Genomic DNA, 113,372 nt, shown 5'->3' with positions numbered 1-113,372 from the left:
GGCGCGAACGTGCATCGCCACCTCGTCGTCCTGGCCGAGCGCGGCTAAGACAGCGATGGTCACGATCGATCGCTCGCGGCGCGTTAGCGTCGGACGCGACCAGACGTGTCCCCAGGCGGCTTCCGTGATCAGGTCTTGAAACGGCTTGTCGAACGGCGTCGAGCTTGCCACGGCGCGGTCGACATGGGCGTCGCCGAGCACGGCACGGCGCGTGGCCATCCCTTGCTCAAAGCGCTCCGATGACGGGAGTTCACTCATGGGTTGTTTTCTCCATGCAATGCGGGTCCGATGAATGCCCTGATGATTGCGGTCAGCACGTCCGGCTGCTCCACGCAAGGGATATGGCCGGCGTCGCGGATAATCTCGAAGGAGGCATTGGGAATGAGCTTGGCGGTCGACTTCACGAGGTCAGGCGGCGTGGAGCCATCCTGGTCTCCGACAATGCAGATCGTCGGAACACTGATCTTGGCAGCCGCCTCCGTATAGTCGGCATCGCGGATCGCCTCGCAGGTGGCGAGATAACCTTCCACCGGCTGGCGCACGAGCATATTGCGATAGCCGTGATAGGCCGTGTTCTCCGGTCGCCGGAAGGCCGGCGTGAACCAGAGCTCCATGACGCCATCGACGATACTGCCGATCCCCTTGCTGGCGACGGTGGCAATCCGGGCATTCCAGCTCTCGGCCGTGCCGATCTTGTGGGCGGTGTCGCACAGGATCAGCCCCTGCACCATGTCTGGACGCGCCCTATAGAGCGCCTGCGCGATCAGCCCGCCCACGGAAAGCCCGCACATGAAAGCCCGCTTCACCGCCAGAAGATCGAGCAGACCGGCAAGGTCTGAGGCATGGTCCTCGATCGAATAGGGGACCTGGCCGACATCGGAAAGCCCGTGGCCGCGCTTGTCGTAGACAACGATCGCATAGTCCCCGGCCAGCCGGACGATGACGTCACGCCAGATGCGGAAGTCCGTCCCGAGTGAGTTGGCAAAGACGATGACTGGCTTGTCGGGGGGACCTCCAATCAGCTGATAGTGGATCGCAATGTCGTTGATGCGGGCAAATTGCACGGCCAATCTCCTCTCCGCGCACATCCAACACGTCGCGGTCGACTGATGAAAGATCCTGCGCAGACCCAGGTTCAAATTGAATGTTTAATCTGGTTAGGTAAAATGATATTTCGTGGCATTTCGATAACTCGGGAGTTATGAAACGTGGTCGACAGTCGCGTAAAGTTTCGTCATCTGCAGACGTTTGTCGAGGTCGCGCGTCAGAAAAGCGTGATGAAGGCTGCCGAACTGCTCAATGTCAGCCAGCCGGCGGTGACAAAGACGATCCGCGAGCTGGAAGACGTGCTGGGCGTCGCGGTCTTCGAGCGCGATGGACGCGGCATCAAGATCACCCGCTATGGCGACGTCTTTCTCCGCCACGCGGGGGCGGCACTGACGGCGCTGCGCCAGGGGCTCGACTCGGTCTCGCAGGAGCGTTTCGGCGAGGCGCCGCCGATCCGAATCGGCGCACTGCCAACGGTGTCGACCCGCATCATGCCACGCGCCATGGAACTCTTCCTCAAGGAGAACACCTGGAGCCGCATCAAGATCGTCACGGGGGAGAACGCAGTGCTTTTGGAGCAGTTGCGGGTCGGGGATCTCGATCTCGTTGTGGGGCGCCTTGCCGGCGCGGAGAAGATGGCAGGCTTCTCCTTTGAACATCTCTATTCCGAGCAGGTCGTCTTTGCGGTTCGTGCCGACCACCCCTTGCTCAAGAGCAAGCAATCGCTCTTTGCCAGCCTCGGCGAATACACCGTCCTGATGCCCACCCGGGCTTCGATCATCCGGCCGTTTGTGGAAAGCTTCCTGATCGCCAACGGCGTCGCCAGCCTGCCAAACCAGATCGAAACAGTTTCGGACTCCTTTGGCCGCGCCTTTGTGCGCACCAGTAACGCCATCTGGATCATTTCCACGGGCGTCGTCGCCACCGACATCGCCGACGGCCTGTTGAAGGTCCTGCCAATCGACACGAGCGAGACGAAGGGACCGGTCGGCCTGACGATGCGGACGGATGCCATCCCCTCGCTGCCGCTATCGATCCTCATGCAGACGTTGCGGGAAGCGGCTGCAGACGTGGCAAAGCCATAGCCTGTTCCATGTGCTGGCCCCATGATATGCTCCGCGAATGCAACGGCGCATGGGGGAGCCTATGGGAAGTGCAGCCGCTTTACATGGAACTTGGCGAATGGTGTCGTGGAAACGCAAGATGGTTTCGTCCGGCGCCGTTTCCGACGCGATGGGCCCGGATCCCGTTGGTTTCCTATCCTATCAACCGGACGGTAGAATGATGGCATTGGTCGTCAGCAGCGAACGGCCAAGAGCCAACGGCAAAATGCCGACAGATTCAGAAAAAGTCGCGCTCTTCGATAGCATGCTCGCCTATGCCGGCAGCTACACGTTCGATAACGGCCGCGTTATCCACCATGTCGATGCCAGCTGGAATCCGGCCTGGGGCGTCAGCGACCTGATCAGGCCATTCTCCATCGACGGCAAGCGGTTGGTCATCAGCGGCGCGCCGGGCGTGGATCCGACGACCGGCGACGAAGTCATATACGAGCTCGAGTTCCGGAAGATCTGAGAGGGCGGGCGGGCATCCCTCTATGCCTCCAACTTTGGCCGGCAGCGAGCAGTTGACGGCATGGATGGACGCGTGCTCCTCCTTCCGAAATGGCAATCTGCGAAGAGGACCCAGTTTCCAAGATGATTGGCAGGATTTTCGACCCAAGCCACTGCATGAACAAACGGGTGGCGACGCCGCTTGCGCAAACCGACTTCGCGCGAACGCGGGTTGATATTCGTCGGAGCCTGCCGTGACCCGTAAGACCGATCGTGGCCGGGCCGCACGAAACACCGGATATTTCATCAGCCTATTGATCCTGGCTTTGCTGGCGGGCTTGCCGATTGCCGTTTGGATGGACGTCAGCACGCTCTCGCAAAGCTCCGTGAAACGTCAGGCGGAGGATATGAGCTCGCTGATCACCAGCATCCGCTCCTACTATGCCAGCAACGTCGTCGGCCGCATTCTTGCAGCACATGCGGCCGGTAGCGACATCGCAACGGTCGTGACACACGATTATGCCAACATACCCGGCGCGATTCCGATCCCGGCAACGCTCTCGCTCGAACTGGGTGATGTCATCCGGCAGCAGCAAGCCAATATTACTTATCGTTTCCTTTCCGATCTGCCGTTCAAGCGGCGCGCGCCGCATCCGCTCGATGCTTTTGAAACGAATGCTCTGGCTGCGCTGCGTGCCGATCCCAAGCAGACGCCGACCAAGATCAACCGCAGCGGCTTTACGAATACATTTCGACTTGTGACGCCGGTCATCATGGCTGAGGCATGTGTCGCCTGCCACAACGCCCATCCGGAGAGCCCGAAGACGGACTGGAAAGTCGGCGATGTGCGCGGCATTCAGGAAGTGATCATCAAGCAACCCTTTGCCCACACCGTATTCGCCTTCAAATACCTGCTGCTCTATTTCTTGTTTATGGCAGGGCTTGGTATCGGCTTCATCGTTTTCCAGCAGCGCCAGACCGCCCTCATTCAGGGCGTCAACCGCGAACTGGAATCGGCCAACGAGTTTCTGGCAAGCATCTCCATGAAGATCTCGCGCTATCTGTCTCCTCAGGTCTACAAGAGCATTTTCAGCGGCCAGAGGGATGTCGTCGTACAGACCGAGCGCAAGCGACTGACTATCTTCTTTTCAGACATCAAGGATTTCACCGCCACCACCGAGCGGCTGCAGCCGGAAGCGCTGACGCAAATGCTGAACGAATACCTGACCGAGATGTCTGCCATTGCACTCAAGCATGGCGGCACGCTCGATAAGTTCATTGGCGACGCGGTATTGGTATTCTTCGGCGATCCGGAAACGAATGGCGCTGTCGAAGACGCAAAAGCCTGCCTGCGGATGGCCGTCGATATGCAACGCCGCCTTGGCGAACTGAAGGAGAAATGGCGTCTCGACGGCACGGAGGAACCGTTCATGGTGCGAATGGGGATCAACTCAGGCTATTGCAATGTCGGCAATTTCGGCAGCAGCGATCGCATGGATTACACGATCATCGGCGCCGAAGCCAATCTGGCCGCGCGCCTGCAATCCATTGCCGAGGGTGGGAAGATCGTCATCAGCTACGAAACCTACGCACTCGTGAAGGACATCGTCGATGCGACGCCCCTGCCGCCGATCACCATGAAGGGCATTCACCGCCAGGTGGTGCCTTATGCCGTCAACGGACTGTTGGGCGCCGATCAAAATCTGCGCGTGCTGAGTGAGCACTTTGCGGGCCTCGACCTTCATCTCGATGTGGCGCAACTTGACCCGGATGAGCGCGCACGCGTGCGCGCTGCGCTCGCCGAAGCAATGGCTGCGATCGATGCCCAGGCGCCAAGCGCCTCTTGATGCCTTGCCAGAGCGGGCGAGCAGCGGTGGGGACGCATCAACCACCGCCGCTCTCCATGCGCCCTTCCGTGGATGGCGGAAGGGGAGCTAGTAGGGAAGGCCGACGTAATTTTCCGCAAGCGCAGTCGAGGCTGCGCGCGAATGCGTCAGATAGTCGAGTTCGGCTTCCTGAATCTTTTGGTCGAAGTCACCGGTGTTTGGGAACCGGTGCATCATCGTCGTCATCCACCAGGAGAAACGAACCGCCTTCCAGACCCGAGCAAGCGCCCTTTGCGAGTAGGCGTCGATGCCTGCGTTCGAACGATCCTGGTAATGCTCTATGAGGCCTGAAAACAGATAGTGCACGTCGCTCGCGGCGAGATTGAGGCCTTTGGCGCCGGTTGGCGGAACGATATGGGCGGCATCGCCGACAAGGAACATGCGGCCGAACCGCATCGGCTCGGCAACGAAGGAGCGCAACGGCGCGATCGACTTCTCGAAGGAGGGCGCCGTGACAAGCGCCTCGGCATGGTGCACAGGCAGGCGACGCCGCAACTCGTCCCAGAAACGATCGTCGCTCCAGTCCTCAACCCTTTCGTCCACCGGACACTGGATGTAATAGCGGCTGCGATGTTGCGAACGCATGGAGCAAAGCGCAAATCCGCGCGGGTGGTTGGCATAGATCAACTCGTGGTTGACGGGAGCAACCTCGGACAGAATTCCGAGCCAGCCGAAAGGATAGACCTTCTCGACGGTACGCAGCGACTTTTCCGGCACTGTCTTGCGACAGGCGCCATGGAAGCCGTCGCAGCCGGCGATGAAATCGCAGTCTATGCGGTGGGTGGCGCCGTCCTTCTCGTAGGTCAGGTAAGGCACCCCTCCGTCGAAGTCGTGCGGCTCGACGCTCGCCGCCTCGTAGATCGTCTGCGCCCCGCTGATCTCGCGCTGCTTAATCAGATCCCGGGTGACTTCTGTCTGCCCGTAGACCATGACGCGCTTGCCGCCAGTCAGGTCGAAGAGGTCGATGCGGTGATCGCGCCCGTCGAAGGCAAGCGAGAAGCCATCATGCGGCAGCCCCTCGGCATGCATGCGCGCGCCGGCCTTTGCCTTGTCGATGAGACCAACGGTTCCTTCCTCCAGCACTCCGGCGCGCACGCGACCAAGAATGTAGTCCTTTCCAACGCGGTCGAGGATGATGTTGTCGATACCGGCCTGCGATAGCAACTGGCCGAGCAAAAGCCCCGAGGGGCCCGAGCCGATGATGGCTACCTGTGTGCGCATGCTGTCCTCCCGCACTTGTCTTTTGCCAAATTCTGACGTGGCAGGGGGCCCGTCAGCAATGGACAATTCCATCATGAAATTGCACTAATCGAACATAGGACAGAGAGGAGGCGACGGTGGCGAGGATCGTTCCGACATATGAGCTCTACGGGGAGAAAACCGGAGGAAAGCCGGATTTCTGGCTGCATTGCGAAACGATTCCATCGAGGAGCAGCCTGCATCATTGGGAGATCCGGCCGCACCGCCATGACAGTTTTTTTCAGATATTGTACATAGATAGCGGCTCTGGGGAGGCGATGTTTTCAAACGTCTGGCACCCGATCGAACCGCAGTCGGTGATCACTGTTCCTCCAAGCCTCGATCACGGATTTCGCTTCTCCAGGGATGTTGGCGGCTTCGTCATCACGGTACTGAGTTCGCATTTGAAGGCCTTTCCCGGCGACCGCAGTCGGCTCGGAGAATGGATGGCATCGCCGCACCTGACGAAACTCGACATGGACGATGAGGACGGCCGCTATGTCGCGGCTTGCCTTCAGCGACTGGGGCACGAATTCGCGCAGCAGCGGGCCGGGCGCAACGACCTGTTGGAGTCCTATCTGACATCGGCCCTGCTCATCGCAGCGCGGCTGTCTTCCGAAAAGCAGGAAGATCAGGGGGCTGCCGATGGAGCTGCTGCACGGGTTGATCCAGCGGCATTTCAAGTCGCATGAGCCGGCTGCCTTCTATGCCAAGGCGCTCGGCATTTCGCCGACGCACCTCAATCGGATCGTGCGCGCGACGACCGGCCACGGAGCGCATGAGCTGATCGCCCGCAAACTCCTCGACGAGGCAAAGCGCGAGCTGGTCTTCACCTTCGGCAGCGTCCAGGAAATCGCCTACCGGCTTGGGTTTTCGGATCCTGCCTATTTCTCGCGCTTCTTCCTCAAACAGGCCGGCCAGACACCGCGCGCATGGCGCGTAGCAGAACGGGCCAAACGTGGCGTCTAGCGCAACACCAGGCGCAGAGCCTTCTGTGTTTCTTTGAGCAGAGGCAGATAGCGGACCGGCATATCGGCGGCCGGCGCGTGGGCGGCCGGTGCGCCAATATTGATGGCCGCCACCGTCTGTCCGCGGTCGTTCTCGACGGGCACGGCAATCGAGCAAAGGCCGATTTCCAACTCCTGGTCGATCACCGCATAGCCCTGTTCGCGCACGCGCCCGAACTCCCGCACCAGTTCTTCCACATCTGTCTTGGTATTTAGCGTGTTGGGCTTGAGGTCGGTGCGGGCGAGGATTGATCTGGCTTCGGCCTCCGTGAGCGCCGCAAGCAGCACCCGACCCATCGAGGCGCAGTAGGCCGGAAGGCGGCTGCCGGGTGTCAGGTTGATCGACATGACGCGGCGCTGCGAGGCGCGGGCGATATAGACGATCTCGGTGCCGTCGAGCACCGAGGCTGACGCGCTCTGCCCAGCCTTCTCCGACAACTGATCGAGATGGGGCTGGATAAGAACAGGCAGGGGCGTTGCAGAGAGATAGGCGTGTCCGAGCCGCAGGATCTTCGGCGTCAGGGCAAAGAACTTGCCGTCATAATCGGCATAGCCAAGTTCGGCGAGCGTCAGCAACGAGCGCCGCACCGTGGCGCGGTCGAGCCCGGTCAGCCTCGCGGCTTCGGCAATCGAAAGGCGCTGGCGCGTCTCCTCGAATGCTTCGATGACCTTGAGACCTCGGGCAAAGCCGCTGACAAAATCTGTTTCACGCATCACCGTTCTCCTCGCCGTTATTTTGTGCGATATACGAACAAATGTCAAATAACGCACAAAATATTTGACGCCGGTTTTGCAGAAGCGCTTATTGGCCCGCATTCGACAGCAGGATTGCGGGAGGCCACATGGCGAAGATCGTATCGTTGAAGGAAGCCGTCGCTGAAAACGTCAGGGATGGCGACACCGTTGCCATGGAGGGCTTCACCCATCTCATCCCCTATGCCGCCGGCCACGAGGTGATCCGCCAGGGCAAGAAGGATCTCTATCTGGTTCGCATGACCCCAGACATTCTCTACGACCAGCTGATCGGGGTTGGGGCCGCGCGCGGCATGAAGTTCTCCTGGGGCGGCAATCCGGGCGTCGGCTCACTGCATCGCTTCCGCGATGCGGTGGAGAACCAGTGGCCACGGCCGCTGGAAATCGAAGAGCACAGCCACGCGGCCATGGCCAATGCCTACGAGGCGGGGGCGGCCAATCTGCCGTTTGCCGCATTGCGCGGCTATATCGGCGCCGATCTTCCCAAGGTCAATGCGAACATCAAGTCCGTCACCTGCCCCTTCACCGGCGAGGTTCTGGCCGCCGTTCCGGCCATTCGCCCCGATGTCACGATCATTCACGCGCTGCGTGCCGACCGCAAGGGCAACGTCCTGCTCGAAGGCATCGTCGGCGTGCAGAAGGAAGCCGTGCTTGCCGCCAAGCGCTCGATCGTGACGGTCGAGGAGATCGTCGATGAGCTCGACCCGCCATCGCCAAACTCGGTCGTGTTGCCGACCTGGGCCGTGAGCGCGGTGGCGAACGTGCCGGGCGGCGCATTCCCATCCTATGCGCAGGGCTACTATCCGCGCTCGAACGCCTTTTACATCGCCTGGGACGAGATCGCCCGCGATCGCGATACCTTCCAGACATGGATCGACGAGAACGTCATGCAGGCGAGCCCCGAAGACTTTGCCAAGCATGCAAGGAAGATTGCGTGAGGAGGAAAGAATGAACGACTTTACCCCTACCGAAATGATGACCATTGCCGCAGCCCGCGCGCTGACCAACGACGACGTCTGCTTCGTCGGCATCGGCGCACCCTCGGCCGCCTGCAACGTTGCGCGGCTGACGCACGCACCTGATATCACGCTGATCTACGAGAGCGGCACGGTTGGCACCAAACCGGACGTGCTGCCTCTGTCGATCGGCGATGGCGAACTGTGCGACACTGCGCTTTTCACCGTATCGGTGCCGGAAATGTTCCGCTACTGGCTGCAAGGCGGCCGTATCACCACGGGCTTTCTCGGCGGCGCCCAGATCGACAAGTTCGCCAATCTGAACACGACGGTGGTCGGCCCTTATAATCATCCGAAAGTACGCCTGCCAGGTGGTGGTGGGGCGCCCGAGATCGCCAGCAATTGCGGTCAGATCTTCATCACCATGGCGCTTTCCAAGCGCGGCTTCGTCGAGAAACTCCACTTCATCACCTCCATGGGCCACGGCGAAGGCGGCAATCACCGCGAGCGTCTCGGCATGACGACCAAGGGGCCGACCCGCGTCATCACCGATCTCTGCATTCTCGAACCGGATCCGGCGACGAAGGAGCTTACGGTCGTCTCAATCCATCGCGGCGTCAGCCGACAGCAGATCATCGAGAATTGCGGCTGGTCGATCAAGTTTGCCGACCAAGTCATCGAGACCCCGGTCCCGAGCGACACCGAACTCATGACACTGCGCGACATCAATGCGCGCACGAAAAAGGCCCATCAGGGCGACAAGGAGGCCGCGTAAATGGCTGATGCATACATCTGCGATTATATCCGCACCCCAATCGGCCGCTTCGGCGGCTCGCTTGCAACCGTTCGTGCCGACGATCTCGGCGCCGTGCCCGTCAAGGCGCTCATGGAGCGCAACGGCAAGGTGGATTGGGAAGCCGTCGACGACGTGATCTTCGGCTGCGCCAACCAGGCTGGCGAGGATAATCGCAACGTTGCCCGCATGTCTTCGCTGCTGGCTGGCCTGCCCTTCTGCGTACCCGGCACGACGATAAACCGTCTCTGCGGCTCTGGCATGGATGCGGTGATCGCCGCTGCCCGTGCAATCCGTGCCGGCGAGGCCGACCTGATGATTGCGGGTGGCGTCGAAAGCATGTCGCGCGCCCCCTTTGTCATGCCGAAGGCCGAGACGGCGTTTTCGCGCCACGCCGAGATCTACGACACGACGATCGGCTGGCGCTTCATCAATCCTCTCATGAAAAAGCAATACGGCGTCGACTCCATGCCGGAGACCGGCGAGAACGTCGCAAAAGACTACAAGGTTGCGCGCGAGGATCAGGATGCCTTCGCCGTACGCAGCCAGGCCAAGGCCGCGGCTGCGCAGGCAAGCGGTCGTCTGTCAAAGGAAATCACCTCGGTCACCATTCCGCAGCGCAAGGGAGATCCTGTCGTCGTCGACAAGGACGAGCATCCGCGTGCGACCACGATGGAAGCGCTTGCCAAGCTTTCCACTCCCTTCAAGAAGGAAGGCGGGACGGTAACGGCCGGCAATGCCTCCGGCGTCAACGACGGCGCTGCCGCCCTGATCATCGCCAGCGAAGCTGCGGTCAGAAAGTATGGACTGACCCCGATCGCCCGCATTCTGGGGGGAGCAGCGGCCGCCGTGCCGCCGCGCATCATGGGCATCGGCCCGATTCCGGCGTCGCGCAAGCTGATGTCCCGGCTGGGCATGACGCAAGCCCAGTTTGATGTGATCGAACTCAACGAAGCCTTCGCATCGCAGGGCCTGGCAGTTCTGCGCGAACTCGCCATAGCCGACGACGACGGCCGGGTGAACCGCAACGGGGGAGCGATCGCGCTTGGCCATCCGCTTGGCATGTCCGGCGCGCGCATCACCGGGACAGCAGCGATCGAACTGCGCGAAACCGGAGGACGCTACTCGCTCTCGACCATGTGCATCGGTGTCGGGCAGGGGATTGCGATCGCGCTTGAGCGCGCCTGACACGCGCGACAAAAGAAAGCGACGCGGCAGGACCGTTGCGCCGATGTCCATTTGCGCGGTGTCGCTTAGGGCATCAGCTGGCCGCCGTTGACCTCGATGATCTGGCCGGTGACATAACCGGAAAGCGTTGGAGATGCGAGGAACAGGTAGGCGCCGACGCAATCTTCCGGTGTCCCGACAAAACCCATCGGGATGGATTTGCGCTGCATCTCCATCTGCTCGTCGTTCGTATAGCGCTCATGAAACGGTGTGGCGATGACGCCAGGGGCCACAGCGTTGACCCGGATGCGGTCGGGAACGAACTCCTTGGCGTGGCCGCGGGTGATGGTCGAAACAAAACCCTTTGACGCCGCATAAAGCACGGCGCCGTTGCCGCCGCCGTTGCGGGCCGCAATCGAGGTCGTGTTGATGATGAACCCGCCTTGCTTCTTCAGCCACGGATGGGCCGCGCGTGTGGCGGCGAGCACCGAGCGAGCGTTCAGATCCATGACCTTCATATAGTGCTCGTCGGTATATTCAGCGGTTGGCTTGCGCCCGAGCATGCCGCCGGCATTGTTTATCAACCCGTCAAGATGCCCGAAGGTTCTGGCCGTCTCCTCGACGACGCGTTCGCTCTCGCCTTCCCGTGACACGTCGCCATGCACGAGATGCGCCGTGCCGCCTGCCGCCCGGATTTCTTCGGCAAGCGCTTCGGCCGGCTCCCGGCTGGCATTATAGTGAATGCCGAGCTTCACCTCCTGGGCGGCAAAAGCGCGCGCCAAGGCAGCACCGATTCCCGTCGAAGCGCCGGTGATCAGCACCGCCTTGCCGGCAAGGTCCGGAATCTTCATGGATGCAAGCAATTGTGCAAGATTTGCCATGGCAGCGACAGCCTCCGCAGTATGATGGGACGGATAGGGGCGAGGGGGGAGCTTATCAGCCTCTCTCGACCCGGGGCAATGCAATATCGCTACGTCGCAACATCGAGTTCAGGGTAGTGCCGAAAGATGCCTTCCTCGTTGAAGGCGAGGCGTCGCTCCGAGCGTAGGTAGGCGGCGAGGTTGGGGCGCTTTGAGACAGTATCGTGCAACGCTGCCAAAGCTGGATAGGCCGTCGCATAAGCCTTCATCGCATTTGGAAAGGCATATCGCAGGCCGTCGATCACCTGGAACAGGGACAGGTCGACGTAGCTAAGCGTGTCGCCAACGATGTGGCTTGATCCCTTGGGATTTTGTTGCAGCACCTGCTCGAAGTAGCCGCAGAACTTCGGAATGCGCTCGCTGATAAAAGCGGCGGAACGGGCTTTCGCCTCCTGCTTCTGCTCCTCGTAGTAACGTGATGTCGCGATCGGGTGATGCGTGTCGTGCACCTCCGCTACCAGATCGGTGATCGTCAGCTGCAGGCCGTTGGCGACGTAGCGGAGCTTTTCGACCTTAGGCGCAAGTCCAAGCTTCGGGCCGAGATAGAAGAGGATGTTGGCGACGTGAGAGACAATCAGCTCGCCATCTTTGAGAAATGGCGGCGCGAATGGAATGTGGGCTTCGAGCCTGCTGTGCATCAACTCCAGCATGACGCCGGCGCCCAACCCACGTCCGGACTGTCTGGCAACGTCGACATAGTCTGCCCGCGCTTCTTCCAGTGCCAGACGCACAAACTCGCCGCGGCCCTGAATTCCATCCCAATAATACAGTTCATATGCCACGAATGCCGCTCCTGGGGGCTCGCATCAATTTAACGCATCGCATCACTTTGGTGATGCGTGTGCTGCTCGTAGTGCTTGCTGGGCCGCCGCGGCCTTCTTCGCGAAGGTCGGGCCCTCAGCCGCTGGACGCGCCATGGCGGCGCCTTGCGCCTGTTTGGAACGCCTCGGTGAGGATCCATCTACCCGACCGGGTCATTTGTTCACTATCACCGCTTTCCCAGTTCGCCGATCCCGGTCCGCCATTTGGCCGAGACGCCAGGCGCTGCGTGACCTTGGTATATGCGGATTCATCGCCTCTTGGCATGCCTGCCTGCTTTCCCACTAGAAAGGGGCCAACCGGCCGGGACGCGAAAAGTTCCACCGCCGCGCAAATACGCGCAAAGCGTCGCAACCTGGGAGAACCGGTGCCCTGCGCCGACGCGGACCGCACAAGGGTCTCCGGCGGAAGTCGATCGGGAAATCCGCGCAATTGTTGGCGCACCGTTGAATTTCAATATAATTGCTATTATATTGGCAATTATATCTCGATAAAGGAAATAAGTGTTAATATGTTCGCATTTAGTATGACATCTCCCGCGGAGGTGATCAGGGGCCTCTCGCAAAGGATGAAGCGTCGGCGGATTGATGGCGGCCTCACGCAGAAGGATCTAGCTGCAAGGGCGGGCGTCTCCTATGGCTCTATAAGACTGTTCGAGGAGACAGGAAAGATTTCGCTCGGAGCCCTTGTGAGGGTTGCGTTTGTCCTAGAAGGCGAAGCTGAGTTCGAGCACTTGTTTCCGCCTCGGCCGCCGAAGACAATCGACGATGTCGTTGACCGCCCCGTCAGGCAGAGGGTGCGTCGGAAATGAAGTTCAAGCCGATCCGAAAAATCAGCGTCGTCCTCGATCTCGAGGGGAGTCAGAGAAGTCTGGGAACCCTTGCATGGAGTGGGAGCGAACGCAGGGCCTATTTCGAGTACTCGGCAGAATTCCTCACTGCGTCTTTGCCGGTATCCCCTTTCCACGTGAAGACAAGTCCGGGCTTGATTGCGGCACCGCGCGATCCCTTCGACGGGGTCCATGGTTTGTTTAACGACAGTCTGCCCGACGGATGGGGACGACTCCTGCTTGATCGCCGTCTTCAAAGGGCCGGTATCGACCATCACCTGCTAACCCCACTGGATCGCCTCTCTGCGGTCGGAAGAACGGGAATGGGAGCGCTAGCGTATATCCCAGAACGACCCGACGACGATAAGAAGCCTGCCGAGGACATCGATTTGGATTGGTTCGTCGAGCAGGTCGACCTCGTCCAAGCTGAGATGGATACTGCCGACATCGACACTCTGCAGGGCGCACAGGGCGGCTCAGCGGGTGCGCGTCCGAAAATGATGATTGGTTTCAACAAAGCCAAAAATATATTCGTTCTGGATTACGGACAGGACATGGAACACGGTTTCGAACGATGGATGGTGAAGGGACGCGGCGCTGCCGACCCGGCCGAGATGGGCGTCGAGGAGAAGGCGTATGCTTTGATGGCGCGCGCCGCAGGGCTGGAAATGGCCGAGACGCGAATATTCGACACAGACAAGGGCAACCGCCTCTTCGCCACGAAACGATTTGACCGAACGCCTGCCGGCCGACTGCACATGCATACCGCCAGTGGCATCCTGAACGCCAACCATCGCGAGGCGTCGCTGAACTACGGACAGCTCCACAAGCTGACGCTCATGATGACCCGCGACAGTTCCGAAGTCCTGCGGATGTTTCGACACATGGTCTTCAACGTGTATGCGCGGAACCGAGACGACCACGCTAAGAACCATGCCTTCCTCATGAATGGAGACGGACGATGGACTCTCTCTCCTGCTTACGACCTTACCTTTTCCTCCGGGCCAGGAGGAGAGCACAGTGCGGATGTCGCGGGCGAAGGGAGAAACCCAGGCATGCAACACCTGTTGACCATCTCCAGGGAAGCATCGATTCCCGATCGGGACGCGAAGGATGTCATCGAACAGGTTCGAACGTCGATTGGCCGCTGGCCACAGTTTGCTGAGAAGGCGGGGCTGTCCAAATCCCGTACAACCGAGCTTGATCGGATCTTGAACGACAGGAGACCGGCGACATGACGATCGAGATCACTTCGCGGTTTCCGCTCTACGCGCTCGCGGAGGCAAAAGCAGCGAGATGACGGTGATTACAATGCGGGCGGTGGCAGCTTCGGCCTAAGCGCTGATCCCGCGCTGGTGGCACGAGGTCGACCTATTTGCGATAATACTTGCGCGAAGCCGCCATCATCTTTTCCAAGGTGGGGAAATTCAGCGGCATAGCAGAATGTGCATCGGGGAAGAACAGTGCAACGAGATTGTCGATCGCATAGACAAGGATTAGGGCGAGGGTCAGATAGGCGATCGCGGCGACAACGAGAACAGTCATTCTGACCTCACACTGGCGCAACGACGTGGTAGCAAGCCGCTACGATCACCAAAACCGGAATAGCATCGAAGTCGCTTCTGTTCATGGCCACGCTCCCACTGCCGCGATGAACATCCGAGTGCGATTTTGGTTCCATCGCCGATTGCCGCGGCAGCATTTTTACTGCGAGGTAGGAGCTATGCACCGTCATCTGTGTTTTTCCCGAAGCGCCCTTCGCGCACCCTTTGGAAATCAATAGAGCAACAGCAATGCATTCGTGTGACGAAGGGCGTCACAAGGACGCCCTTTGCAACAATGACGTGAGGGTCACGCTGATTTGCCGCTGGCTGCTTTCTTTGGAGCGGCCGCCTTCATCACGCCATTTGCCTTTGGAGGGGCGGCCGTGCGCTTGCGCGTCTTTACCTCCTTGCCATCCACAGACGCGGCGGACCCTTCAAGCGCTTCGCGCTCGGCCCGGGCTTGTTCCCAATGTAGGAAATCTCGTCCCGGTGGACGCCCTTCCTCTTCCCACAGCGCATAGGCACGCTTCTTGATCCACTCTTCGTGAGTCTCTGTCATCGCCGATCTCCAGTCAGATGATGCCCGTGGTCTAACGCGATACTGGCGCTAGAGTTCCAGAGGAAACACGCTGTTTCAAGCAATTTTTGACACACCGCAAAAAGAAATTCCGCATCGCAACAAGGAACTCTTCAGCGGCACGGCAATTTTTCTCCGGGCGAGTGATTTTGGAGCAGAGAAAGTCGGGCAACGTCGCGCTCTTGCGTGCACAATTGAACGACGCAGCTTTGTCGTTATAGTTCAACGCAATGTTTTATCTCATATCGACCTATTGGCCACATATTCTATTCGTTGTTTCGCTCGCCATGGGCGCCGCAGCAGCGATCCACGCAGCCATGACCAAGGAAGAGGTTCGCGCCGCGATCGGCTGGGTCGGCGTCATCATTCTCTCGCCAATCATCGGGGCCGTGCTTTATGCGATTGCCGGCATCAACCGTATCCGGCGCGCCTCGCTGAGCCTTCGGCGTGATGCGCTGATGCCCGACGCGGACCTTGACGAGCTCGAAAGCTTCGACGCCGACAGCGAAATCGTCATCACTGGCTTCGGCCGTCGTTTCGCGGCCCTGCAGACACTCGGCGACCGCGTCGCCCGCAATCCGCTGGCAACCGGCAATACGATCGACATGCTGGAGACGGGCGACGACTGTTACGCCGCGATGAAGACGGCGATCGATGGCGCTGAGCGCAGCGTCCTGCTGGAAACCTACATTTTTGACCGCGACCCGCTCGGACTGAGGATCGCAGATTGCCTCATAGCCGCCGTAAAGCGTGGCGTCGAGGTGCGCGTGCTGATCGATGCCGTCGGCGCCCGCTATTCCGTGCCGAGCATTCTCGGATACCTTGCCGAGGGCGGCGTTACCGTCTCGGTCTTCAATGGAAACGTCATCATCGGGTTGCGTTTGCCATATGCGAACTTGCGCACCCACCGCAAGATCTTCATCGTCGACGGCCGCATTGCGCTGACAGGCGGCATGAACATTCGGGCCGGATTCACACGCGAGATGGCGGGAGAAAACTTCGCCCGCGACACCCATTTCAGCGTCACCGGGCCGGTTGTCGCCGATCTCTTCAACGTCGCGGCTGAGGACTGGCGCTTTACCACCGGCGAAATCCTGCAAGGAGAGGCGTGGCGAACCGCGCTGCCCGAGCGGCAGCCGGGGGATCCCGTCTTCATGCGTGTCGTGGCATCGGGGCCTGACAGAAGCATCGAGACGAACCACAAAATGCTGATGGGGGCCTTCTCCATTGCGCGCCAATCGATCCGTATCATGTCGCCCTATTTCCTGCCGGACCGCGAGCTCATCAGTGCACTGGCGACGGCGGCAAGACGCGGCGTGGAGGTCGATATCGTCGTTCCGGCTGTCAATAATCTCGTTCTCGTCGACCGCGCCATGACCGCGCAATTCGACCAGATCCTCACCAACTACTGCCGCATCTGGCGCTCCAGTGGTGCTTTCAGCCACTCCAAGCTCCTGTCGATCGATGGCGTCTGGTCCTATGTCGGATCGTCCAACCTCGACCCGAGGTCGCTGCGGCTGAATTTCGAGATCGACCTGGAGGTGCTGAATGAAGGCTTTGCCAGCGAGATCGACGACCATATCGACGAGGCCATCAAGTTGGCTTCGCCGGTCACGCTCCAAGGCTTGCGCGCGCGCCCCTTCGCCGTCCGGTTGCTCGAGAAGGTCCTTTGGCTCGGATCGCCCTACTTATAAGAGATTTCTTCGGCCTAAAAGCATGGCAAGTTTGAATACCCGGCCTATACTCCAAACAAAACCTCGACGACCAACGGAACGCCAGCAAACTCCGATGCATGCCAAAAAGGACAGCCTGCCCGCCAACATCCTAGCGTCGATCCGCAGTCGAAGAAAGCGGCTGGATGCGGCACATTCGGAGCAAAAGCCGCGCTTAGATGGCACTCTGATCGCCTCCTACAACGTCCACAAATGCGTCGGCAACGACCGGCGCTTCGACCCGGAGCGAACCAGTCGCGTCATTCATGAAATCGGCGCTGACGTCATCGCACTGCAGGAGGCCGACACCCGCTTTGGCGAGCGCACCGGCATCCTCGACCTTGGTCGGCTGGAGCGGGAAACCGGACTGATCCCGGTGCCGGTGAACGGCATGGCCAAGGCTCATGGCTGGCATGGCAATGTCGTGCTCTTCAAGAGAGGCTTGGTGCGTGACGTGCACCAGATCAATCTTCCCGGGCTCGAGCCTCGCGGTGCGCTTGTCGCCGAACTCGATCTGGAACGCGGCGGGGCCTTACGCATCATCGCCGCCCATTTTGGCCTGCTTCGCCACTCGCGCGCGCAGCAGGCCAAAATGTTGGTCGAACTGATGGCAGACAAGCGAGAGGTCCCGACCATCCTGCTCGGCGATCTCAATGAATGGCGGCTCGGCGACCGCTCGTCGCTGCACACGTTCCAATCCGTTTTCGGCCCGCAGCCGTTGGCCGTGCCGAGCTTTCCCGCACGACTTCCCGTCCTCGCTCTTGATCGCATCATGGCGAACCGCAAGGGCGTCGTGACAGCAGTCGAGGCCCACGATACGCCGCTTGCCCGCGTCGCGTCGGATCACTTGCCAGTCAAAGCAGTGGTCAATCTCAAGCGGGTGGAGGAGCTGAGCACGAAGAGCTAGCCTCTCCAGCTCATGTAAGGGCGGCCTTTCCTGTCGCAGGCACCTGCACGTCGCACACGACAAGGCATCGTCGCGGTCACAAAGCCTTGACACGGCTTGCGGTCATGGCAGGTTCAGTTGATCTCGACAGATATCTTGGATTGGGAGGTTTCGTGGTGCTTGGGGCCGGAGCTTTGCGACAGATGGCCGTGTTGCGCGGGTTTGCATGGTTGAACGGCGGCTTGATGACAAGGTGGACTATCGCGTGGTTGGCCGCTGGCATCGCCTTGGCGCCTTTGGCGCTACCGGCCCGGGCCGGCGATACTACGCCCCAGACACAAGCCTCGAAGGAACAGGTCCGCAAACTCATCGCGACGTGGGAGCAGCACTACGCGAAAGCCGACAGCCTGCGCGACCGGCGCGACGCCTTCGAGGCCCTGATGGCATCGACCCCCGAGCCGACACGCGTCCAAATCAGGCAGGTCGACGCCGGCGGCGTCGATGCACAGCTCATCTGGCCGGCAAGACTGCATCATCCCCTTGGCCGCCGGGCTATCCTCTATATTCATGGCGGCGGCTTCTACAGCGGTTCGCTGCGGACGCATCGGGCCGTGGCCGGCTCGCTGGCCAAGGCGGCGTCGGCCGACGTCCTCCTCATCGACTACAGGCTCGCACCGGACTATCCGTATCCGGCTCAGGTCGACGATGCGCTGACAGCTTATCGGTGGCTGCTCGATTCCGGCTATGAGAGCAACAACATCGTCGTTGCCGGCGACTCCGTCGGCGGGAATCTGGCGATCGAAGCCACGCTGCGGCAGATGCGAGTGAAAGGATCACTGCCCGCGGCCGTCGTCGCAGTGAGCCCGATCACCGATCTGGCTGCCACAGGCGCTTCTTTGACGACGAACGCCAGTACCGATCCGCTGATCGACTCCGCCGAGCTCGATCTCATGCGCAAAGCCTATCTGGGAACACGCTCGCCGGCCGATCCTATGGTGTCACCCCTTTATGCCGACCTGACCGGATTTCCCCCACTGCTGATGCAGGTCGGTGCGGGCGAAGCGCTTCTCGACGACACCCTGCGGCTGGCCGACAAGGCTCGAAGGGCCGGCGTTGATGTCCAAACGGAGATCTGGGCAGGCATGGTCCATCAGTGGCAGCTCTTCCCGTTCTGGCTGGATGATGCAAGGCAGTCGAACCAGCACGTTGCCGAGTACGCGATAAAACATTTCGCCGACAAACCGCAGCAGTAGCTTCCAACCGTCAGCGGGGAAAATGCCACCGCGTCCGTGTTGTCTCATAGCACGAAACCCGTGATCGGTTGGCAAAGGATGCTTACTGGTCAAGAAGATCGCGGATGCTGCCGCGATCTCTTCGATTCGAACAGGTTAGAGCGAGCCCTTTAATCTTCGCCCAACGCAAGGTCGCGGCGCATCCAGTCGGACAGCGTTGCGACGGTGTTCGGTGCACGGCGATATCTCCAAGCTGCGACAAGAAGCGCGAAAACGGTCGCGCCAACACCAGAACGAGCACAGAGTTCTTCAATGGAGGCTGCCAGATTGTCGACAGCGGCTCTTTGTTTTTTCATGAGTGTTCTCGGCATGGGCGCCGAGCCTTCTAATAGCAAGTTGCCGGGCCCATGGCGTACGCTTGAGCGCACGAACGAGCAGCGTGTAGACGCCGATCTGTGGCAGGTTGCTGCTTGAGAAGATCTCGGATGCGGAGTGGAGTGCGCTACAGGAACCTTAGGCCAAAGTGGCGTGCGAGATGAAAATGACCGTCATTACACGCCTCCTTCGATTGTTGCTGTGGACTGACGCAACTTATCCGACTTCGTTTGGCTGTGCAAGGGTGCCCACCTTGACATCGCCGAGGTGAGTATCAAGAGAACATTCGCGTGGTCGGCGGCAGGATGCCAGCTGCCGCTGCCTCTCCCCGTTCCACTTAGTGGCTGGGTCACTGCCCGGTGCTACCCGCATTCGCGAGCCCTAGCTGATTAGCTTTGCGCCGGCAGCTCGCGCGAACTTTTCCAAGCTCAGACGGCGAAACCGAGAACCCTATTTCCGACGCGCCCCGACCCGGCGACCTTCGTAGGAAGGGAGAATTTTGGTGCCCGAGCGCCCTGGTCGGTATTCAAACGATGGTGACATCCACGGCGGCAGACCGACCGCTCACCAACGTTCTTTGATCTTGCGCAAAGACGAGCGATGGGGCGGTGCTAAGGTGTGAAAAGTCGGGTCCAACCCGTTCCCGAATGGACAAGAATGCTTGGCCCGCCTGGCAGGAAGGGTGGGCCAACATCAAGGAGAGGAGTGCCGAGCATGTCGTTCAGATTTCTCACCGCATTTCTTAAATCTTCCGGTGACGGAGGAGTCGTGCTTTTTGAGAATGACGGCGCGCAACGAACCGTTATGATCGATCGACAAGCCCTATTGATGTTCGCGTCTCCGCCTCGTGCAGATGAGACCCGGCTACAGGACAGCGTGCCTGCGATTTGCGAAATCGCCGCGGTGAAATTGCGGCAGCGCAAGAGTGGTCCGTTCGAACGCATTCGAATATCAGAAGATGACGTAATGGCCTGGAAGCTCACGGTACCCAACCTACATTAGACTTCACGCAGTCCCGCGTGTGAAATCGCTACAGTGCAGGTTGATGGAGCATGCTTTGAAGATTGAGACGGATTCAAACGGCGATTTTATTCTGGACGCGGAAGCGATCGCTTCCCGATTTGGAATCTCGCCTGACGCCATGCGGCATTATCTGAAACGTGGAGCGGTCGTCAGTGTTGTCGAAAAGGGCAGCGGTTTGGATGATGGCAAATCCCGCCTTTCAGTTCGGTTGGGAAATCGAACGTGGCGGGCCGTTGTCGGCCCAGATTTGCGGGTTCTCGGTGAGGAGCAGCTTTGGGCCTCGAAAAAGCACGTTCGTTCAAGATGCTAACGGACTGGATCAACCTCTAGCGCAACATTCCCCGCGAGATCGTCAGCCGTCAGCCGGCGAGTTTGATTAAGCGGTATTCGGTAATGCCACCAGCGGCAGCTACGCCCCAAAGCGGACACTCCCACGCTCGCTGCGCGATCAGGGGTGCACGAGATTTGCGGGAGACGCTCAAGTTCTTTCGCGCTATGAAGAGCGATCATAGATCATGCGCGTCAGACACTGAGGTCCTTCACATGGCTTTGAAAGTCCTTTTCATTGGCGGCACCGGCCAAATCTCATATCCATGCGTCGAGCGCGCCGTTACCCAGGGTCATCATGTCAGCATCTACAACCGCGGTTTGAGAAGCGACCCGCTGCCTGCGGGGGTCACCTCGATCGTCGGCGAACTTGGATCGACGGCCTACGCGGATCTCGCCAAGGCCAATTATGACGTCGTATGTCAGTTCATCGCCTTCACGCCCGATCAGGTCGGGCGAGACATCGACGTATTTGCGGGCAATTGCGGTCAGTACATTTTCATCTCTTCGGCCTCGGTCTATGAGAAGCCGGCGCGTCACTATGTAATTACTGAGAAGACACCGGCGATCAATCCCTACTGGCCCTACAGCCAGGCCAAGATTGCCTGCGAGGAATTGCTCAAGAAGTCCAAGAATCGGGCCTGGACGATCGTCCGCCCCAGCCACACCGTGCGCACGGGCCTGCCGATCATGATGGGCGACAGCGACGTCATGGCGAGACGCATGCTGGATGGCGAGCCCACGATCGTAGCGGGCGATGGCCACACGCCCTGGACACTGACCCGCTCGGTCGATTTTGCAGTGCCTTTCGTTGGGCTTTTCGGCAAGCCGGCGGCGCGAAGCGAGATTTTCCACATCACCTCGGATCGCGCGCACATCTGGGACGATATTCAAAAGACGATTGCCAGATTGCTGGGCGTAGAGGCCAGGATCGTCCACGTGGCGACGGACACCCTGATCAGGTACAATCCGGATTGGGTAGGCCCGCTAATCGGCGACAAGGTCTGGACTGCGATCTTCGACAATTCGAAGGTCAAGCACGTGGCGGGTGACTTCACCTGCGCGGAAAGCTTGGATGAAATCCTGGCTGAGCCGATCATGCACCTCAAGCAGCGCCTGGCAAAGAGCCGTCCGCCAAGGGGTGAACTCGATGCTCTGGTCGATAGGATTTGCGCCGAGCAAAGCGCTCTCGGATAGGCATGTTCTTTGGCGGCGCAAAGCAGCCGACGAGCCCTTAACTGGTGGCATCTGCTACCGGACAGCTCAACGCCCACGCCTTATGGGTCACGGCGCCGAAGGCTCGACCCTCCGGAGTCGGAAGAAATACCTGCGTGCTTCGCCTTCCACGCACATCATCCCGCCAACTTCCTCATCAGCGATCAGTCGGAGGTAGTCGACGATCGGTTGCCTGTCGTAGACCATCGCTGCCGTCTCGACGCCGTCCAGCGTCCGGAGTTCCAAGGACGCCGTGGTGCCTCGAGCGCGGAACGCCCTGTGCAGATACGAGAACCAGTTGCGAGCGATGGATGTGCGCCCCAACGAGGCGAACCTGATCGCCTGCCTGATCGGGAAGAACGCCGGCTCGATCGCAACCAGGCGGCCACCACTCCACCGGAAGAGCAGGGCGTCGGCCCGCAGGTCAGGACGGATACGCTTGCCGAACCAGTCCAGGTTTTCGAGCACGCCATCAAGAGGATGTCCAGACGGTATGCCGACGCCGCGCCATAGGCCGATCATGTCGTCCAACGGGACAGGCTCCAGCGACCGGAACCACTTCGTTCTTGCTTCCTGCAGATCCGTTGACACCGCACGTCTCCTTCAGCAGCCGACCGGCCTGCGAACGAAATTTGCGAGGAGGAGGGAAGTTCCTGAATAAAGGTGGGCCGGCACCCGTAGGTCCCACCCCGTAGTCAGTTTCCACCGGGGATTTATCTCTGCACGACGGAGACAGGGATTAAACCCGCCTGGAAGGCTAGCCATAGGTGTGCGTATACTCGCCTTCTCGGAAGTCCTCGAACCGTTGGGACCAGCGTTTACCCGGCCAGACATAATCCACTCGCCCTTCCACAGGTCGGTAAACAGCCGTGTAGAGAGTTGGGTACGAACCACGCCTGGAGTAAAGTGGTGGCAGAAGGAATAGGTCGGTCAGCCGCGAAAGCGACATGGACGGGTCTTCCAGCGCTTGCTGAGCTATGAGCTGGCGCGCCATTGAGGACGATGAGGGTCTAGCGGTTCGCTGATGGTTCGTGCATGCTTTCAGGCGCGAAATGATCGGCCGCTGGTGAGGGCCGAGGAATAGGGCGGCGTAGCGGCCTGAGCGGTCGAGGACGGTCACGTTCTGCGAAAGCGCCACGGGTATTCGGCACAGCGCCTCAATTGCCTGGTTCACGTGATGACAGGTCTCCAGGATGTAACGGATCATGAGGATTATCGAGAAACCGACGCCCTGAGTGCGGCTTCCGGCGAGAGTCACACTGGCGACCAGTCCGTCCTCGTTCATCCCGTCGACACAACCTCCCCATGGTCGCTGCGCCTTGGAGATTACCCTCAATCCCGACCATGCGGTCATCTCGAAGCGATCCGAAACGATGTCGGGCGGATAGTCGAAGTTGCGGACCAGTGCTGGTCCTTCTTTGCCCAGCCAGACAGCCTGACTGCAGCCGTAGCGTTCCGGCGCGGGCCGGTAGTGGCTCAGCATCCGATGCGCCACCTCATCATCTCCAACGAGGGCGCATGCGTGCTCATAGTAAGGCACTAACTCGGGCATGTGCTGCAGCAAGGCAGCGCGACAGTCTTTGGCGGTTGGGGTCGGTGACGCAGCTTGGCCAAAATACCATCTCTCGGCCTCTGCTCGCCCAGCGATAAATCGGGATAGCCAAGCTTCCCCGGGCCGATCTTCCCGCGCTGTCACGAATGTCTTGTCCATAGCGACAGGAGTATAAGAATTGAACCCTTCGAGTGGCAAGGCGAGCCTTGTTGTCTCATTGCACCTGTCGCGGTCACTCGCGCGGCATGCGAAGTTCCAGCCATGCAGCAGCCGACAGCAAGCCGGGGGGCTTGTCGTTTGAGATTGAGCAACGGAGGAACCGATGCCCAAAGTTGAAATCGACACGGTTCCGGAGATCAAGGGGGCTGGCTATGATTTGCCTCCACGACCCGATGACCCCAGTCGCGTTGACGACGCGTTCATTCCGGAGGATTTCTTCAACCAGATCAACGCTGCAATCGTTGCAGAAAATAGAAAGAAAAAGCTCTCTTCACGCCGCGAGATGAGTAGCCTTGGCGCTCAGGCTCGACTTTGTGGCATTTGCTCCATAACCATTCAAAACCTTGCCCTTCAACCTCGCTTCGGCTCGTGCACGGCATTCGGCCTTCCGCTTCTCGTTCCGACCTCGTAAGCAGATATTTGCTCATCGAAACCTTTGAGCTGCCGCCTACCGAGAGCAACCATTGAAATTTTGCCACGCACGGACCACGGCATGGTCGACGAGGATCTGCAGATCATCGGCAGATGAACACAATCGCGACGCTAGGTTCACGACATGGCCGATCGCAGTGTAGTCAACGCGCTCTTCATAACCAATTCGAAGTGCATGCCGTTGGCATGTACGGACCGCGCGGCGGCGGCATTGCCGAGCGCGAAGGCCTGATGGATCGTCTGACGGTGATCGAAGGCACGCTCGGCAAGGCCTTCGGCGTCATGGGCGGCTACATCGCTGCCTCGACGGCGCTTTGCGTTTTCATTCGTTCCTTCGCATCGGGCTTCATCTTCACGACGGCGCTGCCGCCGACACTGGCGGCCGGTGCGGTCGCCTCGATCCAGAGCATCTGAAGGTCAGTCCCTTCGAGCGTGCACGTCACCAGGATCGTGTCCGCAAGCTGCGGGCGCTGCTCGATCAGCGCGGCATCCCGCACATGCTGAACCCGAGCCATATCGTCCTGGTCATGGTTGGCGATGCGGCCAAGTGCAAGTGGATCTGCGTGCAAATTCCGAGGCAATCCGCCCCCTGATTCCGAAATGATCTCGCCCCCCAATTCCGAGAAATAGTCGCCCCCTGATTCCGAGATGATGCGCCCCCGTTGGACGGCATCTGGCGTGGGTGTTCTGCTGGTGTGAAGTTTCTTCCTTCGACTTTGATGAGGAAGGAACGGGATGCCTGCGGAGAGACTGGAGATGCGGCGTGTCCGCGAGATATTGAGATATCGCTTCGAGCAAGGACTTGGCCACAAGTCGATTGCGGTCCGCGTTGGCGCTGCGCCATCGACGGTGCGCGAGACGTTGCGGCGTGCGGCGATTGCGGAACTTTCCTGGCCGTTGAGTGACGAGGTCAGCGATGCAGTCCTGGAAGCGGCGCTTTACAAGGCGGCCGGGACGAAGACCGGTCACCGTCGTAGCCCCGAGCCGGACTGGGCGCAGGTCCACCGGGAGCTGAAGCGCAAGCACATGACGCTGCAAATCCTTTGGGACGAATACATCAGCCGTTATCCAGAGGGTTATCGCTATAGCCGGTACTGTGACCTTTACCGCGGCTGGGCGATGAAGCTGCCTGTGACGATGCGACAGGATCATGCGGCCGGCGACAAGCTGTTCGTCGATTATGCCGGCGACACGGTCACAGTGATCGTGGATCGGCTGTCCGGCAAGACACGGCAGGCGCACCTGTTCGTGGCTGTTCTGGGAGCATCGAGCCTTTCATTTGCACATGCTCGCTGGAGCGAAACGTTGCCCGACTGGATCGAATGTCACCTGCTTGCGCTTGAGGCGTTCGGTGGCGCACCGGCGTTGCTGGTTCCCGACAACGCCAAGGTCGCCGTCATCAAGGCCTGCCATTTTGATCCGCAGGTCAATCGCACCTATGCCGGGATGGCGGCTCATTACGGAAGCGCTGTTCTTCCGGCACGACCGCGCCGCCCGCGCGACAAGGAGCGGACATCACGATGCACCTTGTTGGATTTGTTGAGCGCCAATCAACCGGGGTTGGCGGCTACCATAGCGACCGCCGACGCCTTTTGCGAGTCTGACGTTGCCTGGAGGCTCATACAGGTAACGATGGTTGGTAGCGTAGCGGTGGCGCTTGAGAACGCCATCGCGTCCGAGTTGGTGGACGGTTGTGGTGCTGACGCCAAGCTGGCGGGCGACTTCCTCGCCGGTAAGCATGCCGCTCTCGCGCAACCGTTCGAACCGGGTCTTCAGCCCATAGGCTCGACGAACGAGCATGACCTTCTTCAGCGTAAAAGGCTCACCGCGCCAGTTACGATGCCCGAGCGTATTGAGACGACTGGCAATCTGCTGGTCGTTGTCGGTCTCCAGCAGTTCGTTGATCAACGCTACGACCGCTTCCGGGGTCTTGCGGATCACTGCCATGGGCCGGGGACGAGCGACTGCCAGGCTTTGCGTGCGCCCTCCGCGCCAGCGTATGTGCATGTTGATCTGCTCGTCGACCAGCAGCGTCACGTCTTCGATGAGGAGACCAAGCATGCGTTTGCGCTCGACAGCGCTTGTATGTTCGTGGTTCCAGATGCGAGGAAAATCGGCGGCCAGCGCCCGAATCCGTTCCTGCGTAGGGCCATTCAACAATAACTGGTCTGTCTCGTTTTGACGCTCATGTTCGCGCTGAAGCGCATCGAGGTCGCGTAGTTTGCCATTCCAGTCCGCTTCGAGTGCGTCGACAACCAAGCGGTTGTCGGGATCGACCTTCAGATAGCGGCGACGTGCGAGTTCAGCCTCATACCGGGCGCGCTGTAGCTGCTTGTCGCGCAGCGAGGCGGCTTGCTCGACACGTTGTGAGATCTCCTGCTGTACCGCCAGCGCGACTTCTATCGCCGTCGGTGCCATTGCTTCAAGCAGCAACGCGCTGACCGCTTCATCGATCGCAGGTCCTCTTGCCCATTGGCAGGTCTTTCCAGCGTGACGAACGACGGCCTCGTTGCAGACGTAATAGGGACGAAGCTTGTCCTCGAACTGTTCATAATGGACCCGCATGCGGGCGCCGCATCGACCGCACAAAACTCGACCTTGCAACAAGCCGCTGCCCTGGCGAGGCATACGACCCCGCAGGCCCGGAGAAAAACCGACTGCATTTTGTTCCAGGCTTGATTGATTACGCTCGAACTCATCCCATGAGATATAGCCTTCGTGGGCCTGAGGGATGAGCACCTGCCAGTCGGACCTCGGCATCTTCTGCTGTACGGACTTCAGCTTGGCATTGTAGACAGTGCGTGTGCGTCCGTACGCGAAAGCGCCAGCGTATCGGGGATTGTGCAAATCTGAAGCAGACGGGAGTGGTCTATCTCGCTCCAAAGGACATCACCCTTGCCGAGACCGCGCCGAATGCGCCCGAGGATACAGGATCTTCTCGCTACGCAGGCGGCGCACGACCGCACAAGCTGAGCCCGCCTCCCGGAAGGTATCGAACAGCATGCGCACCGTGTCCTGGATCTGGCGATCCGGATCGAGCACCACGCGCGTATCAGGCGTGTAAACGAATCCGATCGGCAACGGTAACTCGAGCTCCCCACGACGCGCCTTATTAAGAATGCCACCTTGCAGTCGAGACTTCAGGATGTGCAGTTCGGCCTCACTCATCGTGCCCTTCAATCCGAGCAACATACGATCGTTGAAGGACGCCGCGTCGTAGACGCCATCTTCATCCATGATGAGCGTGCGCGACATGGCGGCCAACTCAAGAAGGCGATGCCAGTCAGCATTGTTGCGAGCCAGGCGAGATACTTCCAGTCCCAGCACGATCCCTGCGTGCCCCATCGCGACCTCGCTCACCAAGCGCTGAAATCCGTCGCGGTCCTGCGACTGTGCACCGGAAAGGCCGAGGTCGTTGTCGATGACGTGGACGCGCTCAATCGGCCAACCCAGCGCCACCGCCCTGTCCCGCAATGCATATTGTCGCTTCGTGCTCTCGGTGTTCTCGAACACCTGACGAAGGGAGGACTGGCGGACGTAGAGAAATGCATCGCGCCGCAGGTGATCGGCACTAATCTTCATGGCGTTATCAGTAGACATGGCTTCCTCCTGTCTCTGCTGCCAGCACCATATTGGCGAGCATGTGCACGAGCTGGCGATCGTGCGCGACCACTGAAGTTGTCGTGGACCGAGGCGCCGACTGCTGTCGCGCTATCGTGGACTGCTCTGGCGTGATCAGCACGGCCAGGCCGCGCCATAGTCCGTGAAAGACGATGGCGCCCATCCGCCTTGCGCAAGCCGTGCCGCAAACAACATCGGCGCGGAGCGCTTCGTAAATCTCCTTGCCGTTCGCCGGCATGGTGATTGCGTGCGTCCGCCCGTCATCGTTTTTTTTTACGCGCCACCGCGCGTTCGATACTGCGAGGATGGACGCTGATGCCCAGTCTCGAATGCACCAGTTCCGCCAGCGAACGGGCCTGCAGTTGGCCGTTCGCATCGAGATGCTCCTCGACGAGACGCATGACCTCGCCAGTAAGCTTGTGGGCTGACTTCGGCCCGCGGGTGCGCGGCAAGAGGCCGGCAATGCCATCGCGCTCGAACGCGGCCTCCGCTTGATAATAGGTCTGCCGGGACAGCCCGAAAAGCGCGGCCGCATCGGCTTTGTTAGTGCCGTCTTGGCGGGCGTGACGAAGCATCTCGTACTTCACTTGCACGAGATCGAGCGGATCAAAGAAACCTGCTTCCCGGAACCAGGACGCGTGGACGCCCTCGGGTCTGGGGTTGAGAGCGCCCATCTGGCGCAGGCGATCGGGCTTGCTTTCTTTGGTCATAGGCGCCTCCTGCATGTAACGTAAAATATGCCGCTGCCGACTTTAGTGTCAATTGAATTATATCGAGCCATTAGCCAAAGCGCTTGCATTATAATGATACTTCACATAAGGAAGCCGTCGCAAACATCGTAGTCGCGGCATAATTACCTTGACATTTGCGGCGTAATTTACTTGACGCATCTTCAATCTCCATGGTGGTCCTTGATGTGAGCAATCAATGACGCCAGCGCCGACAGATCGTCTGGGCGCGAGAAGGACCGACCTGCGGCTATCTGGCGGAATGCGTCGATCTCATCGACATCCGTCCACGAGGCCGGCAGCGAACGCAGTCGTCCTTGAACGTCATAGAACATGACGCGGTCTTCGCCCCAATTCTGCTTGCGCGTCGCCAGAACGAAACGCTGGCCACGCCAGGGATGAAAGGGGTGCGTTACTTCAAACTCTATGCGCGCTTGGCTAGTTGCACGAGCTGCAGTCCTGGACTTGAAAGAAGGCGAAAGTGGAAGCCGCGGTTCGCATCGTCGAACGCTGGCTATTGGGCCGCCTGCGCCACCGCACCTTCTACAGCCTGGCTGAGGTCAATGCGGCGATCGGCGAATTGCTTCATGACCTCAACGACAAACGGGTCCTGCGTCGCGTCGGCGTCACGCGCCGCCAACTGTTCGAAGACCTTGATCGTCCGGCTTTGCGACCACTGCCTGTCGAACGCTATGTCTTTGCTGAATGGCGCATCCGGCGTGCCGGGCTGGATTATCACGTCGAGATCGAGCGGCACTACTATTCCGTTCCTTATCGCTTCGCCCGCGAGCAGGTCGAGGCTCGTATCACCGCCAATACGATCGAGATCTTCCACAAGGGCGAGCGCATTGCCGCGCATCGCCGCTCCAGCGGCAACGGCAAGCACACGACGATCCCCGATCATATGCCCTCGGCGCATCGCCGCTTTGCTGACTGGACGATCGAACGCATTCAACGCGAAGCCTCTGCCATGGGGCCGGATGTTGCGCTGCTGTGCGAGCGCATCCTTGCAGATAGACCGCATCCCGAGCAGGGCTTTCGAGCCTGCCTCGGGATCATCCGCCTCAACAAGAGCTTTGGCCGCGACAGGGTCAATGCCGCTTGCGGCCGTGCGCTGGAGATCGGGGCCCGGACCTGTGGCTCGGTGCGCTCCATCCTCGACAATCACCTCGACCGAACGGCTGCCTCAAATGGAGCGACGTCGCATGAACCGATCCACCACGCCAACATCCGCGGACCCCGCTATTACCACTAAGGAGAACGAAAGATGCTTGCTCATCCAACTCTGGATAAATTGAACGCCATGGGCCTGACCGGCATGGCAAAGGCCTTTAACGAACTCGTTGCCAACGGCGAAACCGAACATCTCTCACACGCCGAATGGCTCGGATTGCTGCTCGAACGGGAGTGGAGTTCCCGTTACGATCGCAAGCTTGCAGCACGTCTCAGGTTTGCCAAGCTGCGCCACCAAGCCACTCCGGAAGATGTCGATTATCGCAGCGAGCGCGGCCTTGACCGCGCTCTCTTCATGAAGCTGCTCGGTGGCGACTGGATCAACGCGCATGACAATCTGGCAATCTGCGGGCCCTCGGGCGTCGGAAAGAGTTGGTTGGCGTGCGCTCTCGGCCATAAGGCTTGCCGAGACGATCGATCAGTTCTCTATCAACGTGTCCCACGATTGTTCTCCCAGCTTGCGCTCGCGCGTGGTGACGGCAGGTATGCCCGGCTGCAACGGACCTTGGGCCATGTTCAGCTTTTGATACTGGACGATTGGGGCCTCGAACCGCTCAACGAACAGGCCCGTCATGACCTGCTCGAAATCCTCGAAGACCGCTACGGCCGTCGATCAACGATCATTACCAGCCAACTCCCCGTATCCGCCTGGCACGGCGTCATCGGTGATCCAACCTATGCCGATGCCATACTCGACAGGTTGGTCCACAATGCCCATCGCATCGAACTAAGCGGAGATAGTCTGCGCCGAAATCTGTCGCGCAAAGCTTGACACATTACTTGAATGAACTGACAACAATCATCGCCTGCAGACCCCACTAAACAGGGGGCGAGATCATCCCGGAAACCGGGGGCGCAATCATCTCGGAACAAAGGGGCGGCTTCATCGGAATCGGCATGGATCTGCGACCTGCTGCTCGACAATTGCGGTGTCTATGTGCAGCCGATCAACTACCCGACGGTGCCGAAGAAGACCGAGCGCCTGCGCATCGCCCCGACGCCGCTCCACAGCGATGCGAACATCGAGCATCTCGTGGACGCGCTGCATGCGCTGTGGTCGCGCTGCGCGCTCGCCCGGCACGTTGCGTAGCGGGACCAAGACACGAAACCGCGGAAGCTTCAAGGTGTTGAATAGATACAACCAGGCGTACGAACATTGCCTCTGGCTGTGTCACTATTTGCATCGGATTGCCAGACAGCATCCTGCCGGATGCTGTCTGGTTCTGCGCACAACGACAAACCAGGGGTCAGAACGAACTCCACTGATCGTCGGCTACGCCAGATGCTCTGCCGCCGAATGCCCTTGCGACTTGCGCGGCCACTCGATGTGCCGGCGAGGATATGGTGTGATGCTTTGGATTTGTTTGCTCGGTTGTCATAGCCGACAATCGGTCGCTGACCCTGAATTGGCCAACCAACTGGAACAATGCGTGAGCCTCCTTTGCCAGACTGTGGCTGGCCGCGGTCGACTCCTCGACCATCGCTGCGTTCTGCTGGGTTCCTTGGTCCATCGTATTCACGGCGCTGTTTATTTCCTTCAGGCCAGTCGTCTGTTCTTTTGATGCCTCGACGATCGCGGCAACATTCACATTGATCTGCTGCACTTGCTGAACGATCTTTTCCAGGACCTCGCCGGTTTGATTGACTAGGCTGACGCCGCTCTTGACCTGCTCTCCCGACGCATTGATCAGACCCTTGATCTCCTTTGCCGCGGTCGCGGACCGCTGGGCCAATTCGCGCACCTCCTGCGCCACGACAGCGAAGCCTTTTCCCGCTTCGCCGGCACGCGCCGCCTCGACCCCCGCATTAAGCGCCAGGAGGTTCGTTTGAAAGGCGATATCATCGATGACGCCGATGATGTTCGAGATCTCATTGGAGGAACTCTCGATTTGGCCCATCGCGGCGATGGCCTTGCGAACGATATCCCCGGACTTCTCGGCATTGTCGCGCGTCACGGCAACGAGGTCGCCCGCTTCCTCTGCACGCCGGCTGGAATCGGCAACTGTCGTGGTAATTTCCTCGAGCGCTGCCGCCGTTTCCTCCACCGAGGCGGCCTGCTGTTCCGTTCGTTTCGACAGGTCATCCGCGGCGGCGCGGATTTGGGTGGATCCGGCCGCGATTGCCCGTGCATTGTGGCCGACATCTTCCATCGCCATGCGGAGTCTTGCGACAGCTTGGTTGAAGTCGGTGCGAAGCCGCTCCAGCGAGGGGATGAACGTCTTTTCGAGGGCGAGGGTCAGATCCCCTTCCGCAAGCATGCCGAGCGACTGCGCGAGCGTTTCGACGTTCTCGACGCGTCCGGTGATATCTGTGGCGAACTTGACGATCTTGAACACACTGCCGTTCATGTCGAAAATCGGGTTGTAGGACGCTTGCACCCAAACGCGCTTGCCTCCCTTGCCGAACCGCAGGAATTCCTCGGCAGCATACTCACCGCCGCGAAGGCGCTCCCAAAACTTTTCGTACTCGCCGCTTTGCGCATAACCCGGATCACAGAACATGGAGTGATGTCGGCCTTCAATTTCGCCGAGTCGATAGCCAAGCGCCGCCAGGAAGTTCTCGTTGGCTGTGATGATATCGCCGTTCGGGCTGAACTCGATAACCGCCTGGGCCCGAGATAGAGCGTCAAGCTTGCCGGCGTCTTCCGCACTCTTGAGCTTCTGCGCCGTTATATCTGTTGCGAATTTGACGACCTTGTATGGTTTGCCGGCGCGCACCACCGGGTTGTACGATGCTTCGATCCAGATCTGTTTGCCAGCCTTGCCAATCCTGCGGTATTGACGGCGATCGAACTCGCCTCGGCCTAGTCTTGTCCAAAAATCGCGGTATTCAGCCGACCGGGCTTCATCGGGATCGACAAACATCCTGTGATGTTGGCCCACGATTTCGCTCAAATCGTAGCCAAGCGAGCGGCAGAAATTGTCGTTTGCGGTCAGAATCTTGCCGTCGAGAGCGAACTCGATAACAGCCTGGGATTTGTCCATTGCTGCCAATACAAGTGCAGCATCCGACCCTTTTCCGAACAGGAAACTCATTGCCCCTCCTGAAGTTGTTGCTGGAATAGTATCGCTTCGTCATCCACAACAATTTCTGCTTGCAGTAAGTTTGTGACGCGGTTTTTCCGCAATCTGAAGTAGACTTGTATGGATGGTCCGATTAACGATAGTCTTTACATGGTTTAATATTGGTTAATTTGGCGCAAGACTCCAAAATACTAATGGTGAGCGTAAGGACTGATAGAATCTATTCTTTATTTTTCTCAATTTTCTTAGCTGTCGAGCGTTGCCCGGGTGTTTTTGACGATTGACGCTCTGACCACCCAGACTATTCGGACATCGCACGCATTCTGGGCGGTGGCTTCAGTGCGCCCTACGGCCGTGTCCGCAAGTGGTGCCGGCTCCAGGAACGATTGTGATTGTTAGCAAGGTCTCTCCGTTTCTTGATCGCGATCAAAGATCGCCCAGGCATCCGCGTTCGCCAGTGAAACGATTGCTGCAAGTCGCACAGTGCAGGCTTTCAACGGTGAAGATGCAGCTCAAAGGAAATACTCCGCTGACGTAGAACTCGCGTACGAGAGCGCTGCCGCTGCCATCCGTGCGCGCTCCTTGCTCACGCTTCGCCATAACGCTGATCTTTAGTAGCGTGGTGGGAGTTCTATGGGTCGGCGCTCACGATGTGCTGGCCGGTACGCTGACACCCGGAGCGCTGAGCCAATTTCTGTTGTATTCCGTAATCGCTGCCGGTTCTCTTGGTTCGCTTTCCGAAGTCTGGGGTGAGTTGGCCCAGGCAGCGGGCGCAGCCGAGCGTCTCTTTGAGTTGCTCGACGAGCCCACGGCTGAAAGTAGCCGCAACGCCGACTTTTCATTTGCCACGCCCAGCGAAGGGCACTCTCGAGGTGAACGATGTTCGCTTCGCATATCCCGGTGCTCCCGAAGCCTCGGTTCTAAATCGTCTGTCCCTGCAAGTGAAAGCCGGCGAAACCGTAGCTGTCGTCGGACCCTCCGGCGGCGGGAAAAGTACCATCTTGCTTTTGCTGAAATTCTACGAACCGGGCGGGGGCTCGATCTTGTTCGATGGCCGCCAGCTGTCTTCGCTGTCAGCGGAGGATGTCAGGAAGGAAATTGCAGTCGTTCCTCAGCTCGACTTTGTACATTATGCAGCGAAGCAAAGTGCTTGTGTCATCCGCTTGAGGCGGCTTGGTTGAGTTTCAGGAATGTCCGGGTCTGGCGGGTGCTGTCGATAAATATCCTGATCCCACAGGATCATGCGAACCGCACCGATGGCATCGGAGAAGGTGAACTCTGTTTTCTTGTACCAGGCGGCGGCATAGGGAAGGACGCCATGACCGAGCAGATCGCATGCCCAGAGTGTGACGAGGCTGTAGAGCGCCAGCAGCGACGGGGTCGTGCGCATGATGGCTTTGTCGTTCCACTGCCGTTGGGTTTCCACGCCAAGATGCGCTCGCGTTTCGGCGAAGGTGACCTCGATCTGCCAGCGCCGAACGAAATAGGCAATGATCTGAGCGGGCTCAAGGTTGACGTTGGTGCTCATGAACGCCTGGGGTTCACGACGGCCTGATGGATCGCGAACGAGAACCCAGCGAATTGGTCTTGGGGGCGTTCCACGCCGATACCAGAGGCCGGTTCCTGATGTGACATCAAGGGTTTTGTCGGTTTGCTTGCCGTACCAGGACGATGCGACGATGCGCTGCCACTCGGTCTTTGCGTCTTTGAGGAGCGTTTTCAGTTTCGGCAATGGCCTGCCTTTTTGCGCCGGTCGCCCGAGCGTATGTTCGTGCCGTTGATCTGGTGGAGCAAAGAGACTGGCATCCAGACGCAACCGCGTGATGAGAGTGGCCGTGTCGGGAAGAGCCGCAGCCAGTGTATGAACGGCAAAGCTGCTATCGCCGACAAAGATGATTTCGCGGCCCGGCAGCCAGCGGCAAAGCTGCAAGACGCCTTGCCTTGCCCAATCAGTCAGCAGCTTGTGCTTTCGGCCCTTCTTCTGATCATGGCGCTCAGAGGGACACAGGATCGTCAGCACCGGCAGGGCTTTAATACATTTTGCCCATGGGACAGGTGAAAGAACCATGAAGCTCAACCATCTCAAGCCGCTGGCTTTGACAAAGTGGCCATGGCTGGAGCGCACCGGGTCACGATAAATTCCACGCGCGGCGATGCGTTGGCCCCAACGCCGTTCGATTGTATCATCCATGCCAATCACGACAGGGCCCTCGGGCACGAGCCGGGCAACAATGATGGACAGCAGACGGGCCGCCAACGTGCGAGGGTTCCAGCGGGCTCGGTTGAGGAGTTGATGATAGGCGGCAAAATTACTTACCTCCGCGCGTCCGGTGATGCGCAGGCAGGCCGTCACCGTTCGCTTGCCAGGCGAAAGGAGCGCACCCATCACCAGGACCAGCAGATGCTCCCAGCTTGGCGCGGTAAACCAGAAACGAAACGGCGACAGCCATTTGCGAAGGATGTGGGGGACCGCGTCTCCCGGCTCACGGCTACAATCATGTTGTTCGCTCATCCATTCGTTCGAATCCGATCAAACGAATGGCGCAAGGCCGGGACCCTGCGGCGAATTGATTCACCCAGGGCTGCTCAGATGCCCCCGAAATCACCACCGATTTTGTACAAAGTCGAGCTCAGGATGTGACAATCTTTGCAGCGTCGATTTTCGACAATATCGCGTTCGGCCGGCCTGACGCGACACGCGAGGCAGTGATTGCTGCGGCCGTGAAAGCGCAAGCCCATGACTTTATTTCCAAACTCGAAAAAAATACGATACGGTCGTGGTGAGAGAGGCATGACCCTTTCAGGTGGCCAAAGGCAGAGAATTGCGATTGCAAGGGCGATCCTGCGAGATGCCACGATACTACTGCTTCACAAGGCAACCTCGGCCCTGGACGCCGAGAACGAGGCAGCAGTAAAGGACGCTCTTGAGAGCCTGATGCGTGGCAAAACGACACTCGTTATCGCGCATCGTCTTGCGACTGTTTTGAAGGCGGATCGCATATTGGTGGTGGACGAAGGAAGAGTGGTCGAGGAGGGAACGCATTCCTCTCTATTGAGCAAAGGCGGAACCTACGCTCGGCTGGCGGCTCTTCAGTTTGGTGAGAAGATCGATACAGGCGAGGTGAACGCGGCCTAAAATGCACGCTCATCCGCGCGTTGATTGGCCTTTTGAGCCTTTGAGGATAGGAGCCAGCGGCAGCACGCTTGCCGTGGACAGGCTGAAGAGGTGCGAGCGCGCCAGTGGCCACATCGGACCGGTGCACGCGAGAGCGGCAGGCGTTCAGGTGGCTTTGTGGCAGGCGACGCAGATTCTGGACCGCAGATCCCCTACTTTCGGGCATTTGACAGAAATCAAAGCGTACCATGTGGAAAGACATCAAACTGCCAACACTCAATTTGTCGACCGAGCAATGGGAGGACACTACGATGACGTTTGCCCTGAGGGAGTTGAGTCAACTAGAGTGCTTTGAAGTCTTTGAGCAATCCCGTTTCGGCCACCTGGCCTGCAGTAAAGACAATCAACCCTATGTCGTGCCCATCTATTTCGCGTACGAGGGCGGCATAGCGTACAGCTTTGCCATGCCTGGCCAAAAAATCGATTGGATGCGAGGAAATGACAAGGTGTGCCTTTCAAGTCGAAAAGCACTCTTCCGATAGCAGCTGGACGAGCGTAGTGGCGCAAGGACGGTACGAGGAATTCCCCGACACGGAGCAGTGGAAGCAAGAACGTCTGCACGCATGGTCGCTTCTTCAGAGATTTTCGGACTGGTGGGAGATAGGCGCACTGAAGCCCCATGAAATGCCCGTGCAAAACGCCTCTCCACACGTCTTCTTCGGCATTGTGTTGAAGGACATCTCTGGACGAATGGTGGTGCCGGACTAACTCCGGCGCGCGGTCGGCCCGTCGGCGACCGCTTGGTAAGGAAGATCAACGTTCTCATCTCGAGGCGTCATTGGGTCCACCGTTCGAGAAAGCGCCCGAAGAGCGATGAAAGGCGCTCGACGGTGATCATCTGCCGCAACCGTGGATCGGGATCCCGTCATCCCTCATCAAATAGAAGCGCCGTGGCCAAATAGCCGATCCCGATTGCACTTGCGAAAAGGTATATAAACAGACCTTCGATAACGAGATGTTCGAGAGACCCTAAACCCGCGCCCATATCGGAGAAACGACTCCTCCAGATCGCAATTCCGGCGGCGCATCCGATCGCAAACCCAATCGAGAGTCGAGTGAGAATGAAGAAAATCAAGCCAGGCATGGCGGCACCCCGTTGATTCCGCCTTAACGCCCGGATTCTGAAAAGGTTTCGCGTCGAGATGATCTTTGTCAAAGACGGATCTGTGCGGCCATGTAAAAGGCATCAGAGATGCTGGGACCCTCTGTTATGTCTTACCTTTCATTCGCTCTAAGCGTCTTCGCGCTGCTTATCCTGCCAGGTCCGACCAATGCCGTTCTGGCCATGGCGTCGCAAGGGATTAGTTTTACGCGTGCCGTCGTGCTTGTTGTAGCGGTCGTTCTATCCTATTTGACGGTTGTTCTCCCCGTCGCTGGGCTTGCAGGCACCTTTCTGAAGGTGCATCCCGCCGTTTCTGAAGCCGTAAAGCTCATCTCCGCTACGTGGGTGCTCTACCTCGCGCTGAAGCTGTGGGTTGTGGATGCACGGGCCTCGGTCCTCGTCATCGGCGTGCGGCATGTCGTTGTGACGACACTGCTCAATCCTAAGGCACTCATCATCGCGCTCACGATGATTGCACCGGACCAGGACCGGCTTCCGATCGCTGCCGTCGGGAGCTTCTCGGCTGTCGCCGTTCTGACATCAACCATCTGGCTGTTGGTCGGCAGAACGGTTCTCGGAAGCAGCAACCAAATGCCATTGATTGCGCGGCGGTTCGGATCGGGCGTCTTACTGGTTTTCTCAGCGATACTCACGGTGAGCGCGCTACAGCAATAAATAGGGCTGCGGCAAAACTGCGGAACTAGCAAGTGCCACAACATCGGATGCCGGAAATGCTGTTCTCGGTGCCATTGTTGACGTCGGATGGCTTCTGGTCAGGCAGCGCCAAGCCCGCCACCATGCTCGGATGCTCTCAACTCCTGGCGCAGTTACAGGTCAAAATTCGTCGGCATCATGATCACGTCTCGGATCGTCATGCCGCGAGGGCGGGTCAGCATGAAGATCACCACTTCGGCGACCTCGCTGGCTTGCAGCAAGCTTCCCGAGACCTTGGCCTCTTCGAGTTTTTCTGGCGGCCAGTCGGCAAGTAGCGACGTGATGACCGGGCCAGGGGAGATAGATCCAACCCGGATCCCGTGCTTGAAGACTTGCCGCCGCACAGTTTGGACGAAGCAATTAATAGCCCATTTTGACGACGCGTAGACCGGCTCCCACGGAGTCGGGAAATGAGCCGCGAGCGAGCTGGTTACAATGACATCACCGGAGCCGCGTTCGATCATATGAGGCAGAACGTCGTGGACGTTTTTCATGACCACGTTGACGTTCAGGTTCAGCATCCGGTCAATCGCGCTCGTATCCGCCTCGACTAGATCGCCACCAATGTAAGTCCCGGCGTTGGCGTGAAAAATGTCGAGCCGCCCTGCGCTCGCTAAAACCTTCGGCACCAAAGTTGCGCATTCCGACGGATCCAACAGGTCGATGACCAACGGCATAGCGCGGTCGCTATGCTTTTCACAAAGCGCCTTCAACGCACCTTCATCCCGGTCGATCAAAACAACCATGGCACCCGCCGCCAGCATGGCCTCCGAGCTCGCCAATCCGATGCCCGATGCCGCGCCTGTCACGGCTGCGACTTTGCCGTCTAGTTCACTTCCCATGTCGATCTCCCTTTGCGTGCAACGCGAAGGCTAGGAGCTTTTGCTGGGCTGGTCCAGCAATCGTCACTGCCTTTGCACCGGCACCTTCCTGGGCGATCCCACGCTTTGAGAGAACCTGCCAAAAAAATCATCGGGGCTCCGCTCGCGCTCTTTATCGGTCAGGCCGCCTTTTTGCGTGAAGACCCACGTATGACTTACGCTAACGGAGCATTTGGCTCAGTCACCGGCGACCGGGGAGGCTGTAGGGGCGTCGCTGCTATTTATGGAGAGCGACCTTGACGCCTCCTAAACTTTGCGAAATGCTAAGATGTCAGACCAATTCAAAGGTCGCCTGCCTAAAGAATTTGGGGAACCATGAAGGCACCAAGCAGCGACAGGCCGATTATCCGGCCGCTTCCGGCGATCGACCGAGCGCGTCAGGTAACCGACGCGCTAGCCGATTATGTTCAAAGCGCGCAGCTGAAGGCGGGCGATCGGCTGCCGGCAGAGCGCGAGCTGATGTCAGCGCTGATGGTCGGCCGCTCGACGATCCGCGAGGCGATCCGTCACTTCCAGGCACTTGGCGTCATCGAAACCCGTAAAGGCAGCGGCACCTACCTACTGAAACCGGTTTCGAAGGCGACGATCCATATGCCGCTATCGCTGGACACTGGCCATCTGCGCGACGTGCTGCTGCAGACCCTTGAGGTGCGCCGCGGGATCGAATGCGAGGCCTGCATGGTCGCAGCGAGAAAGCGGACCGACAAGGATCTCATCCTGATCGAGCAGAACCTCGACGCGATGGAACGCGTCCACATATCGAAGGGCACGTCCGGTCCGGAGGATCTGGCCTTCCACCTTGCCATCTACGATGCCACCCACAATCCGCTTTTTCGCCAGCTTCTCGAGCAGATGCGCGAGACATTCTGGCAGTTCTGGGAGCACCCTTTCGAGCGCGAGGATTTCGCACGCCGCTCCTTTCCCTTTCATCGCACGCTCTACAACGCGATCGCCGCCCGGGATGCCGAGGCCGCGCGGGAAGAGACACTGAAAATCCTCGAGGTTGTCGAGGACGATATCAAGGAAATGTCGAAATGAATAACGGCGCAGACGCGTTCGATCTTGCCTCGCTCATCACCGCACACGACGAAGGAAACTTCGCCGAAGCCGTCGTGCCGCCGATTTTCCAGACGTCACTTTTCACCTTTTCCAATTATGACGACATGATCTCCTCCTATCGCGGCGAGAAGGTGCGGCCGATCTATACGCGCGGCCTCAACCCAACGGTTCGCATGTTTGAGGAAATGCTGGCGAAGCTTGAGGGAGCCGACGACGCGCTCGGCTTTGCGAGCGGCATGGCGGCGATCTCTTCGGCGGTGCTGTCCTTCGTCGAACCGGGCGACCGGATCGTCGCGGTCAAGCACGTCTATCCCGACGCGTTCCGCCTTTTCGGCACGATCCTGAAGCGCATGAAGGTCGAAGTCACCTATGTCGATGGCCGCGATGAGGAGGCGGTGGCAAAGGCGCTGCCCGGCGCTAAACTCTTCTACATGGAAAGCCCGACCAGCTGGGTGATGGACGCTCATGACGTCGGCGCGCTCGCCGCGCTCGCCAAGACGCATGGTATCATCACGATGATCGACAACAGCTGGGCAAGCCCCTACTTCCAGCAGCCGATCTCGCTAGGCGTCGATATCGTCATCCATTCGGCCTCGAAATATCTCGGCGGCCACAGCGATGTCGTCGCTGGGGTTGTCGTCGGGTCGAAGGAGATGATCGCCCGCATCAAGGCGGAAGCCTATCCCTATCTCGGCGGCAAGCTCTCGCCCTTCGATGCCTGGCTTCTCATTCGCGGCCTGCGCACGCTGCCGATCCGCATGCGGGCCCACGAAGCCGCCGCGATGACAATCGCAAAACGCCTGCAGGAGCTCGACGTGGTGGAGGCGGTCTGCCATCCAGGTCTCGCCAACCGCCTGCCTGCCGGCCTCAACGGCACGTCGGGGCTGTTTTCCTTCATATTCCGCGAGGGCGTCGATATCCGCGCCTTCGCCGATCACCTCAAGCTCTTCAAACTGGGAGTGAGCTGGGGTGGGCATGAAAGCCTGATCGTACCAGGCGAGGTCGTCCTTCAGCAGAAGGCGCAACCGAATTCCGCGCATGCCTTCGGGATCCATGCGCGGTCCGTACGCCTCCACGTCGGCCTCGAAGGAACCGAGGCCTTGTGGAAGGACATTGAGGCGGCACTGGCGGTCGCCTCTTAAGCGTTCAAAACCTCAAAAACCTGAAAAGGGGGAGCAAGCATGAAAAGACTGATCACCGCCACTCTACTCGCCACGATGATGGCCGGCACCGCACTCGCCGATACCACGCTGAAGCTGGTCGAGGTCATCACCAGCCCCGAACGCACCGAAACGCTGAAGTCGATCGTCGGCAAATTCGAGGCTGCGAACCCCGGCACCAAGGTCGACATCATCTCGCTGCCCTGGAACGAAGCCTTCCAGAAGTTCGCGACAATGGTTTCGGCCGGCGACACGCCTGACGTCATGGAAATGCCAGATACCTGGCTGTCGCTCTACGGCAATAACGGCATGCTCGAAAGCCTCGAGCCCTATCTCGAAAAGTGGGATCACACAAAGGAACTGACGCCGCGCGCCCTCGAACTCGGTCGCGACGTGAAGAACACGGCCTATATGCTGCCTTACGGGTTCTATCTGCGCGCCATGTTCTACAACAAGAAACTGCTCAAGGAAGCCGGCGTTTCCGAACCACCGAAGACGCTGGAAGAGTTCACGGCGGCTTCGGAGAAAGTCTCCAAGCTTCCCGGCAAATACGGCTACTGCATGCGCGGCGGCCCAGGTGGCCTTAACGGCTGGATGATCTTCGCAGCCTCGATGGCAGGCTCGAACAAGTACTTCAACGAAGACGGCACCTCGACGATGAACAGCCCCGGCTGGGCGAAGGGCATCGAGTGGATGGTCGATCTCTACAAGAAGGGCTATGCGCCGAAGGACAGCGTCAACTGGGGCTTCAATGAAGTCGTCGCCGGCTTCTATTCCGGCACCTGCGCCTTCCTCGATCAGGATCCGGACGCCCTGATTGCGATCGCCGAGCGCATGAAAAAGGACGACTTCGGCGTGATGCCGCTCCCGAAGGGCCCGGACGGCAAGTCCTTCCCGACGATCGGCTATGGTGGCTGGTCGATGTTCACTACGAGCCAGAACAAGGACCTGTCTTGGAAGCTGATCGCGACGCTCGAAGGCCCGGAAGGCAACCTCGAATGGAACAAGCGCATCGGCGCGCTTCCTGCCTATACGACCGCCGAGAAAGATCCCTTCTATGCGGGTGACCAGTTCAAGGGCTGGTTCGAGGAACTGGCCGATCCGAACACCGTCCCGACGGTGATGCCGACCTACCTCGAAGAATTCGCCTTCTTCAAGGACTCGCTGGCAATCAAGACCTCGCAGCAGGCGCTCCTCGGGGATATTTCGGCCAAGGACCTGGCGGACCAGTGGGCGGACTACCTCACCAAGGCACAGCAGAAGTTCCTGGCCAAGAAGTAGGTACCACGTCAAGCGGCAGCCCTGGCAAAGAGGGCTGCCGCCAACGCCCTGAACGACATAGATGGCGCGCCCTTGAGGCCGCACAACGGAAGCTTGCCTGATGACAATGACCGCCGATACGCTCGACAGTCGCCGCGACCGCAGGCCGTGGCTGAAGCGCGTCGCCGATGCCTCGGAACCCTATCTCTATAGCGCCCCCTCGCTGATCCTCATCATCGCCGTGATGCTGGTGCCTCTGGCGATCGGCGTCTCCTACGCGTTCCGCGACATCCAGCTGCTCAACCCGTTCTCCGGCGGTTTCATCGGGCTCGACCATTTCCGTGCACTCGCGAAGGATGCCGCCTTCTATGGCGCGCTGAAGAACACGCTCTGGTGGACGGGCGCCTCCGTTCTTTTGCAGTTCATCTTCGGCCTCATTCTCGCGCTGCTGCTCGACAAGCCGTTCTGGGGCAGGGGCGTCGTGCAGGCGCTGGTTTTCCTGCCCTGGGCCGTTCCCTCATTCCTCGCCGGTCTCAACTGGGCATGGCTGTTTAATCCGGTGATCGGGCCGATCCCGCATTGGCTTTACGCACTCGGCCTGATGAGCGAGCCAGGCAACATCCTCTCCGACCCGCGATATGCGATGTGGGGGCCGATCGTCGCCAACGTCTGGTGGGGCATTCCGTTCTTTGCGATCACGCTGCTGGCCGCCCTGCAGGCGATCCCGCGCGATCTCTATGAGGCAGCCTCCATCGACGGCGCCGGCTGGTTGCAGCGCTTCCGCTCGATCACCCTGCCCTTCCTCGCGCCGACGATCGCCATCACCGTGCTGCTGCGCACCGTCTGGGTCTCCAACTTTGCCGACCTGATTGTCGTCATGACGAGCGGCGGTCCGGCCGACCGCACGCAGATCGTCGCCAGCTACATTTTCACGCAGGCCTTCAGGCGGCTCGACTTCGGCTATGCCTCGGCAATCGCGCTGGTGCTGCTCGTGTTGCTGCTTGCCTATTCGATGTTGATCATCCTGCTCAGGCAGACCCTGCTGAACAAGGACTGAGGCCATGAAAAGATCCATCCTGCCAACCGTCGCGCATCGCGTGGCCGTCCTGTGTTACGTCGCCTTCGCGCTGTTTCCGCTCTTCTGGTTGCTCAAGGTATCAGTCACTCCGAACGATCTGCTCTATTCCGAGGGTGTGCGGATGTGGCCGTCCCGCACGACCTGGGATCATTATGCCTTCGTGATCCAGCACAGTGCCTTCCCGACCTTCTTCAAGAACAGCCTGATCGTGTCAGCCTCGACCGCGGTCGTCGTCACGATCTGCGCTTCGCTCTCCGGCTACGCACTGTCGCGGTTCAATTTCCGGGCCAAGTACTGGATCGTCGCTCTGATGCTTCTGACGCAGATGTTCCCTCTCGTCATGCTGGTCGCCCCGATCTTCAAGATCCTGTCGCCGCTGCACCTGACGAACAGTCTCACCGGCCTCATCGTGGTCTACACCGCCTTCAACGTACCCTTCGCGACCTTCCTGATGCAGTCTTTCTTCGACGGTATCCCGAAAGACCTCGAGGAGGCGGCGATGATTGACGGTGCAACGCAGTTTACCGCCTTCCGGCAGATCATCCTGCCGCTGACGCTGCCCGGCATTGCCGCAACGCTCGGCTTCGTGTTCACCGCGGCATGGAGCGAACTTCTCTTTGCACTCATGCTGATCAACGGCAACGATGCGGCGACCTTCCCTGTCGGGCTTCTCACCTTCGTCTCCAAATTCTCAGTGGACTTCGGGCAGATGATGGCAGCGGGCGTGCTCGCGCTCATCCCGGCCGGTCTCTTCTTCCTGCTCATCCAGCGTTATCTCGTCCAGGGCCTGACGGCCGGCGCGGTCAAGGGTTAATCAAAATGGCATCGATCGATATCCAGAACGTCAAGAAGGCCTATGGCCCAGTGCAGGTGCTGCACGACGTCGACCTCAGGATCAAGGACGGCGAGTTTGTCGTGCTCGTCGGCCCGTCGGGCTGCGGCAAGTCCACCCTGCTGCGCATGATCGCAGGGCTGGAGGACGTGACCGGGGGCGAGATCCGCATCGCCGGGAAGCGCGTTAACGAGTTGCATCCGAAGGACCGCGACATCGCCATGGTGTTCCAGTCCTACGCGCTCTATCCGCACATGAATGTCGCCGGCAACATGAGCTACAGTCTGAAGCTCAGGAAGACGGCCAAGGAAAAGATCGCCAGCGCAGTTTCAGGTGCTGCCTCCAAGCTTGGTCTGGACCCGCTGCTCGAACGGCGGCCGAAGGCGCTGTCCGGAGGCCAACGCCAACGCGTCGCCATGGGCCGCGCGATCGTGCGCCAACCGAAGGCCTTCCTCTTCGACGAGCCGCTGTCGAACCTTGACGCGCGCCTGCGCGAGCAGATGCGCGCGGAAATCAAGAAGCTGCATGGCGACCTGAAGGCCACGTCAATCTACGTCACTCACGACCAGATCGAGGCGATGACGCTGGCCGACAGGATCGTTGCCATGCATGGCGGCGTCGTTCAGCAGGTCGGCAGCCCGCTTGAACTATACGACCGGCCGGCCAACCTCTTCGTCGCCGGCTTCATCGGCTCGCCGGGGATGAACTTCCTCGACGCCACCTATGCCGATGGCAGCGTCCGCCTGAAGGATGGAACGATCGTGCCGCTGGCTGCGCCGCTTTCGCTCGCAAACGGCACCAAGGTCACGTTGGGGATCCGCCCCGAGCACGTCGTCGTTGCCGACCAGAGCGGCATGGGTGCGGACGTCGAGTTGGTCGAGCCCACAGGCTTCGGCATCATTCTGCACCTGTCGCTGCACGGCCTGCCGTTCAAGATCTTCACGCTTGATCGCGAAGCGCTGACGGCCGGCCCGAAGGTCAGCGTATCCTTTCCCGCGCAATACCTGCACGTCTTCGACGCGGATGGAAACAGAGCGAGGTAGGCAACGCGAGACGTTAGCCGTGGGCGAGGCTGCCGCGCAACACGGCATCGTTATAGGCTGGTCTCGGCGTCGGAATGGCGACCGGCATGACCGCTTCGGTGGCGACTGGCATCGCCGCTTCGCTCGGTGCCCGCGCTGCCGGCTCTGTAGCCAGTGTCGCTGCCGACCCCGGCATTGGAATCGGCACCGGGACGGTGGTTGGAACAAGCGCCTCGAACTGCGCGGGCATCAGTCTCTGACCGGGCAAATAGTTCATAGCAACTTCATATGAGGGCAGGGGCGCCGGCGTCTGCAGCTCGCCATCCCGGCCACGCTTTTCGTAGAACGCATTTCCGCCGGCGATCGTTACGTAATGCATGTTGCGGTACGGGAACGTCAGGCCGTCTGTGTGGAAGAACATCGCGTCCTTGACGCCAGGATGCCGTTCGCCACGCAGAATTGCGTCAGCCGCATCCGTCAGCTCGATCTCCGCGGCGGGCTCGACTTCCCGCGTCATAACACCGGGCGCAAACTGCCTCTGCTGGGCAACGACGCCGCAGATCGACTCGGGATAGGCTCCCGACGTCAGCCGGTTCATGACCACGGTTCCGACTGCCATATAGCCGTCGCGGTCCGAATGCTCGGACTCGAAGTACATTGCCCGCTTCAGGCAATCGCGATCCTTGGCAGTATAATTGAAGGTGACTTTTGTTGCCTGCGCGGATTGCCCCGCGCTCCTGGGCGTCACGGCCTGGCTGACCGCCTTTGTAGCCGGCTGCTGCGCAGTCGTGCAGCTCGCAGCCGCAAAGCCTGCCAACAGAATCCCGGCAAGAGATTTTCCCAACGCTAGATGCGCCCTCAACAGCAGGTGCCCCCCTATTTGGAGTAGTAAAGCCCTTCTCGATTAAGTGGCCGCTTTTGTATCCGCGTTTCGGGTAAATTTCAAATCCAATTAGTATCACAATTTGATTTGGCCGCGTTTTGCCTGCTGGGCAGGCTGATTCGCGATCGCATAACGCACTGAAAACGATGATAGTCGCCATCGCAGGTCACGTCCGCAATGGTCGAAATCACCATCCTATCAGGAACTGATTCGGAGCGTATTCCAACCACGTCAGCGCGGTTTCTACCTCTATGGCGTTGCCCGGAACAATTTCCACCGCTTCGGTCGGAAGGCAATCCGGCTGCGATCGAGGCTCCCGGCCTGCGATGGCGACAGTTCCAGTTCGATCGGTGGAAGCCCCTTGCCGATGTCGACCTCGATGTGGCGCGTGCCGGCGACGCGCCGGCTGGTCGTCAGCAAGCCGGCGATGCAGCCACCGCAACCATCTCGCAATTCGATGTCATGTGGCCGGAAGTAGAGTTGGGCATCCCCATCCGCCTCGTTTTCGACCTTGAGGCCGAGGGGCCGGTCCTCGAACCAGACTTCTCCGCCGTTCACCCGCACGTCGAGACAGTTTGACTGTCCGACAAAGCCGAAGACGAAGGGGGAGTTCGGGTTGTCATACACTTCATCAGGTGTTCCGATCTGTTCAATCGCACCCTGGCTCATCACGACGACGCGGTCGGCAAGCTCCATCGCCTCGTCCTGATCGTGCGTGACGAAAACAGTCGTGTGGCCGGTGTGGTCATGGATCTCGCGCAGCCATTTGCGCAGGTCCTTGCGCACCTGGGCGTCGAGTGCGCCGAAAGGCTCATCGAGAAGAAGTACGGTTGGTTCGACCGCCATGGCGCGCGCAAGCGCGACGCGCTGACGCTGGCCGCCGGAAAGCTGGGCCGGATAGCGCTTCTCCAGCCCCGAGAGCTGGACAAGATCCAGAAGCTCCAGTGCGCGCCTACGGATTTCCGCCCTCGGAGGGCGTCTCGCACCGTCGCGCACTTTCAGACCGAAGGAGACGTTATCAAGCACGGTCATATGCCGAAAAAGGGCATAGTGCTGGAAGACAAAGCCGATGTTGCGCTGCTGGACGGTCTTCTTCGACGCGTCCTCGTCGCCGAAGTAGATCAGCCCTTCCGTCGGGCTCTCCAGACCGGCGATGAGGCGCAGCAAGGTCGTCTTGCCGGAGCCGGACGGCCCGAGCAGCGCAATCAGCTCTCCGGAGCGGATGTCGAGCGAGACGTCGTGCAACGCCGGAAACCGGTCGAATTCCTTGCGCAAGTTTTGAACGCGAACTTCCATTCTAATTCCTTCAGTGCCGTCGGCTGGCGGCTATTTCTTCGCTGTATCGCATCTCGAGCAGCGTCTTCAAAACAAGGGTCACGAGCGCAAGCAATGCAAGCAGGGTGGCAACGGCGAACGCGCCGGTGAAATTGTACTCATTATAGAGAATTTCCACCTGCAGCGGCATGGTGTTCGTCTGTCCGCGAATATGGCCTGAGACCACCGATACGGCACCGAACTCGCCCATGGCGCGCGCGTTGCAGAGCAATACGCCGTAGAGCAGACCCCATTTGATGTTGGGCACAGTCACGTACCAGAAGGTTTGCCAGCCGCTGGCGCCGAGCGAAAGTGCGGCCTCTTCGTCGCCCGTTCCCTGCTCCTGCATCAGCGGGATCAGTTCGCGCGCCACGAAGGGGAAGGTGACGAACATGGTGGCGAGGATCAGTCCCGGAACGGCAAACAGGATCTTGATGTCGTGGGCGCTCAACCAGTGGCCGAGATGAGTGTTGGCGCCAAGCAGTAGCACGAACACCAGACCCGAAATGACAGGCGAGACTGAGAAGGGCAAGTCGATCAACGTCGTCAGGAAGGCCTTGCCCTTGAACTCGAACTTGGCAATCGCCCATGCAGCCGCCACGCCAAAGATCAGGTTGAGAGGCACGCTGACGCCCGCGACGATGAGGGTCAGACGAATGGCCGAAAAGGTCTCCTCGTCCTGCAATGCCTCGAGGAACGCCCCGGCACCCTTGCGGAACGCTTCCACGAAGACTGCCGCCAAGGGTAGAAGCAGGATCAGCGTCAGGAAGATCAGCGAGGCAAGGATCAGCGTCCAACGCGCGAACCGGTGCTCGGTAACGGCGGAGCGCACTTTTGTCGGCTGAACACTGGTGTCAAGCGCCATAGTACCTCCGTCTGCTCCAGCTCTGGATGAGGTTGATGATCAGCAGCATGACGAACGAGAGAACTAGCATCACTGCAGCGATGGCCGTCGCAGCGGCATAGTTGTATTCCTCGAGCTTGATGACGATCAGCAGCGGTGCGATCTCCGACCGGAAGGGAAGATTGCCGGCAATGAAGATCACCGAGCCATATTCGCCGACGCCACGGGCAAAAGCGAGCGCAAAGCCTGTCAGAACAGGCGGCGCCAAGCCCGGCAACAGCACACGGAAGATCGTCTGGAGACGGGTAGCGCCGAGCGTTGCGGCAGCCTCCTCGACTTCCTTGTCGATCTCTTCCATCACCGGCTGCACCGTGCGAACCACGAAAGGCAGGCCGACGAAGACGAGGGCGATAACGATACCGAGCGGCGTGAAGGCGATCTTGATGCCGAGCGGCGTGAGAAACTGGCCGATCCAGCCGTTCGGTGCATAAAGGGTCGCGAGCGCGATACCGGCAACGGCGGTCGGCAGCGCAAAGGGCAGGTCCACCATGGCGTCGATGACGCGTTTGCCTGGAAACCGGTAGCGCACCAGCACCCAGGCCAACACGACGCCGAAGGCAGCATTGATGCAGGCCGCCGCAAAAGCGGCGCCAAAGCTGATGCGCAAGGCGCTTGCGGTGCGAGGATCGAAGGCAATGGCCAGGAACTTTGCCCAGCCAAGCTCGCTTGACCGCCAGGCAAGGCCCGAAATCGGAATGAGGATCAAAAGGGTGAGCCAGGTCAAGGTAAGGCCGAGCGCCATTCCAAAACCTGGAATGACGCTCGGCCGTCTGAACCGCCACCGCGTGGGGTTATGTGCTCTCATGCGACGTATTATTGTGCCGGCTTGTAGATTTGGTCAAATACGCCGCCATCGCCGAAGAATTTCGGCTGTGCTTGCTTCCAGCCGCCGAAATCGTCGATCGTCGCGAGCTTCAGGTTTGGAAAGCGCGCGATGTCTGCCTTGTCGGCCGCTTCGGGCTTGGTCGGACGGTAGAAGTGCTTGGCCGCAATCTTCTGACCCTCGTCCGAATAAAGATAGTTCAGGTAGGCCTCCGCGACCTTGCGGGTTCCCTTCTTGTCGACGTTGCCGTCAACGACGGCGACCGGCGGGTCAGCGCGGATCGAGAACGTCGGCGTGACGATCTCGAACTGATCGGGCCCAAGCTCTTCCAGTGAGAGATAGGCTTCGTTTTCCCAGGCAAGAAGAACGTCGCCGAGGCCGCGCTGGACGAAGGTCGTCGTTGCGCCGCGCGCGCCGGTGTCGAGAACCGGAACATGCTGCAGGAGCTTCGTCACATAGTCCTGAGCCTTGGTGTCATCGCCGCCATTGGCCTGCTTGGCCCATGCCCAGGCCGCCAGGAAATTCCAGCGGGCGCCGCCTGACGTCTTCGGATTGGGAGTGATGACCTGGACGTCGTCCTTCACCAGATCGGCCCAGTCCTTGATGCCCTTCGGATTGCCCTTGCGAACAAGGAATACAATCGTTGACGTATAAGGCGTCGAATTGTTCGGGAACTTTGTTTTCCAATCTGCCGGGATCTTGCCGGTCTTGGCGGCAATCGCGTCGATGTCACCCTCGAGAGCAAGGGTCACGACATCGGCATCAAGCCCATCGATCACCGAGCGCGCCTGTGCGCCAGACCCACCGTGCGAAGCCTTGATGGTCACCGCCTCACCGGTGTCCTTCTGCCACTTCGCAGCGAAAGCGGCATTGAAATCCTTATAGAGTTCTCGCGTCGGATCGTAGGATACGTTGAGAAGCGTCTGGTCCGCGTATGCGGGAGCGACGGCCCCGATTGCGACGCTACCTGCCAGCGCCACAGCCGCGAGAAGCCGTGTGATCCTTATCGACTGCATGGAAACCTCCTTCGTTGATGGCCGAAACTCTACCAAGTTGGTCGTATAATGAAACGAAGAATGTTTCTGTTCCAGGTGCCAGTCTGGAATGCCATCCCATTTGAGGCGCGCTTTGGCAATGGCTTTGCTCTCCTTGGCGGCGGCGAAACCCGAGAGACGCCGCGCGGGGGCTGCACCCGCTGACACTTACCATCATATTTTGCAGGAACCGAATCGTCTGATTTTCCCTATCGTCGGCAGCAGCGTTTGCGTTGCAACGGCCGGCATAACGGTCAACTACATGGTCGTCGCTGATCTGAGCTCGACTTTGTACATTATGCAGCGAAGCAAAGTGCTTGTGTCATCCGCTTGAGGCGGCTTGGTTGAGTTTCAGGAATGTCCGGGTCTGGCGGGTGCTGTCGATAAATATCCTGATCCCACAGGATCATGCGAACCGCACCGATGGCATCGGAGAAGGTGAACTCTGTTTTCTTGTACCAGGCGGCGGCATAGGGAAGGACGCCATGACCGAGCAGATCGCATGCCCAGAGTGTGACGAGGCTGTAGAGCGCCAGCAGCGACGGGGTCGTGCGCATGATGGCTTTGTCGTTCCACTGCCGTTGGGTTTCCACGCCAAGATGCGCTCGCGTTTCGGCGAAGGTGACCTCGATCTGCCAGCGCCGAACGAAATAGGCAATGATCTGAGCGGGCTCAAGGTTGACGTTGGTGCTCATGAACGCCTGGGGTTCACGACGGCCTGATGGATCGCGAACGAGAACCCAGCGAATTGGTCTTGGGGGCGTTCCACGCCGATACCAGAGGCCGGTTCCTGATGTGACATCAAGGGTTTTGTCGGTTTGCTTGCCGTACCAGGACGATGCGACGATGCGCTGCCACTCGGTCTTTGCGTCTTTGAGGAGCGTTTTCAGTTTCGGCAATGGCCTGCCTTTTTGCGCCGGTCGCCCGAGCGTATGTTCGTGCCGTTGATCTGGTGGAGCAAAGAGACTGGCATCCAGACGCAACCGCGTGATGAGAGTGGCCGTGTCGGGAAGAGCCGCAGCCAGTGTATGAACGGCAAAGCTGCTATCGCCGACAAAGATGATTTCGCGGCCCGGCAGCCAGCGGCAAAGCTGCAAGACGCCTTGCCTTGCCCAATCAGTCAGCAGCTTGTGCTTTCGGCCCTTCTTCTGATCATGGCGCTCAGAGGGACACAGGATCGTCAGCACCGGCAGGGCTTTAATACATTTTGCCCATGGGACAGGTGAAAGAACCATGAAGCTCAACCATCTCAAGCCGCTGGCCTTGACAAAGTGGCCATGGCTGGAGCGCACCGGGTCACGATAAATTCCACGCGCGGCGATGCGTTGGCCCCAACGCCGTTCGATTGTATCATCCATGCCAATCACGACAGGGCCCTCGGGCACGAGCCGGGCAACAATGATGGACAGCAGACGGGCCGCCAACGTGCGAGGGTTCCAGCGGGCTCGGTTGAGGAGTTGATGATAGGCGGCAAAATTACTTACCTCCGCGCGTCCGGTGATGCGCAGGCAGGCCGTCACCGTTCGCTTGCCAGGCGAAAGGAGCGCACCCATCACCAGGACCAGCAGATGCTCCCAGCTTGGCGCGGTAAACCAGAAACGAAACGGCGACAGCCATTTGCGAAGGATGTGGGGGACCGCGTCTCCCGGCTCACGGCTACAATCATGTTGTTCGCTCATCCATTCGTTCGAATCCGATCAAACGAATGGCGCAAGGCCGGGACCCTGCGGCGAATTGATTCACCCAGGGCTGCTCAGATGCCCCCGAAATCACCACCGATTTTGTACAAAGTCGAGCTGAGGACACGCCTCAGCGTGCGGTATCACGACGAAGAGGAAGGCGACGACCAGGTAGAAGGCTTCCTGCGGTTCCAACGCGACTTCTGAGCCGTGCGTCCATCTGATCGTCAAACACGAGAATCGGCCAGGAAATCCGAATAGAGCTCTTCCGCGGTTCTCGCCTTGCGCATGGCCGCAAGAACGCCGGGTGTCTGCAGCTGGCGCGCGATGGCCGCCAGCACGTTCAGATACTCGCCACGGTTTGCCTCGCCAAATAAAAGCGCGAAGGCAATGTCGGTCGATACGTCGTCGACGGCCTCGAAATCGAGCGGCCGCGCAAAGCGTACGAGCAAGCCATGCGGATGCGTCATCCCTTCGACCACGGCATGCGGAACCGCAACGCCATTGCCGATGCCCGTCGAGCCGAGGCTCTCCCGGCTTTCCAAAGCCTGCAATATCTTCCTTTCGTCGATGCCGAAGGCGGAGGCAGCCTTCTCCGCAATATTTTGCAGCCCGCTCCATTTCGTCGCGACCGACACGCCTATGAAGGTGTGCTCGGGACGGATGATCATCGAAAGGTCCATGACATCTCTCTTGTCGTTCGTGCGAGGCGCGCCAGGGCCGGCTAACGCCATGCTCGCACCCGATTGCACCGTTGCCATTGCCGCAAACTGATTTTCGGGGCCGCATTGCTGCGCGTTCATATGCCCAGATGAGATAAAGGTTCGAGCGTGATAGCCGACCACACATATAAACACCGCATAAAGATCACCCAAATTTTCAATGAACGCTTGAAGACAATTCAAGCGACTGGCTGCTTATTGAGAAAGAATTGGCGGGCGATATTCACTCCATCGAACGACGAAACCCTGGAGTGATCGAAATGGCGACAATCGAAGGAGAAAACCAAATGTCCATCGGTATCATCGGCGCCGGCAATATCGGCGCCGCCGTTGCCCGCGCGCTCGTCCGGGCCGGCATCCACGCCATCATATCGAACAGCCGCGGGCCGGAGGCGCTTGCGGAGCTTGCCGCGGAGCTTCGGCCTTTCGTGACAGCAGCGACCGTGGAAGAGGCAGCGAAGGCCGATATCGTCCTCGTCGCCGTTCCCTGGTCGAAGTTGCCGCAAGCGCTTTCCGGCCTGCCGGACTGGAACGGTCGCATCGTCATCGACGCCAACAATCCGATCGAGGCGCCGCTCTTCAAGCCCGCTGCCTTGAACGGTCGTCTGTCCAGCGAGATCTTCTCCGATCTCGTTCCGGGCGCGCGTGTGGTCAAGGCCTTCAACCACCTGCAGTCGCACCTTCTGTCCGGCAACCCCGCAGCCGAAGGCGGCAAGCGTGTCCTGTTCTATTCGGGCGATGACGCTGGCGCGAAAGTAGAGATCGGCTCGCTGATCGAAAAGCTCGGCTTCTTCGGCATCGACCTCGGCTCGCTTGCCATCGGAGGCAGCCTCACGCAGTTCCCCGGCGGGCCATTGCCGGTGCTCAATCTCGTCAAGTTCGGCTGACCATCTGCCGCGCCAGATCGCCAGCCTTCCCTAAATGGGCATTTCATCGTTTCATGAGCAAACGCCTTCGCAATACAATTGAATTGCGAAGGCTTCGGGTCTTATAGTCCTTCCAAAGCCGCGCCGACTCAGACGGCGCGGGAAGGCAATCGGGAAGGAACAGACAATGGCCAAAGTCCGCGCGCTGGTGCTCGAGCGCCAGCATGAACTCGCGCTTCGCGACATCGACCTGCCGATGGATACGGGTCCGGGGCAGGTGAGGATCAGGATTCATACGGTCGGCGTCTGTGGCTCTGATGTCCATTACTACACCCATGGCAAGATCGGCCCCTTCGTCGTCAACGAGCCGATGGTGCTCGGCCACGAAGCCGCCGGCACCGTCGTCGAGGTCGGCGCTGGCGTGACGCATCTGAAGGTGGGCGACCGGGTCTGCATGGAGCCTGGCATTCCCGATCCCAATTCCAAGGCAAGCCGGCTCGGCATGTACAATGTCGATCCTGCCGTCACCTTCTGGGCGACGCCGCCGATCCACGGTGTCCTGACGCCCGAAGTCGTGCATCCGGCCAACTACACCTACAAGCTTCCGGACAATGTGAGCTTCGCCGAGGGCGCCATGGTCGAGCCTTTCGCTGTCGGCATGCAGGCCGCAACCAAGGCGAAGATCGTGCCCGGCGACACAGCGGTGGTGCTGGGCGCCGGCCCGATTGGCACGATGGTGGCGATCGCAGCCCTTGCCGGCGGCTGCGCCCGCGCGCTCGTGGCCGACCTTGCCCAACCGAAACTCGACATTGCCGCTCAATACCAGGGCGTCATCCCGGTTAACATCCGCGAGAAGAATCTCATCGAGGAGGTCGCGGGCCTGACGGACGGCTGGGGTGCCGATGTCATCTTCGAATGCTCCGGCTCTCCGAAGGCCTGGGAAACCATCATGGAACTGCCACGGCCGGGTGGCGTCATTGTCGCCGTTGGCCTGCCGGTCAATCCGATCGGCTTCGACGTTTCGACCGCCTCCACGAAAGAAATTCGCATCGAGACGGTATTCCGCTACGCGCATCAGTATGAGCGCTCCATTGCGCTGCTCGGCTCCGGTCGCGTCGATCTGAAACCGCTGATTTCGGAAACCTTCACCTTCGAGGATTCCGTTAAGGCCTTCGATCGCGCCGTCGAGGCGCGTCCAAGCGACGTGAAGCTGCAGATCGTGATGGAATAGCCCGCGACGCCTCGACACGCGTTCGGTCGCCGCCGCCAATGGGGTGGCCGATCGAGGCAACGGCTATCTCGATTGAACCTCATCAGCCCAATCGCACTCGAATGCCAGCACCGGCTTGGAAAACCCCTTGAGACGCCGGCGCGCCGCATTGGCGAAGAGATCGGCCGCTCCGTGCTCGCGAAAGATATTTTCCGATACGAGGATGTGATCGCCCGTGGCTGCCGCACACAACCGCGCAGCCAATTGCACGGTCGAGCCGAAGAGATCATGGCTGTCTTCGATGGGCTCGCCGCAATCGAGGCCAATGCGAACGTGAATGGGTTCCGGCGTGCCGCCGTTGTAGCGTCTGAATTCCCGCTGGATGCTCATCGCGCAACCGACGGCGGCGTGCGTGGAGACGAAGGAGGCCATGATGCCGTCACCGGTGTGCTTGACTTCTCTGCCCTCGCATTGTGCCAGACAGCGTCGCACGATCGCATCATGTGCCCGCACGAGTTCGGCTGCCATGCGGTCCCCGAGGCGCGATGTCATCTCCGTCGAGCCGACGATATCGGTAAAAAGAATCGCTCTGTGGCCGGCATCCCTTTCGGCGACGGACTGGCCGGCCATCTGTTCGGGTTCATGAATCCGCCCAAGAAATGCCTCGACCGCGGACAGGGCGACCTCGACGACTTCGCCGGCGATGAAACCGTGCGCTTCGCGATGGACGCATTGCGCGGTCTCGGCATCCGGCGCATCGATCAGACAGAACGCTGTTCCACGCCGCTGATCGTACCAATAGGTGAGGAACTTCACCCCGTACCGATCCTCAACGGCCAGATCCTTGCGATGCGCCTCGGCAATGTCTTCGGCGGTTGTCCCCGCAAGATCATGCCGGTCCATGAAGATAGCCACGTCCTGTGTCCTTCGGAACCCCTCGGCAGAGCCCGCACCTTACGCCGCCACCGTCGCCAGGTCCACAGCGAGAGAACCCGACCGATCAGGTGCTGGACGCGCCGGCCACTTCCGAAAGCCAGAGACGAAAGGCCGACATGGCCGGCGTCTCCGGGCGCGACTGCAAACGGGTCAGCCAGTAGCTTCCCATGGTGACCGTGATCTCGAAAGGCTGGCGGATGGTCTCGGCAAGCAGGGGGCGCGAAAACATCAGCGGCGGCGCCAAGGCAACGCCAGCACCCTGCAGTGCTGCCTCCATCATGGCGAGCGACGAGTCGAAAACAATGCTCCGCAGCAGCGGCAGGTTTGCCTCCAGTCCGGCGGCGGCAAACCACTGCGACCACTCATCGGCCCTGTACGACCGCAGCAGCGTCTGCTTCAAGAGATCAGCAGGCGAGCTTAGCTGCGTCGCGATCTCGGGAACGCAGAGAGCCGACAACGGGGATTCCAGCAGACGCACCGCCTCCACGCCGTGCCAGGCGCCCGAACCGAAACGGATCGCATAATCGAGCCCCTCGGCGGCGATATCGACGCGGTTGTTGTTGGTGGAGAGGCGCAGATCGATGAAGGGGTGCCGCGCATGAAACGCGCGCAGCCGTGGCAGCAGCCAGCCGACCGCAAAAGTGCCGACGGCCCCCACGCGAAGAACCTCGCGATAATGTCCGCCCTCGAAGCGCTCGAGCGTCCCGGCGATACGGTCGAACGCATCCCGCAACGCCGGTAGCAACGTCTCGCCCTCGCTGGTTAGCATAAGGCCGCGCGGCAGCCGCTCGAACAGCGTGACATTGAGCCGCGTCTCCAGACTCTTCACCTGATGGCTGACCGCGGCCTGCGTCACGCAGAGTTCGATCGCGGCTTTGGTGAAGCTCAGGTGCCGGGCAGACGCTTCGAAGGCGCGCAGCGCGTTCAACGGCAGGTGCGGACGAACCATCGGATACCCAAGTTTTTCTAATACCTGTTGCTAAATATCGTCGTTTGAGGCGTCCGTACAGGCTTCGTATACAAACCTCGCCCGGGCCGATCAGATCGGCGGAAACCGCGCGAGATACCGAATTATCTTGCAACGGCGGGCACTTCGCATTGGACGTCCTCGCCGCGGCGGAGATCGCGCGGCGATACCATGAACCCGAGGCATAGCATCTGTTATGAGAAATATTCCACAATCTACCTTTGGTATTCTCGCCGCCGTATCGCTCATCCTCGGCACCGGCGCGCACGCCGCCGAGCAGCAAGGCGGATTTGGCCGCCTCGTCGATGCCGTGGCAGGCCCCTTGATGGCGAAGAACGACATATCAGGCATGGCGATTGCCGTGACTGCGAAGGGAAAGCGATATGTCTTCAATTACGGCGTCGCCTCCAAGGCGAACGGGCAAAAGGTCACCGACGCGACGCTGTTTGAAATCGGCTCAGTCAGCAAGACTTTTACTGCGACGCTCGCGGCCTACGCTGAAGCCAGTGGCGACCTGTCCTTCGCCGACAGCCCGACCAAATACCTCCCGGAGCTCGCCGGCAGCCGCCTCGCCAGTGTCACCATGCTCGACCTCGGAACCTATATGGCGGGCGGTTTGCCTTTGCAGTTTCCGGACGAGGTGACCAATCACAAAGAGATGGTTGGCTATTACAAGAACTGGAAGCCGAGCTATGCGCCGGGCACGCATCGCCTCTATTCCAATCCGAGCATCGGACTGTTCGGCTATGCCGCGGCGAAAGCCATGGGCTGGCCGTTCGATGATCTGATGCAGCAGAAGCTGTTTCCGGCACTCGGCCTCAGCCATAGTTTCATCACCGTTCCGAAGAACGAGGCGGCCAACTACGCCTACGGCTATTCAAAGAGCGGCAAGGCCAGCCGTGTCTCGCCCGGCGTCCTCGATTCCGAGGCCTATGGTGTGAAGATGTCGGCGTCCGACATGCTTGGCTTCATCGAAGCCAACATGGACGCTTCCGGCCTCGACAACCCGCTGCAGGCGGCGATCGCAGCAACGCATGTCGGCTACTACAAGATTGGAGGCATGACGCAGGGACTTGGATGGGAAATCTACGCCTACCCCACGGACCTCGACCATCTCCTGGCAGGCAACGCGACTGAAATGACCCTCCATGCCCACGAGATCGAAAAACTGTCGCCACCGCGGCAGCCGGTTAAGGACGCCCTGTTCAACAAGACCGGATCCACCAACGGCTTCGGCGCCTATGTCGCCTTCGTGCCGTCACAGGGCATCGGCGTGGCGCTCTTCGCGAACAAGAACTATCCCAACAGCGAGCGCGTGAAGGCAGCCTATAGAATATTGGCGGCACTCGACGACCAACTCCCGGCCGCAAGCGCGGACTAGGGCACGTCAGCGAACAATGGACCACGAGGCGTCGCGGCGGGACGGTCGCTGGGGGTAATGAAGAAGGACGCTGGCTTCGTCATCCGGGGTTTCGCATTCCGGAGATGACCGCAGCAACGCCAAGTTTCGCTCCGATTGCGGAGCCAAAACCACCGAATGGGGTGCCGTCAAGCGCCATATCCATTTGCTCCGGCGAGGCAATGTCCAGCGCCGTCCGAGTGAGATGCAAGGTCAAACCACGGGCCGGAAGACCGCCTCCGCAGCTAAACCGCTTTCAAATCCGCAAGCAGCGTCGGGATCAGCTCGGACACGGTCGGATGGATCGGCACGGCCCATTTCAACACCGGGTAGGGGGCCTTGGCATTCATCGCATCAATGAGGCCATGGATCACCTCGTCGCCCTCGATTCCGAGGATGGCCGCTCCGAGGATCTGCTGCGTTTCGGCATCGGCGATCACCTTCATGAAGCCTTTGGTCTCGGCGCGCTCGTTAGCGCGTCCGACCCGGTTCATCGGCCGGGTCGAAATCATGATCTTGCGACCAGAGGCGCGTGCCTCCTTCTCGGTCATGCCGACACGGCCAAGCGGCGGGTCGATATAAAGCGCGTAGGCGAGAATGCGATCGCTGAGCTTGCGGTCCTCGCCGTCGATGAGGTTGGCGGCAGCGATCTCGAAGTCGTTGTAGGAGGTATGGGTAAAGGCACCGCGGCCATTGCAATCGCCGAGCGCCCAGATGCCTTCGACATTGGTCGCAAGCTTGTCGTTAACGGTGATGTAGCCGCGCTGGTCGGTGACGACGCCAGCCTTGTCGAGGCCGAGATCGTCGGTATTCGGCGTGCGGCCGGTAGCGATAAGCACGTGGCTTGCCTCGATCGGCGGCTGACCATTGCCGATGCTGACGATGATCCCATTGGCCGTCCTGGAAAAGCCTATACCATCAGCATCGGTGTGCACGCCAATGCCTTCCGAACGCAGGATATCGGCGATCGCGTCCGAAATGTCCGCATCCTCGCGCGAGGCAAGCTTCGGGCCGCGCTCGATCACCGTCACGTCGGCCCCGAAGCGACGATACATCTGCGCGAATTCGAGGCTGATATAGCTGCCGCCGATGACCGCCAGGTGCCTCGGAAGCGTGTCGAGATGAATAATCGAGGTGCTGGTGAGGTAATCGATATCATCAATACCCGGCAAATCGGGGATGATCGGCCGGGCCCCGACATTTAGGAAGATCTTCGGGGCCGTCAGCGTCTCGCCGTTCACGGTGACGCTTTGAGCATCTTCGAAACGAGCATGGCCATAGATGAGGGTGATCCCGTCCATGCCGGCAAACCAGTTGATCAGGCCGTTGCGGGCATTCATCGTCACGGTTTCGGCGCGCTTGCGCACCACCGTCATGTCGATGCCGACGGGGCCTGGGATCGTCACGCCATAGTCGGCCCCGCGCCGTGCCATGTGGGCAGCGCGAGCGCTTGCCACCAGCGTCTTGGTAGGCATGCAGCCGGCATTGACGCAGGTACCGCCGAGGAACTTGCGTTCGATCAACGCCACCTTCATGCCCTTTTCGACCATGCGGGCGGCGAGGAAGGGGCCGGACTGGCCGCCCCCGATGACGATGGCGTCAAAACTAGGCATCAGACTGCTCCCACGATGATGATCGCGCCGATGATCGCAACCGCGTCCTCGATCAGCGCTGCTGGTGTATCCTTGCCGAAGGCGGCGGCCAGCTTGGCGCGGGCGGCCGCACCGCCAAGCGTCCCAACCACGGCACCGACGATGCCTGCAACCAACCCACCGACGAGCGATGCGCCGGACGCGCCGATCGTGGCGCCCGTCAGCGCACCCATGACGAGCCGGGCGGCAAACTGCATGGGAACTTTGCGTGACGGGGTCGAGGGTAGCTGGTCGGTTATCAACTCAACGACAGCAAGCAGCGTGAACACCCAGGGCGTCCAGCGATATCCCATGACGGCAAGCGGGGTCTGTGAAACGTCAAACCCGCCGAGTGCGGCACCCCAAGCAACGACGGCCGGCGCCATCATGGCCCTGAGGCCTGCGATAATTCCAATCAGAAATGCAAGAAACAAAAGCATGTGCAATCCCCCATGCCGCGCGCAATATTCTCGCGGTCATGGGAAGCTGGCACATTGTCGCGCGGGTTTCAATTTGCGCGATGCCCAATATGGCTCAATTCGCGAATGCGGCGATGCCGGTGATGGCGCGGCCGAGGATCAGGGCGTGGACGTCGTGGGTTCCCTCGTAGGTGTTGACGACCTCGAGGTTGACGAGATGGCGGGCAACGCCGAACTCGTCGGAGATGCCGTTGCCGCCCAGCATGTCGCGCGCAAGCCTGGCGATGTCGAGCGCCTTGCCGCAGGAATTGCGCTTGACGATCGAGGTCAGCTCCACCGGCGGATGCCCATCTTCCTTCATGCGGCCGAGCCTTAGGCAGCCCTGCAGACCAAGCGAAATCTCCGTCACCATGTCGGCGAGTTTCTTCTGGATCAGCTGGTTGGCGGCGAGAGGCCGACCGAACTGCTTGCGGTCGAGCACATATTGGCGTGCCCTCGCGTAGCAATCCTCGGCAGCTCCGAGCACCCCCCAGGCAATGCCGAAGCGGGCAGAATTCAGGCAGGTAAACGGACCTTTAAGACCCGACACGTCGGGCAGCAGGTTCTCTTCCGGCACGAAGACATTGTCCATCACCACCTCACCGGTGATCGAGGCGCGCAGGCCGACCTTGCCATGGATGGCCGGCGCCGACAGGCCATTCCAGCCCTTTTCCAGGATGAAGCCGCGGATGACACCGTCCTCGGTCTTGGCCCAGACCACGAAGACGTCGGCGATCGGGGCATTGGAGATCCAGGTCTTGGCGCCCGACAGGCTATAGCCGCCATCGACCTTCCTTGCCCGCGTCACCATCGAGCCCGGATCCGAGCCGTGGTTGGGCTCGGTCAAGCCAAAGCAGCCGATCCATTCGCCGGTCGCAAGCTTTGGCAGATATTTCTGCTTCTGCGCCTCCGAACCGAAGGCATCGATCGGCACCATGACCAGGGAGGACTGCACGCTCATCATCGAGCGGTAGCCGCTGTCGACGCGCTCGACCTCGCGGGCGATCAGGCCATAGGCGACGTAGCCGAGGCCCGCCCCGCCATATTCCGGCGCAATCGTCGGCCCAAGCAGGCCGAGCTCGCCCATTTCGCGAAAGATCCGAGGATCGGTCTTCTCGTTGCGGAAGGCCTCGAGCACGCGCGGCACCAGCTGTTCCTGCGCGTAGGATTGTGCCGTCTCCTGCACCATGCGTTCCTCGTCCGACAACTGCTCCACAAGCCGGAACGGATCGGCCCAGTCGAAGATCTCGCGGGTATGCTGCATGGTCACTCCTCCTCATTCACCTGCCGGCGCGAACCTTCTTCGGGCATAGACCCGCCGGACGGACGGGTCAACTCGCCAGGAACCGACCCCTGGGCCAACCTATCGCCTCACCCAGGGAGGAATGAACCTGACATCCTTGCCGATCACGGCCTCGCGCAGGAAATCGATGACGGCCCGCACCCGCGGCGACTGCCGAAGGTCGCGATGGCAAGTAATCCAGTAATGCCGCCTGAGATCGACCTCATCAGGAAGGACCCGTTCCAGCTCCGGGTAACGGCTAGCGAAAAAATAGGGAAGCACACACAGCCCCAGGCCGTTTCGTGTCGCTGTCAGCTGCGCGAAGATGCTGGAGCTCTGGAACTGCGGTTTGATGCGCGGATGCACGTCGCCGAGATAGTCGAGGCCGGGGGCAAAGATCATCTCCTCGATATAGCTGATGAAGGGATGCTCCAAAAGGTCGTCGCGGCAGGTGATCGGCGCACTTCGTTGCAGGTACTCCCGCGAACCATAGACCTGGAGATGGTAGTCGGTGAGCTTGTCGGAGAAATACGGGCCGCCCTTCGGTTCATCGAGAACGACGGTGATATCGGCCTCCTTGCGCGACAGCGACATGATCTGCTGGATCGTCACCAGCTCAAGCGACAAATTCGGGTGGCGGGCGACGAACTGCGGCAGCACGCGCGCAAAGAAGAAGTTGGAAAAGCCTTCCGGCGCGCTCAGCCGCACCACGCCACGCTGCGTTGTGGCGCCGTCGGTCAGGTCGGCGCGCAGCCGCTCGGTTTCCTGCTCCATCTTTTCGGCGGTCTCGACGAAGCGCGCGCCCATGGCAGTCATCACATAGCCGCGCGGATTACGCTCGAAGAGTTTGACCTTCAGGGCAAATTCCAGCCGGTCGATGCGGCGCGAAACCGTCGCGTGGCTGGTGCGCAATTGCCGCGCGGCAGTCGATAGCTGGCCGGTGCGGGCAACGGCGAGAAAGAACTGCAGGTCATCCCAGGTGAATTGCGCCGAATTGTTCATCAATCCCCCTGTGGGCGCTGCGATCGTCAAGCGGCCGCTATTGGTCTTTCGTCTAATGCCGGGCAGCCTGCAAATCACCGCGGCCTGCCCTACGTTCCAACGAAAGCACCCTAACGATCTGCATTCATTGAGCCACGGTCGCGATGCGACGGCACGTCTGTTCAAAAACGAGCAGATACTGTTTGGAATTAGTTGTAAAGCGGCCTTGCTTGAATGGGCTAATTCCGTGATCGTAAGGCATGTGCTGGCAGCTTTGAGGAGGGCGGCTGGCCAAATCTGAACAGATCCGCATTCTGGCCAATCTCTGGGAGGAGAGACATATGCGAAAGAATCTCATAGCATCGCTCGCATTCCTGCTTGCAAGCAGCACCGCCGTACTCGCCGATGGTGCATCCGACGGCAAGGTGAAGATCGGCATCCTGAACGATCAGTCGGGCGTCTACGCTGATTTCGGCGGCAAGTCCTCCGTGGAGGCAGCCAAGATGGCCGTCGAGGATTTCGGCGGTAAAGTTCTGGGCGTGCCGGTGGAGATCGTTGATGCCGACCACCAGAACAAGGCCGACATCGCCTCCAACATCGCTCGCCAATGGTACGACACCGAGCAGGTCGACGCGATCATGGAACTGACCACCTCATCGGTAGCGCTCGCGGTCCAGGCTGTCGCCAAGGAAAAGAAGAAGATCGACATCGTCACCGGCGCGGCAACGACGGACCTGACCGGCAAGGCCTGCTCGCCCTACGGCTTCCACTGGGCCTATGACACGCATGCGCTGGCCGTCGGCACCGGAGGCGCGCTCGTCAAGCAGGGTGGCGACAGCTGGTTCTTCCTGACGGCCGACTATGCGTTCGGTTATTCTCTGGAGCAGCAGACGAGCGATTTCGTCAAGGCCAACGGGGGCAAAGTGGTCGGTTCCGTGCGCCACCCCCTCTCGACACAGGACTTCTCGTCGTTCCTGCTGCAGGCGCAATCGTCCGGCGCCAAGGTGATCGGCCTTGCCAATGCCGGCCTCGATACCTCCAACGCCATCAAGCAGGCGGCCGAGTTTGGCATCACCCAAAGCGGCCAACATCTGGCGGCACTGCTCTTCACGCTTGCGGAAGTCCATGGGCTCGGCCTCGATGCGGCACAGGGGCTGACGCTGACCGAAGGCTACTACTGGAACCTCGACGACAAGAGCCGCGAGTTCGGCAAGAAGTTCTTCGCCCGTACAGGCAGGATGCCGAACATGGTCCATACCGGCACCTACTCGGCCGTCCTTCAATACCTGAAGGCGATCCAGAAGGCCGGTACCGACGACACCGATGCCGTTGCCAAGCAGTTGCATGAAATGCCAGTCGATGACGTCTTCGGGCGCGGCGGCACGGTTGGCCCGAACGGCCGCATGATCCATGACATGTACCTGCTTCAGGTCAAAAAGCCAGCCGACAGCAAGGAACCGTGGGACTACTTCAACGTTCTGGCGACCATTCCCGGCAAGGAAGCCTATATCGATCCCGCCAAGAGCGGCTGCGCCCTGGTGAACTAAACCGATGGCGGTTTCCGCAACACAATCGAACGCGACGCCGCGGGTGGTACTCTCCGCCCGCGGCCTGCGCCGCGACTTCGGCGGCTTCACCGCTGTCAAGAATGTCGATCTCGACGTCCACGATGCAAGTGTGCATGCCTTGATCGGCCCCAACGGTGCTGGCAAGACCACCGTCTTCAACCTGCTTACGAAGTTTTTGCAGCCCAGTGCCGGTACCATCACGCTGATGGGCACCGACATCACCAAAACGGCACCGGACAAGGTGGCGCGGATGGGACTGGTGCGGTCGTTTCAGATCTCGGCGGTGTTTCCGCATTTGAGCGTTCTCGACAATGTCCGCGTGGCACTACAGCGGCCAAACAATCTGTCGACGCAATTCTGGCGTCCGCTTTCGGCTCTCGACGAATTGAACGAACGTGCCGAACAACTGCTTGCGAAAGTCGGCCTTTCGAACGAGCGCGATGCGATCGCCGCCGATCTCTCCTATGGCCGCAAGCGCGTGCTCGAGATCGCCACGACGCTGGCGCTTGACCCGAGAGTGCTCCTGCTCGACGAGCCAATGGCAGGCATGGGGCACGAGGATGTCGGCATCGTTTCGGCGCTGATCCGCGACGTGGCGCGCGACCGCGCCGTCCTGATGGTCGAACACAATCTGTCTGTGGTCGCCGACATCTGCCAGCAGGTGACGGTGCTGCAGCGTGGCGAGATTCTCGCCGAGGGCGATTATGCGACGGTGAGCGCCGATGCGCGCGTGCGCCAAGCATACATGGGCTCGGAGGAGGGTTGATGACGACACTTCTGGAGCTCCAGGGGCTCAATGCCTGGTATGGCGAAAGCCACATCCTGCACGGTGTCGACATGCGCGTCGGCGAAGGTGAGACGATCACCATCCTCGGCCGCAACGGCGTCGGAAAGACGACGACGCTGCGGACCATAACGGGCATTGTGCGCGCCCGCAAAGGCAAGCTGATCTTTGCCGGCGAGGACATGATGCAGGTGCCGTTGCACAAGACAGCGCGCCGAGGCATCGGTTTCGTGCCGGAGGAACGGGGCATATTCTCGACACTGACGGTGTTAGAAAATCTGCTGCTGCCGCCGATCGTTGCCTCCGGCGGCCTGAGCGTGGACGAGATCTACGAGCTGTTTCCAAACCTCTATGAGCGCCGCAACAGTGCGGGCACGAAACTGTCGGGCGGTGAGCAGCAGATGCTGGCGATCGCCCGCATTCTGCGCACCGGCGTGCGCATGCTGTTGCTCGACGAGCCCACCGAGGGCTTAGCCCCGGTCATCGTCCAACGCATCGGCGAGGTGCTGAAACAATTGAAGGAGCGTGGCATGACGATCCTGCTCGTGGAGCAGAATTTCCGTTTCGCTAGCCGGATCGCCGATCGTTTCTATCTTATGGATCACGGGCAGATGGTTTCGGAGTTCCCCGTGGGCGAGCTGCCGCAGCGGATGGATACGCTGCACAAGGTTCTGGGAGTGTGATCTCATGACGATGATCTTCGGCATTCCCCTACAGGCGTTTATGGGCCAGTTGCTGATCGGCCTGATCAACGGCTCGTTTTATGCCCTCTTGAGCCTCGGGCTCGCCATCATCTTCGGTTTGTTGCGGGTCATCAATTTCGCGCACGGCGCGCAATATATGCTCGGCGCCTTCGCCGCCTACCTTCTGCTTGCCTATGCCGGCATCGGCTATTGGCCGTCGCTGATCCTGGCACCCGTCATCGTCGGTCTGGCCGGCGCGGTGGTCGAGCGATTGTTCCTTCGCCGGCTCTATGACCTCGATCCGCTGTACGGACTGCTTTTCACCTTCGGGCTCGCACTCGCCGTGGAGGGCACCTTTCGCTATCTCTATGGCTCTTCCGGGCAGCCCTATGCGCAGCCCGCCGCCCTTGCAGGTTCCGTCAATCTCGGCTTCATGTTTCTGCCGATCTATCGCGGTTGGGTCGTGGCCGTATCGCTCGTGATCTGCCTCGGCACCTGGCTCCTGATCGAGAAGACGAAACTCGGTGCATATCTGCGGGCAGCGACCGAGAATGCGACACTCGTCCAGGTATTTGGCGTCAACGTGCCGGTCCTGCTGACCATGACCTATGCGCTCGGAGCCGGTCTTGCTGCCTTCGCGGGCGTGCTTGCCGCACCGATCTATCAGGTGTCGCCGCTGATGGGTTCCAGCATGATCATCGTCGTCTTTGCGGTCGTCGTGGTCGGCGGCATGGGCTCGATCATGGGGGCGATCATCACCGGCTACGTACTGGGTATTGCCGAAGGTCTCACCAAGGTCTTCTATCCCGAAGCCTCCAACATCGTGATCTTCGTCATCATGGCAATCGTTCTCCTCATCAGGCCCGCGGGCCTCTTCGGCCGGGATGCATGACGATGACAGAGATCACCGAGACCATGAGAACGGAAAAGAACCGCACTGCCCTTTCGGTGCAGGCAGCCTTCCTCATCATCGGCCTGCTGCTCCTGCTGCTGGCGCCGTTTTTCTTCTATCCGATTTTCCTGATGAAGCTCTTGTGCTTCGCGCTGTTTGCCTGCGCCTTCAATCTTCTTCTCGGCTACACCGGCCTTCTGTCGTTCGGCCATGCGACGTTCTTCGGCGGAGCTGCTTATTTTACCGCCCATGCCGTGAAGGAATGGGGGGTTTCGCCGGAGCTTGGCATCGCTGTCGGTGTGGTAGGAGCTGCCGCCCTCGGCCTCGTCATGGGTTTTTTCGCGATCCGACGCCAGGGCATCTATTTTGCGATGATCACACTCGCCCTATCGCAGATGTTCTTCTTCTTCTGCCTGCAATCAGACTTCACCCATGGCGAGGACGGCATCCAGTCCGTGCCGCGCGGCCATCTGTTCGGCCTCCTCGATCTCAATGACGCGACCAGCATGTATTATTTCGTGCTGGCCGTCTTTGTCGTCGGTATCCTGATCATTTGGCGTTTCATCAATTCGCCCTTCGGAATGATCCTGAAATCGATCCGGGAAAACGAGCAACGGGCGATATCGCTCGGCTATTCCGTCGCCCGCTACAAGCTTGGCGCCTTCGTGATGTCGGCGGCACTCGCGGGGCTCGCCGGGGCGGTCAAATCGCTCGTCTTCCAGTTCGCGACCTTGACCGATGTTGCCTGGCAGATGTCGGGCGAGGTGATACTGATGACGCTGCTTGGCGGCATCGGGACGCTGATCGGTCCGTTGTTCGGCGCCGGCCTCGTCGTGACACTCGAAAACTACCTGGCGACATCGGAATTTCCGGTGACGATCGTCACCGGTATCGTATTCATGATTTGCGTGCTGATCTTCCGCCGCGGCATCATTGGCGAGTTCTACGCTTCGCGTCTTGGTCGGAAGCTCGGCTTCGTCTACCGCCGCTAAGCCGCGGGGTGACATGAGCATGGATCGTTTCGACTACATCATCATTGGCGCCGGCAGCGCCGGCTGCGTGCTCGCCAATCGGCTGTCTAAGGACAGGAACACGCGCGTGCTGCTGCTGGAGGCCGGCGGCAGTGACAATTATCACTGGATCCATATCCCCGTCGGATATCTCTATTGCATCAACAACCCGCGCACCGACTGGTGCTTCACGACCGCTCCGCAACAGGGACTGAACGGGCGCGCGCTAAACTATCCGCGCGGCAAGGTGCTTGGCGGCTGCTCCTCGATCAACGGCATGATCTACATGCGCGGCCAGGCGCGCGACTATGATCTCTGGCGGCAGATGGGATGCACCGGCTGGAGTTGGGACGACGTTCTTCCGTTCTTCCGCAAATCGGAAGATCACTATCGCGGTGAGAACGAACTGCATGGCGCCGGTGGCGAGTGGCGCGTGGAAAAGGCCCGCGTGCGCTGGGCAGTGCTCGATGCATTCCAGGCGGCAGCCAGGGAGGCAGGCATTCCTGAGAGTCCCGATTTCAACACCGGCAACAATGAGGGGTCCGGCTACTTCGACGTCAACCAGCGGTCGGGCATTCGCTGGAACACCGCCAAGGCTTTCCTGCGTCCGGCCATGCGGCGGAGCAATCTGACGGTCCTGACGAAGGCGCAGGCATGTCGCTTGGTCATTGAGGAAGGCGCGGTCACAGGTGTCGATTATCAGCATCGGGGTATCACGAAGCGCGCTCACGCGACAAGGGAAACGGTCCTTGCAGCGGGCGCGATCGGTTCACCGCACATTCTGGAATTGTCGGGCCTCGGCCGCGGCGATGTGTTGCAGAACGCGGGCGTGGAGGTCATCACCGAAGTGAAGGGCATAGGCGAGAACCTACAGGATCACCTGCAGCTTCGCATGGCCTACAAAGTCACCGGCGTTCCGACATTAAACGAGAAGGCAACGAGGCTCATCGGCAAGGCGGCGATTGGCCTGGAATATCTCGTCAAGCGCTCCGGACCGATGGCGATGGCGCCGAGCCAGCTTGGCATCTTTACCCGATCCGGCCCCGACAAGGAAACGCCGGACCTTCAATATCATGTGCAGCCGGTGTCACTCGACAAGTTCGGCGACCCGGTGCACCCATTCCCAGCCATCACCGCAAGCGTTTGCAACCTCAGGCCCGAAAGCCGCGGTTGGGTGCATGTGGCAAGCCCGGATTTTGCCGCCCAGCCGACGATCAGCCCGAACTATCTCTCGACCGAACGCGATCGCGACATAGCTATTCGCTCGATACGCCTGACACGGAAAATTGTCGCAGAACCGTCATTCGCGCGGTTCCAGCCGGAAGAGTTCAAACCTGGCCCGAGCTACCACACGGATGCGGAACTGGCCGAGGCGGCCGGCGATATCGGCACGACGATCTTCCACCCTGTCGGGACATGCCGGATGGGCGCGGATCGCGAAAGTGTCGTCGACCCCCGCCTGAGGTTCAGGGCTTTGGCGAAGCTTCGGATTGCAGACGCCTCCGTGATGCCGACCATCACATCAGGCAACACCAATTCGCCGACGATCATGATCGCCGAAATGGCAGCGGCCATGATCCTGGCGGATAACCGATAGGAGAACGGCATGGCACGGATCGCATTCATCGGGCTTGGCAATATGGGCGGGCCGATGGCCGCCAACCTCGTCAAGGCAGGTCATCAAGTTACCGGCTTCGATCTCGCAGCACCGGTGCTGCAGGCCGCGCAAGCGCAGGGCGTCACGGCGGCGAGCCATATCAGCCAGGCCGTCTCGGACGCGGAAATCGTCGTGACGATGTTGCCGCAGGGCAAGCACGTGCTCAGCGCATGGACGGACATTCTCCGGTCGATTCGCGCCGGGACGCTTGTCATCGACAGCTCCACGATCGACGTCGACAGCGCCCGCAAAGCACACGAAATGGCAAGCAATACCGGCTGCCTTTCCCTCGATGCCCCTGTTTCGGGCGGCACCGGCGGGGCGGCGGCCGGTACGCTGACCTTCATGGCGGGTGGCTCCGACGAGGCCTTCGCAAAGGCAAAGCCCATCCTGGAAGCGATGGGCAAGAAGATCGTCCATTGCGGAGAGCCCGGCGCCGGGCAGGCAGCCAAAATCTGCAACAACATGATCCTCGGCATATCGATGATCGGTGTCTGCGAGGCCTTCGCACTCGGCGAAAAGCTCGGTCTTTCGCATCAAGCGCTGTTCGACGTCGCCTCGACCTCGTCTGGACAATGCTGGTCGATCAGCACCTATTGCCCTGTCCCGGGGCCGGTTCCAACATCACCGGCAAACAACGGATACAAACCGGGTTTCGCGGCGGCGCTGATGTTGAAGGATCTGCGACTATCACAAGAGGCTGCACTGTCCACTGGCGCGTCTACGCCGCTCGGAGCCGAAGCCTCGCAGCTTTACGCTCTTTTCGAGAAACAGGGGAACGGCGGCCGCGATTTCTCGGCAATCATCGAAATGCTGCGGGGCAAGTCGCAATAGCCTCCGCGATGGCTTGACACCCTGGTCGATATGGGCGACGGCCCGCCTGCCGCAGCGAGGCGGCGACCAGCAACAGGAATCCGACATGCAACCGCAGCCGAGCGCGACAGGCCTCAGGAACTTCGTATTGATGGGCGTTGTTCTGATGCTGCTCGGGGACTTTCTCTTCGCGCTCAACGACGCGATGGGTAAGTGGCTGGTGACGAGCTTCTCTGTCGGGCAGGTGCTGCTCATCCGCTCACTTGGATGCTTCATCATCCTCGGGCCGCTGATCGCCAGACAGGGTCCAGCCCAGCTTTTCAAGGTGGAGCAGAAGGGACTGCAGTTTCTGCGCGTGCTCTTGGCGACGCTCGATGTTGGCCTGTTTTACGCCGCAGTCGCCTATCTGCCGCTGGCCGACGTGATGACCTTCTACATGGCCGGGCCGATCTACGTCGCGGCCCTGTCGCACTTTTTCCTCAACGAACGCATCGGCTGGCGCCGTTGGCTTGCCGTCTTCGTCGGCTTCTGCGGCGTTGTGATTGCGCTTCGTCCGTCCTCGGCGATGCTGTCGCTGCCCTCTCTCTTCGGGATTGTCGGCAGCCTCTCCTTTTCGATGGCGCTCGTCCTGAACCGATATCTGCGCAACACAAGCGATACGACCCTCGTCACCTGGCAGATGATCGCCGCCCTTGCCGTCGGAGCAGTGCTATCGATCGGCGCCTGGCAGCCGACAACACCGGTCGAACTCGGCGGCATGATTGGGCTTGGCGTCGTCGCGTCCTGCGCGCACCTGTTGATCACGCGTTCGCTGAAGCTTGCACCGGCATCGCTGCTTGCGCCGCTGCAATACAGCCTGCTGATCTGGGCGATTGCACTGGGATACCTCTTTTTCGGTGACGTTCCTGATCTTTACGTGATCACAGGCGGCACGATCATCGTCGTGGCCGGCCTGTTTATCTTCCATCGCAAGAACCTGCTGGAAACAGTGCCGCCGGAGGCTGTCGCCCCCGACGGCCACTGATTTCGCTCGTCATTTCCGCCGCTAAGCGGCGGCCGGCTTGACCACGCCGCGGCGTATCTGGTCGGCTTCGATGGATTCGAAGAGCGCCCTGAAGTTGCCCTCGCCGAAACCTTCGTCGCCCTTGCGTTGGATGAACTCGAAAAAGATCGGGCCGATAACGGTCTTCGAGAAGATCTGCAACAGGATCTTGGTCGTGCCACCATCGAGTACGCCTTCGCCATCGATCAGAATGCCGTGCCGACGCATCCTGTCGATCGGTTCGTCGTGGCCGGTGACGCGCTGAACTGACATGTCGTAGTAGGTTTCAGGTGGGCCGGGCATGAAGCGAAGCCCGTTCTCGGCGAGCTTGTCGGTCGCTTCGTAGATGGCATCGGTTCCAACGGCAATATGCTGGATGCCTTCACCCTTGTAGGTCTTCAGATATTCCTCGATCTGGCTGGTATCGTCCTTCGATTCATTCAGCGGAATGCGAATCTTGCCACACGGCGAGGTAATTGCGCGGCTCATCAGGCCGGTAATGCGGCCATCAATGTTGAAGAAGTGAATCTGCTTGAAATTGAACAGTTCGCGGTAGAAGTCCCACCACTTGTCCATGTTGCCGCGATAGACGTTATGGGTGAGATGGTCGAGATAAAAGAAACCAACGCCGTCTGGCCGCGGATTGGGTTTGCCTAACCAGTCAAACTCGAGATCGTAAGCCGATCCTTTCGCGTCGTAGCGTTCCACGAAGTAGAGAAGCGAACCGCCAATACCGACGATCGCTGGCACATCGAGCGTCTTGTCGTCGCCCTCGTAGGGGGTCGCGCCCTTGGCAACGGCGTGGTCAAAGGCATGCTTGGCATCGACCACACGCCACGCCATCGCCGGAGCGCAGGGGCCGTGATCGCCGACAAACCGCGTCGCGTGGCTGTCCGGCTCGGCATTGACGAGATAGTTGATGTCACCCTGGCGCCAGACGGTAATGTCCTTCGTCTTGTGCTTGGCAACCGCTTGATACCCCATGCAGGTGAACAGTTCCGCGAGCTTTTCCGGCTGTGGGTGCGCGAATTCGACGAACTCGAACCCATCCGTGCCGGCGGGGTTGTCCGTAGTAATTTGAGACGGCGGTGCGTCGTGCGGATAGGGGCCCATTTGCTGCTCCTGAGGTTGTCGTCATTTGATGCAAATTATCGCTCCACTTTCATGCAATGTGCTTGCATTATGGGCATGCTTGGCAAATTATCCGCACGAAACGTGCAGATTACGGACGGATCGTACAATGTCTGAGCAACTGGATGGATTTGATCGGAAGATCCTTGCCGAGCTCCAAAGCGACGGACGACTGACCAATATCGAACTGTCCGAACGCATTGCCCTTTCAGCGTCTCAATGTTCGCGACGGCGAACGCGACTGGAAGCCGAGGGCTTCATTCGCGGCTATCAGGCAAACCTCGACCCGGACAGGCTGGGGCTTAACCTGCTGGTCGTCATCTCGGTGACGCTGGCAACCCACAATCGCGACAACGCTCGCCGCTTTGCGCAATTGGTCAACGGCCTTCCCGAGGTCCTTGAAGCCTATGCGCTGACCGGCGAAATGGACTATCACCTGAAAGTCGCGACCCGTGGCCTGTCCGGCCTTTCGCGCTTCGTCAACGACGTGCTGCTGCCGCATGAATCGGTTCAGCACGTGAAGACGGCGATTGTTCTCAATACGTTGAAGAACTTCGAAGGTTATCCGCTTTCCGGATCATAATTCATTTCGATTTGCGCGACAGTCCCGCAGACGCCTCGATCGCCGCGAGCGCCAGATCGAGATGCCGGATGGCGGCTTGGCCGAGCGTCATGCGCACCGTCTCCTGGTACTTGTCGGCAAGGAGGGTGATTTTTTGATAGTATTGCCGCCCTAGTGCGGTGAGTTCGATCTGCTCGAAGCGTCGGTCGGTGTCGCTTGGAACTCTCTTCAGCCAGTGCCGCTGTTCCAGTGCCTGGACTGCCCGGCTGACCTTTGTCTTGTGCATATGCGAATGCGCGCCGATGTCCTTTGCCGTCATCACCCCGACGCTGCCGAGTGCGGCCAGTGTGCGCCATTCGGGCCGGGTGAGGTCGAACTCCTGCTTGTACTGCCGGGCAAATGACAGGCTGACCAGTTCCGATGCCCGGTTGAGCCGGTACGGGATGAAGCCGTCAAGCTCGAATCCATTGGCCATTCCTGCTCCTTGATAGTTACAAAATCGACGGTTACGTTTGTAACTATATAAATGGAGGAGATGCAAGCATGGACACGACCGAAGCACCACGTTCCCGTGCGCGGGCGGGAGCCAGCGACGTTTCCTACATGCCGGGTTTTGGCAACGATTTTGAGACGGAGGCGCTTCCCGGGGCACTGCCACAGGGTCAAAACAGCCCGCAAAAGTGCAACTACGGTCTCTATGCCGAGCAGCTGTCGGGCTCGCCGTTCACAGCTCCCAGGGGGACGAACGAACGCTCCTGGCTCTACCGCATCAGGCCAAGTGTTCGCCACACGCGTCGTTTTAGCAATGCGAGCTATCCGTTCTGGAAGTCAGCGCCGTGCCTGGACGATCACTCGCTGCCGCTTGGACAGCTGCGGTGGGACCCGATCCCGGCGCCAACGGCCCGCGCGGACTTTCTTGCCGGAATTCGAACGATGACGGCCGCCGGCGATGTGATGACCCAGGTCGGCATGGCCGCGCATGCCTACGCCTTCAACGAAGACATGGTTGACGACTATTTCTTCAATGCCGACGGCGAACTGCTGATCGTGCCTCAACGCGGCGCCATCAGCGTCTTCACGGAGATGGGTGTCATCGAGGTCGAGCCCGCGGAGATCTGCCTCATCCCCCGTGGGATGATGTTCAAGGTCTCACGTCTCGGCGACGGAACAGAATGGCGTGGTTACATCTGCGAGAACTACGGAGCAAAGTTCACCATGCCGGATCGCGGGCCGATCGGCGCCAACTGCCTGGCGAACGCCCGCGACTTCAAGACCCCGGTCGCCGCCTTCGAGGACAAGGAGATACCGTGTCGCGTCCATGTGAAATGGTGCGGCAGGTTCTTTGTGACGGAGATCGGTCACTCACCGCTCGACGTCGTGGCATGGCACGGAAACTACACGCCGTTCAAATACGATCTCAGAACCTTCTCCCCGGTCGGGGCGATTCTGTTCGATCATCCGGATCCGTCGATTTTCACGGTGCTGACAGCGCCGAGCGGAGAACAGGGCACTGCAAATGTCGACTTCGTAATCTTTCCGCCCCGATGGCTGGTTGCCGAGCACACGTTCCGCCCCCCCTGGTATCATCGCAACATCATGAGCGAGTTCATGGGCCTGATCCTTGGACAATACGATGCCAAGGAAAAGGGCTTCGTTCCAGGCGGCATGAGCCTGCACAACATGATGCTGCCACATGGACCAGATGCGTCCGGCTTCGAAAAGGCGTCCAACTCGGAGCTGAAACCGGTCAAGCTGGATCATACGATGGCCTTCATGTTCGAGACCCGGTTCCCGCAGCAACTGACGAAATACGCGGCGGAACTGGAGACGCTGCAGGACGACTACATCGATTGCTGGGATGGTCTGGAGCGGCGCTTCGACGCAACGCCGGGCATCAAGTGAGCCACCACAGCGAACGCGGACAGGTTCCATGAAACTTGCAACACTCAAAGACTCCACGCGGGACGGTCGGCTGATCGTCGTCTCCCGCGACCTGACGCGCTTTGCCGATACGGGCGAGGTGCGCACCTTGCAGGCAGCGCTGGACGACTGGTCGGCCACGGCGCCCAAGCTTGCGCGCATCGCCGAACGCCTGGAAGCAGGGTCTGACCTATCCAAGCCCTTTGATCCACGCAACGTGCATTCGCCGCTACCGCGCGCCTACCAGTGGGCCGATGGCTCGGCCTACGTCAACCATGTTGAGTTGGTGCGAAAGGCGCGAAACGCGCAGATGCCGACGACGTTCTGGACCGACCCTCTGATGTACCAGGGCGGTTCCGACACGTTCCTGGCGCCTTATGATCCGATCCTTGCGGCCGACGAGGCTTATGGCATCGATATGGAAGGCGAAGTCGCAGTGATCGTCGACGACGTGCCCATGGGTGCACCGCCGGATCAGGCATGCGAGGCGATCCGGCTGGTGATGTTGGTGAATGACGTCTCACTGCGGGGCCTCATTCCCGATGAACTTTCCAAGGGATTCGGATTCTTCCAATCGAAACCCTCATCGGCCTTCTCGCCGGTGGCCGTAACGACAGACGAGCTCGCCGAGGCCTGGAAGGACGGCAAGCTACATCTTCCGCTGCTGGTCAGTCTGAACGGCTCTCCGTTTGGTCGCGCCAATGCCGGCGTAGACATGACATTCGACTTCGGGCAGCTCGTTTCGCACGCAGCAAAGACGCGCTCTTTAACCGCAGGCTCTATCATCGGCTCCGGCACGGTTTCCAACAAACGCAATGGCGGCCCCGGCAGGCCGATCGCCGAGGGTGGGGACGGGTATTCCTGTATCGCCGAGATCCAAATGATCGAGACCATCGAACACGGCCGACCAAAGACGCCCTACCTGCACTTCGGCGATACCGTTCGCATCGAGATGAACGACAGGCATGGTGCATCGATCTTCGGTGCGATCGAGCAGACGGTGCAACGCTGCGATGGAGACCGGAGGCAATGACGGAGATCGTGCTCTACGACTACTGGCGCTCCTCGGCGAGCTTTCGTGTCCGCATCGCGCTTCAAATGCTGGGACTTGCCTACGAGACCGTGCCAATCGACCTGCTCGCCTCCGCTCACAAGGATCAAAACTACCTGAAGATCAACCCTCAAGGCCTGGTCCCGAGCCTGCGCATCGACGGACGTATGCTGACCCAATCGCTGGCCATCATCGAATATCTGGCCGAAACCCGCCCCGAAAGCGGGTTCCTGCCCGATACCGCGGCCGGGCGGCAGCGGGTGAGGGCGCTGTCCTATGCCGTTGCCATGGACGTTCACCCCGTCTGCAACCTCAACGTCGTCTCTCACGTCGTCCACCTCACGGGCGAGGAGGGCGCACGAACGCAGTGGATGATCAAGTTCATCGGCAGCGGACTTCAGGCACTCGAAAAGATGCTTGATGATCCGACAACCGGCCGCTTCTGTTTTGGCGACACGCCGACCATGGCAGATTTCTGCTTGGTGCCGCAGGTCTACAACGCCCGTCGCTGGGATGTCGAAATGTCGACTTTGCGACGCGTCGCACGCATTGCTGATGCGTGCAATGCATTGCCAGCATTCAAGGCCGCCCATCCGGACGCGGCAAAGCGCTGCTAGCGATCGCGGCGCCGCCAACTGCTACGGTTCCCGCCGCTCTTCGGCGACTTGCACGCCCGATAATTTTCTTACCACCGATTGACGCCAGCCGACGACAGCTGATTAAATCAAATTGATTGATTAAATGAGAATGGGTCTCGGCGCTGCCGGGACAGCCCTGTGTTCAGCAACGTCACCAAGAGACAATCATGACAAAACAGCGCCAACCCGCCCTGCGGCTCGAAACCTCGTGGCAACCGGGATCCGAAGAACAAGGCCAGGCCTATACCCTCAGTCTCAAGAACCTTTCGTCGAACGAAATCGCCGATTTCTCTCTCTGCATCAGTGGCCCGGGACGCGTGGATCCGGCGGTTCACATCGAGGGCGGCACGATTGGTCGCCGGCTGTCGAACTTCACCGAATTCCTGCCGCCCGAAAACTTCGAGCTTGAGGCGGGCAAGACCTGGACATTGACGATCTCCGCTCTGAGCTGGCCGTTCCAGCATTGGACGGATGGGGCTACCGGCGCCTATCTCGCCTTTGCCGACGGCAGCACGCTGTCGCTCTCGGTCGAACCGACCCGCTCGCTCGCCAACAATTCTCCGCTAAAGCGTGGCGCAGAAATCTATCCCGTGCCGGCCAATCCGCCGGTGCCTGTTTCGATCGTGCCATGGCCGAACGAGGTGTCGGTATCGGGCAAGCGTTCGGTCCCCCCGGGGTTTGCCCTTAGCGCCAGCGATCCGCGGGCAATTGCCGCGGCGGCTACCTTTACCGGCCTCGTCGAACAGCTTTTTGCCGTCGAGGGGATCGTTCGTCCAGCCTCAGAAGGCGGAATGCCTGCCATGCTGCAGATCGTCGACGGTTTCACACCGGAGGCTTATGGCGTGTCCTTCGCCGGTGATGTCATTCGCATCTCAGCCAGCACCCAGACGGGCCTGCTCTATGGTCTGATCACGCTCGGCCAGATCTGGCGCGGCGCACATCTTTATCCGAGCGCATTCCGCTTCCCCGTCGAAGGCGAGATACGCGACGAGCCATCCATGGGATGGCGTGGCCTTCATCTTGACGTTGCCCGTCAGTTCTATGGCATGGCTGAAATCAAGAAGTTGCTCAGCATTCTCGCCTGGAACAAGGTCAACCGCTTCCATTGGCACCTGTCGGACGACGAAGCCTGGCGCGTGGAAATCGATGCCTATCCGGCGCTGACCGACGTCGGCGCCTGGCGCGGACATGGACTTGCCATTCCGCCGCTGCTCGGCTCAGGCGCGGCACGCACCGGCGGCTATTACACCAAAGCTGCGGTTCGCGAGATTGTGGCGCACGCCAAGGAACTCGGCATCGAGGTCGTGCCGGAGATCGACGTGCCGGGACATTGTTTTGCCATGCAGCAGGCAATTCCTGAGCTTCGTGACCCGCAGGAGGTCGGAAGCTATTATTCCGTCCAGGGTTTTCCAGACAACTGCGTGAACCCGGCGCGCGAGAAGACCTACGAGGTTTTGGAAACCATCTTCGGCGAACTGATCGAGCTCTTTCCCTTCAAGACGATCCATATCGGCGCCGACGAGGTGCCGCTCGGTGCCTGGTCGGGGTCCCCGGAAGCGCTGGCGCGGCTGCGCGAGATCGCTGGAGACGCAATGGTCGACGCACACGCCAACCGCCTCAACGTGATCACGAATACACATGGCGCCGATGACATCGACGGATCTGGAGCTGCGGTTCTGCAATCCGTTTTTCTCGCAAGGATCCAGCAGTTCCTTGCCGAGCAAGGCTGCATCACGGGCGGATGGGAAGAAGCTGCGCACGGCAACGTCATCGACAAGACCAAGAGCTATCTCTGCGGCTGGCGTAGCGTCGAAGTCTCGGCAGCGCTTGCTGGCCAAGGCTACGAGATGGTGGTCTGCCCGGGGCAGGTCTACTATCTCGACATGGCAAACAGCCCCGATTGGGACGAGCCCGGCGCCAGCTGGGCCGGGTGGTCGGAGCCGGAGAAGCTCTACAATTTCGATCCGGTCGAAGGCTGGAGCGATGAGCAGAAGATGAAGCTGCGCGGTATCCAGGCCTGCATCTGGTCGGAGCCGATGACCGACCGCGCAGTCTTCGATCGCCTGGTCTTCCCCCGAATCTCGGCGCTTGCCGAGAGCGCCTGGACGAAACCAGCCGACAAATCCTGGGAGCGTTTCAAGGCGGTCGCAGGATTGATGCCGGTCCTTTATGCCTATCCGTGATGCTGTCAGCCTAAAGGCTTCTGGAGCACATCGAACTGCGGGTTCGTTTCCGAAAAGATTGGCAGAGCCGCGGCGCCCAAAATCGCCGTGTCTTTGCCGGTCGCGCCGATCATGATGCGGGGCAGGCTTCGCTCGGCCCCCGGATTAACCGGCGTATGCAAGGGTTCCGACCGACGGGCAAGGCGCTGCAACAGCGAAGATGGCATGGAACCGCCGAGAACGATCGTCTGCGGGTCGAAGGCCAGTTCGAGAAAATCGATCGTCTGGCGCATGGGTTCGGCCGCAGCCTTCGCCCAGGCGTCAATCCGACCGGTCGCTTGCTCGATCAGAGTATCCAGGGTCTCAGGGGCGTATTGTTCAGGATCCTGAACGTTGAGGTACTCGTAGGCCGAGCCGAGGGAAACGTAACGGTCCAGACAACCACGCTTGCCGCACTGGCAGGCCTGGCCATTCGGGACCACGATCATATGGCCGATCTCGCCCGCATTGCTGCGGCTGCCCTTGTAAAGATGACCGTCAAGGAACATGCCGGCGCCGATGCCACGCCCAAGAAACAGGTAGACAAAGCTGCTTAGACCGCGCGCGACGCCATAGAGGCGCTCGCCGATTGCCGCAGCCGTCGCGTCGTTCTCGACGAGAACGGGCACGCCAACCAGACCGGCTAGCTCGCGGGCGACCGGAAAACCTTGCCAGCCAGGCAGTGTCACGGGGCTGAGGGACGTCACCCCTTCGGCGGCATAACGCCCCGGCATCGCGATGCCGACACCGAGCAGGCGGGCGCGATCGAAGCGGAAGCTTCGCTGCAACTCCTCAGCGATCCCGGCCAGGATGGGCATCGCCTCGGCAGGCGTCGGCCTGTCGACGGCCCTTTCGACCCTTGCCCGGACCCTTCCCGAAAGATCCGTCAGGACCCCAACTGCATGATTCCGCTCCAGTTCCAGGCCGATGGAATAGGCGCCGTCAGGATTGATCGAATATGGCGTGATCGGCTGGCCGCGCGCGATCTTTTGAGGCGCTTCCGCCTTCAGTAGTTTTGCCCCCTCAAGCTCCTCGACGATGTTGGAGACCGTCTGAGTGCTGAGCGCCGTCAACTTGGCAAGAGCGGCACGCGACAAGGGGCCGCTCGTTCGGATCGCTTCGATCACGACGCGCCGGTTGTGCGATTTTGCCTGCTCGAGGTTGGTGCCTGAAATTGCCTTCATATGTCCGACTTGCGGGAATTCAAACCAATCACTTGCTCTACCGCATAAGAGGTTCGGTGACGGATAGCCAGAAGATTGCGCGCGCGGCCTGAGCCGGGCCCTCGGCTACCAGGTTTGCTTCAGATCTCCACCCGCGACGTTTGAGATTTCTCGTCGGAGACGCGCTTGGCGGCGGGCCGGGTTGACAGCACGTTGACTGCATGTCACTTATGTAACTAAATAGTTATTTACTTGGGAGGAAGACGCAGATGGCGACGATATCGCTTGGCATGATCATGCACGGGATTACCGGCCGCATGGGCTACAATCAGCATCTGGTGCGGTCCATTCTTGCGATCCGGGAGCAGGGGGGCCTTCAGCTTGCCAATGGCGACCGCCTGATGCCCGATCCGATTCTCGTTGGACGCAGCGCCGACAAGATCGAAGCGATCGCCCGCCAGCACGGTTTGACGCGCACGACCACCGATCTCGATAGCGCCCTTGCCGATCCGAACAACAAGATTTTCTTTGACGCCGGCTCGACGCAAATGCGCGTATCGCTGCTGAAGAAGGCAATCGAAGCCGGCAAGCATGTCTATTGCGAAAAACCGATCTCCGAGACGCTTGATGAAGCGCTTTCCGTTGCGATGCTCGCCGAGCAGCGCGGCGTCAAGAACGGCGTCGTTCAGGACAAGCTCTACCTGCCGGGTCTACGCAAGATCGCATTGCTCAAGGACAGCGGCTTCTTCGGCAAGATACTGTCGGTTCGCGGCGAGTTTGGCTACTGGGTATTCGAAGGCGATTGGGGCGTGAAGGCGCAGCGCCCCTCCTGGAACTATCGCGCGGCCGACGGCGGCGGCATGATCCTCGATATGCTGCCGCACTGGCGCTACGTGCTGGACAACCTGTTCGGCGAGGTCAAGGCGGTCAGTTGCTATGCCTCCACCCATATCCCTAGCCGTGTCGACGAGGATGGCAAGACCTACCGGGCCGACGCCGACGATGCAGCCTATTCGACGTTCGAACTCGAGGGCGGCGTCGTCGCCCACATCAACTCTTCCTGGGCGGTTCGCGTGCGCCGCGATGACCTTGTGACGTTCCAGGTCGACGGCACGCATGGCTCGGCTGTTTGCGGCCTGACGAAGTGCTGGACCCAGCATCGCGTCAACACCCCGAAGCCAGTCTGGAATCCGGACCAGCCGCAGACCATCGACTTCTACAAGACCTGGGACGAGGTTCCGGAAACCCAGGTCTTTGACAACGGCTTCAAGGCCCAATGGGAAGACTACCTGCGCTACGTCGTCGAGGATGCGCCGTGGAGATTCACCCTGCGCGAAGGCGCCAAGGGTGTTCAGCTCGCCGAACTGGCGCACAAGAGCTGGAAGGAACGGCGCTGGGTGGACGTTCCCTCGCTTGCCGACACGTCTGTGCGCAAGGTTGCCTGACGATCATGGCAACGACACTTCGCCTTCCCGTTTCCGGCGGCACGTTGCAGGACTACACCGTCGTCAACACACCGCTTGCCGCGCCGCAACGCCCGGGTGGCGGGCACGCCTTCAACCGTGTTGCCTATGCGGCCGCTCATGTCGTTGTCGATCCGTTGGCCGACAACGATCCCTGGCTCGACCGCAACATCGACTGGGAACGCACTATCGCGTTCCGCGAATATCTGTGGGATCTCGGTCTCGGCGTCGCCGAGGCGATGGACACGGCCCAGCGCGGCATGGGGCTCGACTGGACCGGTGCCAAAGAGCTCATCGCCAACGTGCAATCGGCCGCGCGCCAGCGCCCCGATGCGCTGATTGCCTATGGCGCCGGCACCGACCATTTGCCGCCGGGCCCCGATATCGGCATCGATGATGTGATCCGCGCCTATGAAGAGCAGGTCGCGTATGTCGAAGGGCAGGGCGGCAGGATCATCCTGATGGCAAGCCGCGCTCTCGCTGCAGCCGCCAAGAGCCCCGAGGATTACGTGCGCGTCTACGACCGTATCCTGCGGCAGGTCCGCCAGCCGGTCATCCTCCACTGGCTCGGCGACATGTTCGATCCTGCGCTTTCGGGTTATTGGGGCTCGCGTGACGACATCGAAGCCATGGAAACGGCGATCGCCATCATCAATGACCACGCAGGCAAGGTGGATGGCGTGAAGATCTCTCTGCTTTCGGCAGAAAAGGAGATTGTCATGCGCCGCCGCCTTGATGGCGCGGTGAAGATGTACACCGGCGACGACTTCAACTACGCAGAGCTCATTGCCGGTGACGAACAGGGATATTCGCATGCCCTGCTCGGTATTTTCGATGCCGTTGCGCCTGCGGCCAGTGCTGCCCTTCAGAAGCTTGCCACGGACGATCTCGCCGGCTTCCATGATATCCTGGCTCCGACGGTCCCGCTGTCGCGGCACATCTTCAAGGCGCCGACGCGATTCTACAAGACCGGCGTCGTCTTCCTTTCCTATCTCAACGGCTTTCAGAACCACTTCCAGATGCTCGGCGGCCAACAGAGCGCGCGCTCGGTGGTACATCTTGCCGAGCTGTTTCGGCTCGCCGACAAGGCCCGCGTCCTGCGCGATCCGGATATCGCCGCGGCTCGAATGAAAACGATCCTGGCGACAATCGGCATTTGAAACATCACGGGCATGCACCTCGCAACTGCGGGGCGTGAGGGAGGAAGACACATGGCAGTCGACGGCCTTTCCATCAATCTCGCGACCGTCCGAGAGCAATACAATATGAGGCAGGCCATCGAAGCCTGTCTCAAGCAGGATATCGTCGCGATCGCTCCCTGGCGCGATCAGGTGCACGCCATCGGCCTCTCGGAAGCCGCCCGGATCGTGGCCGACAACGGGCTGCAGGTGACGGGCCTTTGCCGCGGCGGCATGTTCCCCGCAGCCGACGCCGCCGGACGGGCAGCCGCAATCGACGACAACAGGAAGGCCATCGATGAGGCTGCCGCCCTCAAGGCGGACTGCCTGGTCCTCGTCGTCGGCGGCCTGCCCGCCGGATCCCGAGATATCGCACATGCGCGCGAGATGGTGGCCGAAGGCATCGCAGCGATCCTGCCGCATGCGCGTGCAACCGGCATACCGCTTGCCATCGAACCGCTGCATCCGATGTATGCCGCCGACCGTGCCTGCGTGAACACGCTCGAACAGGCGCTCGACATCTGCGACCTTCTCGGGGACGGCATCGGCGTCGCCATCGACGTCTACCACGTCTGGTGGGATCCGAAGCTTGAGCAGCAGATTTCGCGGGCCGGCGCCTCGGGCCGCATCCTTGCCCACCATATCTGCGACTGGCTGGTTCCCACCACCGACCTGTTGCTCGACCGTGGGATGATGGGAGACGGTGTCATCGACCTCAAAGGGATCCGTCGCTCCATCGAGGCGGCGGGTTACCAAGGCCCTCAGGAGGTCGAGATCTTTTCGGCGGGGAACTGGTGGAAGCGGCCCGGGGAAAAGGTGCTTGCAACCTGCGTCGATCGCTTCCGAAGCGCCTGCTGATGACCTGCACCCACGGGCTAAACTCTTGGTTAACCATACCTATTTGCGCGGACGGTAGCTAACTCCAGGTTTTGTTCCGCTGGATGGTATGCACTTGAAGTGCAATTTTGCCCGAAAAGTCGCTCCGAAAGCGACCCAAGCCCGAGTTTCTCGCCAAACCGGCTCTGGAGCGCCGAAGCGCAGGCAACTAGAATCCCGGATTTGGCGGTGATTTGTCAACCGCATCCGGACGGCTATCTGGGGATTAACGGTTGAGAACCAGCCGTTACGCGGGACCACGGAGAGCCGATGTGTCTACGCAAAGGCGCTGCCGGTTCCGACAAGAGGCGTCATTCGTTCTAATTGTTCCCCGCGGGGAACTTCGCCCGATTGTCTGAGCGGCGCTCGCCACCAGGCCCCCCGCACCACCCTAACCGCGAGCAGGTGGCCCGGCCGTCATTTGAGCTCAGCCCCCGACAACGCCCATCGCGTCTTTGCCTCGTCGCCACACCCCCAAAACGACTGCGACGCATCGCGAGCGATCGCCAGATTCGGCCCAATGAGGCAGCAACCTTGCCGCCCCTTGCGCCTGTTGTCGCAGCCTCGCCTCAAAGACTTACACCGCCACTCCCGATATCACTCGCCAACCATTTGCCGGTTGGCCGGAAAAAGCGCGGACGATACCGCGCCGAGAAAATCACCTAACGCACCAACACCTGGTGCCTGCGCTCACGCTGACCACAGCCCCTACATATCGCGCATTGGTCTTCAACCTCGTCCACCGCAAGCCAGGCAGTGTCTGCGAAAAGGCAGGCCTCACGGCCAGCCTTTCTACAATTCGCGCTCTTCCAAATTCCGTGTGCACCCGCGCCTGCTCGCAAACGAGCCGGTCCGAGCCCGTGCCGGCCGCCTCGAACCCAGCGTGCCTAGCACCATCAGGACTGCCAGTGTCGGATCGATCGCGTAACGCACAATGCACCTCACCGAAGCCGAACCGCACCCCTTCAGCTCGGGGCGATCACAACACTAGCCGCATGACCGGCTTGCACATTGCTGCATCAGGCAGCCGAGCGCCTCCCACCCGATCCAGAGGACACGCCTCCCAAACCAGGTTGCATTTGATGCCTCCCAGCCAATCAAGGCCGGGGCGAACCAAGGATCAGCGGCGACAGCAAGCCATTGCGACGGCAGACGAAATATCGCGACCCTTGTGAGCACCGAGCCCCCTCATCCACGGCATGCTGAGCAAAGGTTGAGAGGTGAGCGAGCATGCGATGTCGCTCCATGACGGGGCCGGATGGTCGCGCAGTGACGTCACTCCCCCCCAGCGCACTAGCTCCACGAAGGTCGCAATCTGGGTTCAACCTCGAAAACAGCAGGCTCTGTCACGCGATAACTGCGATCCATTCATGACACCGTACTCGCCGAAGCGGCCGACAAATCCACAGCCGCGCATGCCACGCACCTCGACAGCGTCGAGCGCAGGAACTATCTCTAAAATATGACTATTCATAACGACGACACGATAGCCGGCCGGATAAGTCGCGCGCTCGCAGAGCGCATTGTGACAGGTGCCTTGCCGCCCGGCTCGAAGCTGAAGCAGGACCATATCGCCGAGGAGTTCGGGTCCTCGCACGTACCCGTGCGCGAGGCCCTGCGTCGTCTCGAAGCGCAAGGCCTCGCCGTCAGCGAGCCGCGCCGTGGCGTTCGTGTTGCCTCGTTTGACCTCAAGGAAGTGCAGGAGGTCGCGAAGATGCGCGCAGCACTTGAAGGTCTTGCTCTTCGCCATTCAGCCGAACACCTGACGCCTTCCCGTCTCGATCAGGCCGAACAGGCGACGATCGACGGTGACAATGCGCGCGATGTGCGCACCTGGGAGGAGGCCAATCGCAGGTTTCACAAGCTCATCCTCGATCCCTGCGGCATGCCGCGGCTGCTCTCGGTCATTGACGACCTGCATGCGGCAAGCGCCAGATTTCTGTTTGCCACCTGGCTGACAGACTGGGAGCCACGCGTCGACAAGGACCATCGCGCCATTCTCGCGTTTCTCCGCGCCGGCAAGGTCGAGAATGCGGTGACCGCGCTGGAGCGGCACGTGCAATGGATCGGAGGGCCGTCGCGGCGAATGCAGCACGCGTCCCGCAATCGGTTTGCAATCGTCGGCTAGAGCCCACGGCGCCTACTAGGTTCCATGCGGTTTGTGCATCGGCGCGATCGTGATCTGCTCCCTCATCTGCGACCACGGGGCAATCGCCATGCGCACCTCCGGCCCCATCTAACGCTCTTTGCGCGCGGAGGAAGCCCGGGTCCCTGTCGGAAAGTGCGCCCGAGTTCTGCCTGTTGCGACAGCAATGGCAGGCCCTGAAAATGCACTCCCGAGCCAGAGGCGAGCCTGCCTGCCCAATGCCTTCAGACCATCACCCAGAAAAACGCGCTTGCCTAAGGGTGCGGCATATTATTATAGATAAAATTGATTTCTATCTACGTCTCGCCATTCCATAGTGAAAAGGTTTCGGACATATGCAGCCTCATATTGACCATCAGGCCAAGAAAATTGCTTGCGACGGCGTCCCTCGTGACCGGGTTACGCGACCGGAAGCTAGTTTTATCTATAATTTGCCGTTCAATGACCTTCTGTTTCGTGCCCACAGCATCCATCGGGCCAATTTCGACCCGAACGCGGTGCAGATGAGCCGCCTGCTGTCGATCAAGACCGGCGGATGCGCCGAAGATTGCGGCTATTGCAGCCAGTCCGCCCACTATCCGACCGGCCTCAAGGCATCAAAGCTCATGGAGGTGGAGCGCGTTCTTACCGAAGCGCAAAGCGCCAAGGACGGGGGTGCAACGCGGTATTGCATGGGTGCTGCCTGGCGCAGCCCAAAGGACCGCGACATGGATGCAATCGTCGCGATGGTCGCGGGCGTAAAGGCGCTCGGCATGGAAACGTGCATGACGCTTGGCATGTTGACACCGCACCAATCTGCCGCGCTCGCCGACGCCGGCCTCGACTACTACAACCACAATGTTGACACCTCCGAGCGCTTCTACAGCGAGATCATCACGACCCGCACGTTTGCCGATCGCCTGGAGACGCTGGCCAATGTCCGCGAGGCCGGCATCAAGGTCTGCGCAGGCGGCATTCTCGGCATGGGCGAGACGGCCGAAGACCGCATCGCGATGCTTGTCACGCTTGCAAACCTGCCGACGCCGCCCGAAAGCGTCCCCATCAACATGCTGATCCCGATTCCCGGCTCGAGACTTGCCAATGCAGAGCCGATCGACCCAATCGACTTCGTCAGGACAATCGCGCTGGCGCGTATTCTGATGCCGAAGTCCCACGTGCGCCTGTCGGCGGGACGCACCGAAATGTCAGACGAAACCCAGGCGCTCTGTTTCTTTGCCGGTGCCAATTCGATATTCGTAGGCGAAACCCTATTAACCGCTGACAACCCCGGCGAGGATCACGACGCGGCTCTCTTCCGTCGCCTGGGGCTGAAGGCGGAGCAGCTGGAGCGCACGGAATGACCGCCGCCAGCCTTGCGATTTACGAGCGCAAGCTCGCTGGCCTTGATCGCAAGGGGAGGAGCCGGAACCTTGTCGCGCCGTCCGGCACCGATTTCACCTCGAACGACTATCTTGGCCTCGCCCATTCGCAGCGGCTCAAGGATGCGCTTCGGGATGCACTGGACCGCGGCATGCCGGTCGGGGCAGGCGGCTCCCGCCTGTTGCGTGGCAATCATCCGGAGCATCAGGCGCTGGAGCGGGAGGCCGCGGCATATTTCGGGGCCGAGCAAGCGCTTTATTTCGGCAGCGGCTATGCAGCCAATGTCGCGTTGTTCTCGACCTTGCCACAACGCCAGGACATCATCGTCCACGACGCCCTGATCCATGCCAGTGCCCATGAGGGGATTTCGGCGAGCCGTGCGCCATCGATCGCAACCCCGCACAACGATGTGGACGCGGTCGCAGATGCCGTCCGCACATGGCGTCGCGCTGGCGGCACCGGCCGACCGTGGATCGCCGTCGAGAGCCTCTACTCGATGGACGGAGATCAAGCGCCGCTTCGCGCGCTGGCGCAGCTTGCGACAGAGCATGACGGTTTCCTCGTCGTCGACGAGGCGCACGCGACGGGCGTCTTCGGTGAAGGCGGGCGCGGCCTGGCCGAATGCCTGGGGCATCCGGAAAACTGTATCACGCTGCACACCTGCGGCAAGGCGCTCGGAGCATCGGGCGCGATCGTCGTCGGACCGGCAATCATCTGCGATTTTCTCATCAACCGCGCGCGGAACTTCATCTACTCGACGGCGCCGTCTCCGCTGATGGCGGCGACGCTGCGAGAGTCATTGCGGATCCTGGCCGATGAACCGGAGCGTCGCGACAAGCTCGCCAAACTTGTGTCCTTTGCCAGTCGCGAGATGGAAACAACGATTGGGATGCGATCCAGCAAGTCGCAGATCCAGCCGGTTTTGATCGGCAATAATCATCGCGCGGTACGGCTCGCCGAGCGCCTTCGAAGCGATGGTTTCGACGTCAGGCCCATTCGTCCCCCGACCGTACCGGAAGGCACGGCGCGACTGCGCATCTCCATTACTCTCAACGTTGATCAAGCGACCATTTCGCGACTGTTCGAGCGGCTGGCGGTTGCCATGCGAAAGGAGCAGGAATGATGGCGCGTTTCGTCGTCACCGGCACCGACACCGGTATCGGCAAGACTGTCTTCGCTGCCGCTTTGACGTCCGCCCTCGGCGCTTGCTACTGGAAGCCCGTCCAATCGGGGCTGGAAGAGGAAACGGACGCTGAAACGGTCGCACGATTGGGCAATGTTCCGGCCGAACGGATCGTTCGGGAAGCCTACCGGCTAAAGACCCCCGCTTCCCCGCACCATGCGGCGATGCTCGACGACGTGGTGATAGATCCAGGCGCACTCTCGCCGCCGACGACTGCCGGCTCGCTTGTCATCGAGGGCGCCGGCGGCGTTCTCGTACCCCTGACGTCAAAGACCCTGTTCGCCGATGTCTTCGCCCGCTGGCAGGTGCCTGTCATTGTTTGCGCCCGTACCTCGCTCGGCACCATCAACCATACATTGATGTCGCTCGAGGCGTTGCAGCGACGAACCGTCCCAGTCTTCGGCATTGCCTTCACAGGCGAGGAGAACCTCGAGACGCAGAGGATCATCGTCCAGATGAGCGGCGTTCGCACGTTGGGGCGACTGGCGCCGACCAACCCACTAACCCATGAGAGACTGATGGAAGCCTTTCATCGGGGTTTCGACATCACGATGTTTCGGAGCCTGCGGTCATGACGCGTTCCCCCATATGGCATCCGTTCACGCAGCACGCTCTTGAGCCTACGATGAAGAAGGTTGTTGCCACCGACGGCGCGTATCTGGTCGACGAAGCCGGCAATCGCATTCTCGATGCGATTTCGTCCTGGTGGGTGATCACCCATGGCCACCGGCACCCGACGATCATGGAGGCGATCCGCCAGGCGACTGAGGTCTACGACCAGATCATCTTTGCCGAATACACCCACGCCCCGGCCGAGGATCTTGCCCGTGGTCTTATCAAGGTAAGCCCGGCTGGGCTGCAGCACGTCTTCTATTCCGACAGTGGCTCGACGGCAGTCGAAGTCGCCCTGAAGATGGCGCTCGGCTTCTTCCACAATACCGGTCGACGCCGCGACCGGATCGTTGTGATGGAGCATGGCTATCATGGCGACACGATCGGAACCATGTCCGTCGGTGAAAGGGGCGTCTTCAACGCTGCCTATGAGCCCTTGCTGTTTGGTGTCGATTCACTTCCATTTCCGGAGCCAGGCCTGGAGCAAATTACGCTTGATGCTTTCGAGGTAGCGTGCTGCTCGGGCAGGGTCGCGGCCCTTTTGATCGAGCCGCTGGTGCTTGGCGCCGGTGGCATGAAGATGTTTACCCCTTCCGTGCTTGGCGAACTCAAGAAAATTGCCCAACGCCACGGGGTGCTCCTCATCGCCGATGAAGTGATGACGGGCTGGGGCAGGACCGGTACCCTGTTTGCGTGCGATCGGGCGGGCGTTCTTCCCGACATCTTGTGTACCTCGAAGGGCCTGACCGGGGGCGCCATGCCGCTTGCGGCGACGCTTTGCACAAGTGAGATCTTTGAAGCGCATCTTTCGACCGATCGCCGGAAGACCTTCTTCCATTCAAGTTCCTACACTGCCAATCCGATTGCCTGCGCGGCAGCAGTTGCCAACCTGAAGATCTGGACGGGCGAGCCGGTCCAGGCGCGCATCGATCGCCTCGTTGCATTGCAAGGGCAGGCGCTGCAACGCTTTGTCGGGAATCCACGATTCAGGAACGTCCGGCAATCTGGAACCATTGCCGCGCTGGACCTCGCCGTTCCCTCGGATGGATATTTAGCCGACATAGGACCGCGGCTGCGCGCCTTCTTCCGCGAGCGTAACCTTCTCATCCGTCCTCTGGGAAACGTCATCTACCTCATGCCGCCATACTGCGTGTCGGAAGCCGAGATCGACCGCCTCTATGATGCGATCGACGAGGCAGCAAGCGTCCTGATTGGAACCGCAGCATGATGGGCGTCGGCTCCGCGCGCATCGCAGGTTTTGGCCACGGCGTTCCGGGTCGCTGCGTCGAAAACGCCGAGATCGAACAATCCCTCGGGCTCGAGACCGGCTGGATCGAACGTCGCACCGGCATTCGTACCCGCTACTGGGCAGAAGACGGCGACACGCTTAGCGGCCTTGCCGTCAAAGCAGGGGCCATGGCCCTCGATAACGCCGGAACCGATCGATCTGAGATCGGCCTGATGCTCCTGGCAACCTCGACACCGGATCACCTGCTGCCGCCGTCGGCACCGCTTGTTGCCCACAAACTCGGACTTGTAAATTCGGGCGCGATCGACCTGGCCGGCGCCTGCTCGGGATTTCTCTACGCGTTGACGCTCGCGGACGGTTTCGTGCGCACGCAGGGCAAGGCCGTTCTTGTCGTCGCCGCCAATATCCTCAGCCGTCGCATCAACCCGGCTGAACGAGCCAGTAGCGTTCTGTTTGCAGATGCAGCAGGCGCGGTCGTTTTGACGCCGGCAAGCGATCCGGCCACCGGCATCCTCGGCACCGATCTATGCTCCGAAGGCAGCGGCTATGAGCTGATCTCGATTACCGCAGGCGGCAGTAACAAACCCTTTTCACCAGAGCGTGCCGCTGAGGAATATCTGATGACGATGCGGGACGGACGCGAGGTGTTTTCGCGGGCGGTTGACATGATGAGTAGCGCCTCGAAAAGGGCGCTCGACAGGGCCGCCATAGAGACCGGAGCGATCACCCGATTCGTGCCACACCAGGCCAATGTCCGGATATTCCAGGCGGTCGCAGCCAACCTTGGGATCGAACCCGAACGGACCGTCTGCTCGCTCGACCAGTTCGGAAATTCTTCGGCGGCGACAATCCCGCTCTCCTTGTCGCTCGACGCAGCCGCCCGACCCCTGCAGGACGGTGAAACCCTGCTTCTGGCCGCAGCAGGCGCAGGTCTCACCGGTGCGGCGGTCGTCTATCGTGCCTAGTGCCTCGTCAAAGTAGGGCACGGACATGACGACGCCACTAGCGGTTGATGCGCGTCGACAGAATGATTGATGAGAGCGTCTTCTCGACGCCATCGATATCGCCAATCTTGTCGATAACCATGTCGAGTTCGCTGATCGATGCCGACGCAACGATTGCAATCATGTCGAAACTGCCGCTCACCGAATAGACCGAGCGGACATCGGCAATCGCCTGTAGCTCCTGCGTGACGCGTCCGAGCGCCTTGGCCGCCAAGGTAATTAGCACGTGCGCCTTTATCTGGCCGCTCTCGAAGTCATCAGAAAGCCGCACGCCATAACCGGCAATGACGCCGTCCCGCTCAAGCCGCTCGATCTTGGCTTGGACCGTGGTGCGCGACAGGCCGAGCCTGCGCGCCAGCATGGCGGTCGACAGGCGGGCGTTTTCGCTGAGAATCGACAGAAGCTGCCGATCCTTGTCGCTCATCGTCATATTGATCAATCCAAACGGCATTCTGGCGAATAAATCTAGTCGATTTTATCATTCTCGCGCTGTGAATCAACCAAACCGACGGGAATAAAGAAAGCATAAAGATTTCTCGATCCAATAGAGGGAACGCATATGAAAAACATCGTCGTCATCGGCGCCGGCAAGATCGGCTCGACAATCGCCCGTCTTCTCATCCATTCCGGCGACTATCATGTCACGCTTGCCGACCGCAGCAGGCAGCAGCTGGACCACATGGAGGCCAACCCGGCGCTTAACCTGGCGGAGGTCGACATCGCCGACCACGCAGCCCTCGTCAGACTTCTCTCCGGCAAGTTCGCCGTCCTGAGTGCCGCGCCGTTCCACCTGACCATTGCAATTGCCGAGGCAGCCGCAGACGCCGGCGTGCATTACCTCGATCTGACCGAGGACGTCGAATCCACCCGCAGGGTGAAAGCGATCGCCGCCAGCGCATCCACCGCGTTCATTCCGCAGTGTGGCCTCGCGCCAGGCTTCATCTCGATCGTTGCCAATGATCTAGCAAGCCGCTTCGACAAGCTCGACAGCGTCCGCATGCGCGTTGGTGCTCTGCCGCAGTATCCATCGAATGCCTTGAACTACAATCTGACCTGGAGCACGGACGGCGTCATCAACGAGTACATCGAGCCTTGCGAGGCGATCGTCGATGGACAGCTGATCGAGGTACCGGCCCTGGAAGAACGTGAAGAGTTCTCCCTTGATGGCGTGACTTATGAGGCCTTCAACACCTCCGGCGGCCTTGGCACGCTGTGCGAAACGCTGAAGGACAAGGTCCGGACCTTGAACTACCGCACCATCCGCTACCCCGGTCATGCCGCCATCATGAAAGCGCTGCTAAGCGATCTCGGCCTGCGCCACCGCCGCGACGTCCTCAAGGATATCCTGGAGCACGCATTGCCTTCGACGATGCAGGATGTCGTGATCATCTTCGTCACCGTGTCCGGCTGGAAGAACGGCCGCCTTGTGCAGGAGACCTACGCCAACAAGGTCTACAGCGCCGTCGTCGCCGGCCGCATGATGAGCGCCATCCAGATCACAACAGCATCGAGCATCTGCGCCGTGCTTGACATGCTGGCCAAGGACGAGCTGCCGACGAAGGGCTTCGTCCGGCAGGAAGACATCGGTCTCGACATGTTCCTCGACAGCCGCTTCGGCCATTACTATGCCCAGAAGGCTTACGGTGAAAAGATCGCCGGCTGATCCGCTTAGCTGAACCAATCAACAGAAAACGCGCCCGGGCATCGTGTCCGGGCGTTTTCTTGACGTCATTTATTCGCCGGAACGGCGCGAAACTGCCAAGCCCGCCTCGCGCCCCCGAAATTAATTACGCGAGCCGCCGGCAAGCGGTCGCGATACGCTCCAGGGCTTCCTTGAGATCCGCCTCTGCTGAGGCATAAGAGATCCTGAAGAACGGCGAAAGGCCGAAGGCCGAACCCGGGACGACCGCGACATTCGCCTCCTCGAGGAGGTAGGCGCAAAACTCGCTGTCCGTTGCGATCTTGCGACCGCCCGGCATCGTCCGGCCGAGAATGCCGCCACATCCGGAGAAGGTATAAAAGGCGCCTTCGGGAACGCGGCAATCGAGGCCGTCAATTGCGTTGAGACCGGAAACGACGAGATCGCGCCGCCGCCTGAAGCTCTCCGTTCGCTCGGCAAGAAAATCCTGCGGTCCGTCGAGCGCGGCAACAGCTGCGGCCTGGCTGATCGAGGACGGGCAGGACGTCGCCTGGCTCTGTACCACGGACATCGCTTTAATGAGCGCCTTCGGCCCACCGGCATAGCCGATACGCCAGCCGGTCATTGCGTAGGCCTTTGAGACGCCGTTGATCGTCAGCGTGCGCTCGCGCAGGCGCGGCTCCAACTGCAATGGCGTGAAGAACCGGAAATCGTCGTAGACGATGTGCTCGTACATGTCGTCGACCATCAGCCAGACATGCGGATGCCTGAGCAACACGTCCAGCAACGGCCGGTAGTCATCGGCGCTATAAGCGGCACCGGACGGATTGGACGGTGAGTTCAGCAACAGCCAACGCGTCCGCGGCGTGATCGCCGCTTCGAGCTTTTCGGCGGTCAGGCGAAACCCGCTGTCTGCATCGCAGGCAACGAGGACAGGCTTGCCGTCGCAGATCTGAACGATATCGGAATAGGACGTCCAGTAGGGAGTGGGGATGATCACCTCGTCGCCGGGATCGACCGTCGCCATCATGGCGTTGAAGAGGATCTGCTTGGCGCCGGTGGCGACGGTTATCTCGCCAACTTCGAAGGAAAGATCGTTCTCGCGCTGAAACTTGGTGCGGATCGCTTCCTTCAACGCCGGCGTGCCGTCGAGGGCCGTATATTTGGTATCGCCGCGCTGCATCGCGTCCCAGGCAGCCTGCTTGACATGATCGGGCGTTTCGAAATCGGGTTCGCCGGCGCCAAGGATAATGACCGGTCTGCCTTCCCGCTTCATGACCGCGGCGCGCGCGCCGATCTGCAGGATTTCGGAGACTCCGATCACGGATATCCTTGAGGCGGGCCTGAAGCCCGCCTCCTCGATTTTCACCTCGATGGTCATAGCCGCTCCTACTCGATTTCGAAGGAGACGCCCTGCGCAAGCGGCAGAGCTCTGGAGTAGTTGATCGTGTTGGTGGCCCGGCGCATATAGGCTTTCCATGCATCGGAGCCCGACTCGCGGCCGCCACCCGTTTCCTTCTCGCCGCCAAATGCGCCACCGATCTCGGCGCCCGAGGTTCCGATGTTGACGTTCGCAATACCGCAATCGGATCCATCGGCCGACAGGAAGCGTTCAGCCTCCCGTAGATCCAGCGTGAAGATCGACGAAGAGAGACCGGCGCCGACCGCATTGTGGTCTTCGAGGACCTGATCGAAGTCGTTGTATTTCATGACGTAGAGGATCGGCGCGAAGGTTTCCTCCAGCACCGGACCGATCTGTGATGGCAATTCCACGAGGGCCGGTTTGGCGTAGTAAGCCTTATCATACGGCAACGCGACGCGCTCGCCGCCGCTGACCACGCCGCCATGGGCTTTCGCCTCGCCAAGCGCCTTCTGCATGTTGTCGAAGGCGAGCTTGTCGATCAGCGGGCCGACCAGTGCCGTGCTTTCAAGCGGATTGCCGACAGAGACATTGGCATAGGCTTTCTTCAGTCGCGGCACGAGTTGATCATAGACGCTCTCGTGAACGAAGAGACGGCGAAGCGTCGTGCAACGCTGGCCGGCCGTGCCCATTGCTCCGAAAGCGATGGCGCGCAACGCCATGTCGAGATCGGCCGATGGGCAGACAATGCCGGCATTGTTGCCGCCGAGTTCCAGGATCGCACGTGCAAAGCGGCGTGCCAGGCGAGGACCAACGTCCCGGCCCATGCGCGTTGAGCCCGTCGCCGAAACAACCGGCACCTTTGGATGATCGACAAGGACCGCGCCGACGGCGCGATCGCCAATCAGCACTTCGCTCAGGCCATTCGGCGCATCGCCGAACCGCGCAATCGCGCGCTGCAGGATGGCCTGCGAGGCAAGTGCCGTAAGCGGGGTCTTTTCGGAAGGCTTCCAAACGACGGCGTTGCCACAAACCAGCGCAAGCGCAGCGTTCCAGGCCCAGACAGCGACCGGGAAGTTGAAGGCGGAGATGACACCGACGACGCCGAGCGGATGCCAAGTTTCCATCATCCGATGTCCCGGCCGTTCGGTTGCGATGGTCAAGCCGTAGAGCTGGCGGGAAAGACCGACGGCGAAATCGCAGATGTCGATCATTTCCTGCACTTCACCGAGGCCCTCGGACGGGATCTTCCCGGCTTCGATCGAGACCAGTCGGCCGAGCTCCGTTTTGACAGCGCGCAGTTCCTCGCCCAGCAGGCGGACAAGCTCACCGCGCTTCGGTGCGGGAACGAGGCGCCACGTCTCGAATGCGCGGGCAGCCTTGTCAATCTTCGCGCTCGCCGCTTCCTGCGTGTCGGGCTTCAGTGCCGCGAGCTGCTCACCCGTGACCGGGCTGTAGGAAGCCATTTCTCCGCCGGTATAAAGCGCCTTGTCGACGCCGATCTTATCGAGAAGCGCAACGGCTTGCTCTGCTACATCAACTGCTCTTGCTGCCATGGTCATGTGACGACCCTTTGTGTTGGTGTTTGGTTCTTGTTGCTGGTCGTTGGGTTGCTTCACTCGGCCGCTTGGGCGGCGCTCAGGCGAGCTCGGCATTCGGCGATCGATTGCGCCTCGATGCCGGCATAATGATCGAACTCATTGAGAACAGGCGTCCCGAGATCGCGCTCGAAGCGCTGCTGGTTGGGGCTTGCGGTAAACTCCTGCGTCGCCTCGTCGCCGAGGTTTGACTGGAAGATGCCGGCAGCACTCACAGGTAGGAAATCCTCGTAAACGATCGCGTCGAAGCAAACGAGACCGTCCAACAACAGTTGCTCGATGCTGGCATCGGCTGAGGCCACTGCGCTCTCTCCTTTTTCCGTCAGAGAATAGCGGAAATAGCCAAGGCCCTGTGCGCGGATTTCGGCCCAGCTGTCCGGGAAGAGCACGAAAGCATCGACAAGCGCCTTCTCGTAGGCAGCAGCGTTCGAGCCGTCAGCGGCCGGACGAACCACTTTGCGCGAGTCCGTCAGCAGCTTGTCGTAGAGAGCGCGACCTTTAGGGGTCAGGGCGATGCCGCGGCTTTCGATTTCCCCGAACCGGGCCGTGTGTGTGCCCTCCTGCCAGTGACCGCTTGCATCCCTGAAAGAGACCGCTTCTTCAAGGGCCTTGAACGACGTCTGCCGCAACAGAATTGCGCAGCGACGGCTCGGCGGACCTTCGACGACCGCCTTCGGCGCAATGCCATATTCCGGCATCAGCCGCTGTACTTCGTCGATATCAAGCGTGCGCGGCGTCAGGTGATTGATATGCGGCCCCTTGAACGAGACGACGTCGGCAATCAGCCGGTGCGCATCATGCAGACGCCCGTACATGGCGAGGCCAACATTGGCCTGGTCATGCCAGCGAAACGTCTCCAGGACCTCGGCAACGAAGTGCTCGGCATCGTCATCACCCAGTCCACCCTGGCGCTCGGCCTTTTCGGTCAGCTCGATGGCACCGGCGGTGAAGATTTGACGCTTCTGAAGGATCGCGTCGGCTTCAGCGCGCAATTCTTCGTCGGCAATCAAGTCGAGGCGCAGCAGAGAGGTGAAAACACGGAACGGGTTGCGCTTCAGGGCGACATCGCCCACCGGTCGGAAAGCCGTAGAGTGGACCGGCACCCCGGCCTCGCTGAGGTCGTAGTAGCCGACCGGGAACATGCCCATGACCGCAAAGACGCGTCTCATCATCGCAAGTTCTGCCGCAGTCCCGAGACGGATGGCACCATGGCGCTCTTCGGAGACACGCTCAAGCGAGTTGGTTTCTTCTAGTCTGTGCCTGAGGACCGGATCGGCGGCAAGCGTCGCGGCATTGACCTTGGCAACAATGTCCATCAGCGTGCCGTAAGCATGCACCTCGGTCCGATACATGGCCGACATGGCCGCAGAAAATGCAGAACGGATAGTACAGGAGGAGACGTAACTTTTGGTCAGCATAGCTTTTCTCACGAGACGCCAATTGGACGAGTTCATTCTGGATTGCGATCATATCGCTTGCACGCTAGAGGAATAACGATAAATGAAGCTGAGATAATGCGGTTTCGGAATGACCCTACCTCGAAAGCTGATACCCGACCTGACGACACTGCAATCATTCGAGTCTGCCGCTCGCCACGGCAACTTCACGCGCGCGGCTCTCGAACTCAACCTGACGCAAAGCGCCGTCAGCCGACAGATCAGGGACTTGGAAACCCAGCTCGGTGTCCTCCTCTTCGAGCGCGTTCGACAACGAGCGATCCTGTCGGAGGCCGGTAAGCGGCTGCTGCCTGAAGCGAGGCGCCTGCTGCACCAGACCGAAGAGATGATGATCCGGGCAGCAGCAGGTGCCGACGCAACGGCGACGCTTTCAATCGCGACCCTGCCGACATTCGGCAGCCGCTGGCTGACGCCACGGCTGGCTGGCTTCTTGGTTGCCCACCCGGGTTCGCAGGTTGACATCGCCTCCCGCTTCGAACCATTCGACTTCGAGCAGGAAAACTTTGATCTCGCCATTCATTACGGTCAGCCCATCTGGGCACGGGCAACCTGCACGTTTTTGTGCGACGAGAAGGTCGTTCCGGTTGCCAGCCCAACCTTGCTGCAGTCGGATCCGGTTGCCAGCCCGGCGGAACTTATACACAAACCGCTCCTGCATCTGGCCACGCGTCCACGGCTCTGGCGCCAGTGGTTTGAACACTGCGACATCGACGCCGATCCCTCATACCGTGGCAACCGGTTCGACCAGTTTTCGATGATCATCGAAGCTGCCACGATGGCGATGGGGTTTGCGCTTCTGCCTCTTTATCTGATCGAACAAGAGCTAAGCTCCGGAAAACTGCAGATCGTCTTCGACCAGCCGATGTCGACCGAGAACAGCTATTATGTGGTGACGCCCGATGGTAAGCGTGAACATACGCTTGGCTCAGCATTCACGGCCTGGCTGCTCTCGCAGGTAAGCAATAAGGGCACGACTGAACCGTGACCGACGATCAGACCCCGCCAGACACCCCGACTGCGCGCATGCTGAGTTGGGCCAGGAACTCGACGATCTATCGGCTTGAGCGCGGAATGATGACCGAAAGACAATTGTTTGATGCCATCGTCAGGAAGGCCAAACAGAAATTTAAGGACATCAGCGAGCCGCAACTCAAGGCAGTTGCGGATTCGGCCGTGACATTCGCCTGCGAGCATGGCGGTCTGAACGACGCGACCTATGCCGAAGTCAGCGCGCGTTCCGGCGTTCGCCGCGGCAGGTCAAAGCGTCGTATCGCGCAAAACCTTTCCCAGAAGGGCGTCGATCGCGAGGTCATCACGGCTGCGCTTGACGAGGCGGATGAACTGCTGGCAGCCGTGGTCTTCGCACGCAAGCGCGCCTTCGGGCCGTTTCGCCGTGGCGATGTCGATCGGGTAGGGGTCACCAAGGAAATGGCGGCATTTGCGCGCAACGGCTTCAGCTTCGACACCGGAAGGACCGTGCTCGCGATGAACCGCGAGGAGGCCGAAGACGTCGTGAGCGCGCGATCTCGTTGAGGGCATGGTGTACCCAGCCGCAACGGCCCGGACTTGCCAGGCTTGTCAAGTTGGACGGCGAGTCCATATGCTTTAGAGTTGGCTTGCATGGTGGACTGCGAATCCTTGGAACAATGAGGACACAAAGCCGCGAAGGGAAATCAGAGCATGAACAATATCGCGAAGCTTCTGGTTCAATCGGCAATGGCCGCGCTGACCATCTGCGGTTTCCTCGTCATCACGTTGCCGTTCGTCCTTGATCGACAGGACATGCCGGACCACAGGACATTCCTTGCCATGTTTGTCGCGATGGCAATCAGTCTTTGGGCATATGAGCTGATTTTCAAAAGAGATCGTTGAAGCGCAACAGCTTCGTCATCCCGCGGCGTGGTGGATTTGCCGCGGGCTTCTCCCTCAAGATCGCAACCCAGTCTGGGCCAGAAGAAAGCAGCCGCAGAGAAATTGCAACGGCTGCGTGACCGATTTCAGGCTGTCGAGCCCCAGCGGGCCGTGCAGGTGAGGGTAATGCTATGGGGGCCTTCGATCTCGGCATCGTGACGCTCGATGAGTTCCACGACGGCATCGATGAAGGCGGTATGGTCGAGGCTTAGCGTCGTCAGGTCGTTGCAGTCCCACAACGCCATGGCGATGCCATCCTGGCCGACGATGGCAATATCATCGGGCGTGTTCTTCCCAAGCACGCGCCGTGCGGCATCCCGCGCGCCGATGGCCATGACGTCATTGCCGCAGATGATTGCGTCCACCTTGGCGCGGTGAAGAAGCAGGACGGCTTCCTTGAAGCCGGAATCGTAGCTGTAATCGCCGAACGCTTCCGCCTGCAGCGTGAGGCCGCGTTTGGCGAGCGCATCGACGAACCACCTGCGCCGCAGCTTGTCGATCCAACTCGATTTCGTGCCCGATAGGTAGGCGAAGCGTCTTTTGCCGTCGGCAACGATCTTGTCGATGATCTCGTCGGCGGCGGCCGATCCGTCGATCCGGATGCTCGAGACGCTCTCGTTTTCAAGCGGTTCGAAAGAGACGATGATCGGCTTCGTGGTGTGGAAGATGTCGACGGCATCCTGCATCGACACCATGTCGGAGAAGACGACGACATGATCCACCTGATAGGTGGAGGCGAGGCGCATGAGCTGCAGCCTGTCGTCGTGATCGGCGCAGCACAAAATGATCGGCAGGAGCTGACGGGCTTGCAGTCGATGAACGAGAAGCTGCTGTTCCTCGGCTTCGCAGGGATTGCCGATCGCGTTGACCACCAGCGCCACCAGCCGTGAGCGCTGATTGTTGAGCGAGCGGGCAATTGCATTCGGCTGATAGCCGTATTCGCGAGCCACCGCCAGAATGCGATCACGGGTCGCACTTCCGATTCTGGAATCCGGCGAAAAAGCCCGCGAAATCGTGGCGGACGACACACCGGCAAGCTTCGCCAGTTCCTTCGAGGTGATCCGCCGCTTGTTCATTCAAACTATTCCACGCGTTTATGGCGCCGCTATTTTGACGGGTACGCCGTCCGCCGCAGCCGATTCCTTGATTGCATCCCAGAGCCTAGCGAATCGCAGGCCCATTTCAACGGAGCCGGTGTTTTCCATCGTCCCGTCGCGAATGGCGAGGAAGTTTTTCATCGGATTACCGAGAATTTCCGCTTCCTCGCGCGGCTCGTTTGTACGGCCGACGCTGATCTCGCGCCATCCGCCCCAGGCGTCGATGCGAACGATTGCCTTCGAATAGAAAAAGGTGATGTAGGAGGCGCAGCCAGGAGGACCGTCGCCGGCCGCCGTCAGCGTCGCCAGCGCGCCATTCTTGAGGCGGGCCGAAACGGCGGTCGCGATGTCGACGTTCTTACCGTGATTGTTCATATAGGCCGACACGCTCTCGAAATCCGAATTGGCGAGCAGGCAGACGGTATTCATCATATGGGCGCCGGTGTCGAACATGAAACCGCCGCCAGAGATCTCCGGCTGCTGCTTCCAATGGCCGTCGTAGTTGCTCGACCAGCTTTCCCAGATCATCCCCGATATCGCCACCAGATCGCCGAACTCGCCGGCAAGCGCCCGCTTGCGCGTATCGATCACCAGGGGAGAGAGCCCACCCTGGAAGGCGGTTACAACTGTCACGCCGCTCTTCTTCTGTGCCGCAATCAGTCGTTCGGCCTGCGCAACCGTTGTCACCATCGGCTTTTCAAGGAAGAGATCGAGGCCGGCTTCTGCAACAGCCGTTGCCTGCTCGCCGTGAAATGCATGCGGTGTAGAGACATAGACAATATCCAAATCGTCCCGGCAGGACGCCAGCATCTCTTGGTAATCATCAAAGCTCCGCGGCGCCGGCGCTCCGGCCGCAACGCAAACGTCGATCAGGCGCAGGCGAGAAGAAGGTGTCGTATCGGCAAGCGCGACAAATTCGATCTCGGGCATGCGAGCCCAACTTGCCGCATACTCAGCCGCTTTCAGGCCTGCGCCAATGACGCCAAGCCGCAATTTCCGTGACATGAGAAAATCCTCCCGAATGCTGTGTGTATACGGTTACACAAATGACATAACAAAAACAAGATTTATTAAATCATGCTATTTCAATACCTTAGGTGTGTGTCCGAAATCCAATCAAAAACCATCTTGCCAGTCTCTGGAATGCGTGTACATTTTCGACCGTGGTGCTGGAGGGCGCCGCATACCAACAGGGAGGACTTCCGTTGAAGAAGACGGTCATTGGTGGCCTGTGCGCCATTCTGCTCAGCGCCGTTTCGACGCTGGCGCATGCTGAGACAATCCGAATTGCCAATCACGGTCAGGCCGGCATCGACGCCATGAAGTCGACGGTCGAGAAGATCGAGAAGAAATACGGCGTGACCGTCGAGGTCGTGGAATACCCTGCGCCCGATAAGGACTATCTGACGAAACTGCTGACCGAGCTCGGCGCCGGCAACGCGCCTGACCTCTTTTCCATCCCGACGACGGCCGCCGTTGCTGATATGGTCGAGGCCGGTTACCTCGCGCCGGTGACCAAGGAAATCAAGGCCTGGGATGGCTATGCCAATTTCTATGACGTCGCCAAGCAGCTGGCGGTCAGCCCGGACGGCGAAACCTATGTCATGCCGTTCATGCTCGGCATCCAGGAAATCTACTACCGCAAGGACGTCCTCGACAAAGCCGGCATCTCGACGGAGCAGCCGAAGACCTGGAAGGACCTTCTCGATCGTGCCGCCGAAATCAAGAAGAAGACCGGCGCCTACGGCCTGCTCTTCCCGGCTGGCGTTTCCTGGGGAAGCGGCGCCTTTGACGAAGGCTTCCAACACCTGATCGTCGGCTCCAAGACGCCACAGCTCGTCGATGCGGACGGCAAGCTCGATCTTAACGGCGAGGGCGTCAAGGATGTCTTCGACGTCTACAAGCAACTGATCGACAATGATCTGATGCCGACGCAGCCATTGCTCGGACCCGAGCCCTGGGTCGTGCCGAAGTATCAGATGTTCCCGGCCGGAAAGCTTGCCGCGACCACCTGCGGTTCCTGGTGCTACATCTTCGACTGGGGCCGTGAAAGCAAGAACCCGATTCCTGAGGTGACCAAGGTCGTCGGCACCTGGACCGTGCCGGGCCAAAGCGGTGGTCAGTATGTTCTCGCCAATCTTGCAGCCCCATGGGCCATCAACGCCAAGTCTGCCAATGTCGAACTCGCCAAGAAGGCGCTGATGGAGATCGGGTCGGTTGAGACGCAGGTTTCCTACGCAGCCCGCATCGGCAACATTCCCTCCAGCAAGGATGCGGCTAAAAACGCCGACTTCCAGAAGCTGACGGAACTCGTTCCGATCCATGCCGCAGCAGAAAAAGGCACCTTCCTGAAACAGGCCTCCGGCTTCGGTACCGTTTCAGAAGGAGTTGCACGCGCTACAGAAGCGCTGCTGCGCAAGGAAACCGATGCCGCCGGCGCGCAGAAGATTCTTGTCGACTATGTCAAGGAAACTCTGGGCGACGACGTCGTAAAGTAAGCAAAAACTTACCAACAAAACGCACGGGAGACGTGGGCTTGCCCGCGTCTCCGGATTTCCTTTTCGAACAGTCATAGAGCTTTCCATGGCCCGAAACGTCCACGAAAGGCGCACTGAGCGGCAGCTTCTTCTGATCCTGTTGCCCTCGCTTGCGCTGCTTCTGGCCTTCGTGATCTATCCCGCGCTTTACTCCGTCTATCTGAGCTTCACCAATGAGGCGCTGACGGGTGCTGCGGCTCTGCGCCCGCGCTTTGTCGGTATTCGCAACTATGCGCGGTTGCTGAACGATGCGACGTTCTGGAACGCCTTGCTCGTCACCTTCCTGTTTGTGGTCGGCTCGGCGGTGATCGGGCAGTTCGCGCTCGGTCTGGTCACAGCGATGGCGCTTCGTCGCCGCATCCACTTTAGGCGGCTTTTTTCCTCGATCATCCTTCTGCCAAATGCCGCGCCCGAGGTGGTTGCCGGCTTCATGTGGATTTCCATGTTGGCGGGTGGAGAGCAGGCGACACTCAGCCGTATCGTCAGCTTCTTTGGCGTAACGCCGGCCGACTGGCTGCAGGTCTTTCCACTTTCGATGATCATCGTCGTCAACACCTGGCGCGGCATCGCAACTGCGATGATCCTTCTGACGGCGGGCCTCAGCACCATTCCCAACGAGATTTACGAGGCTGCCCGCATGGATGGCGCGACCCCGTCGCAGATGTTTCGCCGCATTACCTTGCCGCTCATGATGCCGACGATCCTGCTCTACATGCTGATCTCGGCCGTTTCGACCATCGCCGTCTTCGGTCTCGTCTATGCACTGACACGCGGCGGCCCGGGCGGTGCGACGGAACTGGTCAGCATCTATATCTACAACCAGTCCTTTACCGCGTTCCAGCTCGGCTACGGTGCGGCCGTCGCCGTGGTCGCCCTGCTGATTTCGCTGATCCTCGGCGTCGGCTACGTCCGGGCCATGAAGGTGGAGGTCTGAATGGCTGTGATCTCCCCGAGCGAGAATGCCAACAAGACCCGGTCGGACCTGCTTGCCTACGCAACGCTGTCGCTGATCTCGATCTTTTGCGCCGTTCCCTTCTTCTGGGTGCTTCTTGCATCCTTCGATGGCAACGCCCAGCTGTTCCTTCGCTGGCCCGAACAATGGAGCTTCGCCAACTACCAGCGTGTCTTCACCAAGGAAGACGGCGCAAAGTGGCTGTTCAATTCGCTCTTCGTGGTCGGCGGCGCGACCGTGCTGGTGATGGTGCTGGCCGGCCTTGGCGGCTATGCGCTGTCGCGCACCAGAGCGTGGTGGAAGCTGCCGTTCCTCTACGCCATCCTGTTGATCCGCGTCCTGCCGCCGACAGCACTCGTCGTACCGCTCTACAAGTTCCTTCTGACGCTGAATAATGCGGAAGGCGCTATCCTGCGACCGATCTTTGGCGAATACGCCCGGCCGATCATGCGCTGGACGGGTTTCATCGATGGCTATCTCGGCCTGATCCTCGTGCTTGCAACGATGCAGTTGCCATTGGCGCTGTGGATCATGAAAACGTTCTTCGATGGCCTGCCGCGCGACTATGAAGAGGCGGCACTGATGGATGGCGCGACACTCGTACAACGCATTCGCCGGGTGCTCATCCCTTTGGCGCTGCCGGGACTGGCCGCCGCCGGGCTGTTTGCCTTCATGTCAGCCTGGGGCGATTTCCTGTTGCCGCTGATCTTCCTCTCTTCGCCAGAGCTGCAGACGCTGCCGCTTGGTCTCTTCCGTGCATTCCTGCGCATCAACGAGATCGACTACGGCCTGCTTGCCGCACTCGCCTTCATCTATCTCCTGCCGGCAGTCGTCGCCTTCGGCTTTGCCCGCCGCTTCCTCGTGCAGACATTTGCCGGCGGCGTCAAAGGCTGACGCCAGAAAGAGCTTTACGATGATCAATCTCAGGAATGTTCGCAAATTCTACGGTGCATTGGAGGTCATCAAGGGGGTCGACATCATCGTGGAAGACGGCGAGTTCGCCGTGTTCGTCGGCCCGTCTGGCTGCGGCAAGTCTACCTTGCTGCGCATGATCGCGGGTCTTGAGGGTATCGATGATGGCGACCTCATCCTCAATGGCAAGCGCATCAACGATGTTCCCCCTGACAAGCGCGGCATTGCCATGGTGTTCCAGTCCTACGCGCTTTATCCGCATATGACGGTTGCCGAGAATATCGGCTTCTCCCTCAGCCTGAAGAAGGTTCCGGAGGCGGAAATCCGTCGCCAGGTGGAAGCTGTCGCCGAGATCCTGCAGCTGACGGACTATCTTGATCGCCGTCCCGCTGCCTTGTCGGGCGGCCAGAGACAGCGCGTCGCCATTGGTCGCGCCATCATCAAGAAGCCGTCGCTGATCCTTTTCGACGAGCCCTTGTCCAACCTCGATTCCGCACTACGCGTGCAGATGCGTGCCGAGCTGCAGCGCCTGCATCGCGAGCTCAAGGCGACCGTCGTCTACGTGACGCATGACCAGGTCGAGGCCATGACCATGGCCGACCGCATCGTCGTTCTGAACAAGGGGGTCGTTGCCCAGCAGGGTGCGCCGATGACGCTCTATCACCAGCCCGACAACGAGTTCGTCGCGACCTTCATCGGCTCTCCGAAGATGAACACCATTCCGGTGCTCATCACCAGGCCGAGCACCGGCAAGACCCACGCCCAAAGCCCGTTCGGTCTGTCGCTCGACCTGCCTGATGCGGGCGCAGTTGTGCCGCAGGGTCAAGCCACGCTCGGTATCCGGCCGGAGCATCTGAAGATCGCAGCAGACGGGCAGGGGGACTTCTCGGCCGAGGTTTTCATCGTCGAGCGGCTGGGCGTCGAGACATACATGACCGTCGGCTCGCAGGAACAGCCGATCGTCGTCCGCGCAGAAGGTGACATCGCGTTGCGGCCCGGCGATCGCGTGTCGCTCACAGCCGATACATCCGCCTGCCATCTGTTCGATTCCACCGGTCGGGTCATCCGTCTGACCCAAGCATCATAAACATCGAGGATACCATGACAATCAAGGTCACCATCTGGAATGAAGGCCGCCACGAACAGCTGCACAAGGAGGTTCAGGAGATCTACCCTGATCGCATCGACGGTGCGATCGCAGCCGGCATCGCCAACCCGGATTTCGAAATCCGCAGTGGTACGCTCGACGATCCGCACGAGGGTCTGCCGGACGCGCTGCTTAACGACACTGACGTGTTGCTATGGTGGGGCCACATGGCCCATGAGGAGGTGAGCGACGGCTTGATCGATCGCATACAGCAGCGGGTGCTCAAAGGGATGGGCCTTCTGGTCCTGCATTCCGCCCATCACTCTAAGCTGTTCCGCCGGCTGATGGGCACCAACGCCAATTTGTCCTGGCGCGAAACGCCCCAGGGTGATCTCGAGCGGATCTGGGTCGTCAATCCGGCTCACCCGATTGCCGAGGGTCTACCGCCCTTCTTCGAGGTCAACGCCTCAGAAATGTATGGCGAGCCTTTCGATATTCCGCAGCCGGATGAACTCGTCTTCATCTCTTGGTATTCAGGCGGCGAGGTTTTCCGCAGTGGCTGTACGTTCCAGCGCGGCCGCGGCCGCATCTTCTTCTTCAGCCCCGGCCACGAAACCTATCCGATCTACCACGACAAGACCGTGCACAAGGTCATTGCCAACGGCATTCGCTGGGCCAGGCAGACCCACACCGATGGTCGGATCCTGGAAAATTGGCATCGCGCCGAACCCATTCACACCCGCCCGGCATAAGCCATCGGCAGCTGCAATTTGGTGCCGGACACCCCAGGTGGGTGTCCGGATCCCTCACGGTTCGGGCAGGGCAAGCAGACGACGCAACGGCACGGACGGCCGGGCGAGGTCTGCCAGCGTATAGCCATCGAGCACATCAAGAAAGGCCGCAGCCGCCGAAGCCAGCGCACGCTTCAAGACGCAGGCGGGCTGCACCACACAGACAATCTCGCCATCGCCAGTTTCCATGCAGGGCACGATCGCAAAATCAGGCTCACAGGCGCGAACGATCTCACCGACGCCGATCTGTTCGACGGCACGTGCAAGCCGCATTCCGCCCTGACGGCCGCGCACGGTATCGATCAAACCCTTTTGCCCGAGCTCATGCGTAATCTTCATCAGGTGGGCCTTTGAAATATCATAGGCTTCTGCAATTTCCGCGATTGTCGACAGCCGCTCTCCTTTGAGCGCAAGATACATCATGAGCCGCAAGGCGTAGTCGGAATAGACAGTCAAACGCATCTGTTGATCCTTCACGGAACGTCACAGGCACCAAACTAAAGATATCCACGCTATGAAGCAATTGGCCCAGGCGACCATTGCTAGCCGCCTTGGCACCTCAGGCTTCCTAGGCCGCGGCGAGCTCGTCGGCCGGGCCGAAGAATTCGTAGTGAATACGGTCTGCGGTGACGCCGGCTTTGGCCAGTCCCTTCACGAAGGCGGCCAGGAAGGGTCTTGGGCCGCAGAGGTAGAAGTCGGCTTCCGCCATGGGTGTATTCTTGGCCAGCCAATCGATCGTGATGTAGCCCTCATGGTCGAAGTGAACGCCCTTCTGATCTCGATCATGCGGGCTGCCGTAGAAGATGGTCGTCTTTAGATGCTCCCGGTTCTTGGCGATATCGCGCACGTGCGGTCCCATGGCGTGGACGCTTCCGTTCTCGGCGCCATGGACGTAGTGGACGGCAAGCCTTTGTCCCCTGTTTGCGATCGTCTCCAGCATGCTCACCATCGGCGTCAAACCGACACCGCCGCTGAGCAGCACGACGGGCCTCTCCTGGCCCGGCGGCAAATGGAAGTCTCCGGTCGGAGGCGCCACCTCAATGACCGCGCCTTCCTCAATCTGATCGTGAAGGAACCCGGATACCAACCCGTGCATCTCTCGTTTGACCGAGATGCGATAGCTCTCACCATTGGGAGCAGATGAGATGCTGTAATTCCGGTGCTGCTGGGGAAGACCCGGAATGTCGAACCGAAAGGTCAGGTATTGACCGGGGCGATGACGAACCACTGCGCGACCATCGACCGGTCGTAGCACAAAAGATGTGATGATGTCGCTTTCGCGTCTCTTCGACGCAACGGCAAACTGCCGCCAACCATTCCAGCCGCCTTCGGACGATTGAAGATCATCGTAGATCCGTTCTTCTCGCCCAATCAGGATGTTGGCGAGAAACCAGAACGCCTCGCCCCAAGCATTGAGGATGTCATCCGTCGCCACCTCACCGAGAACATCCTTGATCGCACCCAAAAGAGCGGTCGCAACGTGGGGATAGTGATCAGGCCGGATGTGCAGGCCGACGTGCTTCTGCGCGATGCGCTCAACGGCTCCGGTGAGGATAGCCAAATTGTCGATGTTCTCGGCGTAAGCGAGGATCGCCTGCGCCAGCGCCTTGGTCTGACGTCCCCCTTCCCCCTGGTTCGACTGGTTGAACAGGTCGCGGACCTTAGAATTCTCAAACAGCCGCTTGTACATTGCCGCTGTAATCTCAGTCCCGTGCGTTGTGAGTGCAGGCACAGTCGCGCGCACGATTGCCTTCGTCGTCTCCGTCAGTGTTTGCGTCATCATGGTCTCCAAAAGTTGCACCGTCGACGCAGCTGACGTAGCACTTTTTGATACATTTCCTATATATCTTTAAGCATCTGCGCCGTTCGGTCGCAGCGATGACCGCACAGCTCGCAAACGGTCGGAACGCTGGTCCGCTCCCCAAAAAAACTCGATGACGCCGGTTGCCACCGAACGAAGCGTCGCGACCGAGCATGGCGGTCGGTGCGGGACCCACCCATTGCCCCATGAAACCGCACCGATGATGCACCGGCAGGAGGACGTCGCTGAACCTGTTCGGCCCTGCCCATTTTGGGATACAGATTGATGGCAGGCGCTTTCAGCGTGTGCTTTCGCCAGCAAACCACCCGATGCCGCCACTCCCGACAACCTGGACGAACGGCTTAATCAGGCCCTAGCGGACCACTCATATTGTCGGCGGGTTCGTATTGCGCCCAGCGGAATTTATCCGGGTGGCATTCGCTCGAATTTCTGCAACGAGGGGTCAATTTGTGTTCCACGCATGGCCGCCGATGGTGTAAGTGACCACCCGCGGATTGAATTGGCCAGGGTCGTCGAGGCTCGTCGCGTTGACCGCAATCAGTTCCGGCATTGCGACGAATGTCAGATAGACCGGCGTTCCACAGGTCGGGCAGAAGGCGTGGACCTTTTCGTTCCCGCTGTCGCCTGCTACCCGCCAGGTGTTTGCTTCGCCGGAAATTGTGACGTTGGCTCGCTGCTCGTTTCATAGCGGATCGCGCCGCACGCGCATCCGCCGCTATAGGTCTTGGTCATTGTCATTCTCCCGCTGGCAGACTTGTTGATTGGCCCCGCAAGGTTTCAGGCCGATTTTGGTTTGGCTGACGGCCAACCTTGTTTGATGCCGTTGGCCATCCCGCTGCCGGCTCCGGGTTCGTCGTGGGTGACGGTCAGCCGGACCATGTCGTATTCCTCGATCGCGAACGTCACCCGGCTGTAGCTCGCTGGATCGGAGGCCTGCGACGCATTCGCCCAGGCGATGACGAGACAGGTCGGTGGCAAGATCTCGATGACGTTGCCGACGAGATCGACAGTGCGCTCGTCGTTGGCACGGATATGTTCCCATTTCGATCCGGGTTTCCAGTCGGAGACGTTCTCGTGGCCCCAGTAGCGCCTTGCGACGTCCGGTTTCGTTATGGCCTCGAACACCTTTTCCGGGTCGCGAGAATATAGGTCACGTAAACAAAGCTGGTCATCTCTTTGATCATTGTTACTCTCCTTCGAGTTCCTTCTTCAGATCGTGCAGCAGCTTGAGCCGCTGATGCTCGAATTTCCGCACCCACTGTTCGTAGACTTCGTGGAGCGGCACGGGGTTGATGAAATGCAGCTTTTCCCGACCACGCCTGACCGTGCTCACCAGATTGGCCGCCTCCAATATCTCGAGGTGCTGCGTAGCGGATTGCCGGGCCATGTCCAGATTTTCGCAAAGCTCGCCAAGCGTCTGCCCGTTCCTTTCACATAGAAGGTCAAGCAGCTTTCTGCGTGTTGGTCGCCCAGCGCTTTAAAAACCTTGTCAGCGTCCATCGTTCCTACTCGAATGTGAAAACATCACATGCAGGCAAATGCCTGCATCTCAAGCGGCAGCCACGCCATTCGACCGGGCCTTTCGGATCAAGGGCGTTCTTGTTCGAGGGACGCAGCGGCATCGCACCGCTGCGCGCGGTGACGATGACTATCGCGAAACTCAACGCATGTGCGGCAGGCGATATCCGGGTGCTAACCTGTCGTCTGCACCGCTCGCTGGAAGCGGCGACGCTTGAAAGCGTTGCTCTCGACGAGACCATGCGCGCCAACTTCGCACTTCTACTTTTGACGCCACTTGCTGCCGACACGCGTAGGATTTTTTGTGCCGCCAACGCTCGCCGATCGCTCCATCGAGACGGCCTTTGCAACGTCAGAACCGGGCTGACAGAGAAACAGGTCACGGCGGAGACTGCGGCGTCGTTCTTGTCGGAGATGCCACAACTGCCTAACGGATCGTGGAGACCGGCGCGAACGGAACCCTTGCCACACATTGTGCAGCCGATCGTATGATCGAAAGGCAATGCGGTCTCACCGATATCGGCGGCCGCAAGACTGGTTTTCCGTGCGAATGTCGTGGCAGGTTCACCAGTTAGATCAAACGCCTGACAGCTGAACCAGGAGACCGAGACGACATTTGCGACGCCGCGGTTTCCGACCGGATGAGGAAAATCCACGATCCCGGTCAATTTTTGGGCGTGGCCTTTTCGCGCATGTGTGGGGGGAGCAAACTAAAGCACGGCGCGATCTTTGAGATTCGCTTGTCGCGCTTTAGTTCTTTGTTTTCACGCATGTCTTTGGCCCGAAGCCGGTTCCCGCCTTCGGGAGACATGCTTTCGGTTTCGGCAATTGGATCTCATCTGCCGAAACCGCTACCCGGCCCGCCGTGTCCCGCCACCACGCGCACGAACCAGGGACATCAACATCGGGCCGATCGAGAATTCACCACGTTCCGCGCGACGGGTCAGATCTCGCAGGTAACCGCCCGCCGAGTTGATGTGGCCGCCGCGTTCGAGGATGCAAGCCATGACCGTTGCCGCGTTTTCAGCTCCCATCGCGGCAGACGCTTCCTCGTAAGCCGAAGCGCTGACACCCAGCATCCCCCGGACCACGACCGCAGCCGCCATCATGTCGCGCCAATTTGTGATCGATCCGCCAGGCCCGTAGCTCACCATGTCGGGGCAGGCCTGCAGGATTAGCCCGAGCGGGAAGGACTTCATGCCCGCGCCATCACTGCCCGGTCGCCTTTGCGCTTCGGCCGTATTTCGATCGTCATGCTTTTTCTTTTCAGCCGGCGCCGCGGCATAAGGCTCAAGCGTCTCCGGCGAGTTTGCCCCCTGCTTTGTTTCTAAAGCTGGTTCAGATTCAAATTTAGAGTCGGGGTTTGAATTATGTATGTGACGCTCAGTTTGAGCGGGATTGCCGCTCGTCTTTTCAGCTTTAAGCAAGGTTTCCAGTCTGTTAGTGATGTCCTCGCGCAGGGTTTGCATCTCTTCGAGCGTCGTTTTAATCCGCTCTGCGCTCGGCGTACGCGGTACACCGTCGACCAACGCCCTGAAATAGCTGAACGCAGCCTCCCAATCGCCCGCCAGGTCTTCTTCGATTGCGGTCTCAATCAGCTTCGCAACGTCGCGGCGGCAAAGGCTGAGCTGCTCGCGCAATCGCTGCACATGCAGCCGATCGGCCACCACCTCGGCGGCCAGGCGCTCGATCTCTTCGGCGCGCACGATTAGCGGTGCCAACGAAAAGCCGAATGCCTCTCCGACCTCGCCTTCCTTGACCCTGCGGGCGTAGCGTTTGCCGTTTGGACTGTCTTTGCGGACGATCAATCCGGCTTCGACCAGCACAGCCAGATGTCGGCGGATCGTTTGCTCGGCCATGCCGTGCGAGCGCAGCGAAAGCTGATCGTTCGACGGAAAGACGACGAGGCCGTTTTCTTCCGACAGGACATTCTTCGGATAGAAACTCAGCAATGCATTCAGCACCGCAAGTGCGCGGTCCGTCACGCCAAGCAGGGGCTTGGCAGCGCATAGTGCCCTATAGATTTTCCACTTATCGACCGATTGATCAGCCTGAAGCTCGCTCGCCGCCTTCTGGCTGGCGAGCATGCCAAGCGTCATCGGACGCTGCCCAAAGGGCGTCGTCACGCTTCCTGTTTCCATCACCTTCACCTTGCTGAAGGCAAAAGAAATCCACCCACCAAACTGGTGCCGACTCTTGACAGCGATTCCCGGAAATGCGATTCTCTAGCTGCTAACCTATGAGAAGGGCTTCCGTGACGGCAACGTTCGGGAGCTTTTTTCTTTTGCGGCGTTATCCTTTGCTGCTGTGTCGTGTCGACTGCACGAATTCGCTGTGAAGCGCCTCCATGCGATCATTCAAGAAATCCACGAAACTGGCCGGAACGGCCTTTGTGAAGCTGAGCTTGGGGCCTGTCTTCGCGTAGCTGACTGTCGCTAGAAGAAAGCCATTCGCTCGTATTTCCGTCACGGCAGACTGCGCAGCCGCAGGCGCCGCTTCGGCCTTGAGCGCGCCAAGAGCGATCGCAAAACGATCTTTCTCGGCAGCGGCTTTATCGTGACCCAGCGATTGCTTGACGCGCGCTGCACCGTCCTGGCGCCTGGCGAAGGCGTCGGCAAAGTCGATCCACCGGCGACGGCCGATTTCCGGCGAGGAGCCGATCGCAAAGAGAACATCCCGAGGGATCGCGGTTGCAATCCGTAGCATCTCCGACACATGCGACTTCCCCGTCGCAAGCGATGCGCAGATGACGTCGCGTCGATATCCGGCCTGCTCCTGCGATAGCGCGAATGCACACTTCTCGATGAACGACAGGTCATTGCGGTTTGCGTTCTCTTCGCCCTGGAAGACGATTGCCTCTTCATCGCTGAGTTCCCGCACGATGGCGCGGAACTTCAGGCCAAGCGCCTTGGCCGCCGCCAATCGCCGCCGCCCGAACACGATCTGGTATGGTAGCAGATCGCCTTTGTGCGGCCTGATCAGGCCAGGAACAATCTGTCCGCGCTCCTTGATGGATGCCGCAATCTCGTCGATGGCCGCATCGTCATAAGCACCGTCGAAGCGATCCGGGATCGAGGAGGGTGCCACGTCATCGGGATCGACCTCGACGATATGGTCGCCGTCCTTGAGAAGCCTGTCGAGGACCTCGCCTTTTTCCTGGATCTGCCTGACGCCCGCCGCGACCTTGAGAAGGTGCGGAGACGTCGTCGGCTTGGCGACTGGCGCTGCAGTCGGCTGCTCAAGTTGACCGAGCACATTGGCAAACATGCCACGAGAATCTTTCCGGCTCATTCGCGCCCCCATGCTGCCCAAAGCAACTTCTCGATCTCGGCATTGGCCGCGTTGATCGATTCCATCGCGCGGTCATAGGTTTTCGGCGCCGAGAAGCGCGAGCGCTGCACCTCATAGAGGCTCTGCTTCCAGGTCAGGGCGTCGGCGACGGCGGTTGACTTCGCGACCATGTTCAACAGCAGGTCTTCGCCGAAGACCTGTCGCATCAGGGCCGTCATATTGGCCTGCGGATGATCGTTGGCCTCGAACTTCGTGACAAGAAACTTCGCGAAATCCCACTGCGCCGAGGTCCCCATCTCGCTCAAAATCTGCATGTAGGACGAGGCTAGCTCGAGAAATTTGCCTGTCGAATCGACATCGAGCATATGGGCTGGAACTGGTATGACAACACCGGTGGCAGCCGTCAGTGACGAAAGGGTAAGGAAGTTCAGCGACGGCGCCGAATCCATCAAGATGACGTCATAGTCACCCGCAACCTGCTCGAGCGCCTGCGAGACCCGCAGCAGGAAGCTGGTGCCGCCGTTCTTTCGCATCTCAAGGGCGACCGCCGTTTCAAACTCCGTCAGGTCGAGACCCGCACAGATGACATCGAAACCGGCAATATGCGTGTTGTGGACCAGCGATTTCGTCGGCTTCGGGTCCGAAAAGCGAATGGCGGCATAAAGTGTTTCATCTTCACGGGGATCGAAATCAGGAAGCGCGCCATGCAGGCTGGTAAGCGACGCCTGCGGATCGAGATCGACCGCCAACACCCGGTAGCCCTTGAGCGCCAGGTAGTGGCCAAGGTGGATGGTCGTGGATGTCTTGCTGGAACCGCCCTTGAAGTTTGTAACCGCAATGATCTGGCATTCTTCAGCCTCGACACGACGTGGGTTCATCCACTTCTTGCGCCCCTTTTCGGCCAGCATCAGGCGCAGCTCGAGGATCTGCTCCAACGTGTACAGGCGACGGCCATTTGACGTGGTCTCGGGCGACGGACCCTTGTCCTTCAGAACGATCTGCCTGATATAGGCTTCCGAGACATCCAGGAGCGCTGCGACCTCCGACGAGGAGAATTTGCGCATCTCGCGGCGCGCATCGGGTGGATATTGCGCCATCGAAAGGTTTTGCAGTGCGAGCTCCAATTTGGTGGAAAAGCTCTGCATGAAGTCGAGGCTGCTTAAGTGCCGATTCAC

The 113,372-nt window shown here is 60.1% G+C and carries 100 protein-coding genes and 13 pseudogenes (1 of these 113 running past the window's edge); 64 read left to right on the top strand and 49 right to left on the bottom strand.

Translation table 11 applies throughout. The features are described from left to right. On the bottom strand, nt 1-258 hold the 5' portion of the coding sequence (gene pcaC, locus LPU83_RS64190) for a 4-carboxymuconolactone decarboxylase (RefSeq protein WP_024314369.1). It extends 144 nt beyond the left edge of the window; 258 of the gene's 402 nt are visible here — the first part of the coding sequence; its start codon is at nt 256-258; its stop codon lies beyond the left edge, outside the window. Further along, complete coding sequence (gene pcaD, locus LPU83_RS64185; RefSeq protein ID WP_024314368.1) at nt 255-1,064, bottom strand: 3-oxoadipate enol-lactonase; 810 nt, start codon at nt 1,062-1,064, stop codon at nt 255-257. The genes pcaC and pcaD overlap by 4 nt, the downstream gene beginning before the upstream one ends. Nucleotides 1,065-1,208: 144 nt before the next feature. Here pcaD and pcaQ point away from each other — a divergent pair, with 144 nt between their 5' ends. The 3 genes from pcaQ (at nt 1,209) to LPU83_RS64170 (ending at nt 4,447) form a co-directional block, all read left to right on the top strand. Then, entirely contained in the window at nt 1,209-2,132 is a 924-nt protein-coding gene (gene pcaQ, locus LPU83_RS64180; protein WP_024314367.1) for a pca operon transcription factor PcaQ, read from the top strand. A gap of 61 nt (nt 2,133-2,193) precedes the next feature. Next, nucleotides 2,194-2,622 (top strand): lipocalin-like domain-containing protein, encoded by a 429-nt coding sequence (locus LPU83_RS64175; protein WP_024314366.1) that lies wholly within the window; start codon nt 2,194-2,196, stop codon nt 2,620-2,622. Nucleotides 2,623-2,854: 232 nt separating this feature from the next. Next, on the top strand, nt 2,855-4,447 hold the full coding sequence (locus LPU83_RS64170; protein ID WP_024314365.1) for an adenylate/guanylate cyclase domain-containing protein: 1,593 nt from the start codon (nt 2,855-2,857) through the stop codon (nt 4,445-4,447). 87 nt (nt 4,448-4,534) lie between these two features. Here LPU83_RS64170 and pobA read toward each other — a convergent pair whose 3' ends face one another. After that, entirely contained in the window at nt 4,535-5,707 is a 1,173-nt protein-coding gene (gene pobA / locus LPU83_RS64165; protein ID WP_024314364.1) for a 4-hydroxybenzoate 3-monooxygenase, read from the bottom strand. A 116-nt stretch (nt 5,708-5,823) separates the two neighbouring features. Between pobA and LPU83_RS64160 the strand changes: the two are divergent. Then, nucleotides 5,824-6,694, top strand: a pseudogene (locus LPU83_RS64160) (helix-turn-helix domain-containing protein). Here LPU83_RS64160 and LPU83_RS64155 read toward each other — a convergent pair. After that, nucleotides 6,691-7,446: an IclR family transcriptional regulator domain-containing protein gene (locus LPU83_RS64155; protein WP_040680863.1), complete on the bottom strand. Its 756-nt coding sequence runs from the start codon at nt 7,444-7,446 to the stop codon at nt 6,691-6,693. The pseudogene LPU83_RS64160 and the gene LPU83_RS64155 overlap by 4 nt on opposite strands. Nucleotides 7,447-7,574: 128 nt before the next feature. Here LPU83_RS64155 and LPU83_RS64150 point away from each other — a divergent pair, with 128 nt between their 5' ends. From LPU83_RS64150 to pcaF, 3 genes are read left to right on the top strand one after another with little or no spacing between them, the layout of a single operon-like run. Beyond that, the gene (locus LPU83_RS64150) at nt 7,575-8,423 is read left to right on the top strand and encodes a CoA transferase subunit A (protein WP_024314362.1); all 849 of its coding nucleotides are present in this window, start codon (nt 7,575-7,577) and stop codon (nt 8,421-8,423) included. A gap of 10 nt (nt 8,424-8,433) precedes the next feature. Next, complete coding sequence (locus LPU83_RS64145; RefSeq protein WP_024314361.1) at nt 8,434-9,216, top strand: CoA-transferase subunit beta; 783 nt, start codon at nt 8,434-8,436, stop codon at nt 9,214-9,216. Next, a complete protein-coding gene (gene pcaF, locus LPU83_RS64140) occupies nt 9,217-10,422 on the top strand; it encodes a 3-oxoadipyl-CoA thiolase (protein ID WP_024314360.1) in 1,206 nt (401 codons plus the stop codon). 65 nt (nt 10,423-10,487) lie between these two features. On the opposite strand, the gene LPU83_RS64135 is transcribed toward pcaF, so the two are convergent. Beyond that, nucleotides 10,488-11,282, bottom strand: coding sequence for an SDR family NAD(P)-dependent oxidoreductase (locus LPU83_RS64135; protein ID WP_024314359.1), 795 nt, complete (start codon nt 11,280-11,282; stop codon nt 10,488-10,490). Nucleotides 11,283-11,371: 89 nt separating this feature from the next. After that, complete coding sequence (locus tag LPU83_RS64130) at nt 11,372-12,103, bottom strand: glutathione S-transferase (RefSeq protein WP_024314358.1); 732 nt, start codon at nt 12,101-12,103, stop codon at nt 11,372-11,374. Nucleotides 12,104-12,947: 844 nt separating this feature from the next. Here LPU83_RS64130 and LPU83_RS64125 point away from each other — a divergent pair. Then, nucleotides 12,948-14,207 carry a type II toxin-antitoxin system HipA family toxin gene (locus LPU83_RS64125; protein WP_024314356.1) on the top strand — a complete coding sequence of 420 codons (1,260 nt, stop codon included), beginning with the start codon at nt 12,948-12,950 and terminating at the stop codon, nt 14,205-14,207. A 133-nt stretch (nt 14,208-14,340) separates the two neighbouring features. Here the strand turns inward: LPU83_RS64125 and LPU83_RS73265 are convergent, their stop codons facing one another. Both LPU83_RS73265 and LPU83_RS64120 read right to left on the bottom strand, forming a co-directional pair. Further along, nucleotides 14,341-14,514: a hypothetical protein gene (locus LPU83_RS73265; RefSeq protein WP_167546228.1), complete on the bottom strand. Its 174-nt coding sequence runs from the start codon at nt 14,512-14,514 to the stop codon at nt 14,341-14,343. A 306-nt stretch (nt 14,515-14,820) separates the two neighbouring features. After that, entirely contained in the window at nt 14,821-15,072 is a 252-nt protein-coding gene (locus LPU83_RS64120; RefSeq protein WP_024314355.1) for a DUF2934 domain-containing protein, read from the bottom strand. A gap of 248 nt (nt 15,073-15,320) precedes the next feature. Between LPU83_RS64120 and LPU83_RS64115 the strand changes: the two genes are divergently transcribed. The 3 genes from LPU83_RS64115 to LPU83_RS64105 all read left to right on the top strand — a co-directional run bounded on the left by LPU83_RS64115 (nt 15,321) and on the right by LPU83_RS64105 (nt 18,941). Next, the gene (locus LPU83_RS64115; RefSeq protein ID WP_024314354.1) at nt 15,321-16,784 is read left to right on the top strand and encodes a phospholipase D-like domain-containing protein; all 1,464 of its coding nucleotides are present in this window, start codon (nt 15,321-15,323) and stop codon (nt 16,782-16,784) included. 94 nt (nt 16,785-16,878) lie between these two features. Beyond that, a complete protein-coding gene (locus LPU83_RS64110; protein WP_024314353.1) occupies nt 16,879-17,709 on the top strand; it encodes an endonuclease/exonuclease/phosphatase family protein in 831 nt (276 codons plus the stop codon). Nucleotides 17,710-17,933: 224 nt separating this feature from the next. Then, nucleotides 17,934-18,941, top strand: a complete 1,008-nt coding sequence (locus LPU83_RS64105; protein ID WP_112334165.1) for an alpha/beta hydrolase — start codon at nt 17,934-17,936, stop codon at nt 18,939-18,941. Between the two features lie 149 nt (nt 18,942-19,090). On the opposite strand, the gene LPU83_RS64100 is transcribed toward LPU83_RS64105, so the two are convergent. Further along, a complete protein-coding gene (locus LPU83_RS64100) occupies nt 19,091-19,276 on the bottom strand; it encodes a hypothetical protein (RefSeq protein WP_024314351.1) in 186 nt (61 codons plus the stop codon). Between the two features lie 733 nt (nt 19,277-20,009). Here LPU83_RS64100 and LPU83_RS64095 point away from each other — a divergent pair. The 3 genes from LPU83_RS64095 (at nt 20,010) to LPU83_RS64085 (ending at nt 21,842) form a co-directional block, all read left to right on the top strand. Then, nucleotides 20,010-20,297 carry a hypothetical protein gene (locus tag LPU83_RS64095; RefSeq protein ID WP_024314350.1) on the top strand — a complete coding sequence of 96 codons (288 nt, stop codon included), beginning with the start codon at nt 20,010-20,012 and terminating at the stop codon, nt 20,295-20,297. A gap of 55 nt (nt 20,298-20,352) precedes the next feature. Next, nucleotides 20,353-20,628: a DUF6522 family protein gene (locus LPU83_RS64090; protein ID WP_024314349.1), complete on the top strand. Its 276-nt coding sequence runs from the start codon at nt 20,353-20,355 to the stop codon at nt 20,626-20,628. A 233-nt stretch (nt 20,629-20,861) separates the two neighbouring features. Beyond that, complete coding sequence (locus tag LPU83_RS64085; protein WP_024314348.1) at nt 20,862-21,842, top strand: SDR family oxidoreductase; 981 nt, start codon at nt 20,862-20,864, stop codon at nt 21,840-21,842. 87 nt (nt 21,843-21,929) lie between these two features. On the opposite strand, the gene LPU83_RS64080 is transcribed toward LPU83_RS64085, so the two are convergent. Continuing rightward, the gene (locus LPU83_RS64080) at nt 21,930-22,451 is read right to left on the bottom strand and encodes a GXWXG domain-containing protein (protein WP_024314347.1); all 522 of its coding nucleotides are present in this window, start codon (nt 22,449-22,451) and stop codon (nt 21,930-21,932) included. A gap of 166 nt (nt 22,452-22,617) precedes the next feature. Next, the gene (locus LPU83_RS64075; protein WP_024314346.1) at nt 22,618-23,571 is read right to left on the bottom strand and encodes a C45 family autoproteolytic acyltransferase/hydrolase; all 954 of its coding nucleotides are present in this window, start codon (nt 23,569-23,571) and stop codon (nt 22,618-22,620) included. Nucleotides 23,572-23,734: 163 nt separating this feature from the next. Here LPU83_RS64075 and LPU83_RS64070 point away from each other — a divergent pair, with 163 nt between their 5' ends. Beyond that, a complete protein-coding gene (locus LPU83_RS64070) occupies nt 23,735-24,043 on the top strand; it encodes a hypothetical protein (protein WP_024314345.1) in 309 nt (102 codons plus the stop codon). On the opposite strand, the pseudogene LPU83_RS64065 reads toward LPU83_RS64070, so the two are convergent. Continuing rightward, nucleotides 23,983-24,232, bottom strand: a pseudogene (locus LPU83_RS64065) (adenylate/guanylate cyclase domain-containing protein); the annotation flags it as partial. The gene LPU83_RS64070 and the pseudogene LPU83_RS64065 sit on opposite strands and share 61 nt — an antisense overlap. Here LPU83_RS64065 and LPU83_RS64060 point away from each other — a divergent pair. Together LPU83_RS64060 and istA are read left to right on the top strand one after the other, a co-directional pair. Further along, nucleotides 24,232-24,623, top strand: a pseudogene (locus tag LPU83_RS64060) (aminotransferase class I/II-fold pyridoxal phosphate-dependent enzyme); the annotation flags it as partial. The pseudogenes LPU83_RS64065 and LPU83_RS64060 overlap by 1 nt on opposite strands. A 196-nt stretch (nt 24,624-24,819) precedes the next feature. Further along, nucleotides 24,820-25,575 (top strand): annotated as a pseudogene (gene istA / locus LPU83_RS64055) (IS21 family transposase); the annotation flags it as partial. Nucleotides 25,576-25,578: 3 nt separating this feature from the next. On the opposite strand, the pseudogene LPU83_RS64050 reads toward istA, so the two are convergent. The 4 genes and pseudogenes from LPU83_RS64050 to LPU83_RS64035 form a co-directional block, all read right to left on the bottom strand. Further along, a pseudogene (locus LPU83_RS64050) lies at nt 25,579-27,663 on the bottom strand (recombinase family protein). Further along, nucleotides 27,653-27,922, bottom strand: coding sequence for a hypothetical protein (locus tag LPU83_RS74645; RefSeq protein WP_024319304.1), 270 nt, complete (start codon nt 27,920-27,922; stop codon nt 27,653-27,655). Before LPU83_RS74645 ends, LPU83_RS64050 begins: the two are co-directional and overlap by 11 nt. A 22-nt stretch (nt 27,923-27,944) precedes the next feature. Beyond that, nucleotides 27,945-28,394 (bottom strand): helix-turn-helix domain-containing protein, encoded by a 450-nt coding sequence (locus tag LPU83_RS74640; RefSeq protein ID WP_037068933.1) that lies wholly within the window; start codon nt 28,392-28,394, stop codon nt 27,945-27,947. A 182-nt stretch (nt 28,395-28,576) separates the two neighbouring features. Continuing rightward, nucleotides 28,577-28,786 (bottom strand): DUF5372 family protein, encoded by a 210-nt coding sequence (locus LPU83_RS64035; RefSeq protein WP_231052163.1) that lies wholly within the window; start codon nt 28,784-28,786, stop codon nt 28,577-28,579. A gap of 98 nt (nt 28,787-28,884) precedes the next feature. Between LPU83_RS64035 and LPU83_RS64030 the strand changes: the two are divergent. The 3 genes and pseudogenes from LPU83_RS64030 to LPU83_RS64015 all read left to right on the top strand — a co-directional run. Beyond that, a pseudogene (locus tag LPU83_RS64030) lies at nt 28,885-29,667 on the top strand (Mu transposase domain-containing protein); the annotation flags it as partial. A 12-nt stretch (nt 29,668-29,679) separates the two neighbouring features. Further along, nucleotides 29,680-30,417 (top strand): IS21-like element helper ATPase IstB, encoded by a 738-nt coding sequence (istB, locus tag LPU83_RS64025; RefSeq protein ID WP_024319062.1) that lies wholly within the window; start codon nt 29,680-29,682, stop codon nt 30,415-30,417. A 126-nt stretch (nt 30,418-30,543) separates the two neighbouring features. Then, nucleotides 30,544-30,735 (top strand): annotated as a pseudogene (locus LPU83_RS64015) (aminotransferase class I/II-fold pyridoxal phosphate-dependent enzyme); the annotation flags it as partial. 157 nt (nt 30,736-30,892) lie between these two features. Here the strand turns inward: LPU83_RS64015 and LPU83_RS64010 are convergent. Further along, nucleotides 30,893-32,680, bottom strand: coding sequence for a methyl-accepting chemotaxis protein (locus LPU83_RS64010; protein WP_024319215.1), 1,788 nt, complete (start codon nt 32,678-32,680; stop codon nt 30,893-30,895). Between the two features lie 408 nt (nt 32,681-33,088). On the opposite strand from LPU83_RS64010, the pseudogene LPU83_RS64005 reads away from it, so the two are divergent. Further along, nucleotides 33,089-33,807: pseudogene (locus LPU83_RS64005) on the top strand (ATP-binding cassette domain-containing protein); the annotation flags it as partial. On the opposite strand, the gene LPU83_RS64000 reads toward LPU83_RS64005, so the two are convergent. Then, on the bottom strand, nt 33,798-35,180 hold the full coding sequence (locus LPU83_RS64000; RefSeq protein WP_037068948.1) for an IS701 family transposase: 1,383 nt from the start codon (nt 35,178-35,180) through the stop codon (nt 33,798-33,800). The pseudogene LPU83_RS64005 and the gene LPU83_RS64000 overlap by 10 nt on opposite strands. Before the next feature lie 119 nt (nt 35,181-35,299). On the opposite strand from LPU83_RS64000, the pseudogene LPU83_RS63995 reads away from it, so the two are divergent. The 3 genes and pseudogenes from LPU83_RS63995 to LPU83_RS63985 form a co-directional block, all read left to right on the top strand. Beyond that, a pseudogene (locus LPU83_RS63995) lies at nt 35,300-35,804 on the top strand (ATP-binding cassette domain-containing protein); the annotation flags it as partial. A gap of 290 nt (nt 35,805-36,094) precedes the next feature. Continuing rightward, a pseudogene (locus LPU83_RS63990) lies at nt 36,095-36,551 on the top strand (pyridoxamine 5'-phosphate oxidase family protein). Nucleotides 36,552-37,053: 502 nt separating this feature from the next. Further along, nucleotides 37,054-37,620 (top strand): threonine transporter RhtB, encoded by a 567-nt coding sequence (locus tag LPU83_RS63985; protein ID WP_024318669.1) that lies wholly within the window; start codon nt 37,054-37,056, stop codon nt 37,618-37,620. A 152-nt stretch (nt 37,621-37,772) separates the two neighbouring features. On the opposite strand, the gene LPU83_RS63980 is transcribed toward LPU83_RS63985, so the two are convergent. Beyond that, entirely contained in the window at nt 37,773-38,501 is a 729-nt protein-coding gene (locus LPU83_RS63980) for an SDR family oxidoreductase (RefSeq protein ID WP_024318668.1), read from the bottom strand. A gap of 354 nt (nt 38,502-38,855) precedes the next feature. Here LPU83_RS63980 and LPU83_RS63975 point away from each other — a divergent pair, with 354 nt between their 5' ends. From LPU83_RS63975 to LPU83_RS63950, 6 genes are all read left to right on the top strand, one after another. Further along, nucleotides 38,856-39,578 carry a FadR/GntR family transcriptional regulator gene (locus LPU83_RS63975; RefSeq protein WP_024318667.1) on the top strand — a complete coding sequence of 241 codons (723 nt, stop codon included), beginning with the start codon at nt 38,856-38,858 and terminating at the stop codon, nt 39,576-39,578. Next, entirely contained in the window at nt 39,575-40,741 is a 1,167-nt protein-coding gene (locus LPU83_RS63970; RefSeq protein ID WP_024318666.1) for a PLP-dependent transferase, read from the top strand. The genes LPU83_RS63975 and LPU83_RS63970 overlap by 4 nt, the downstream gene beginning before the upstream one ends. Before the next feature lie 39 nt (nt 40,742-40,780). Beyond that, complete coding sequence (locus tag LPU83_RS63965; RefSeq protein WP_024318665.1) at nt 40,781-42,040, top strand: ABC transporter substrate-binding protein; 1,260 nt, start codon at nt 40,781-40,783, stop codon at nt 42,038-42,040. Between the two features lie 100 nt (nt 42,041-42,140). Further along, nucleotides 42,141-43,076, top strand: coding sequence for a carbohydrate ABC transporter permease (locus LPU83_RS63960; protein ID WP_024318664.1), 936 nt, complete (start codon nt 42,141-42,143; stop codon nt 43,074-43,076). A 4-nt stretch (nt 43,077-43,080) separates the two neighbouring features. Further along, on the top strand, nt 43,081-43,911 hold the full coding sequence (locus LPU83_RS63955; RefSeq protein WP_024318663.1) for a carbohydrate ABC transporter permease: 831 nt from the start codon (nt 43,081-43,083) through the stop codon (nt 43,909-43,911). Between the two features lie 5 nt (nt 43,912-43,916). Next, nucleotides 43,917-44,972, top strand: coding sequence for an ABC transporter ATP-binding protein (locus LPU83_RS63950; RefSeq protein WP_024318662.1), 1,056 nt, complete (start codon nt 43,917-43,919; stop codon nt 44,970-44,972). Between the two features lie 13 nt (nt 44,973-44,985). On the opposite strand, the gene LPU83_RS63945 is transcribed toward LPU83_RS63950, so the two are convergent. From LPU83_RS63945 to LPU83_RS63915, 7 genes are all read right to left on the bottom strand, one after another. After that, the gene (locus LPU83_RS63945) at nt 44,986-45,813 is read right to left on the bottom strand and encodes a cell wall hydrolase (protein WP_024318661.1); all 828 of its coding nucleotides are present in this window, start codon (nt 45,811-45,813) and stop codon (nt 44,986-44,988) included. 270 nt (nt 45,814-46,083) lie between these two features. Next, nucleotides 46,084-47,130 carry a sulfate/molybdate ABC transporter ATP-binding protein gene (locus LPU83_RS63940; protein ID WP_024318660.1) on the bottom strand — a complete coding sequence of 349 codons (1,047 nt, stop codon included), beginning with the start codon at nt 47,128-47,130 and terminating at the stop codon, nt 46,084-46,086. Nucleotides 47,131-47,140: 10 nt separating this feature from the next. Further along, a complete protein-coding gene (gene cysW, locus LPU83_RS63935; protein ID WP_024318659.1) occupies nt 47,141-48,013 on the bottom strand; it encodes a sulfate ABC transporter permease subunit CysW in 873 nt (290 codons plus the stop codon). Further along, on the bottom strand, nt 48,003-48,857 hold the full coding sequence (gene cysT, locus LPU83_RS63930; protein WP_024318658.1) for a sulfate ABC transporter permease subunit CysT: 855 nt from the start codon (nt 48,855-48,857) through the stop codon (nt 48,003-48,005). The genes cysW and cysT overlap by 11 nt, the downstream gene beginning before the upstream one ends. 8 nt (nt 48,858-48,865) lie before the next feature. Then, on the bottom strand, nt 48,866-49,891 hold the full coding sequence (locus LPU83_RS63925; RefSeq protein WP_024318657.1) for a sulfate ABC transporter substrate-binding protein: 1,026 nt from the start codon (nt 49,889-49,891) through the stop codon (nt 48,866-48,868). A gap of 314 nt (nt 49,892-50,205) precedes the next feature. Further along, nucleotides 50,206-51,588 carry an IS701 family transposase gene (locus LPU83_RS63920; RefSeq protein ID WP_037068948.1) on the bottom strand — a complete coding sequence of 461 codons (1,383 nt, stop codon included), beginning with the start codon at nt 51,586-51,588 and terminating at the stop codon, nt 50,206-50,208. Nucleotides 51,589-51,815: 227 nt separating this feature from the next. Next, on the bottom strand, nt 51,816-52,271 hold the full coding sequence (locus tag LPU83_RS63915) for a PTS sugar transporter subunit IIA (RefSeq protein WP_024315285.1): 456 nt from the start codon (nt 52,269-52,271) through the stop codon (nt 51,816-51,818). Nucleotides 52,272-52,597: 326 nt separating this feature from the next. On the opposite strand from LPU83_RS63915, the gene LPU83_RS63910 reads away from it, so the two are divergent. Both LPU83_RS63910 and LPU83_RS63905 read left to right on the top strand, forming a co-directional pair. After that, on the top strand, nt 52,598-53,197 hold the full coding sequence (locus LPU83_RS63910; protein ID WP_024315284.1) for an NADPH-dependent F420 reductase: 600 nt from the start codon (nt 52,598-52,600) through the stop codon (nt 53,195-53,197). Nucleotides 53,198-53,363: 166 nt separating this feature from the next. After that, nucleotides 53,364-54,407, top strand: coding sequence for an NAD(P)-dependent alcohol dehydrogenase (locus LPU83_RS63905; RefSeq protein ID WP_024315283.1), 1,044 nt, complete (start codon nt 53,364-53,366; stop codon nt 54,405-54,407). Nucleotides 54,408-54,470: 63 nt separating this feature from the next. Here LPU83_RS63905 and LPU83_RS63900 read toward each other — a convergent pair whose 3' ends face one another. After that, complete coding sequence (locus LPU83_RS63900; protein WP_024315282.1) at nt 54,471-55,301, bottom strand: nickel-binding protein; 831 nt, start codon at nt 55,299-55,301, stop codon at nt 54,471-54,473. Nucleotides 55,302-55,386: 85 nt separating this feature from the next. Next, nucleotides 55,387-56,271 carry a LysR family transcriptional regulator gene (locus tag LPU83_RS63895; RefSeq protein WP_024315281.1) on the bottom strand — a complete coding sequence of 295 codons (885 nt, stop codon included), beginning with the start codon at nt 56,269-56,271 and terminating at the stop codon, nt 55,387-55,389. 214 nt (nt 56,272-56,485) lie between these two features. Here LPU83_RS63895 and ampC point away from each other — a divergent pair, with 214 nt between their 5' ends. Further along, nucleotides 56,486-57,670, top strand: a complete 1,185-nt coding sequence (gene ampC, locus LPU83_RS63890; RefSeq protein ID WP_024315280.1) for a class C beta-lactamase — start codon at nt 56,486-56,488, stop codon at nt 57,668-57,670. A 263-nt stretch (nt 57,671-57,933) separates the two neighbouring features. On the opposite strand, the gene LPU83_RS63885 is transcribed toward ampC, so the two are convergent. The 4 genes from LPU83_RS63885 to LPU83_RS63870 form a co-directional block, all read right to left on the bottom strand. Beyond that, nucleotides 57,934-59,301 carry an FAD-containing oxidoreductase gene (locus tag LPU83_RS63885; RefSeq protein ID WP_024315279.1) on the bottom strand — a complete coding sequence of 456 codons (1,368 nt, stop codon included), beginning with the start codon at nt 59,299-59,301 and terminating at the stop codon, nt 57,934-57,936. Next, nucleotides 59,301-59,759: a membrane protein gene (locus LPU83_RS63880; protein ID WP_024315278.1), complete on the bottom strand. Its 459-nt coding sequence runs from the start codon at nt 59,757-59,759 to the stop codon at nt 59,301-59,303. Before LPU83_RS63880 ends, LPU83_RS63885 begins: the two co-directional genes overlap by 1 nt. 94 nt (nt 59,760-59,853) lie before the next feature. After that, on the bottom strand, nt 59,854-61,041 hold the full coding sequence (locus tag LPU83_RS63875) for an acyl-CoA dehydrogenase (RefSeq protein ID WP_024315277.1): 1,188 nt from the start codon (nt 61,039-61,041) through the stop codon (nt 59,854-59,856). A gap of 99 nt (nt 61,042-61,140) precedes the next feature. Next, nucleotides 61,141-62,061 (bottom strand): LysR family transcriptional regulator, encoded by a 921-nt coding sequence (locus LPU83_RS63870; protein WP_024315276.1) that lies wholly within the window; start codon nt 62,059-62,061, stop codon nt 61,141-61,143. Between the two features lie 320 nt (nt 62,062-62,381). Between LPU83_RS63870 and LPU83_RS63865 the strand changes: the two genes are divergently transcribed. The 8 genes from LPU83_RS63865 to LPU83_RS63830 all read left to right on the top strand — a co-directional run bounded on the left by LPU83_RS63865 (nt 62,382) and on the right by LPU83_RS63830 (nt 70,471). Beyond that, nucleotides 62,382-63,587: an ABC transporter substrate-binding protein gene (locus tag LPU83_RS63865; RefSeq protein WP_024315275.1), complete on the top strand. Its 1,206-nt coding sequence runs from the start codon at nt 62,382-62,384 to the stop codon at nt 63,585-63,587. A gap of 4 nt (nt 63,588-63,591) precedes the next feature. Next, on the top strand, nt 63,592-64,374 hold the full coding sequence (locus LPU83_RS63860; RefSeq protein WP_024315274.1) for an ABC transporter ATP-binding protein: 783 nt from the start codon (nt 63,592-63,594) through the stop codon (nt 64,372-64,374). Continuing rightward, on the top strand, nt 64,374-65,075 hold the full coding sequence (locus LPU83_RS63855) for an ABC transporter ATP-binding protein (protein WP_024315273.1): 702 nt from the start codon (nt 64,374-64,376) through the stop codon (nt 65,073-65,075). The genes LPU83_RS63860 and LPU83_RS63855 overlap by 1 nt, the downstream gene beginning before the upstream one ends. Before the next feature lie 4 nt (nt 65,076-65,079). Continuing rightward, complete coding sequence (locus LPU83_RS63850; RefSeq protein WP_024315272.1) at nt 65,080-65,967, top strand: branched-chain amino acid ABC transporter permease; 888 nt, start codon at nt 65,080-65,082, stop codon at nt 65,965-65,967. A gap of 2 nt (nt 65,968-65,969) precedes the next feature. Further along, entirely contained in the window at nt 65,970-66,959 is a 990-nt protein-coding gene (locus LPU83_RS63845; RefSeq protein WP_024315271.1) for a branched-chain amino acid ABC transporter permease, read from the top strand. 19 nt (nt 66,960-66,978) lie between these two features. Beyond that, on the top strand, nt 66,979-68,574 hold the full coding sequence (locus LPU83_RS63840; protein ID WP_024315270.1) for a GMC family oxidoreductase: 1,596 nt from the start codon (nt 66,979-66,981) through the stop codon (nt 68,572-68,574). A gap of 9 nt (nt 68,575-68,583) precedes the next feature. After that, nucleotides 68,584-69,468 carry a 3-hydroxyisobutyrate dehydrogenase gene (gene mmsB, locus LPU83_RS63835; protein WP_024315269.1) on the top strand — a complete coding sequence of 295 codons (885 nt, stop codon included), beginning with the start codon at nt 68,584-68,586 and terminating at the stop codon, nt 69,466-69,468. An 85-nt stretch (nt 69,469-69,553) separates the two neighbouring features. Further along, entirely contained in the window at nt 69,554-70,471 is a 918-nt protein-coding gene (locus LPU83_RS63830) for a DMT family transporter (protein WP_024315268.1), read from the top strand. A gap of 21 nt (nt 70,472-70,492) precedes the next feature. Here the strand turns inward: LPU83_RS63830 and hppD are convergent, their stop codons facing one another. Next, nucleotides 70,493-71,602, bottom strand: a complete 1,110-nt coding sequence (gene hppD, locus LPU83_RS63825; RefSeq protein ID WP_024315267.1) for a 4-hydroxyphenylpyruvate dioxygenase — start codon at nt 71,600-71,602, stop codon at nt 70,493-70,495. A gap of 127 nt (nt 71,603-71,729) precedes the next feature. Between hppD and LPU83_RS63820 the strand changes: the two genes are divergently transcribed. Next, nucleotides 71,730-72,203 carry an Lrp/AsnC family transcriptional regulator gene (locus LPU83_RS63820; RefSeq protein ID WP_024315266.1) on the top strand — a complete coding sequence of 158 codons (474 nt, stop codon included), beginning with the start codon at nt 71,730-71,732 and terminating at the stop codon, nt 72,201-72,203. A gap of 1 nt (nt 72,204) precedes the next feature. Here the strand turns inward: LPU83_RS63820 and LPU83_RS63815 are convergent, their stop codons facing one another. After that, the gene (locus LPU83_RS63815; RefSeq protein ID WP_024315265.1) at nt 72,205-72,657 is read right to left on the bottom strand and encodes a MarR family winged helix-turn-helix transcriptional regulator; all 453 of its coding nucleotides are present in this window, start codon (nt 72,655-72,657) and stop codon (nt 72,205-72,207) included. Nucleotides 72,658-72,725: 68 nt separating this feature from the next. Here LPU83_RS63815 and hmgA point away from each other — a divergent pair, with 68 nt between their 5' ends. The 4 genes from hmgA to LPU83_RS63795 all read left to right on the top strand — a co-directional run bounded on the left by hmgA (nt 72,726) and on the right by LPU83_RS63795 (nt 77,974). After that, entirely contained in the window at nt 72,726-74,084 is a 1,359-nt protein-coding gene (gene hmgA / locus LPU83_RS63810) for a homogentisate 1,2-dioxygenase (RefSeq protein WP_024315264.1), read from the top strand. Nucleotides 74,085-74,112: 28 nt separating this feature from the next. Continuing rightward, nucleotides 74,113-75,135 carry a fumarylacetoacetate hydrolase family protein gene (locus tag LPU83_RS63805; RefSeq protein WP_024315263.1) on the top strand — a complete coding sequence of 341 codons (1,023 nt, stop codon included), beginning with the start codon at nt 74,113-74,115 and terminating at the stop codon, nt 75,133-75,135. Beyond that, nucleotides 75,132-75,770, top strand: coding sequence for a maleylacetoacetate isomerase (gene maiA, locus LPU83_RS63800; protein ID WP_024315262.1), 639 nt, complete (start codon nt 75,132-75,134; stop codon nt 75,768-75,770). The genes LPU83_RS63805 and maiA overlap by 4 nt, the downstream gene beginning before the upstream one ends. Nucleotides 75,771-75,958: 188 nt before the next feature. Next, nucleotides 75,959-77,974, top strand: a complete 2,016-nt coding sequence (locus LPU83_RS63795) for a beta-N-acetylhexosaminidase (protein WP_024315261.1) — start codon at nt 75,959-75,961, stop codon at nt 77,972-77,974. A gap of 5 nt (nt 77,975-77,979) precedes the next feature. Here LPU83_RS63795 and LPU83_RS63790 read toward each other — a convergent pair whose 3' ends face one another. Beyond that, nucleotides 77,980-79,176, bottom strand: coding sequence for an ROK family transcriptional regulator (locus LPU83_RS63790; RefSeq protein ID WP_024315260.1), 1,197 nt, complete (start codon nt 79,174-79,176; stop codon nt 77,980-77,982). A gap of 248 nt (nt 79,177-79,424) precedes the next feature. On the opposite strand from LPU83_RS63790, the gene LPU83_RS63785 reads away from it, so the two are divergent. From LPU83_RS63785 to LPU83_RS63745, 9 genes are all read left to right on the top strand, one after another. Beyond that, on the top strand, nt 79,425-80,600 hold the full coding sequence (locus tag LPU83_RS63785; protein ID WP_024315259.1) for a Gfo/Idh/MocA family protein: 1,176 nt from the start codon (nt 79,425-79,427) through the stop codon (nt 80,598-80,600). 5 nt (nt 80,601-80,605) lie between these two features. Then, nucleotides 80,606-81,778, top strand: coding sequence for a dihydrodipicolinate synthase family protein (locus LPU83_RS63780; RefSeq protein ID WP_024315258.1), 1,173 nt, complete (start codon nt 80,606-80,608; stop codon nt 81,776-81,778). 51 nt (nt 81,779-81,829) lie between these two features. Beyond that, nucleotides 81,830-82,654, top strand: a complete 825-nt coding sequence (locus tag LPU83_RS63775) for a sugar phosphate isomerase/epimerase family protein (protein WP_024315257.1) — start codon at nt 81,830-81,832, stop codon at nt 82,652-82,654. Nucleotides 82,655-84,134: 1,480 nt separating this feature from the next. Beyond that, nucleotides 84,135-84,800, top strand: a complete 666-nt coding sequence (locus LPU83_RS63770) for a GntR family transcriptional regulator (RefSeq protein WP_024315256.1) — start codon at nt 84,135-84,137, stop codon at nt 84,798-84,800. Between the two features lie 353 nt (nt 84,801-85,153). Then, nucleotides 85,154-86,158, top strand: a complete 1,005-nt coding sequence (gene bioB / locus LPU83_RS63765) for a biotin synthase BioB (RefSeq protein WP_024315255.1) — start codon at nt 85,154-85,156, stop codon at nt 86,156-86,158. Further along, complete coding sequence (locus LPU83_RS63760; RefSeq protein ID WP_024315254.1) at nt 86,155-87,300, top strand: 8-amino-7-oxononanoate synthase; 1,146 nt, start codon at nt 86,155-86,157, stop codon at nt 87,298-87,300. The genes bioB and LPU83_RS63760 overlap by 4 nt, the downstream gene beginning before the upstream one ends. Then, nucleotides 87,297-87,935 carry a dethiobiotin synthase gene (gene bioD / locus LPU83_RS63755; protein WP_024315253.1) on the top strand — a complete coding sequence of 213 codons (639 nt, stop codon included), beginning with the start codon at nt 87,297-87,299 and terminating at the stop codon, nt 87,933-87,935. The genes LPU83_RS63760 and bioD overlap by 4 nt, the downstream gene beginning before the upstream one ends. Further along, the gene (locus LPU83_RS63750; RefSeq protein WP_024315252.1) at nt 87,932-89,200 is read left to right on the top strand and encodes an adenosylmethionine--8-amino-7-oxononanoate transaminase; all 1,269 of its coding nucleotides are present in this window, start codon (nt 87,932-87,934) and stop codon (nt 89,198-89,200) included. The genes bioD and LPU83_RS63750 overlap by 4 nt, the downstream gene beginning before the upstream one ends. Next, nucleotides 89,200-90,186 carry a beta-ketoacyl-ACP synthase III gene (locus tag LPU83_RS63745; protein ID WP_024315251.1) on the top strand — a complete coding sequence of 329 codons (987 nt, stop codon included), beginning with the start codon at nt 89,200-89,202 and terminating at the stop codon, nt 90,184-90,186. The genes LPU83_RS63750 and LPU83_RS63745 overlap by 1 nt, the downstream gene beginning before the upstream one ends. Before the next feature lie 37 nt (nt 90,187-90,223). Here LPU83_RS63745 and LPU83_RS63740 read toward each other — a convergent pair whose 3' ends face one another. Then, on the bottom strand, nt 90,224-90,655 hold the full coding sequence (locus LPU83_RS63740; RefSeq protein WP_024315250.1) for an Lrp/AsnC family transcriptional regulator: 432 nt from the start codon (nt 90,653-90,655) through the stop codon (nt 90,224-90,226). Nucleotides 90,656-90,784: 129 nt separating this feature from the next. On the opposite strand from LPU83_RS63740, the gene LPU83_RS63735 reads away from it, so the two are divergent. Then, nucleotides 90,785-91,888 (top strand): saccharopine dehydrogenase family protein, encoded by a 1,104-nt coding sequence (locus tag LPU83_RS63735; RefSeq protein ID WP_024315249.1) that lies wholly within the window; start codon nt 90,785-90,787, stop codon nt 91,886-91,888. A gap of 124 nt (nt 91,889-92,012) precedes the next feature. Here LPU83_RS63735 and LPU83_RS63730 read toward each other — a convergent pair whose 3' ends face one another. From LPU83_RS63730 to hglS, 3 genes are read right to left on the bottom strand one after another with little or no spacing between them, the layout of a single operon-like run. Continuing rightward, nucleotides 92,013-93,245, bottom strand: coding sequence for a pyridoxal phosphate-dependent aminotransferase (locus tag LPU83_RS63730; RefSeq protein ID WP_024315248.1), 1,233 nt, complete (start codon nt 93,243-93,245; stop codon nt 92,013-92,015). 8 nt (nt 93,246-93,253) lie between these two features. Further along, nucleotides 93,254-94,786, bottom strand: coding sequence for an L-piperidine-6-carboxylate dehydrogenase (gene amaB, locus LPU83_RS63725; RefSeq protein ID WP_024315247.1), 1,533 nt, complete (start codon nt 94,784-94,786; stop codon nt 93,254-93,256). A gap of 53 nt (nt 94,787-94,839) precedes the next feature. Then, nucleotides 94,840-96,240: a 2-oxoadipate dioxygenase/decarboxylase HglS gene (hglS, locus tag LPU83_RS63720; protein ID WP_024315246.1), complete on the bottom strand. Its 1,401-nt coding sequence runs from the start codon at nt 96,238-96,240 to the stop codon at nt 94,840-94,842. 109 nt (nt 96,241-96,349) lie between these two features. On the opposite strand from hglS, the gene LPU83_RS63715 reads away from it, so the two are divergent. The 3 genes from LPU83_RS63715 to LPU83_RS63705 all read left to right on the top strand — a co-directional run bounded on the left by LPU83_RS63715 (nt 96,350) and on the right by LPU83_RS63705 (nt 98,151). Next, nucleotides 96,350-97,264, top strand: coding sequence for a LysR family transcriptional regulator (locus LPU83_RS63715; RefSeq protein ID WP_024315245.1), 915 nt, complete (start codon nt 96,350-96,352; stop codon nt 97,262-97,264). Next, complete coding sequence (gene recX / locus LPU83_RS63710; protein ID WP_024315244.1) at nt 97,261-97,812, top strand: recombination regulator RecX; 552 nt, start codon at nt 97,261-97,263, stop codon at nt 97,810-97,812. Before LPU83_RS63715 ends, recX begins: the two co-directional genes overlap by 4 nt. Before the next feature lie 147 nt (nt 97,813-97,959). Further along, a complete protein-coding gene (locus LPU83_RS63705; RefSeq protein ID WP_024315243.1) occupies nt 97,960-98,151 on the top strand; it encodes a hypothetical protein in 192 nt (63 codons plus the stop codon). A gap of 125 nt (nt 98,152-98,276) precedes the next feature. Here LPU83_RS63705 and LPU83_RS63700 read toward each other — a convergent pair whose 3' ends face one another. After that, complete coding sequence (locus tag LPU83_RS63700) at nt 98,277-99,266, bottom strand: LacI family DNA-binding transcriptional regulator (RefSeq protein ID WP_024315242.1); 990 nt, start codon at nt 99,264-99,266, stop codon at nt 98,277-98,279. An 18-nt stretch (nt 99,267-99,284) separates the two neighbouring features. After that, on the bottom strand, nt 99,285-100,292 hold the full coding sequence (locus LPU83_RS63695) for a Gfo/Idh/MocA family protein (protein ID WP_040680862.1): 1,008 nt from the start codon (nt 100,290-100,292) through the stop codon (nt 99,285-99,287). Between the two features lie 200 nt (nt 100,293-100,492). Between LPU83_RS63695 and LPU83_RS63690 the strand changes: the two genes are divergently transcribed. From LPU83_RS63690 to LPU83_RS63670, 5 genes are all read left to right on the top strand, one after another. Then, nucleotides 100,493-101,785 (top strand): ABC transporter substrate-binding protein, encoded by a 1,293-nt coding sequence (locus LPU83_RS63690; RefSeq protein WP_024315240.1) that lies wholly within the window; start codon nt 100,493-100,495, stop codon nt 101,783-101,785. 85 nt (nt 101,786-101,870) lie between these two features. Then, on the top strand, nt 101,871-102,758 hold the full coding sequence (locus LPU83_RS63685; protein ID WP_024315239.1) for a carbohydrate ABC transporter permease: 888 nt from the start codon (nt 101,871-101,873) through the stop codon (nt 102,756-102,758). Continuing rightward, a complete protein-coding gene (locus LPU83_RS63680) occupies nt 102,759-103,670 on the top strand; it encodes a carbohydrate ABC transporter permease (RefSeq protein WP_024315238.1) in 912 nt (303 codons plus the stop codon). It begins immediately after the preceding gene. Between the two features lie 19 nt (nt 103,671-103,689). Beyond that, nucleotides 103,690-104,775: an ABC transporter ATP-binding protein gene (locus tag LPU83_RS63675; RefSeq protein WP_024315237.1), complete on the top strand. Its 1,086-nt coding sequence runs from the start codon at nt 103,690-103,692 to the stop codon at nt 104,773-104,775. Nucleotides 104,776-104,789: 14 nt separating this feature from the next. Then, nucleotides 104,790-105,527, top strand: coding sequence for a ThuA domain-containing protein (locus LPU83_RS63670; protein ID WP_024315236.1), 738 nt, complete (start codon nt 104,790-104,792; stop codon nt 105,525-105,527). A gap of 54 nt (nt 105,528-105,581) precedes the next feature. Here LPU83_RS63670 and LPU83_RS63665 read toward each other — a convergent pair whose 3' ends face one another. The 8 genes and pseudogenes from LPU83_RS63665 to repA form a co-directional block, all read right to left on the bottom strand. Continuing rightward, nucleotides 105,582-106,028, bottom strand: coding sequence for an RrF2 family transcriptional regulator (locus tag LPU83_RS63665; protein ID WP_024315235.1), 447 nt, complete (start codon nt 106,026-106,028; stop codon nt 105,582-105,584). A 106-nt stretch (nt 106,029-106,134) separates the two neighbouring features. Beyond that, nucleotides 106,135-107,346: an NO-inducible flavohemoprotein gene (hmpA, locus tag LPU83_RS63660; RefSeq protein WP_024315234.1), complete on the bottom strand. Its 1,212-nt coding sequence runs from the start codon at nt 107,344-107,346 to the stop codon at nt 106,135-106,137. Nucleotides 107,347-107,790: 444 nt separating this feature from the next. Then, nucleotides 107,791-108,120: pseudogene (locus LPU83_RS63655) on the bottom strand (GFA family protein). Nucleotides 108,121-108,189: 69 nt separating this feature from the next. Continuing rightward, nucleotides 108,190-108,572 (bottom strand): annotated as a pseudogene (locus LPU83_RS63650) (SRPBCC domain-containing protein); the annotation flags it as partial. A gap of 2 nt (nt 108,573-108,574) precedes the next feature. Continuing rightward, a pseudogene (locus tag LPU83_RS63645) lies at nt 108,575-108,888 on the bottom strand (ArsR/SmtB family transcription factor). Nucleotides 108,889-109,757: 869 nt separating this feature from the next. Then, nucleotides 109,758-111,047 (bottom strand): plasmid replication protein RepC, encoded by a 1,290-nt coding sequence (gene repC, locus LPU83_RS63640; RefSeq protein WP_024315231.1) that lies wholly within the window; start codon nt 111,045-111,047, stop codon nt 109,758-109,760. A gap of 151 nt (nt 111,048-111,198) precedes the next feature. Further along, nucleotides 111,199-112,197 carry a plasmid partitioning protein RepB gene (gene repB, locus LPU83_RS63635; RefSeq protein ID WP_024315230.1) on the bottom strand — a complete coding sequence of 333 codons (999 nt, stop codon included), beginning with the start codon at nt 112,195-112,197 and terminating at the stop codon, nt 111,199-111,201. Continuing rightward, nucleotides 112,194-113,372, bottom strand: coding sequence for a plasmid partitioning protein RepA (gene repA / locus LPU83_RS63630; RefSeq protein ID WP_024315229.1), 1,179 nt, complete (start codon nt 113,370-113,372; stop codon nt 112,194-112,196). Before repA ends, repB begins: the two co-directional genes overlap by 4 nt.

Origin of the sequence: Rhizobium favelukesii (assembly GCF_000577275.2) — a bacterium.
GTDB lineage: Bacteria > Pseudomonadota > Alphaproteobacteria > Rhizobiales > Rhizobiaceae > Rhizobium > Rhizobium favelukesii.
The sequence above is the reverse complement of the archived record's forward strand: the minus strand, read 5'-3'. Positions and strand labels throughout refer to the sequence as shown.

Bases quoted from the DNA above. Each gene is read 5' to 3' on its own strand.
- LPU83_RS74645 (WP_024319304.1), bottom strand. From the start codon at position 27,922: ATGCCGGCGAACGGCAAGGAGATTTACGAAGCGCTCCGCGCCGATGTT.
- LPU83_RS64000 (WP_037068948.1), bottom strand. From the start codon at position 35,180: ATGAGCGAACAACATGATTGTAGCCGTGAGCCGGGAGACGCGGTCCCC.
- LPU83_RS63760 (WP_024315254.1), top strand. From the start codon at position 86,155: ATGACCGCCGCCAGCCTTGCGATTTACGAGCGCAAGCTCGCTGGCCTT.
- LPU83_RS64135 (WP_024314359.1), bottom strand. From the start codon at position 11,282: ATGGCAAATCTTGCACAATTGCTTGCATCCATGAAGATTCCGGACCTT.
- LPU83_RS64115 (WP_024314354.1), top strand. From the start codon at position 15,321: ATGTTTTATCTCATATCGACCTATTGGCCACATATTCTATTCGTTGTT.
- LPU83_RS63680 (WP_024315238.1), top strand. From the start codon at position 102,759: ATGGCTGTGATCTCCCCGAGCGAGAATGCCAACAAGACCCGGTCGGAC.
- amaB (WP_024315247.1), bottom strand. From the start codon at position 94,786: ATGACCATGGCAGCAAGAGCAGTTGATGTAGCAGAGCAAGCCGTTGCG.
- LPU83_RS63770 (WP_024315256.1), top strand. From the start codon at position 84,135: ATGACTATTCATAACGACGACACGATAGCCGGCCGGATAAGTCGCGCG.
- LPU83_RS64070 (WP_024314345.1), top strand. From the start codon at position 23,735: ATGCCCAAAGTTGAAATCGACACGGTTCCGGAGATCAAGGGGGCTGGC.
- LPU83_RS63775 (WP_024315257.1), top strand. From the start codon at position 81,830: ATGGCAGTCGACGGCCTTTCCATCAATCTCGCGACCGTCCGAGAGCAA.
- LPU83_RS63885 (WP_024315279.1), bottom strand. From the start codon at position 59,301: ATGCCTAGTTTTGACGCCATCGTCATCGGGGGCGGCCAGTCCGGCCCC.
- LPU83_RS63975 (WP_024318667.1), top strand. From the start codon at position 38,856: ATGAAGGCACCAAGCAGCGACAGGCCGATTATCCGGCCGCTTCCGGCG.
- hmpA (WP_024315234.1), bottom strand. From the start codon at position 107,346: ATGACGCAAACACTGACGGAGACGACGAAGGCAATCGTGCGCGCGACT.
- LPU83_RS64095 (WP_024314350.1), top strand. From the start codon at position 20,010: ATGTCGTTCAGATTTCTCACCGCATTTCTTAAATCTTCCGGTGACGGA.
- LPU83_RS63895 (WP_024315281.1), bottom strand. From the start codon at position 56,271: ATGGTTCGTCCGCACCTGCCGTTGAACGCGCTGCGCGCCTTCGAAGCG.
- LPU83_RS63700 (WP_024315242.1), bottom strand. From the start codon at position 99,266: ATGAACAAGCGGCGGATCACCTCGAAGGAACTGGCGAAGCTTGCCGGT.
- LPU83_RS64145 (WP_024314361.1), top strand. From the start codon at position 8,434: ATGAACGACTTTACCCCTACCGAAATGATGACCATTGCCGCAGCCCGC.
- LPU83_RS63730 (WP_024315248.1), bottom strand. From the start codon at position 93,245: ATGACCATCGAGGTGAAAATCGAGGAGGCGGGCTTCAGGCCCGCCTCA.
- repC (WP_024315231.1), bottom strand. From the start codon at position 111,047: ATGGAAACAGGAAGCGTGACGACGCCCTTTGGGCAGCGTCCGATGACG.
- LPU83_RS63905 (WP_024315283.1), top strand. From the start codon at position 53,364: ATGGCCAAAGTCCGCGCGCTGGTGCTCGAGCGCCAGCATGAACTCGCG.
- LPU83_RS64100 (WP_024314351.1), bottom strand. From the start codon at position 19,276: ATGAAAAAACAAAGAGCCGCTGTCGACAATCTGGCAGCCTCCATTGAA.
- LPU83_RS63920 (WP_037068948.1), bottom strand. From the start codon at position 51,588: ATGAGCGAACAACATGATTGTAGCCGTGAGCCGGGAGACGCGGTCCCC.
- LPU83_RS63875 (WP_024315277.1), bottom strand. From the start codon at position 61,041: ATGCAGCATACCCGCGAGATCTTCGACTGGGCCGATCCGTTCCGGCTT.
- LPU83_RS63840 (WP_024315270.1), top strand. From the start codon at position 66,979: ATGGATCGTTTCGACTACATCATCATTGGCGCCGGCAGCGCCGGCTGC.
- LPU83_RS63870 (WP_024315276.1), bottom strand. From the start codon at position 62,061: ATGAACAATTCGGCGCAATTCACCTGGGATGACCTGCAGTTCTTTCTC.
- LPU83_RS63750 (WP_024315252.1), top strand. From the start codon at position 87,932: ATGACGCGTTCCCCCATATGGCATCCGTTCACGCAGCACGCTCTTGAG.
- LPU83_RS63965 (WP_024318665.1), top strand. From the start codon at position 40,781: ATGAAAAGACTGATCACCGCCACTCTACTCGCCACGATGATGGCCGGC.
- LPU83_RS63910 (WP_024315284.1), top strand. From the start codon at position 52,598: ATGTCCATCGGTATCATCGGCGCCGGCAATATCGGCGCCGCCGTTGCC.
- maiA (WP_024315262.1), top strand. From the start codon at position 75,132: ATGACGGAGATCGTGCTCTACGACTACTGGCGCTCCTCGGCGAGCTTT.
- LPU83_RS74640 (WP_037068933.1), bottom strand. From the start codon at position 28,394: ATGACCAAAGAAAGCAAGCCCGATCGCCTGCGCCAGATGGGCGCTCTC.
- bioB (WP_024315255.1), top strand. From the start codon at position 85,154: ATGCAGCCTCATATTGACCATCAGGCCAAGAAAATTGCTTGCGACGGC.
- LPU83_RS63940 (WP_024318660.1), bottom strand. From the start codon at position 47,130: ATGGAAGTTCGCGTTCAAAACTTGCGCAAGGAATTCGACCGGTTTCCG.
- LPU83_RS63815 (WP_024315265.1), bottom strand. From the start codon at position 72,657: ATGGCCAATGGATTCGAGCTTGACGGCTTCATCCCGTACCGGCTCAAC.
- LPU83_RS64175 (WP_024314366.1), top strand. From the start codon at position 2,194: ATGGGAAGTGCAGCCGCTTTACATGGAACTTGGCGAATGGTGTCGTGG.
- pobA (WP_024314364.1), bottom strand. From the start codon at position 5,707: ATGCGCACACAGGTAGCCATCATCGGCTCGGGCCCCTCGGGGCTTTTG.
- LPU83_RS63780 (WP_024315258.1), top strand. From the start codon at position 80,606: ATGGCAACGACACTTCGCCTTCCCGTTTCCGGCGGCACGTTGCAGGAC.
- LPU83_RS64110 (WP_024314353.1), top strand. From the start codon at position 16,879: ATGCATGCCAAAAAGGACAGCCTGCCCGCCAACATCCTAGCGTCGATC.
- istB (WP_024319062.1), top strand. From the start codon at position 29,680: ATGCTTGCTCATCCAACTCTGGATAAATTGAACGCCATGGGCCTGACC.
- LPU83_RS63985 (WP_024318669.1), top strand. From the start codon at position 37,054: ATGTCTTACCTTTCATTCGCTCTAAGCGTCTTCGCGCTGCTTATCCTG.
- LPU83_RS63865 (WP_024315275.1), top strand. From the start codon at position 62,382: ATGCGAAAGAATCTCATAGCATCGCTCGCATTCCTGCTTGCAAGCAGC.
- LPU83_RS73265 (WP_167546228.1), bottom strand. From the start codon at position 14,514: ATGACTGTTCTCGTTGTCGCCGCGATCGCCTATCTGACCCTCGCCCTA.
- LPU83_RS63715 (WP_024315245.1), top strand. From the start codon at position 96,350: ATGACCCTACCTCGAAAGCTGATACCCGACCTGACGACACTGCAATCA.
- hglS (WP_024315246.1), bottom strand. From the start codon at position 96,240: ATGCTGACCAAAAGTTACGTCTCCTCCTGTACTATCCGTTCTGCATTT.
- LPU83_RS63695 (WP_040680862.1), bottom strand. From the start codon at position 100,292: ATGTCACGGAAATTGCGGCTTGGCGTCATTGGCGCAGGCCTGAAAGCG.
- LPU83_RS63955 (WP_024318663.1), top strand. From the start codon at position 43,081: ATGAAAAGATCCATCCTGCCAACCGTCGCGCATCGCGTGGCCGTCCTG.
- LPU83_RS63685 (WP_024315239.1), top strand. From the start codon at position 101,871: ATGGCCCGAAACGTCCACGAAAGGCGCACTGAGCGGCAGCTTCTTCTG.
- LPU83_RS64075 (WP_024314346.1), bottom strand. From the start codon at position 23,571: ATGGACAAGACATTCGTGACAGCGCGGGAAGATCGGCCCGGGGAAGCT.
- LPU83_RS64125 (WP_024314356.1), top strand. From the start codon at position 12,948: ATGAAGTTCAAGCCGATCCGAAAAATCAGCGTCGTCCTCGATCTCGAG.
- ampC (WP_024315280.1), top strand. From the start codon at position 56,486: ATGAGAAATATTCCACAATCTACCTTTGGTATTCTCGCCGCCGTATCG.
- LPU83_RS63675 (WP_024315237.1), top strand. From the start codon at position 103,690: ATGATCAATCTCAGGAATGTTCGCAAATTCTACGGTGCATTGGAGGTC.
- mmsB (WP_024315269.1), top strand. From the start codon at position 68,584: ATGGCACGGATCGCATTCATCGGGCTTGGCAATATGGGCGGGCCGATG.
- cysW (WP_024318659.1), bottom strand. From the start codon at position 48,013: ATGGCGCTTGACACCAGTGTTCAGCCGACAAAAGTGCGCTCCGCCGTT.
- LPU83_RS63820 (WP_024315266.1), top strand. From the start codon at position 71,730: ATGTCTGAGCAACTGGATGGATTTGATCGGAAGATCCTTGCCGAGCTC.
- hppD (WP_024315267.1), bottom strand. From the start codon at position 71,602: ATGGGCCCCTATCCGCACGACGCACCGCCGTCTCAAATTACTACGGAC.
- LPU83_RS63950 (WP_024318662.1), top strand. From the start codon at position 43,917: ATGGCATCGATCGATATCCAGAACGTCAAGAAGGCCTATGGCCCAGTG.
- LPU83_RS63850 (WP_024315272.1), top strand. From the start codon at position 65,080: ATGACGATGATCTTCGGCATTCCCCTACAGGCGTTTATGGGCCAGTTG.
- LPU83_RS63735 (WP_024315249.1), top strand. From the start codon at position 90,785: ATGAAAAACATCGTCGTCATCGGCGCCGGCAAGATCGGCTCGACAATC.
- LPU83_RS63855 (WP_024315273.1), top strand. From the start codon at position 64,374: ATGACGACACTTCTGGAGCTCCAGGGGCTCAATGCCTGGTATGGCGAA.
- hmgA (WP_024315264.1), top strand. From the start codon at position 72,726: ATGGACACGACCGAAGCACCACGTTCCCGTGCGCGGGCGGGAGCCAGC.
- LPU83_RS63830 (WP_024315268.1), top strand. From the start codon at position 69,554: ATGCAACCGCAGCCGAGCGCGACAGGCCTCAGGAACTTCGTATTGATG.
- LPU83_RS64105 (WP_112334165.1), top strand. From the start codon at position 17,934: ATGACAAGGTGGACTATCGCGTGGTTGGCCGCTGGCATCGCCTTGGCG.
- LPU83_RS63845 (WP_024315271.1), top strand. From the start codon at position 65,970: ATGACAGAGATCACCGAGACCATGAGAACGGAAAAGAACCGCACTGCC.
- bioD (WP_024315253.1), top strand. From the start codon at position 87,297: ATGATGGCGCGTTTCGTCGTCACCGGCACCGACACCGGTATCGGCAAG.
- LPU83_RS63860 (WP_024315274.1), top strand. From the start codon at position 63,592: ATGGCGGTTTCCGCAACACAATCGAACGCGACGCCGCGGGTGGTACTC.
- LPU83_RS63960 (WP_024318664.1), top strand. From the start codon at position 42,141: ATGACAATGACCGCCGATACGCTCGACAGTCGCCGCGACCGCAGGCCG.
- LPU83_RS63915 (WP_024315285.1), bottom strand. From the start codon at position 52,271: ATGGACCTTTCGATGATCATCCGTCCCGAGCACACCTTCATAGGCGTG.
- repB (WP_024315230.1), bottom strand. From the start codon at position 112,197: ATGAGCCGGAAAGATTCTCGTGGCATGTTTGCCAATGTGCTCGGTCAA.
- LPU83_RS63790 (WP_024315260.1), bottom strand. From the start codon at position 79,176: ATGAAGGCAATTTCAGGCACCAACCTCGAGCAGGCAAAATCGCACAAC.
- LPU83_RS63970 (WP_024318666.1), top strand. From the start codon at position 39,575: ATGAATAACGGCGCAGACGCGTTCGATCTTGCCTCGCTCATCACCGCA.
- LPU83_RS64155 (WP_040680863.1), bottom strand. From the start codon at position 7,446: ATGCGTGAAACAGATTTTGTCAGCGGCTTTGCCCGAGGTCTCAAGGTC.
- LPU83_RS63745 (WP_024315251.1), top strand. From the start codon at position 89,200: ATGGGCGTCGGCTCCGCGCGCATCGCAGGTTTTGGCCACGGCGTTCCG.
- LPU83_RS64085 (WP_024314348.1), top strand. From the start codon at position 20,862: ATGGCTTTGAAAGTCCTTTTCATTGGCGGCACCGGCCAAATCTCATAT.
- LPU83_RS63880 (WP_024315278.1), bottom strand. From the start codon at position 59,759: ATGCTTTTGTTTCTTGCATTTCTGATTGGAATTATCGCAGGCCTCAGG.
- LPU83_RS64150 (WP_024314362.1), top strand. From the start codon at position 7,575: ATGGCGAAGATCGTATCGTTGAAGGAAGCCGTCGCTGAAAACGTCAGG.
- LPU83_RS64010 (WP_024319215.1), bottom strand. From the start codon at position 32,680: ATGAGTTTCCTGTTCGGAAAAGGGTCGGATGCTGCACTTGTATTGGCA.
- LPU83_RS63805 (WP_024315263.1), top strand. From the start codon at position 74,113: ATGAAACTTGCAACACTCAAAGACTCCACGCGGGACGGTCGGCTGATC.
- LPU83_RS63670 (WP_024315236.1), top strand. From the start codon at position 104,790: ATGACAATCAAGGTCACCATCTGGAATGAAGGCCGCCACGAACAGCTG.
- LPU83_RS63740 (WP_024315250.1), bottom strand. From the start codon at position 90,655: ATGACGATGAGCGACAAGGATCGGCAGCTTCTGTCGATTCTCAGCGAA.
- LPU83_RS63925 (WP_024318657.1), bottom strand. From the start codon at position 49,891: ATGCAGTCGATAAGGATCACACGGCTTCTCGCGGCTGTGGCGCTGGCA.
- LPU83_RS64120 (WP_024314355.1), bottom strand. From the start codon at position 15,072: ATGACAGAGACTCACGAAGAGTGGATCAAGAAGCGTGCCTATGCGCTG.
- LPU83_RS63785 (WP_024315259.1), top strand. From the start codon at position 79,425: ATGGCGACGATATCGCTTGGCATGATCATGCACGGGATTACCGGCCGC.
- LPU83_RS63705 (WP_024315243.1), top strand. From the start codon at position 97,960: ATGAACAATATCGCGAAGCTTCTGGTTCAATCGGCAATGGCCGCGCTG.
- LPU83_RS63795 (WP_024315261.1), top strand. From the start codon at position 75,959: ATGACAAAACAGCGCCAACCCGCCCTGCGGCTCGAAACCTCGTGGCAA.
- LPU83_RS63980 (WP_024318668.1), bottom strand. From the start codon at position 38,501: ATGGGAAGTGAACTAGACGGCAAAGTCGCAGCCGTGACAGGCGCGGCA.
- LPU83_RS63665 (WP_024315235.1), bottom strand. From the start codon at position 106,028: ATGCGTTTGACTGTCTATTCCGACTACGCCTTGCGGCTCATGATGTAT.
- cysT (WP_024318658.1), bottom strand. From the start codon at position 48,857: ATGAGAGCACATAACCCCACGCGGTGGCGGTTCAGACGGCCGAGCGTC.
- pcaF (WP_024314360.1), top strand. From the start codon at position 9,217: ATGGCTGATGCATACATCTGCGATTATATCCGCACCCCAATCGGCCGC.